At 67.8% G+C, this 112967-nt stretch carries 108 protein-coding genes, 4 tRNA genes and 3 pseudogenes (2 of these 115 only partly in view); 38 read left to right on the forward strand and 77 right to left on the reverse strand.

Annotated features, from left to right (window positions below; genetic code table 11):
* On the forward strand, positions 1 to 715 hold the 3' portion of the coding sequence (locus CFN17_RS00565; RefSeq protein WP_208749483.1) for a GH1 family beta-glucosidase. 710 nt of this gene lie to the left of the window's left edge; only the last 715 of its 1425 coding nucleotides appear in the window; the start codon falls outside the window, past its left edge; its stop codon occupies positions 713 to 715.
* A 4-nt stretch (positions 716 to 719) separates the two neighbouring features.
* On the opposite strand, the gene CFN17_RS19845 is transcribed toward CFN17_RS00565, so the two are convergent.
* The 7 genes from CFN17_RS19845 to rpoB form a co-directional block, all read right to left on the reverse strand.
* Positions 720 to 845 carry a hypothetical protein gene (locus tag CFN17_RS19845; RefSeq protein WP_261792292.1) on the reverse strand — a complete coding sequence of 42 codons (126 nt, stop codon included), beginning with the start codon at positions 843 to 845 and terminating at the stop codon, positions 720 to 722.
* Positions 846 to 976: 131 nt separating this feature from the next.
* Positions 977 to 2167 carry an elongation factor Tu gene (gene tuf / locus CFN17_RS00570; protein ID WP_138768567.1) on the reverse strand — a complete coding sequence of 397 codons (1191 nt, stop codon included), beginning with the start codon at positions 2165 to 2167 and terminating at the stop codon, positions 977 to 979.
* A 264-nt stretch (positions 2168 to 2431) separates the two neighbouring features.
* The gene (fusA, locus tag CFN17_RS00575; RefSeq protein ID WP_208749485.1) at positions 2432 to 4546 is read right to left on the reverse strand and encodes an elongation factor G; all 2115 of its coding nucleotides are present in this window, start codon (positions 4544 to 4546) and stop codon (positions 2432 to 2434) included.
* Positions 4547 to 4615: 69 nt separating this feature from the next.
* The gene (gene rpsG, locus CFN17_RS00580) at positions 4616 to 5086 is read right to left on the reverse strand and encodes a 30S ribosomal protein S7 (RefSeq protein ID WP_026531948.1); all 471 of its coding nucleotides are present in this window, start codon (positions 5084 to 5086) and stop codon (positions 4616 to 4618) included.
* A gap of 1 nt (position 5087) precedes the next feature.
* Positions 5088 to 5462 carry a 30S ribosomal protein S12 gene (gene rpsL / locus CFN17_RS00585; protein ID WP_003803830.1) on the reverse strand — a complete coding sequence of 125 codons (375 nt, stop codon included), beginning with the start codon at positions 5460 to 5462 and terminating at the stop codon, positions 5088 to 5090.
* A gap of 434 nt (positions 5463 to 5896) precedes the next feature.
* The gene (locus tag CFN17_RS00590; protein ID WP_208749486.1) at positions 5897 to 9796 is read right to left on the reverse strand and encodes a DNA-directed RNA polymerase subunit beta'; all 3900 of its coding nucleotides are present in this window, start codon (positions 9794 to 9796) and stop codon (positions 5897 to 5899) included.
* 103 nt (positions 9797 to 9899) lie between these two features.
* A complete protein-coding gene (gene rpoB / locus CFN17_RS00595) occupies positions 9900 to 13415 on the reverse strand; it encodes a DNA-directed RNA polymerase subunit beta (protein WP_208749493.1) in 3516 nt (1171 codons plus the stop codon).
* 441 nt (positions 13416 to 13856) lie between these two features.
* On the opposite strand from rpoB, the gene CFN17_RS00600 reads away from it, so the two are divergent.
* Together CFN17_RS00600 and CFN17_RS00605 are read left to right on the forward strand one after the other, a co-directional pair.
* The gene (locus tag CFN17_RS00600; protein ID WP_208749495.1) at positions 13857 to 15056 is read left to right on the forward strand and encodes an acetyl-CoA C-acetyltransferase; all 1200 of its coding nucleotides are present in this window, start codon (positions 13857 to 13859) and stop codon (positions 15054 to 15056) included.
* Positions 15057 to 15103: 47 nt separating this feature from the next.
* Positions 15104 to 15592 carry an aminoacyl-tRNA deacylase gene (locus CFN17_RS00605; protein WP_208749497.1) on the forward strand — a complete coding sequence of 163 codons (489 nt, stop codon included), beginning with the start codon at positions 15104 to 15106 and terminating at the stop codon, positions 15590 to 15592.
* 115 nt (positions 15593 to 15707) lie between these two features.
* Here CFN17_RS00605 and CFN17_RS00610 read toward each other — a convergent pair whose 3' ends face one another.
* From CFN17_RS00610 to CFN17_RS00640, 8 genes and pseudogenes are all read right to left on the reverse strand, one after another.
* On the reverse strand, positions 15708 to 17561 hold the full coding sequence (locus CFN17_RS00610) for a 5'-nucleotidase C-terminal domain-containing protein (protein ID WP_208749504.1): 1854 nt from the start codon (positions 17559 to 17561) through the stop codon (positions 15708 to 15710).
* A gap of 253 nt (positions 17562 to 17814) precedes the next feature.
* Positions 17815 to 18192 (reverse strand): 50S ribosomal protein L7/L12, encoded by a 378-nt coding sequence (gene rplL / locus CFN17_RS00615; RefSeq protein WP_208749505.1) that lies wholly within the window; start codon positions 18190 to 18192, stop codon positions 17815 to 17817.
* Between the two features lie 80 nt (positions 18193 to 18272).
* Positions 18273 to 18866 (reverse strand): 50S ribosomal protein L10, encoded by a 594-nt coding sequence (gene rplJ / locus CFN17_RS00620; protein WP_208749506.1) that lies wholly within the window; start codon positions 18864 to 18866, stop codon positions 18273 to 18275.
* Between the two features lie 322 nt (positions 18867 to 19188).
* On the reverse strand, positions 19189 to 20298 hold the full coding sequence (locus tag CFN17_RS00625) for a GNAT family N-acetyltransferase (RefSeq protein ID WP_208749507.1): 1110 nt from the start codon (positions 20296 to 20298) through the stop codon (positions 19189 to 19191).
* A gap of 214 nt (positions 20299 to 20512) precedes the next feature.
* Positions 20513 to 20926 (reverse strand): annotated as a pseudogene (locus CFN17_RS00630) (AAA family ATPase); the annotation flags it as partial.
* Between the two features lie 28 nt (positions 20927 to 20954).
* Positions 20955 to 21389 (reverse strand): annotated as a pseudogene (locus tag CFN17_RS20060) (PIN domain-containing protein); the annotation flags it as partial.
* 181 nt (positions 21390 to 21570) lie between these two features.
* Positions 21571 to 21780 carry a tautomerase family protein gene (locus tag CFN17_RS00635; protein ID WP_208749508.1) on the reverse strand — a complete coding sequence of 70 codons (210 nt, stop codon included), beginning with the start codon at positions 21778 to 21780 and terminating at the stop codon, positions 21571 to 21573.
* 330 nt (positions 21781 to 22110) lie between these two features.
* A complete protein-coding gene (locus CFN17_RS00640) occupies positions 22111 to 22488 on the reverse strand; it encodes a MerR family transcriptional regulator (RefSeq protein WP_208751259.1) in 378 nt (125 codons plus the stop codon).
* A 227-nt stretch (positions 22489 to 22715) separates the two neighbouring features.
* On the opposite strand from CFN17_RS00640, the gene CFN17_RS00645 reads away from it, so the two are divergent.
* Together CFN17_RS00645 and CFN17_RS00650 are read left to right on the forward strand one after the other, a co-directional pair.
* Entirely contained in the window at positions 22716 to 23300 is a 585-nt protein-coding gene (locus CFN17_RS00645; protein WP_222612645.1) for a flavin reductase family protein, read from the forward strand.
* Positions 23301 to 23311: 11 nt separating this feature from the next.
* Entirely contained in the window at positions 23312 to 23884 is a 573-nt protein-coding gene (locus CFN17_RS00650) for a flavin reductase family protein (protein ID WP_208749509.1), read from the forward strand.
* Positions 23885 to 24193: 309 nt separating this feature from the next.
* On the opposite strand, the gene CFN17_RS00655 is transcribed toward CFN17_RS00650, so the two are convergent.
* From CFN17_RS00655 to CFN17_RS00680, 6 genes are all read right to left on the reverse strand, one after another.
* Positions 24194 to 25309, reverse strand: a complete 1116-nt coding sequence (locus CFN17_RS00655) for a GNAT family N-acetyltransferase (RefSeq protein ID WP_208749510.1) — start codon at positions 25307 to 25309, stop codon at positions 24194 to 24196.
* Between the two features lie 135 nt (positions 25310 to 25444).
* Positions 25445 to 26152, reverse strand: coding sequence for a 50S ribosomal protein L1 (gene rplA, locus CFN17_RS00660; RefSeq protein WP_208749511.1), 708 nt, complete (start codon positions 26150 to 26152; stop codon positions 25445 to 25447).
* A 152-nt stretch (positions 26153 to 26304) separates the two neighbouring features.
* Positions 26305 to 26736, reverse strand: a complete 432-nt coding sequence (gene rplK, locus CFN17_RS00665; protein WP_190987336.1) for a 50S ribosomal protein L11 — start codon at positions 26734 to 26736, stop codon at positions 26305 to 26307.
* Between the two features lie 129 nt (positions 26737 to 26865).
* A complete protein-coding gene (gene nusG, locus CFN17_RS00670) occupies positions 26866 to 27699 on the reverse strand; it encodes a transcription termination/antitermination protein NusG (RefSeq protein WP_208749512.1) in 834 nt (277 codons plus the stop codon).
* 113 nt (positions 27700 to 27812) lie between these two features.
* Positions 27813 to 28097, reverse strand: coding sequence for a preprotein translocase subunit SecE (gene secE, locus CFN17_RS00675; protein ID WP_208749513.1), 285 nt, complete (start codon positions 28095 to 28097; stop codon positions 27813 to 27815).
* Positions 28098 to 28176: 79 nt separating this feature from the next.
* Positions 28177 to 28249: transfer RNA gene (locus tag CFN17_RS00680), tRNA-Trp, on the reverse strand.
* Positions 28250 to 28524: 275 nt separating this feature from the next.
* Here CFN17_RS00680 and CFN17_RS00685 point away from each other — a divergent pair.
* Positions 28525 to 29742, forward strand: a complete 1218-nt coding sequence (locus CFN17_RS00685) for a pyridoxal phosphate-dependent aminotransferase (RefSeq protein WP_208749514.1) — start codon at positions 28525 to 28527, stop codon at positions 29740 to 29742.
* Between the two features lie 223 nt (positions 29743 to 29965).
* On the opposite strand, the gene CFN17_RS00690 is transcribed toward CFN17_RS00685, so the two are convergent.
* Entirely contained in the window at positions 29966 to 30637 is a 672-nt protein-coding gene (locus CFN17_RS00690; protein ID WP_208749515.1) for a response regulator transcription factor, read from the reverse strand.
* Positions 30634 to 32019: an ATP-binding protein gene (locus CFN17_RS00695; protein WP_208749516.1), complete on the reverse strand. Its 1386-nt coding sequence runs from the start codon at positions 32017 to 32019 to the stop codon at positions 30634 to 30636. The genes CFN17_RS00690 and CFN17_RS00695 overlap by 4 nt, the downstream gene beginning before the upstream one ends.
* Positions 32020 to 32143: 124 nt before the next feature.
* Between CFN17_RS00695 and CFN17_RS00700 the strand changes: the two genes are divergently transcribed.
* The 5 genes from CFN17_RS00700 (at position 32144) to CFN17_RS00720 (ending at position 36291) form a co-directional block, all read left to right on the forward strand.
* Entirely contained in the window at positions 32144 to 33769 is a 1626-nt protein-coding gene (locus CFN17_RS00700; RefSeq protein WP_208749517.1) for a PspC domain-containing protein, read from the forward strand.
* Position 33770: 1 nt separating this feature from the next.
* Positions 33771 to 34034 (forward strand): hypothetical protein, encoded by a 264-nt coding sequence (locus tag CFN17_RS00705; protein WP_208749518.1) that lies wholly within the window; start codon positions 33771 to 33773, stop codon positions 34032 to 34034.
* A gap of 3 nt (positions 34035 to 34037) precedes the next feature.
* A complete protein-coding gene (locus tag CFN17_RS00710) occupies positions 34038 to 34292 on the forward strand; it encodes a PspC domain-containing protein (RefSeq protein ID WP_208749519.1) in 255 nt (84 codons plus the stop codon).
* A 182-nt stretch (positions 34293 to 34474) separates the two neighbouring features.
* On the forward strand, positions 34475 to 35500 hold the full coding sequence (locus CFN17_RS00715) for a 6-phosphofructokinase (RefSeq protein ID WP_208749520.1): 1026 nt from the start codon (positions 34475 to 34477) through the stop codon (positions 35498 to 35500).
* An 80-nt stretch (positions 35501 to 35580) separates the two neighbouring features.
* Positions 35581 to 36291 (forward strand): GNAT family N-acetyltransferase, encoded by a 711-nt coding sequence (locus CFN17_RS00720; RefSeq protein WP_208749521.1) that lies wholly within the window; start codon positions 35581 to 35583, stop codon positions 36289 to 36291.
* Positions 36292 to 36318: 27 nt separating this feature from the next.
* Here CFN17_RS00720 and CFN17_RS00725 read toward each other — a convergent pair whose 3' ends face one another.
* The 7 genes from CFN17_RS00725 to CFN17_RS00755 all read right to left on the reverse strand — a co-directional run bounded on the left by CFN17_RS00725 (position 36319) and on the right by CFN17_RS00755 (position 42527).
* The gene (locus tag CFN17_RS00725; RefSeq protein WP_208749522.1) at positions 36319 to 37854 is read right to left on the reverse strand and encodes a DHA2 family efflux MFS transporter permease subunit; all 1536 of its coding nucleotides are present in this window, start codon (positions 37852 to 37854) and stop codon (positions 36319 to 36321) included.
* An 83-nt stretch (positions 37855 to 37937) separates the two neighbouring features.
* The gene (locus CFN17_RS00730; RefSeq protein WP_208749523.1) at positions 37938 to 38501 is read right to left on the reverse strand and encodes a PadR family transcriptional regulator; all 564 of its coding nucleotides are present in this window, start codon (positions 38499 to 38501) and stop codon (positions 37938 to 37940) included.
* A 161-nt stretch (positions 38502 to 38662) separates the two neighbouring features.
* Positions 38663 to 39070 (reverse strand): ankyrin repeat domain-containing protein, encoded by a 408-nt coding sequence (locus CFN17_RS00735; RefSeq protein WP_208749524.1) that lies wholly within the window; start codon positions 39068 to 39070, stop codon positions 38663 to 38665.
* Complete coding sequence (locus tag CFN17_RS00740) at positions 39067 to 40149, reverse strand: folate-binding protein YgfZ (protein WP_208749525.1); 1083 nt, start codon at positions 40147 to 40149, stop codon at positions 39067 to 39069. Before CFN17_RS00740 ends, CFN17_RS00735 begins: the two co-directional genes overlap by 4 nt.
* 64 nt (positions 40150 to 40213) lie before the next feature.
* Positions 40214 to 40951, reverse strand: coding sequence for a flavodoxin family protein (locus CFN17_RS00745; protein WP_208749526.1), 738 nt, complete (start codon positions 40949 to 40951; stop codon positions 40214 to 40216).
* A 54-nt stretch (positions 40952 to 41005) separates the two neighbouring features.
* The gene (locus CFN17_RS00750; protein ID WP_208749527.1) at positions 41006 to 41620 is read right to left on the reverse strand and encodes an FABP family protein; all 615 of its coding nucleotides are present in this window, start codon (positions 41618 to 41620) and stop codon (positions 41006 to 41008) included.
* A 172-nt stretch (positions 41621 to 41792) separates the two neighbouring features.
* Positions 41793 to 42527, reverse strand: a complete 735-nt coding sequence (locus CFN17_RS00755; RefSeq protein ID WP_208749528.1) for a permease — start codon at positions 42525 to 42527, stop codon at positions 41793 to 41795.
* Positions 42528 to 42770: 243 nt separating this feature from the next.
* Between CFN17_RS00755 and CFN17_RS00760 the strand changes: the two genes are divergently transcribed.
* The 8 genes from CFN17_RS00760 to asd all read left to right on the forward strand — a co-directional run bounded on the left by CFN17_RS00760 (position 42771) and on the right by asd (position 51049).
* The gene (locus CFN17_RS00760) at positions 42771 to 43469 is read left to right on the forward strand and encodes a response regulator transcription factor (protein WP_208749529.1); all 699 of its coding nucleotides are present in this window, start codon (positions 42771 to 42773) and stop codon (positions 43467 to 43469) included.
* A gap of 259 nt (positions 43470 to 43728) precedes the next feature.
* Positions 43729 to 44700 carry a mycothiol synthase gene (mshD, locus tag CFN17_RS00765; protein ID WP_208749530.1) on the forward strand — a complete coding sequence of 324 codons (972 nt, stop codon included), beginning with the start codon at positions 43729 to 43731 and terminating at the stop codon, positions 44698 to 44700.
* Positions 44701 to 44873: 173 nt separating this feature from the next.
* On the forward strand, positions 44874 to 47138 hold the full coding sequence (locus CFN17_RS00770) for an RNA degradosome polyphosphate kinase (protein ID WP_261792293.1): 2265 nt from the start codon (positions 44874 to 44876) through the stop codon (positions 47136 to 47138).
* Between the two features lie 17 nt (positions 47139 to 47155).
* Positions 47156 to 48133 (forward strand): NUDIX hydrolase, encoded by a 978-nt coding sequence (locus tag CFN17_RS00775; protein ID WP_208749531.1) that lies wholly within the window; start codon positions 47156 to 47158, stop codon positions 48131 to 48133.
* A 97-nt stretch (positions 48134 to 48230) separates the two neighbouring features.
* Positions 48231 to 49034, forward strand: a complete 804-nt coding sequence (locus CFN17_RS00780) for a thymidylate synthase (RefSeq protein ID WP_208749532.1) — start codon at positions 48231 to 48233, stop codon at positions 49032 to 49034.
* Positions 49031 to 49624, forward strand: coding sequence for a dihydrofolate reductase (locus CFN17_RS00785; RefSeq protein ID WP_208749533.1), 594 nt, complete (start codon positions 49031 to 49033; stop codon positions 49622 to 49624). Before CFN17_RS00780 ends, CFN17_RS00785 begins: the two co-directional genes overlap by 4 nt.
* Positions 49624 to 49842, forward strand: coding sequence for an NF038396 family protein (locus CFN17_RS00790; protein ID WP_208749534.1), 219 nt, complete (start codon positions 49624 to 49626; stop codon positions 49840 to 49842). Before CFN17_RS00785 ends, CFN17_RS00790 begins: the two co-directional genes overlap by 1 nt.
* Positions 49843 to 49906: 64 nt before the next feature.
* Complete coding sequence (asd, locus tag CFN17_RS00795) at positions 49907 to 51049, forward strand: aspartate-semialdehyde dehydrogenase (protein ID WP_208749535.1); 1143 nt, start codon at positions 49907 to 49909, stop codon at positions 51047 to 51049.
* 7 nt (positions 51050 to 51056) lie between these two features.
* On the opposite strand, the gene CFN17_RS00800 is transcribed toward asd, so the two are convergent.
* Positions 51057 to 52163, reverse strand: coding sequence for a winged helix DNA-binding domain-containing protein (locus tag CFN17_RS00800; RefSeq protein ID WP_208749536.1), 1107 nt, complete (start codon positions 52161 to 52163; stop codon positions 51057 to 51059).
* A gap of 110 nt (positions 52164 to 52273) precedes the next feature.
* Here CFN17_RS00800 and CFN17_RS00805 point away from each other — a divergent pair, with 110 nt between their 5' ends.
* Positions 52274 to 52777 (forward strand): hypothetical protein, encoded by a 504-nt coding sequence (locus CFN17_RS00805; protein WP_261792294.1) that lies wholly within the window; start codon positions 52274 to 52276, stop codon positions 52775 to 52777.
* A gap of 44 nt (positions 52778 to 52821) precedes the next feature.
* Here the strand turns inward: CFN17_RS00805 and CFN17_RS00810 are convergent, their stop codons facing one another.
* The 4 genes from CFN17_RS00810 to CFN17_RS00825 form a co-directional block, all read right to left on the reverse strand.
* Positions 52822 to 53889 (reverse strand): UDP-N-acetylmuramate dehydrogenase, encoded by a 1068-nt coding sequence (locus CFN17_RS00810; RefSeq protein WP_208749537.1) that lies wholly within the window; start codon positions 53887 to 53889, stop codon positions 52822 to 52824.
* A 9-nt stretch (positions 53890 to 53898) separates the two neighbouring features.
* A complete protein-coding gene (locus CFN17_RS00815; protein WP_395926959.1) occupies positions 53899 to 55191 on the reverse strand; it encodes an MFS transporter in 1293 nt (430 codons plus the stop codon).
* 101 nt (positions 55192 to 55292) lie between these two features.
* Entirely contained in the window at positions 55293 to 55745 is a 453-nt protein-coding gene (locus tag CFN17_RS00820) for a MaoC family dehydratase (protein WP_208749538.1), read from the reverse strand.
* A gap of 2 nt (positions 55746 to 55747) precedes the next feature.
* On the reverse strand, positions 55748 to 56218 hold the full coding sequence (locus CFN17_RS00825) for a MaoC family dehydratase N-terminal domain-containing protein (RefSeq protein ID WP_208749539.1): 471 nt from the start codon (positions 56216 to 56218) through the stop codon (positions 55748 to 55750).
* A 175-nt stretch (positions 56219 to 56393) separates the two neighbouring features.
* Between CFN17_RS00825 and CFN17_RS00830 the strand changes: the two genes are divergently transcribed.
* Both CFN17_RS00830 and CFN17_RS00835 read left to right on the forward strand, forming a co-directional pair.
* Positions 56394 to 56816, forward strand: coding sequence for a metalloregulator ArsR/SmtB family transcription factor (locus CFN17_RS00830; RefSeq protein WP_208749540.1), 423 nt, complete (start codon positions 56394 to 56396; stop codon positions 56814 to 56816).
* Positions 56813 to 58510, forward strand: a complete 1698-nt coding sequence (locus CFN17_RS00835) for a SulP family inorganic anion transporter (protein WP_208749541.1) — start codon at positions 56813 to 56815, stop codon at positions 58508 to 58510. The genes CFN17_RS00830 and CFN17_RS00835 overlap by 4 nt, the downstream gene beginning before the upstream one ends.
* On the opposite strand, the gene CFN17_RS00840 is transcribed toward CFN17_RS00835, so the two are convergent.
* From CFN17_RS00840 to CFN17_RS00860, 5 genes are all read right to left on the reverse strand, one after another.
* Positions 58500 to 58724, reverse strand: coding sequence for a DUF3188 domain-containing protein (locus CFN17_RS00840; RefSeq protein WP_208749542.1), 225 nt, complete (start codon positions 58722 to 58724; stop codon positions 58500 to 58502). The two genes, CFN17_RS00835 and CFN17_RS00840, sit on opposite strands and share 11 nt — an antisense overlap.
* A gap of 130 nt (positions 58725 to 58854) precedes the next feature.
* Positions 58855 to 59844, reverse strand: a complete 990-nt coding sequence (locus CFN17_RS00845; RefSeq protein WP_208749543.1) for a DUF2797 domain-containing protein — start codon at positions 59842 to 59844, stop codon at positions 58855 to 58857.
* A 27-nt stretch (positions 59845 to 59871) separates the two neighbouring features.
* On the reverse strand, positions 59872 to 60735 hold the full coding sequence (locus tag CFN17_RS00850; protein WP_208749544.1) for a CoA ester lyase: 864 nt from the start codon (positions 60733 to 60735) through the stop codon (positions 59872 to 59874).
* A gap of 163 nt (positions 60736 to 60898) precedes the next feature.
* Positions 60899 to 61858: an aldo/keto reductase family oxidoreductase gene (locus CFN17_RS00855; RefSeq protein ID WP_261792501.1), complete on the reverse strand. Its 960-nt coding sequence runs from the start codon at positions 61856 to 61858 to the stop codon at positions 60899 to 60901.
* 41 nt (positions 61859 to 61899) lie between these two features.
* A complete protein-coding gene (locus CFN17_RS00860) occupies positions 61900 to 63606 on the reverse strand; it encodes an alpha-amylase family glycosyl hydrolase (protein WP_208749545.1) in 1707 nt (568 codons plus the stop codon).
* A gap of 106 nt (positions 63607 to 63712) precedes the next feature.
* Between CFN17_RS00860 and CFN17_RS00865 the strand changes: the two genes are divergently transcribed.
* Entirely contained in the window at positions 63713 to 64891 is a 1179-nt protein-coding gene (locus CFN17_RS00865; protein ID WP_208749546.1) for an ROK family transcriptional regulator, read from the forward strand.
* Positions 64892 to 64926: 35 nt separating this feature from the next.
* Here the strand turns inward: CFN17_RS00865 and CFN17_RS00870 are convergent, their stop codons facing one another.
* The 6 genes and pseudogenes from CFN17_RS00870 to CFN17_RS00895 all read right to left on the reverse strand — a co-directional run bounded on the left by CFN17_RS00870 (position 64927) and on the right by CFN17_RS00895 (position 70232).
* Positions 64927 to 65586 carry an NAD(P)H-binding protein gene (locus tag CFN17_RS00870; protein ID WP_208749547.1) on the reverse strand — a complete coding sequence of 220 codons (660 nt, stop codon included), beginning with the start codon at positions 65584 to 65586 and terminating at the stop codon, positions 64927 to 64929.
* 20 nt (positions 65587 to 65606) lie between these two features.
* A pseudogene (yidC, locus tag CFN17_RS00875) lies at positions 65607 to 66383 on the reverse strand (membrane protein insertase YidC); the annotation flags it as partial.
* A 257-nt stretch (positions 66384 to 66640) separates the two neighbouring features.
* Positions 66641 to 66717 (reverse strand) — tRNA-Met (locus CFN17_RS00880).
* Between the two features lie 62 nt (positions 66718 to 66779).
* A tRNA-Thr gene (locus CFN17_RS00885) sits at positions 66780 to 66851 on the reverse strand.
* 232 nt (positions 66852 to 67083) lie between these two features.
* Positions 67084 to 69129: a DEAD/DEAH box helicase gene (locus CFN17_RS00890; RefSeq protein ID WP_208749549.1), complete on the reverse strand. Its 2046-nt coding sequence runs from the start codon at positions 69127 to 69129 to the stop codon at positions 67084 to 67086.
* Positions 69130 to 69578: 449 nt separating this feature from the next.
* Entirely contained in the window at positions 69579 to 70232 is a 654-nt protein-coding gene (locus CFN17_RS00895) for an MOSC domain-containing protein (RefSeq protein WP_208749550.1), read from the reverse strand.
* Positions 70233 to 70333: 101 nt separating this feature from the next.
* On the opposite strand from CFN17_RS00895, the gene CFN17_RS00900 reads away from it, so the two are divergent.
* Entirely contained in the window at positions 70334 to 71533 is a 1200-nt protein-coding gene (locus CFN17_RS00900) for an acyl-CoA dehydrogenase family protein (RefSeq protein WP_208749551.1), read from the forward strand.
* Here the strand turns inward: CFN17_RS00900 and CFN17_RS00905 are convergent.
* The 6 genes from CFN17_RS00905 to CFN17_RS00930 form a co-directional block, all read right to left on the reverse strand.
* Positions 71461 to 72312 carry an SDR family oxidoreductase gene (locus CFN17_RS00905; protein ID WP_261792295.1) on the reverse strand — a complete coding sequence of 284 codons (852 nt, stop codon included), beginning with the start codon at positions 72310 to 72312 and terminating at the stop codon, positions 71461 to 71463. The two genes, CFN17_RS00900 and CFN17_RS00905, sit on opposite strands and share 73 nt — an antisense overlap.
* A gap of 45 nt (positions 72313 to 72357) precedes the next feature.
* Positions 72358 to 73707: a glycosyltransferase 87 family protein gene (locus CFN17_RS00910; RefSeq protein WP_208749552.1), complete on the reverse strand. Its 1350-nt coding sequence runs from the start codon at positions 73705 to 73707 to the stop codon at positions 72358 to 72360.
* Positions 73708 to 73808: 101 nt separating this feature from the next.
* On the reverse strand, positions 73809 to 75164 hold the full coding sequence (locus CFN17_RS00915) for an MFS transporter (RefSeq protein ID WP_208749553.1): 1356 nt from the start codon (positions 75162 to 75164) through the stop codon (positions 73809 to 73811).
* Positions 75161 to 75694: a helix-turn-helix domain-containing protein gene (locus CFN17_RS00920; RefSeq protein WP_208749554.1), complete on the reverse strand. Its 534-nt coding sequence runs from the start codon at positions 75692 to 75694 to the stop codon at positions 75161 to 75163. Before CFN17_RS00920 ends, CFN17_RS00915 begins: the two co-directional genes overlap by 4 nt.
* A 70-nt stretch (positions 75695 to 75764) precedes the next feature.
* Positions 75765 to 76964 carry a cystathionine gamma-synthase gene (locus CFN17_RS00925; protein ID WP_208749555.1) on the reverse strand — a complete coding sequence of 400 codons (1200 nt, stop codon included), beginning with the start codon at positions 76962 to 76964 and terminating at the stop codon, positions 75765 to 75767.
* A 17-nt stretch (positions 76965 to 76981) separates the two neighbouring features.
* Positions 76982 to 78367 carry a cystathionine beta-synthase gene (locus tag CFN17_RS00930; RefSeq protein WP_208749556.1) on the reverse strand — a complete coding sequence of 462 codons (1386 nt, stop codon included), beginning with the start codon at positions 78365 to 78367 and terminating at the stop codon, positions 76982 to 76984.
* A 129-nt stretch (positions 78368 to 78496) separates the two neighbouring features.
* On the opposite strand from CFN17_RS00930, the gene CFN17_RS00935 reads away from it, so the two are divergent.
* Positions 78497 to 79630 carry an SLC13 family permease gene (locus tag CFN17_RS00935; protein WP_208751265.1) on the forward strand — a complete coding sequence of 378 codons (1134 nt, stop codon included), beginning with the start codon at positions 78497 to 78499 and terminating at the stop codon, positions 79628 to 79630.
* Positions 79631 to 79660: 30 nt separating this feature from the next.
* Here CFN17_RS00935 and CFN17_RS00940 read toward each other — a convergent pair whose 3' ends face one another.
* Positions 79661 to 80086: a VOC family protein gene (locus CFN17_RS00940; protein WP_208749557.1), complete on the reverse strand. Its 426-nt coding sequence runs from the start codon at positions 80084 to 80086 to the stop codon at positions 79661 to 79663.
* A 163-nt stretch (positions 80087 to 80249) separates the two neighbouring features.
* Between CFN17_RS00940 and CFN17_RS00945 the strand changes: the two genes are divergently transcribed.
* Positions 80250 to 81230, forward strand: coding sequence for a DNA-3-methyladenine glycosylase (locus tag CFN17_RS00945; protein ID WP_208749558.1), 981 nt, complete (start codon positions 80250 to 80252; stop codon positions 81228 to 81230).
* A 149-nt stretch (positions 81231 to 81379) separates the two neighbouring features.
* Here the strand turns inward: CFN17_RS00945 and CFN17_RS00950 are convergent, their stop codons facing one another.
* On the reverse strand, positions 81380 to 83056 hold the full coding sequence (locus tag CFN17_RS00950; RefSeq protein ID WP_208749559.1) for an AMP-binding protein: 1677 nt from the start codon (positions 83054 to 83056) through the stop codon (positions 81380 to 81382).
* Positions 83057 to 83168: 112 nt separating this feature from the next.
* Between CFN17_RS00950 and CFN17_RS00955 the strand changes: the two genes are divergently transcribed.
* Positions 83169 to 83447 carry a putative quinol monooxygenase gene (locus tag CFN17_RS00955; protein ID WP_208749560.1) on the forward strand — a complete coding sequence of 93 codons (279 nt, stop codon included), beginning with the start codon at positions 83169 to 83171 and terminating at the stop codon, positions 83445 to 83447.
* Between the two features lie 138 nt (positions 83448 to 83585).
* On the opposite strand, the gene trxA is transcribed toward CFN17_RS00955, so the two are convergent.
* On the reverse strand, positions 83586 to 83999 hold the full coding sequence (gene trxA, locus CFN17_RS00960; protein ID WP_208749561.1) for a thioredoxin: 414 nt from the start codon (positions 83997 to 83999) through the stop codon (positions 83586 to 83588).
* Between the two features lie 77 nt (positions 84000 to 84076).
* Positions 84077 to 84622 carry a thioesterase family protein gene (locus CFN17_RS00965; RefSeq protein WP_208749562.1) on the reverse strand — a complete coding sequence of 182 codons (546 nt, stop codon included), beginning with the start codon at positions 84620 to 84622 and terminating at the stop codon, positions 84077 to 84079.
* 173 nt (positions 84623 to 84795) lie between these two features.
* Here CFN17_RS00965 and CFN17_RS00970 point away from each other — a divergent pair, with 173 nt between their 5' ends.
* A complete protein-coding gene (locus tag CFN17_RS00970; protein ID WP_208749563.1) occupies positions 84796 to 85224 on the forward strand; it encodes a hypothetical protein in 429 nt (142 codons plus the stop codon).
* A gap of 78 nt (positions 85225 to 85302) precedes the next feature.
* On the opposite strand, the gene CFN17_RS00975 is transcribed toward CFN17_RS00970, so the two are convergent.
* The 5 genes from CFN17_RS00975 to CFN17_RS00995 form a co-directional block, all read right to left on the reverse strand.
* Positions 85303 to 85722, reverse strand: coding sequence for a VOC family protein (locus CFN17_RS00975; protein WP_208749564.1), 420 nt, complete (start codon positions 85720 to 85722; stop codon positions 85303 to 85305).
* A 16-nt stretch (positions 85723 to 85738) separates the two neighbouring features.
* A complete protein-coding gene (locus CFN17_RS00980) occupies positions 85739 to 86242 on the reverse strand; it encodes a GNAT family N-acetyltransferase (RefSeq protein WP_395926963.1) in 504 nt (167 codons plus the stop codon).
* Between the two features lie 83 nt (positions 86243 to 86325).
* The gene (locus CFN17_RS00985) at positions 86326 to 87057 is read right to left on the reverse strand and encodes an MgtC/SapB family protein (protein WP_208749566.1); all 732 of its coding nucleotides are present in this window, start codon (positions 87055 to 87057) and stop codon (positions 86326 to 86328) included.
* Positions 87058 to 87183: 126 nt separating this feature from the next.
* Positions 87184 to 88776: an ABC transporter permease gene (locus CFN17_RS00990; protein ID WP_208749567.1), complete on the reverse strand. Its 1593-nt coding sequence runs from the start codon at positions 88774 to 88776 to the stop codon at positions 87184 to 87186.
* Positions 88776 to 89696, reverse strand: a complete 921-nt coding sequence (locus CFN17_RS00995) for an ABC transporter ATP-binding protein (protein ID WP_208749568.1) — start codon at positions 89694 to 89696, stop codon at positions 88776 to 88778. The genes CFN17_RS00990 and CFN17_RS00995 overlap by 1 nt, the downstream gene beginning before the upstream one ends.
* 107 nt (positions 89697 to 89803) lie before the next feature.
* Between CFN17_RS00995 and CFN17_RS01000 the strand changes: the two genes are divergently transcribed.
* Positions 89804 to 90244, forward strand: a complete 441-nt coding sequence (locus CFN17_RS01000; protein ID WP_208749569.1) for a DUF1810 domain-containing protein — start codon at positions 89804 to 89806, stop codon at positions 90242 to 90244.
* Here the strand turns inward: CFN17_RS01000 and CFN17_RS01005 are convergent.
* The 4 genes from CFN17_RS01005 to CFN17_RS01020 all read right to left on the reverse strand — a co-directional run bounded on the left by CFN17_RS01005 (position 90241) and on the right by CFN17_RS01020 (position 92729).
* Positions 90241 to 91389, reverse strand: a complete 1149-nt coding sequence (locus tag CFN17_RS01005; protein WP_208749570.1) for an EAL domain-containing protein — start codon at positions 91387 to 91389, stop codon at positions 90241 to 90243. The genes CFN17_RS01000 and CFN17_RS01005 overlap by 4 nt on opposite strands.
* Positions 91386 to 91562: a DUF1059 domain-containing protein gene (locus tag CFN17_RS01010; RefSeq protein ID WP_208749571.1), complete on the reverse strand. Its 177-nt coding sequence runs from the start codon at positions 91560 to 91562 to the stop codon at positions 91386 to 91388. The genes CFN17_RS01005 and CFN17_RS01010 overlap by 4 nt, the downstream gene beginning before the upstream one ends.
* A 121-nt stretch (positions 91563 to 91683) precedes the next feature.
* Positions 91684 to 92061, reverse strand: coding sequence for an META domain-containing protein (locus CFN17_RS01015; RefSeq protein ID WP_208749572.1), 378 nt, complete (start codon positions 92059 to 92061; stop codon positions 91684 to 91686).
* 74 nt (positions 92062 to 92135) lie between these two features.
* Positions 92136 to 92729: a DinB family protein gene (locus CFN17_RS01020; protein WP_208749573.1), complete on the reverse strand. Its 594-nt coding sequence runs from the start codon at positions 92727 to 92729 to the stop codon at positions 92136 to 92138.
* Between the two features lie 216 nt (positions 92730 to 92945).
* On the opposite strand from CFN17_RS01020, the gene CFN17_RS01025 reads away from it, so the two are divergent.
* Complete coding sequence (locus CFN17_RS01025) at positions 92946 to 93410, forward strand: LysM domain-containing protein (RefSeq protein WP_208749574.1); 465 nt, start codon at positions 92946 to 92948, stop codon at positions 93408 to 93410.
* 141 nt (positions 93411 to 93551) lie between these two features.
* On the opposite strand, the gene CFN17_RS01030 is transcribed toward CFN17_RS01025, so the two are convergent.
* Both CFN17_RS01030 and CFN17_RS01035 read right to left on the reverse strand, forming a co-directional pair.
* Positions 93552 to 93633: transfer RNA gene (locus tag CFN17_RS01030), tRNA-Tyr, on the reverse strand.
* A 172-nt stretch (positions 93634 to 93805) separates the two neighbouring features.
* On the reverse strand, positions 93806 to 94060 hold the full coding sequence (locus CFN17_RS01035) for a hypothetical protein (RefSeq protein WP_208749575.1): 255 nt from the start codon (positions 94058 to 94060) through the stop codon (positions 93806 to 93808).
* A 197-nt stretch (positions 94061 to 94257) separates the two neighbouring features.
* On the opposite strand from CFN17_RS01035, the gene CFN17_RS01040 reads away from it, so the two are divergent.
* Positions 94258 to 94749 carry a YajQ family cyclic di-GMP-binding protein gene (locus tag CFN17_RS01040; RefSeq protein WP_090951202.1) on the forward strand — a complete coding sequence of 164 codons (492 nt, stop codon included), beginning with the start codon at positions 94258 to 94260 and terminating at the stop codon, positions 94747 to 94749.
* 145 nt (positions 94750 to 94894) lie between these two features.
* On the opposite strand, the gene htpX is transcribed toward CFN17_RS01040, so the two are convergent.
* Both htpX and CFN17_RS01050 read right to left on the reverse strand, forming a co-directional pair.
* On the reverse strand, positions 94895 to 95764 hold the full coding sequence (htpX, locus tag CFN17_RS01045) for a zinc metalloprotease HtpX (protein WP_208749576.1): 870 nt from the start codon (positions 95762 to 95764) through the stop codon (positions 94895 to 94897).
* Positions 95765 to 95814: 50 nt separating this feature from the next.
* The gene (locus CFN17_RS01050) at positions 95815 to 97122 is read right to left on the reverse strand and encodes an MFS transporter (RefSeq protein ID WP_261792296.1); all 1308 of its coding nucleotides are present in this window, start codon (positions 97120 to 97122) and stop codon (positions 95815 to 95817) included.
* A gap of 103 nt (positions 97123 to 97225) precedes the next feature.
* Here CFN17_RS01050 and CFN17_RS01055 point away from each other — a divergent pair, with 103 nt between their 5' ends.
* The 3 genes from CFN17_RS01055 (at position 97226) to CFN17_RS01065 (ending at position 100017) form a co-directional block, all read left to right on the forward strand.
* Complete coding sequence (locus CFN17_RS01055) at positions 97226 to 97693, forward strand: Fur family transcriptional regulator (RefSeq protein ID WP_208749577.1); 468 nt, start codon at positions 97226 to 97228, stop codon at positions 97691 to 97693.
* A gap of 40 nt (positions 97694 to 97733) precedes the next feature.
* Entirely contained in the window at positions 97734 to 99215 is a 1482-nt protein-coding gene (locus CFN17_RS01060; protein WP_208751267.1) for a catalase, read from the forward strand.
* Positions 99216 to 99381: 166 nt separating this feature from the next.
* Positions 99382 to 100017, forward strand: a complete 636-nt coding sequence (locus CFN17_RS01065) for a DUF2461 domain-containing protein (RefSeq protein ID WP_208749578.1) — start codon at positions 99382 to 99384, stop codon at positions 100015 to 100017.
* 24 nt (positions 100018 to 100041) lie between these two features.
* Here the strand turns inward: CFN17_RS01065 and CFN17_RS01070 are convergent, their stop codons facing one another.
* From CFN17_RS01070 to CFN17_RS01105, 8 genes are all read right to left on the reverse strand, one after another.
* Entirely contained in the window at positions 100042 to 100647 is a 606-nt protein-coding gene (locus tag CFN17_RS01070; RefSeq protein WP_208749579.1) for a TetR/AcrR family transcriptional regulator, read from the reverse strand.
* 124 nt (positions 100648 to 100771) lie between these two features.
* Positions 100772 to 102364, reverse strand: a complete 1593-nt coding sequence (locus tag CFN17_RS01075; protein ID WP_208749580.1) for an amino acid permease — start codon at positions 102362 to 102364, stop codon at positions 100772 to 100774.
* Between the two features lie 103 nt (positions 102365 to 102467).
* The gene (locus CFN17_RS01080) at positions 102468 to 102878 is read right to left on the reverse strand and encodes a DUF779 domain-containing protein (protein WP_208749581.1); all 411 of its coding nucleotides are present in this window, start codon (positions 102876 to 102878) and stop codon (positions 102468 to 102470) included.
* An 84-nt stretch (positions 102879 to 102962) separates the two neighbouring features.
* Positions 102963 to 104486, reverse strand: coding sequence for an aldehyde dehydrogenase family protein (locus CFN17_RS01085; RefSeq protein WP_208749582.1), 1524 nt, complete (start codon positions 104484 to 104486; stop codon positions 102963 to 102965).
* Between the two features lie 171 nt (positions 104487 to 104657).
* Entirely contained in the window at positions 104658 to 106040 is a 1383-nt protein-coding gene (locus CFN17_RS01090; protein WP_208749583.1) for a GAF domain-containing protein, read from the reverse strand.
* Between the two features lie 109 nt (positions 106041 to 106149).
* Entirely contained in the window at positions 106150 to 106440 is a 291-nt protein-coding gene (locus CFN17_RS01095; protein WP_208749584.1) for a hypothetical protein, read from the reverse strand.
* Positions 106441 to 106452: 12 nt separating this feature from the next.
* On the reverse strand, positions 106453 to 107889 hold the full coding sequence (locus CFN17_RS01100) for an amidase (RefSeq protein WP_222612646.1): 1437 nt from the start codon (positions 107887 to 107889) through the stop codon (positions 106453 to 106455).
* Between the two features lie 348 nt (positions 107890 to 108237).
* Positions 108238 to 109674 (reverse strand): FAD-dependent oxidoreductase, encoded by a 1437-nt coding sequence (locus CFN17_RS01105; protein WP_208749585.1) that lies wholly within the window; start codon positions 109672 to 109674, stop codon positions 108238 to 108240.
* 128 nt (positions 109675 to 109802) lie between these two features.
* Between CFN17_RS01105 and rarD the strand changes: the two genes are divergently transcribed.
* The 4 genes from rarD to CFN17_RS01125 all read left to right on the forward strand — a co-directional run.
* A complete protein-coding gene (gene rarD, locus CFN17_RS01110; protein WP_208749586.1) occupies positions 109803 to 110822 on the forward strand; it encodes an EamA family transporter RarD in 1020 nt (339 codons plus the stop codon).
* 87 nt (positions 110823 to 110909) lie between these two features.
* Positions 110910 to 111308 carry an STAS/SEC14 domain-containing protein gene (locus CFN17_RS01115; protein ID WP_395925858.1) on the forward strand — a complete coding sequence of 133 codons (399 nt, stop codon included), beginning with the start codon at positions 110910 to 110912 and terminating at the stop codon, positions 111306 to 111308.
* Positions 111295 to 112827 (forward strand): bifunctional diguanylate cyclase/phosphodiesterase, encoded by a 1533-nt coding sequence (locus CFN17_RS01120; RefSeq protein WP_208749587.1) that lies wholly within the window; start codon positions 111295 to 111297, stop codon positions 112825 to 112827. The genes CFN17_RS01115 and CFN17_RS01120 overlap by 14 nt, the downstream gene beginning before the upstream one ends.
* Positions 112824 to 112967, forward strand: the 5' end (the start) of a protein-coding gene (locus tag CFN17_RS01125; protein WP_208749588.1) for an NINE protein. 1428 nt of this gene lie beyond the right edge of the window; the window shows 144 of its 1572 coding nt (coding positions 1–144); its start codon is at positions 112824 to 112826; its stop codon lies beyond the right edge, outside the window. The genes CFN17_RS01120 and CFN17_RS01125 overlap by 4 nt, the downstream gene beginning before the upstream one ends.

Genomic DNA, 112967 nt, shown 5'->3' on the forward strand with positions numbered 1-112967 from the left:
TCCCGCGTCCGGCTCGGCCAGCGACCGGCTGCTCGCCCGGGTGTTCGACGTCATGCTGAACCGGCTCTACGCAGATCCGATCCTACTGGGCCGCTTTCCGAAAACGCCGCTGATCGCCCGGCCGTGGTTCCGGTCGCTCCGGAGTATCCCGGACGCGGACCTGGCCGTCATCCACCAGCCGCTGGACTTCTACGGCCTGAATTACTACTACCCCGTCAGGGTGGCGACGGGCCGCGGCGTCGACAGCCTGTCCGGGACCGCCGAAGCGATGCTGAAGCTGCCGTTCCACATGGCCGGGTTCCCCGAGTACGCGCTCACGGGTTTCGGCTGGCCGGTCGCCCCGGAGCATCTGGGCATCCTGCTGCGGGAGCTGAAGGACCGGTATGGCGCGTCGCTGCCGCCGCTGTACATCACCGAGAGCGGGGCGAGCTTCCCGGAACCGGAGCATGTCACCGGTCCCCTGCCGGACGCCGGCCGGATCAGCTATCTCGCCGCGCATCTGGATCAGGCGGTGACGGCAACCGCGCCCGGCGGCGTGGCCCACGGCGTCGACCTGCTCGGCTATTACGTCTGGACGCTCATGGACAACTTCGAGTGGGCAGCCGGCTACTCGCAGCGCTTCGGCCTGGTGCATGTGGACTTCACCACTCAGCGCCGCACACCGAAGGACTCCTACTACTGGTACCAGGCCCTGGCGCGGGCCCGGGGGGCCTGAGAGCCTATTGGTTGCGGTTTGCCCTGTTGATGCGCTTGGCGCGCTCGATCTCCTGGCGGAAGTGCTTCTTCACCCAGAAATAGGCGACGACGGCCGCGACGGCGAGCAGCAGAAAAATGAACCAGCCCACGATGAGCTCCTTTCCCCTACCTGCAAAGGTATCAGGAACTTAAAAGGAACAGCCCCGCTGCGCGTGCAGCGGGGCTGTTCCTTCGTTTTCCGTGGCCGTCAGCCGGCCAGGAGAACCATGATCAGCAAGTACTACTTGATGATCTTGGTGACGCGTCCCGAACCAACGGTGCGGCCGCCTTCGCGGATAGCGAAGCCGAGGCCCTCTTCCATTGCGATCGGCTGGATGAGCGCAACGGTCATCTCAGTGTTGTCGCCGGGCATAACCATTTCCGTGCCTTCCGGCAGGGTGATAACGCCGGTGACGTCCGTGGTGCGGAAGTAGAACTGCGGGCGGTAGTTGGAGTAGAACGGGTTGTGACGTCCGCCTTCGTCCTTGGAGAGGATGTAGACGTTAGCCTCGAAGTCGGTGTGCGGGGTGATGGAACCCGGCTTGACGACAACCTGGCCACGCTCGACATCGTCGCGCTTCAGACCGCGGAGCAGGAGGCCACAGTTCTCGCCGGCCCATGCTTCGTCGAGTTGCTTGTGGAACATCTCGATACCGGTAACCGTGGTCTTCTGGACCGGGCGGATGCCGACGATCTCGACCTCGGAGTTGATGGCGAGGGTTCCACGCTCGGCGCGGCCGGTGACAACGGTGCCACGGCCGGTGATCGTGAAGACGTCTTCGATCGGCATCAGGAAGGGCTTGTCACGGTCACGTACGGGGTCCGGAACGGACTCGTCGACAGCTTCCATGAGGTCTTCGATGGACTTGACCCACTCGGGGTCGCCTTCGAGGGCCTTCAGGCCGGAGACGCGGATGACCGGGGCGTTGTCGCCATCGAAGCCCTGCGAGCTCAGGAGCTCACGAACTTCCATTTCGACGAGGTCGAGGAGTTCCTCGTCCTCAACCATGTCAGCCTTGTTCAGCGCGACCAGCAGGTAGGGAACACCAACCTGGCGGGCGAGCAGAACGTGCTCGCGGGTCTGAGCCATCGGGCCGTCGGTGGCGGCAACCACGAGGATTGCACCGTCCATCTGGGCAGCGCCGGTGATCATGTTCTTGATGTAGTCAGCGTGACCCGGGGCGTCCACGTGTGCGTAGTGGCGCTTCTCGGTCTGGTACTCAACGTGGGAGATGTTGATGGTAATACCACGCTGGCGCTCTTCCGGAGCAGAGTCGATCGACGCGAAGTCACGCTTCTCGTTGAGGGTGGGGTACTTGTCGTACAGCACCTTGGAAATGGCGGCCGTCAGCGTCGTCTTACCGTGGTCAACGTGACCGATGGTACCGATGTTAACGTGCGGCTTAGTCCGCTCGAACTTTGCCTTTGCCACAGGTTCCTCCTAGAACGTTTTCAAATGACTTACCCTTCGGCCGCGCTTGTCGCGGCAGAAACTCCAGTAAGTCTACTTGGGGGGCTTTGGATTGGTGAAATTGCAGATTCAGGAACTAAAGCTAGTGCCTAGAGCCTGTTCGTGCAGGCGGCCGGCCCGGCCTGGCCGGACTGCAGCTGGCCGGTATCCGGCCGCCTGCACCAGGTGATCCCCCCTTGGGAGACGCACCCGAGTTGTTTCGCTGCAGCGCGAGGTCCCTGGGGACTACTCGCCGCGGCTCTTCTGGATGATCTCGTCGGCAACTGCCTTCGGGACCTCGGCGTAGCTGTTGAACGTCATGGAGTACACAGCGCGGCCCTGGGTCTTCGAGCGCAGGTCACCGATGTAGCCGAACATGCCGGACAGCGGGACGTGAGCGCGGATGACCTTGACGCCCTGGGCATCTTCCATGGACTGCATCTGGCCACGGCGGGAGTTGAGGTCACCGATAACATCACCCATGTATTCCTCAGGGGTGCGGACCTCGACATCCATCAGCGGTTCGAGCAGAACAGGGTTCGCCTTGCGTGCGGCTTCCTTGAAAGCCATACGGCCGGCGATCTTGAACGCCATTTCCGAGGAGTCAACATCGTGGTAAGCGCCATCGATCAGCGTCGCCTTGATGCCGACAACCGGGTAACCGGCCAGGACGCCGTCGTTCAGTGCATCCTGGATACCGGCGTCAACGGAAGGAATGTACTCACGCGGAACGCGGCCACCGGTGACCTTGTTCTCGAACTCGTACAGTTCCCCGCCCGCGGTGTCCAGAGGCTCGATCGCGATCTGGACCTTTGCGAACTGGCCGGAACCACCGGTCTGCTTCTTGTGCGTGTAGTCGTGACGCTCCACGGCACGCTTGATGGTTTCGCGGTAAGCAACCTGCGGCTTGCCCACGTTGGCCTCGACCTTGAATTCGCGGCGCATGCGGTCCACCAGGATGTCCAGGTGGAGCTCGCCCATGCCGGCGATGATGGTCTGGCCGGTGTCTTCGTTGAGGGAGACCTGGAAGGTCGGGTCCTCAGCGGAGAGCTTCTGGATAGCCGTGGAGAGCTTCTCCTGGTCACCCTTGGTGTTCGGCTCGATCGCAACCGAGATCACGGGCTCCGGGAAGCTCATGGACTCGAGGACGATCTGGTTGGCCGAGTCGCACAGGGTGTCACCGGTGGTGGTGTCCTTCAGGCCGATCGCTGCGTAGATGTGGCCGGCGGTAGCGCCCTCGACGGGCATTTCCTTGTTGGCGTGCATCTGGAACAGCTTGCCGATGCGCTCCTTCTTGCCCTTGGTGGAGTTGACCACCTGGGCGCCTGCTTCCACGTGACCGGAGTACACGCGGATGAAGGTGAGCTGGCCGAAGAACGGGTGCGCGGCGATCTTGAAGGCCAGTGCGGAGAACGGCTCATCAGCGGAAGGCTTGCGGGTCAGTTCCTTCTCTTCGTCGCGGGGATCGTGACCGATCATCGGCGGGACGTCGAGGGGGTTCGGCAGGTAGTCGACAACTGCATCGAGCATCGGCTGGACGCCGCGGTTCTTGAATGCGGAACCACAGAAGACCGGGTAGATCTCGGAGTTGATCGTCATCTTGCGGATGCCGGCCTTGAGCTCGTCGATCGAGATCTCTTCGCCCTCGAGGTACTTCTCCATGAGTTCTTCGGAGGACTCGGCAACAGTCTCGACGAGCTGCGCGCGGTACTCTTCAGCCTTGGCCTGGAGGTCAGCCGGGATCTCGCGGATCTCGTACTTGGCACCCATGGTGACGTCACCCTTGGCATCGCCGGGCCAGACCAGCGAACGCATGTAGAGGAGGTCAACGACGCCGATGAAGTCGTTCTCGGCGCCGATCGGCAGCTGCATGACGAGCGGCTTGGCACCGAGACGGCCGATGATGGTGTCGACGGTGAAGTAGAAGTCAGCGCCGAGCTTGTCCATCTTGTTGACGAAGCAGATGCGCGGAACGTTGTACTTGTCAGCCTGGCGCCAAACAGTCTCGGACTGCGGCTCCACGCCTTCCTTGCCGTCGAACACGGCAACTGCACCGTCGAGGACGCGCAGGGAGCGCTCAACCTCGACCGTGAAGTCAACGTGGCCGGGGGTGTCAATGATGTTGATCTGGTTGTTTTCCCAGAAGCAGGTCACGGCGGCAGACGTGATGGTGATGCCGCGTTCCTTTTCCTGTTCCATCCAGTCAGTCGTCGAAGCGCCGTCGTGCGTTTCGCCGATCTTGTGGTTCACACCCGTGTAGAACAGGATGCGCTCGGTAGTGGTGGTCTTGCCGGCATCAATGTGGGCCATGATGCCGATGTTGCGGACCTTGCTAAGGTCGGTAAGCACGTCCTGTGCCACGGTGTCTCCCTTTCGGATGGACTGCACGTTCGCCGCCGGCTCTGGCGAGCCGGCGGCGTCCGGGAAGTATTACCAGCGGTAGTGTGCGAAGGCCTTGTTGGACTCGGCCATCTTGTGGGTGTCTTCGCGACGCTTCACAGCGGCACCCAGACCGTTGGAGGCGTCCAGAATTTCGTTCTGGAGGCGCTCGGTCATGGTCTTTTCGCGGCGGGCCTTGGAGTAGCCGACCAGCCAGCGGAGGGCGAGGGCCGTCGAACGACCCGGCTTGACCTCAACCGGAACCTGGTAGGTGGCGCCACCGACACGGCGGGAGCGGACCTCGAGGGAAGGCTTGACGTTGTCCATGGCCTTCTTGAGGGCTGCAACGGGGTCGCCGCCGGACTTGGCGCGAGCACCTTCGAGGGCACCGTAAACGATGCGCTCGGCGGTGGACTTCTTGCCGTCAACCAGCACCTTGTTGATGAGCTGGGTGACCAGCGGGGAGCCGTAAACGGGATCTAGAACTAGCGGCCGCTTGGGGGCCGGACCCTTGCGAGGCATATTACTTCTTCTCCATCTTTGCGCCGTAGCGGCTGCGGGCCTGCTTACGGTTCTTGACACCCTGGGTATCGAGGGCGCCACGGACGATCTTGTAGCGGACACCCGGAAGGTCCTTCACACGGCCGCCGCGGACGAGCACAATGGAGTGCTCCTGCAGGTTGTGGCCTACACCGGGGATGTAAGCGGTGACTTCAATGCCACCGTTGAGGCGCACACGTGCAACCTTACGCAGAGCCGAGTTCGGCTTCTTCGGGGTCGTCGTGTAAACGCGGGTGCAAACACCGCGGCGCATCGGGCTGCCCTTAAGCGCGGGAGCCTTGGTCTTGGAGACCTTAGGCGTGCGGCCCTTGCGGACCAGCTGGTTAATCGTAGGCACTCTCGTGTTCTCCGTTTTATCCGGAACGGCCGTTGGCGGCCGTTCTCTTGTCGCTGCGCCTCGCCGCCCGAGCTTTGAAGTTCTCTCCAGAGCAGCTGAGGCGAAGCCTTAATAGTCGGACCGCACGCCGGGGTCCGGGGACAATCGTCCCGAACTGCCCCTAGGCATGCGAAAATGTGGCATACGTTGCACAAGAACCCTGCAAACCGGAAACGTCGTCCTGGTCCTGCCTTCAGCTGCAAGCTGTCTGGCTAAACCGGCGCACTCATCCACTGCCACAATAACAATTAGTCTCCAGTCTACCACGGGCGGCCCGCTGCCCTTAATCGGCGCGGAAAAGCCGGGCCCGGGCCCTTAAACAGGACCGGTCCCCCACCGTGAGGTGAGGGACCGGTCCGGTGACCAGAGGTCAGGGCGGAAACCCGCCCTGCCCGTTAGCGGAAGTCGCTGCCGAGATCGTAGTCATCCAGCGGGATGGCGTGGAACTCCGGAGCCCCGTCGCCGCCCAGGGTGTCGTAGGAGAAGTCACTGAATGCGCTGGGGCCGGTGAACAGGTTGGCCTTTGCTTCCTCAGTGGGTTCCACCGTGACCTCGGTGTAGCGCGGAAGACCCGTGCCGGCCGGGATGAGCTTACCGATGATGACGTTTTCCTTGAGGCCGAGCAGCGGATCGCTCTTGCCTTCCATGGCCGCCTGCGTCAGGACGCGGGTGGTCTCCTGGAAGGAAGCAGCGGACAGCCAGGACTCGGTCGCCAGGGACGCCTTGGTGATGCCCATGAGCTCGGGACGGCCGGAAGCCGGCGTCTTGCCCTCGGACACAACACGGCGGTTGGCCTCTTCGAAGCGGCTGCGCTCGGCGAGCTCGCCGGGCAGCAGATCCGATTCACCGGACTCGATGACCGTGACGCGGCGCAGCATCTGGCGGACGATAACCTCGACGTGCTTGTCGTGGATACCGATGCCCTGGCTGCGGTACACGCCCTGGACCTCGTCCACCAGGAACTTCTGCGCGGCACGGGGACCCATGATGCGCAGCACCTGCTTGGGGTCGACCGGACCGTTGATGAGCTTCTGGCCGACGCTGACGTGGTCGCCGTCTTCGATCAGGAGACGTGAACGGCGCAGCACCGGGTAGGCGATCTCTTCGGATCCGTCATCCGGGGTGATGACCAGGCGCATCTGGCGCTCGGACTCTTCGATGGCGACGCGGCCGGCTGCTTCAGCAATCGGTGCGACACCCTTCGGAGTACGGGCTTCGAAGAGCTCCTGGATACGGGGCAGACCCTGGGTGATGTCGTCGCCGCCGCCGGCGGAAACAGCACCACCGGTGTGGAACGTACGCATGGTCAGCTGGGTACCCGGCTCACCGATGGACTGTGCGGCGATGATGCCCACGGCCTCACCGATGTCGACGGTCTTGCCCGTGGCCAGCGAACGGCCGTAGCAGAGCGCGCAGGTGCCGACGCTGGACTCACAGGTGAGCACGGAGCGGACCTTGACCTCGGTGATGCCGGCTGCGAACAGTTCGGCAATGACGACGTCGCCGCAGTCGGTGCCGGCCGCGGCCAGGACCTTGCCCGAGGCGTCGACGACGTCCACGGCCAGGGTGCGGGCGTAGGCGCTGTTCTCGACGTTCTCGTCCAGGACCAGCTCACCGTTGGAGTCTGCCACCGCGATCGCGGTCATCAGGCCGCGCTCGGTGCCGCAGTCCTCTTCGCGGACAATGACGTCCTGCGAGACGTCCACCAGACGACGGGTCAGGTAACCCGAGTTGGCGGTACGCAGGGCGGTGTCGGCCAGACCCTTACGGGCACCGTGCGTGGCGATGAAGTATTCCAGCACCGACAGGCCCTCACGGTAGGAGGACTTGATCGGACGCGGGATGATTTCACCCTTCGGGTTGGCCACCAGGCCACGGATACCCGCGATCTGGCGGACCTGCATCCAGTTACCACGTGCACCGGAGGACACCATGCGGTTGATGGTGTTCATCGGGGACAGGCTGTCACGCATCGCCTGGGCGATCTCGTTGGTTGCCTTGTTCCAGATCTCGATCAGTTCCTGGCGACGCTCGTCATCGTCGATCAGGCCCTTGTCGTACTGGCCCTGGATCTTGGCGGCCATGGTCTCGTAACCGGCGAGGAGCTCCGGCTTGGACGCCGGAACCTCGATGTCGGAGATGGCGACCGTGACGCCCGAACGGGTGGCCCAGTAGAAACCGGCGTCCTTCAGGTTGTCCAGCGTTGCCGCGGTGACGACCTTCGGGTAACGCTCGGCGAGGTCGTTGACGATCCGGGACAGCTCGCCCTTGTCGGCAACAGCCTCAACCCACGGGTAGTCCGCGGGCAGCGCCTGGTTGAAGATGACCTGTCCGAGGGAGGTCTCGACCAAAGCGGTCTGACCGGGCTCCCAGCCCTCCGGGGCTTCCCAGCCGGCGTACGGCACGAAGCCGTCGAGGCGGATCTTGACCTTGGAGTTCAGGTGCAGCTCGTGCAGGTCGAACGCCATGATGGCTTCCGCCACGGAGGAGAAGATCCGGCCCTCGCCAGCTGAACCGACACGCTTGGTGGTCAGGTGGTAGAGGCCGATGATCATATCCTGCGAGGGCAGCGTCACCGGGCGGCCGTCGGAGGGCTTCAGGATGTTGTTCGAGGACAGCATCAGGATGCGGGCTTCGGCCTGGGCTTCGGGGCTCAGCGGCAGGTGGACTGCCATCTGGTCGCCGTCGAAGTCGGCGTTGAAGGCGCCACAGACCAGCGGGTGAAGCTGGATTGCCTTGCCTTCAACCAGCTGCGGCTCGAACGCCTGGATGCCGAGGCGGTGCAGGGTAGGTGCACGGTTCAGCAGCACGGGGTGCTCGGTGATGATCTCTTCGAGGACGTCCCAGACCTGCGGGCGGTAGCGCTCCACCATCCGCTTGGCCGACTTGATGTTCTGGGCGTGGTTGAGGTCAACCAGGCGCTTCATCACGAACGGCTTGAAGAGCTCCAGGGCCATCTGCTTGGGCAGGCCGCACTGGTGCAGCTTCAGCTGCGGGCCGACGACGATGACCGAACGGCCGGAGTAGTCGACGCGCTTGCCGAGGAGGTTCTGGCGGAAACGGCCCTGCTTGCCCTTGAGCATGTCGCTCAGGGACTTCAACGGACGGTTGCCCGGTCCGGTGACCGGACGGCCGCGGCGGCCGTTGTCGAAGAGGCTGTCAACAGCTTCCTGAAGCATGCGCTTCTCGTTGTTGACGATGATCTCCGGGGCACCGAGGTCAAGCAGGCGCTTGAGGCGGTTGTTGCGGTTGATCACGCGGCGGTAGAGGTCGTTGAGGTCGGAGGTCGCGAAGCGGCCACCGTCCAGCTGGACCATCGGGCGCAGTTCCGGCGGGATCACCGGGACGGCGTCCAGCACCATGCCGAGCGGGCTGTTGTTGGTGGTCAGGAACGCGTTGACCACCTTGAGCCGCTTCAGGGCGCGGGTCTTGCGCTGGCCTTTGCCGTTGGCGATGACGTCGCGCAGCATGTCGGACTCGGCCTGCATGTCGAAGCTCTCAAGACGCTTCTTGATGGCTTCGGCACCCATGGAGCCCTCGAAGTACATGCCGTAGCGGTCCCGCAGCTCGCGGTACAGGCCCTCGTCACCTTCGAGGTCGGCGACCTTGAGGTTCTTGAAACGGTCCCAGACCTGCTCGAGGCGCTCGATGTCGGCGTCGGCACGCTTGCGCACGTTTGCCATCTGGCGGTCGGCGGAGTCGCGGGCCTTCTTCTTGTCGGCGGCCTTGGCGCCTTCACCTTCGAGGCGGGCGAGCTCGTTTTCGAGGTCGCGGGCGATCGCGGCGATGTCCGAGTCGCGGTTGTCGATCAGCTGCTTCTTCTCGATGTCGTGCTCAACCTGGAGGTTGGGCAGTTCTTCGTGGCGGCTGTCGGCGTCGACGCTCGTGATCATGTAGGCGGCGAAGTAGATGACCTTCTCAAGGTCCTTCGGTGCCAGGTCAAGGAGGTAGCCCAGGCGGGAGGGAACACCCTTGAAGTACCAGATGTGCGTGACCGGGGCGGCCAGTTCGATATGGCCCATGCGCTCACGGCGCACCTTGGCGCGGGTGACCTCAACGCCACACCGCTCGCAGATGATGCCCTTGAAGCGCACGCGCTTGTACTTGCCGCAGTAGCATTCCCAGTCGCGGGACGGGCCGAAGATCTTCTCGCAGAAGAGGCCGTCCTTCTCGGGCTTGAGCGTGCGGTAGTTGATGGTTTCCGGCTTCTTAACCTCGCCGTACGACCAGCCGCGGATGTCTTCCGCGGTGGCGAGGCCGATCTGCATGAGGCCGAAGGAGGATTCGCTGGACATATGGTCCCTGTTCTCTCTTGTTCTCTAAATTCTGAAGTCTTGGGTTACGGGAAGAGGGAGGGGGCCGACGGCGGATGGGAACCATCCGCCGTCGGACGCCCTGCTAAACCTCTTCTACGGAACTGGGCTCTGCACGAGACAGATCGATGCCCAGTTCTTCCGCAGCCGTGAAGACTGCGTCATCAGAGTCACGCATTTCAATTGTGGTTCCGTCCGTGGAAAGCACTTCCACGTTCAGGCACAGCGACTGCATTTCCTTGATCAAGACCTTGAAGGACTCAGGAACGCCCGGCTCCGGGATGTTCTCGCCCTTGACGATGGCTTCGTAGACCTTCACGCGACCGTGGATATCATCCGACTTGATCGTGAGGAGTTCCTGGAGGGTGTACGCGGCGCCGTAAGCTTCGAGCGCCCACACTTCCATTTCACCGAAGCGCTGGCCGCCGAACTGTGCCTTACCACCCAGCGGCTGCTGCGTGATCATGGAGTACGGGCCGGTGGAGCGCGCGTGGATCTTGTCGTCCACCAGGTGGTGGAGCTTCAGGATGTACATGTAGCCGACCGAGATCGGATCCGGGAACGGTTCGCCGGAGCGGCCGTCGAACAGGCGGGTCTTGCCGGAAGAGTTGATCAGGCGGTCGCCGTCGCGGGTGACGTTGGTGGAGTCGAGCAGGCCCGTGATCTCCTCTTCACGCGCACCGTCGAAGACCGGCGTTGCGACAGTGGTCTGGCCACTCTCGCGCGGCAGGTTCGGCAGCTGCTTGACCCATTCGGGCTCGCCTTCGATCTTCCAGCCGGTCTTGGCAACCCAGCCGAGGTGCGTTTCGAGCACCTGGCCGACGTTCATACGGCCCGGAACACCCAGCGGGTTCAGGACGATATCAACGGGGGTGCCGTCGGCGAGGAAGGGCATGTCCTCCACGGGCAGGATCTTGGAGATAACACCCTTGTTGCCGTGGCGGCCGGCGAGCTTGTCGCCGTCGGTGATCTTGCGCTTGGCGGCCACGTAGACGCGCACCAGCTGGTTCACGCCCGGGGGCAGCTCGTCGTCGTTGTCGCGGTCGAAGACGCGGACACCGATCACGGTGCCGGACTCGCCGTGCGGCACCTTCAGGGAGGTGTCGCGCACTTCGCGGGACTTCTCACCGAAGATGGCGCGCAGCAGGCGCTCTTCCGGAGTCAGTTCGGTCTCACCCTTCGGGGTGACCTTGCCGACCAGGATGTCGCCGGCTTCGACCTCGGCACCGATGTGGATGATGCCGCGCTCGTCCAGGCCCGCCAGGACTTCCTCGGACACGTTCGGGATGTCACGGGTGATTTCCTCGGCACCGAGCTTGGTGTCGCGGGCATCGATCTCGTGCTCCTCGATGTGGATCGAGGACAGGACGTCCTCGGCCACGATCCGCTGGGACAGGATGATGGCGTCCTCGAAGTTGTGGCCTTCCCAGGACATGAATGCCACGAGCAGGTTCTTGCCGAGGGCGAGCTCGCCCTGGTCCGTTGCCGGGCCGTCGGCGATGATGCCGCCGACTTCCAGGCGCTGGCCTTCGTTCACCAGGACCCGGTGGTTGTAGCAGTTGCCCTGGTTGGAGCGGGCGAACTTGTTGATGCGGTAGTTGGTTTCCGTGCCGTCGTCGTTGAGCATGATGACCAGCTCAGCGGAGACCTCGGTGACCACACCGGCCTTCTTCGCGATGACAACGTCACCGGCGTCGACGGCGGCGGCGCGCTCCATGCCGGTACCGACGAACGGTGCCTCGGAACGGACCAGCGGCACGGCCTGGCGCTGCATGTTGGCACCCATGAGTGCACGGTTGGCATCGTCATGCTCGAGGAACGGGATCAGGGCGGTTGCCACGGACACCATCTGGCGCGGGGAAACGTCCATGAACTCGACGTCGGCGGCGGGAACCAGCACGGGCTCGCCTCCACCACCGCGGGCACGGACCAGGACGGTCTCCTCGGCGAAACGCTTGTTCTCGTCGAGCGGGGCGTTGGCCTGGGCGATCAGGACCTCGGCCTCGTCGTCGGCGGTGAGGTACTTGACCTCATCGGAGACGACGCCGTCGGACACCGTGCGGTACGGGGTCTCGATGAAACCGAACGGGTTGATGCGGCCGTAGGAAGCCAGCGAACCGATCAGACCAATGTTCGGGCCTTCAGGAGTTTCGATGGGGCACATACGTCCGTAGTGGGACGGGTGCACGTCACGGACTTCCATGCCGGCACGGTCACGGGACAGACCGCCGGGGCCAAGCGCGGACAGGCGGCGCTTGTGGGTCAGGCCCGAGAGCGGGTTGTTCTGGTCCATGAACTGGGACAGCTGGGAGGTTCCGAAGAACTCCTTGATCGCTGCCACGACGGGACGGATGTTGATCAGGGTCTGCGGCGTGATGGCCTCGACGTCCTGGGTCGTCATGCGTTCGCGGACGACGCGCTCCATGCGGGACAGGCCGGTGCGGACCTGGTTCTCGATGAGCTCGCCGACGGCGCGGATGCGGCGGTTGCCGAAGTGGTCGATGTCATCGATCTCGACGCGGAGCTCGTGCTCCTGGCCGTCGCGCTTGCCCATGAGGGTCTTCTCGCCGGCGTGCAGGGCGACGAGGAACTTGATCATGGCCACGATGTCTTCAACGTGCAGGACCGAGGCTTCCTTGTCGCCAAGGGAGCGGTCGATGCCAAGCTTGCGGTTGATCTTGTAACGGCCGACCTTGGCCAGATCGTAGCGCTTGGAGTTGAAGTACAGGTTGTCCAGCAGGGACTGGGCAGCCTCGACGGTGGGCGGCTCGCCCGGGCGCAGCTTCCGGTAGATGTCCAGCAACGCGTCTTCGCGGGTCTCGGTGGCGTCCTTCTCCAGCGTCGCGCGCATGGAGTCGTACTGGCCGAATTCCTCGAGGATCTGGCCTTCGGTCCAGCCGAGGGCCTTCAGCAGCACGGTGACGGACTGCTTGCGCTTGCGGTCAAGGCGGACGCCCACCTGGTCGCGCTTGTCGATTTCGAGTTCGAACCAGGCGCCGCGGGAGGGGATGATCTTCGCGGTGAAGATGTCCTTGTCGCTGGTCTTGTCGGCGGTGCGCTCGAAGTAGGCGCCCGGCGAGCGGACCAGCTGGGAAACAACGACACGCTCGGTGCCGTTGACGACGAAGGTGCCCTTCTCGGTCATCAGCGGGAAGTCACCCATGAACACGGTCTGCTGCTTGATTTCGCCCGTGTTGTTGTTCATGAATTCGGCCTTGACATACAGCGGAGCCGAGTACGTTGCGTCCCGGTCCTTGCATTCGGCCATGGTGTACTTGGGGTCAGCGAACTCCGGCTCGGAGAAGCTCAGGGACATGGTGCCCTGGAAGTCCTCGATCGGGGAGATCTCTTCGAAGATGTCGGACAGACCCGAGGTGGTGGCGACGCTCAGGTCGCCTTCTTCGACGGCCTTCGCCACGCGCGCCTGCCAGCGTTCGTTTCCGACCAGCCAGTCAAAGCTGTCCGTTTGCAGGGCGAGCAGATTCGGAACATCAAGGGGTTCGTGAATCTTGGCGAATGAGAGCCGGCGGGTTGCACCGTCGGTGCTGTCGGCATTGATAGCGGTAGCGTTGTTTACATTAGAGGTGCTCGAGGCGACCAAGAGGGATCCTTCCACAGACCTTCAGGCGTTGTCAGATCTCCCCCGTTATGCACCCTGCGGAATGACTCCGCAGTGCTACCAGTCCGGTTCCGCTATATGACCCGGGACCTGCACTGTCCGTGCTGGTGCGCGTTATTGACGGCACAGTGACGGAACAGCTGCCAGGCTAAGCCCACCGCTATATGAAGGCTGAAGGTAAACAGGGAAGACGCAAATATCTACGATACGGCAAAGCAACCTACTTGTCTACCCCACTTCCGGCGGGATTGCAAGCACGAAATTCTGCCGGCACTTCCCCGGCACCCCGCCGCCGCCCCGCCGGCGCCCGGCCCGGGCGCCGGCTCCGGCCCCGATTCCGGCCCCGGTTCCCGGCCTGAATGGCTAGGTGACGGGGCTCACGATAACGTAGACATAAGTCAAAGCAGATCGGAAGAGAAGACCATGAGCAACCCTGCAGGCAACAACGACGTTGTCATCCTCGCCGCCGCCCGTACGCCCCAGGGACGCCTGAACGGGCAGCTGGCCAGCTTCACCGCCGTCGAGCTTGGCACCCATGCCATCCGCGCGGCCCTTGCCGCGAGCGGCGTCCGGTCCGACCAGGTGGACAGCGTGATCATGGGCCAGGTGCTGCAGGCCGGGGCCGGTCAGAACCCGGCGCGCCAGAGTGCCATCGGCGCCGGCATCGGCTGGAATGTTCCCACCGTGACCATCAACAAGGTCTGCCTCTCGGGCCTTACCGCAGTGATTGACGCCGCCCGGATGATCCGCAGCGGGGACGCCACCGTGGTGGTGGCCGGCGGGCAGGAGTCCATGACCCGCGCCCCGCACGTGCTGCCCGGTTCCCGGCAGGGCTGGACGTACGGCACTGTCCAGGCCCTCGACGCCGCCGCGCACGACGGCCTGACCGACGCGTTCGACGGGCAGTCCATGGGCCTGTCGACAGAGAGCAAAAACCTCACCCTCGGCATCGACCGGACCTCCCAGGACGAAGTCGCCGCCCAGTCGCACCAGCGCGCCGCCCGGGCCGCCAAGGACGGCGTGTTCGACGGCGAGATCGCCGCCATGAGCGTCAAGCAGCGCAAGGGCGACCCCATCGCGGTCACCGCCGACGAGGGCGTCCGGCCGGACACCACGGTCGAATCGCTGTCGGGCCTGCGCGCGGCGTTCGTCACGGACGGGACCATCACGGCCGGCAACTCCTCTCCCCTGTCCGACGGTGCGGCCGCCCTGGTGCTGAGCAGCCGGCAGTTCGCCGAGGACAACGGCCTGGACTACCTCGCGGTGGTCGGCAAGCCCGGCCAGGTCGCCGGGCCGGACAACTCGCTGCACTCCCAGCCCTCCAACGCGATCAAGAGCGCCCTGGACAAGGCCGGCTGGTCCGTCGCCGATCTCGATTTCATCGAAATCAACGAGGCCTTCGGCTCGGTCGCGGTGCAGTCCCTGAAGGATCTCGACTACCCGCTGGAGCAGTGCAACATCCACGGCGGGGCCATCGCCCTGGGCCACCCGATCGGGGCTTCCGGCGCCCGGCTGGCCCTGCACGCGGCGCACGAGCTCAAGCGCCGGGGCACCGGCAAGGCGGCGGTGTCCCTGTGCGGCGGCGGCGGCCAGGGCGAGGCGCTGCTGCTGTACCGCGACTGATCCGGCAGCCGGCCGGTCCGGACGTTCCACGGAGGGATATGGCAGCAATGGCAGAGCAGACAACAACCGGCGGGGGCCGCGAGCGTTTCCTGGCCGACGCCGCGGCCCGGGGCCTCGACGTCGAGATCGTGGAGCGGCTCGCCGCCCGCAGCCTCGAGGAGGCCGCCGCGATCCTTGGGATCCGGCCCGCGGACATCGTGAAATCGCTCGTGGTCAAGCACAAGGACGGCAGCTTCCTGTTCGCCCTGATCCCGGGCGACCGGCAGATCTCCTGGCCCAAGCTCCGGGCGCTGCTGGGGGTCAACAAGCTCTCGCTCCCCGCGGCGGAGACCGCCTTCGAAGCTACCGGGTACGAGCGCGGGACCATCACCCCGCTGGGCAGTACCCGCCCGTGGCCGGTCTACGCCGATCTGACCATCAGCGGCCGCCGGATCTCCATGGGCGCCGGCGAACACGGCTACAGCGCGTTCGTGGATGCCGACGCCCTGACGTCGGCCCTGGGCGCCATCGTCGCGGACATCACCGACCCGGCCTAGCCCGGGGGCGAGGTAGCCCGGCCGGGTTAAAAACCAACGCGGGGTCAGATCCGGCCCATTCCGGTGCTCCGGATGGGCCGGATCTGACCCCGCGTTGCTGTTTAGAGGGCGGGGCTCAGGCCGTGACGGTCAGCGGCGCCCCGTTGACGGTGAGGCGCCAGTTGGCCTGGCTGAAGACGGCGACGTCCAAGGTGCCGCGGTCCACGACGTAGTCGATGATGCGCTGCCGGATCTCCTGCTGGCTGTTGGAGAGGACGGGTGCGTCCTTCACGGCCGGGAAGTTGCCGCCGCCGCTCTGCCGGTAGTTGTTGATGGCCAGGGCGAATTCCTGCCCCGGCTGCAGCGGCTGGCCGGCGTAGCTGAGGTTGGTGATCCGGTCCCCCGCCGGCCGGGCGAGGTCGATCTCGTAGTTCAGCGGGGCGTCCAGACCGTAGACGACGTCGTAGTTGTAGTCCGGCGTGCCGTTCGGCGCCACGGCGGTCACGGCGTTGGTGACGTCCTGGGCCCTGGCCGTGGCGGTTGTCACCGTCTTGAAGTACTGCGCGGACCACTCCAGGTAGGCCCTGACCTGGGCGCCGGTGACCTTGACCGAGAGCAGGGTGTTGTCGAAGATGTACAGGCCCGCGACGTCGCGGATGGTCAGCGGGCCGGCCTTGACGTCCACGGCGCGGGAGAACGCCGCCGCGATGGACAGCACGGGCAGCCCGGCGGCGGGGCCGTTGGCGAGCTCGGCCTTGATGGTGCTGGCCTGGACGTAGTTGATCGCGTCGATCGCGGCGGAGTCTTCCCAGCAGGCCGCGGCGGTGCTGAGCGGGGCCGTGGAGGTTCCGATGACCTTGTTGACGTACTGGACGGTGGCCTCGTGCCCGGCCTGCACGGCACGGACGACGGCGGGATCGGCGTCGACGGTCTTGGCGTCCAAAAGGAGCGAACGCGCCGAGGTGACGGTCCAGTGCCCGTTTTCCTTGGCCAGCCCCAGGTCCATGACGGAGACCCGCATGCCCCATTTGAGCGGCTCGGTCAGGAGGACCTGTTTGCCGGTGGCCTTGTTGGTCACGAAGCGCTCGGGGATCTCCAGGTGGGCGTGCCCGACCAGGATGGCGTCGATGCCGGGGACTTCCTCGGCCAGCTGGGTGGAGGCGTTCTCCGGGAACGGCAGGGCGTCGCCGTAGGAGGAGCCCGGCGTTGCCCCGGAGTGGCTCGTGACGATCACGACGTCCGCACCGGCCGCCTTCACCTGCGGGATGACGGTTTTGGCCTCTTCGACGATCCCGTTGAAGGTGAGCTTGCCCTGGACGTTGTCGCGGTCCCAGAGGGCGCAGCCCGGCGTCACGAACCCGACAAGACCCACGGTGAGCCATCCGTTGTCCGTCTTGACCTTCTTGAGCACGTACGGGGTGAAGGCCCGGGCGCCGGAGACGGCGTCGTGGACGTTGGCGCCCAGAAGCGGGAAGTCCAACTGCCTTTCCCAGGTGCGCAGGAGCGGGATGCCGTAGTTGAACTCATGGTTGCCGAGCCCCACGGCGTCGTAGCCGATCGTGTTCATGGCCAGCGCCATGGGGTGTTTCACCGCGGCCGAGATCGGGTTGATCTTCGCGAAGTAGTAGGCCAGGGGTGTGCCTTGGATGGTGTCGCCAGCGTCGATGGTCAGGGTGTTCGCCGCTCCGCGTTCGGCCCGCACGGCGTTAATGAGGGTGGCGGCCTGGGCAATCCCGATCTTGTTTCCGGCGGTGTCGGCGTAGGCAACGTTTTTGAAATAGTCCCAGTTGAAGACGTTGTTGTGCAGATCGGTGGTGCCGAGCACGGTCAGCGTGAACTGTTTCCTGGCGCCGGACGGTCCCTGTCCTGATGGCTCGCCGCCGGCCTGCGCGGCCGGGGCTCCGGCCAGCGCGGCGGCGGCGGCGCCACCGCCCACGAGGGCTGCCGTGAGCATGGCACGGCGGGAGAGGGAATTGCGTGGATCCGTCATTATGGGTGAGCTCCTGATCGCTTGGGGGCCGGTGGGCACAAAGCCACAGTCTAGGGACGGCCCCGCAAGTGCGATAGGGGTATCAGTAAATCTTGGGTGAATCCTTGGGGATGGTCCACCGCGGGGTGCCGGACCCCCACCGCGGGCTCCCGGACCCGCACCGCAGCCCCGGGAATGCAGGAAACCCCGCCCACCGGAGTGGACGGGGTTTCCCGTAAGCAGCACAGACCGCGGACGGTCCGGACGGCGGAAGTTACTTGAGGGTAACGGTGGCGCCAGCTTCTTCGAGCTGAGCCTTGGCCTTCTCGGCAGCTTCCTTGTTGGCGCCTTCGAGGACGGCCTTCGGAGCGCTGTCAACCAGGTCCTTGGCTTCCTTGAGGCCCAGGGAGGTGATGGCGCGAACTTCCTTGATCACTGCGATCTTCTTGTCGCCAGCAGATTCGAGGATGACGTCGAAGTCGGTCTTCTCTTCGGCTTCCTCAGCAGCAGCGCCACCGGCGGGGCCGGCAACGGCAACAGCAGCTGCGGTAACTTCGAAGGTCTCTTCGAAGAGCTTGACGAACTCGGAGAGCTCGATGATGGTCAGTTCCTTGAAAGCTTCAATGAGCTCTTCGTTGCTGAGCTTCGCCATGGTGTGGCGTCCTTCCTAATAGGTGGTGCCCGGCAGGCCCGGGGGCCGCCGTCGCACCGGAGTCTTTATGGAGAAGAGGATTAGTTCTCTTCGGGGGCTGCGGCTTCGGCCGGTGCTTCGGCCTCGGCTGCTGCATCTGCTGCGGGAGCTTCTTCAGCGGCGGGCGCTTCGGCTGCTGCCGGTGCACCGTTCTCTTCTTCAAGCTTGAGGCGCAGTGCGTCGATGATGCGTGCAGCAGCGGCAGCAGGAGCCTTGAGGACACCGGCAACCTTGGCGAGCTGCAGCTCACGGGACTCGAGTGCTGCCAGGGCAGCAACTTCGCTGGCGTTCAGTGCCTTGCCCTCGAAGTAACCGGTCTTGATGACCAGCTGCTTGTTGGCCTTGGCAAAATCCGTCAGGCTCTTGGCAGCGGCAACTGCGTCACCCTTGATGAACGCGATTGCAGTGGGGCCGGCGAGCTGACCGTCGAATGCTTCGACACCAGCTTCCTTGGCTGCAATGGCGGTCAGGGTGTTCTTGACGACCGAGAACTTGGTTTCCTGGCCGAGAGAAACACGCAGCTGCTTGAGCTGTGCAACGGTGAGCCCGCGGTATTCGGTCAGGACAGCGGCGGTCGATTCCTTGAAATCGTTAGTGATCTCAGCTACTGCTGAAACCTTGCTAGGCGTTGCCATAACCCTCCTTCCGGGGATAGTGCCGGTATGTCCGGGTCCCCGCTCACGAGAGCTAAAACTAAAACGCCCCGCGCAGATGCACGGGGCTTGTCTCAACGCAGTCCATGACCGCGGAGCTTTGCTTCGTTCACCTGCGCCGGCCGCCCTATGTTCAGGGTCCTTCGTCCGGAAAGCCACTGTGTTCTCCCGGCGCGACTGCAGAAGTGAGCCTTGCTTGGGAGAGTGGATTTCCAACAACCGACGGTCTTTGGTCCTCCCAGCTTACGGGACACGGTGCGCAGGCTCCAAATCGGACCCGGGGTGGCGGCAGGGCCAGGCCCGGTCAGCCGTCGCTGACGCTCGGACCGAGGTTGGGCAGTTCCTTTTGCCAGAGCCCCGTCACGCCCGCTGTCGTGAAGCCCAGCTGCTGGTTGACCTTCAGCAGGTAGCGGTTCTCGGGGGCGTTCCAGGTGTAGAGGACCCGGGCGTCCGGGAACTGTTCGCTCAGCCGCTCCATGTTGGCCACTTTGATCAGGAGGCCGAGTTTGTTGCCGCGGTGTTCCTGCAGCACCACGGTGTCGTCCTGGAAGACGACGTCGGGGCGCAGCGCCAGGACGCTGATGGTGGTCAGGCCCACCAGCGTTCCGCTGGCGATGTGCTCGACGGCGGTGACCACCGTCCGGCGGCCCTGCGCAATGGTCACGTCTTCGGCTTCCCGGAGGATGCCGCCGTCGAACACCATGTCTTCGGCGTCCGGCACGTCGTCCTCGCCGGCCCGGTTTTCCAGGGCGGCGACGGCCTCGAGCCACTGGTCCGGGCAGCGGTCCGTCCAGTGGTGCAGGCGGTACCGGCCGCCGTTGGCTTCCTCCGCCTCGGCCTCGAGTTCGGCGACCAGCATACTGTCCAGCGGCAGGGAGCAGGAACTGAACTGTTCGATGTGCTGGAGCGTGTAGCCGGTGTGGCGGGCGAACTCCACGTCCCGGCTGCCGAGCGGAACGAAGCCGACGCCGCTGCCGGGCACCAGTTGCTCGGCCTCCGGATCCGTCAGCGTCGAGCCCGGATGGTTCGTGTCGATCAGGATGGTGTGGCGGCCCTCGTCCCGGGCGAAGTGCTCGGCGGCTTCGAGCAGCTGCCGGCCCACCCCCTGGCCCCGGAATTCCGGCAGGATGTCAAGGGTGAATTCGGCGAGGTCGAGGTTGTCCACGAGCGGCAGGGCGATGTCCGCCGTCCCGACAATGACGCCGTCGACCTTGGCCACGAGGATCACCTGGCGTTCGTAGGGGTCCGCCATCTCGAGCAGCTTCTCCTGCGGGGCGTAGGCGAGGTCATCGGTGCCCCAGGTCTGCATCCGGACGCGCCGGCCCACTTCGATGGCGGCGAGAAAGTCAGCGGCATCGGGCGCGTCGAGGGAATCGGGGATCCACAGCTGTTCAATCCGTACTTCGTTTGCCATAGAGGGCACCATCCCAGCCGTTCTGCCACCCGCCGTCGGTACAACCCGGCTCAAACCGGGCTATCACCCGCCAGCATATGCTGGTTTGCGCCGCTGTTCCATTGGTGACGCTGTGCCATTTGTGCTGCTGTGCCATTTGTGCTGCGGGGTGCGCGCCGGCTCAGGCTGTGGAGCTTGGCACTTTTTGGCGGTGTATTGTTGGCGCTCTTTGTCGCTAGTTGCCGATGACCAGGGTGCTGGCGGCTGCTTCGATGACATCGTCGGTGATGGTTTCGAGTTGATTGACCTTCAGCACCCGGGTGATCTGGGGGAAGAGCCGCTCGAGCAGCCGGAAGTTACCGCGGGTGATCCGCTCGATCGCGGCGATTGCCTGGGCGTCCGTGAAGTCGTCGGGGTCGAGCGACCGGCCGATTCTTTTCCAGTGCCGATCGAGGACGAACAGGAGTTCGTCGCGGCCGAGGGGGCGGTAACGATGGGAGAATCCGAGGCGGCTGTAGAGCTGCGGGTAGTGGCGGAATCGTTGGTCGATGCCGGGCATGCCGATGAGGATGATCCCCAGCTGGGTCCGGTCGTGGTTGTCTCGGAGGAGTTCCAGGGCTGTTGGGGTGAGGCGTTCGGCTTCGTCGATCCGTTTCGTGGGCGGAGGTTCGGTAGAGCTCGAATATCACGGCGTCGGCGACGCTGTTCTTCCCACTGTGGAACGGCGCGGCCTTTCTCAACCCACGCTCCACAACACGGTTCGTCTCGACCTCCGATTGCTCGATGATCTGGCCGGCCGCGAGGAGCTCACGGATTTCCCGGAAGTTCCGGGTGGTCATCGCTCCGACGAGCGGGAGATGCCGGCCGAGGTTTTCGAGGACCTCCACGGCGTGACCATCATCGTCACTGCCATAGGTCATGAGATCCTGGCGGATCTGCCTAAACCGGGCCGAAATACTGGACGTCATCGCCGCCTGAACGCGGGCGTCGTTGCGATCGAATTCCTCAATGACTACGGGTGGGACCAGCAGCTTTGCTTTTCGTGGTGGATGAGTATTCGCAGAGCGACGATCCAGCGCTGCCCGTCGCGACGTTGCGCAAGGTCGAGGCATGTAGAGGTGTCTATGAGGAGGTGCAGCACGAGGTCAGCCTACGGGAGCGTTCTCGTACGTCCCTGCGGGCCGCTCCTCAGCCCACAAGCGTGACCAATTCGTAAGCGCGCGTTGAGGATCTCCGAACGGGTCATCGGATGTTCCGGCATTGATCCGATCCGTGAGGTTGGTATTGCGTCGATCAGGGTGAGACAGATTCGTTTTGCCCTGAATCCGCCAGGGTGATGCCGGCGACAGACCAGTTCTCGCGGGGCAGCTCGTGCAAGATCACCCGGATGGTGTCGGGGCGGATTTCCATGACCTCGGCGTAGGTGGCCGTGAGCGCGGCCAGCAACTGACGTTTCTTCTCGGTGGAGGACGGGGATGCATTGTGAACCTGGATGAGCGGCATCCACACATAATGGCATCCTCCGCGGAACCTCGGCTGGAATCCTTTCGATCACTATTGCGTGATGTTCCGTTAGCGGATCCTCTATCGACCGTCCCGCCGTCGGTGCCGCCATGGGAGAAACAGACCACATCCGACGATGATGACTGTGCTTGTGACGATCCCAGGCCAAAATCCCCACATCTTTTGAATGAAGAAGAAGACCGAGGGACCGTCGTTATTGCGGCCGCGGCCGTCGGCAGACTGCGCAGCCCCTCTTTCATGCCCCTAAGGCCAGCGCATGGTCAGGGATGTCGCTCAGCGACCCCGCGAATCAATGGATCGTCCCGGAAGTCACGCTGTCGCGAGCAGGTCTGAGTGGTTTGTCCGCTGCAGGAAGTCGATGACGGCATCACGGCTTTTCTCCAAGCAAACAATCCTGTTCTCCACGACGCGTAGTTCCCGGGCAAGCTCTTCCGCGAGAGTGCGGTTGCATTCGTCGGGTTGCTCCTGCGCCGCCGGGGCCTCGATGTCGAGGACGATCTTGATCATCCGCGTTGACAGGCCGGCTTCTACAAGGGCGCGAACATGCCGGGCATGCTCAATCTGCTCGTCGGAGTAGTCGCGGTAACCGTTCGTCGAACGCGACGCCTGAATGAGTCCCTGCTGCTCGTAGTGACGGAGCATCCGTGTCGGTGCACCCACTTTCTTGGCAACCTCCCCGATCTTCATCGCCAATCTCCCTTCTCTTCCGTCTCCGATTTGACCTTGACACTGATGTCAAAGTTTACGCTGACAAGCGTGCCCGTCGACGAGGCGGTTCCGCAACAGCCTCAGTTCCCAACCAACCGGGCGGGTGCTCTTGCAAGAAGCCTGGAAGTTCTGAACCACGTTCGCATGACCGATTCGCAACGGCCACGGAAAGCAACTACCACGTCGAGAGAGAAAAATTTCCTGAAATGAGCACCATGAAAGACCTGACCGCCCGGGAGTTCGGCTACGGACACCCCACACCACTCTTCATGATCGGCACCTACGACGAAGTCGGCAGGGTGAACTTCATGAATTCCCACTGGGGCGCACTGAACCACGGCGGCTATATCAACCTCAATATCAATACGAACAAGAAGACCCATCGCAACATTGAGGCAATGAGGGCCTTCACAGTGACGCTTGCCACGGAAGAACTGATGCCATATGCCGACTTTTTCGGCACCTACTCGGGTTACCAGGTGCCCGACAAGTTCGCCAAGACAGGCTTGACAGTCCAGAAGGCCAAGCATGTCAACGCGCCAATCATTGACGGCAGTACGTTGGTCATCGAGTGCGAGTTGGTGGAGGTTCTGTACGAAGAGCACATTCACACGGTGATTGGGCGTGTTGCCAACGTTTCCGTTGATGAATCGATGCTCGATGCGACTGGTCGAGTCGATGCAGGCAGGTTGGGCATGATCTTCTTCGATTCGTTCAGTCGAGGATATTTCACGCTAGGCAACAGGGTAGGCGACGCGTGGAGCGAAGGCCGCGTCCTCTCGCCGCGATAAGGAAGTTTGAAATGACGATTCGACCTGTTGAATTGAGTAAGGCCTACCGCCTTGTCCAGCTCGGCGCGACGACCATGCTTTCCGCCAAGCATCACGATGATGCAGACGTCATGGCGGCGGCATGGGTTGGCCTGGGCGGGCCAAACAAGGTGATTGCCTATCTCGGCACGCAATCCTACACCCGAAGGCTGGTGGAGAAGAGCGGATACTTCGTGGTGCACATTCCTGCCGCCCAGCAGATGGAAACCGTGCTGTACGTAGGCGGGCACAGCAAATCCACCATGCCCGACAAGCTGGACAATCTGCCACTCTTCTACCAAGACGGCTGCGATATCCCGATGGTGGCCGGTAGTGCCGGCTACCTGCTGTGCAAGGTGATCCCCAATCCACAGCAGGAACAGGAATTTGATTCCTTCATGGGAGAAATCGTGTCGGCCTGGGCAGACAGTCGAGTCTTCGACGGCAGGCACTGGCTCCTCGATGAGGCGCCAGAGGAACTTCGCACCGTGCACTATGTCGCCGGCGGCCAGTTCTACGCGATGGGCCAGGGCACGAAATTCAACCACGGCCCTGGACAGGACTGACAGATTTCGTGGCCCGTACGGGCGCTGCCCTCGTTTGACGGCGCATTGACCATCCACCCTTGCCGCGGCCCGGGCAGCCCCGACGACCCCGCAATTCGTGTATCCCGCAGCACAACGCGACACCGTCTCTCAAACACAGTCGAGGTCCTTCGGCGGGACGAGTCGAGGAAGAAATCCTCCGATCCCGCCAAGGGCCCTCGACCCCACCTCAACCACCAGCCCTGTCCCACAACTCATCCCTCACCGGGCCGAACGATGCGCCAAACAGCGCCGAAAAAACACCGCCATTTATCGCCGCGAGTCACAGGCTCAGGCCTCGCTGACGTCGGGGTCCCCGACGGCGGTGCGCTGCCACTCGCCGTCGTAGCCGGCCGGCTGGAATCCCAGCGCGACGTTGATGGCCAGCATGTGCCCGTTTTCCGCGGCGTTGTAGGTGTTGACGCGCTGCACGGCCGGGTACAGCTCGAGAAGGCGGCGGAGATTGGCGATCTTGACCAGCATGCCCAGCCGGTGGCCCCGATGGGCGGCGGCCACCAGGGTGTCGTCCTGGTCGGCCAGCCACGGTTTGCTGCGGGCCAGTTCCAGCACGGTGTAGGCCGCAAGTTGACCGCTCTCCCGGTGCCGGGCGGCCACCACCAGGGCGTCGTTGCCGGCCCGCCGCCAGGTGTCTTCGACATGCCGGACGCGTGCGGCGTCCCAGACCTCTTCCTCGATGCTGAGGCCGCCGGCGGGCGCGTCCGTGCTCATCCGGGACATGAGACGGGCGAGCTGTCCGACGTGTTCGTCCGGGCACCGGTCTTCCCAGAACAGCAGCTCGTACCCGCCGGCCTTGGCCAGGGCCTCCTGCTCAAGCCCGTCCAGCACCTCGGCGGCGGCGCGGACGTCCAGGCTGCTGAACCGTTCGACCTGTTCCAGCCGGTAGCCGGCGCGCCGCGCGAACTGCACGCCGCGCTCGTTCTCCGGGACCGCGCCGGTGCCGGTGAGCGGCCTGAGCATGCCGGGGCCGTCGGCGTCGTAATCCGCGGGGTGTTCGGTGAAGGTCTGCAGGATGGTGCGGCCGTCCTCGAGGGCCAGGGCTTCGGTGTGCCGCAGGAGGCTCCGGCCGATTCCGCGGCCGGCGAAGGCCGGCAGCACCTGGACATGGCCGAGGGCGCTGCGGAGGTTTTCCTGCAGGTCGTACCGGATCCAGGCCCGCGCCACCATGCGGCCGTCGACGCGCACATAGAACAGCCGGGTCCGCTGGTATGCAGTGTCCCGCCAGTACCTGAGCCGGGCCTCCGCCGGGGTCGCCCGGTCCAGGTTGCCCCACGTCTGCAGCACCAGGGCATCGCAGAGTTCGCCGAATTCCAGGAAAGTTCCGGCGTCGGCGGCATCGAGCGTTTCGGGGAGGTGCAGGGGTTCTATGCGGTACGTCGGCGTAGTCACCGGGACAGCCTAACCGGCGGCCCCTGCGCAGCCAAGGATGCCGCCGGGGGCAGGGACCGCTCCCTAAGATGAGGAAAGACCGCCCCGCAATTGCGGGACGGTCTTTCAGTGTTTGTTTCGCGAGCCGGGCGAGGCTTAGGCCTCGGTCAGGACCTTGGTGACGTTGGGGTCAACCGAGATGCCCGGGCCGAAGGTGGTGGCCACGGTGGCCTTCTGGATGTAGCGGCCCTTGGCAGCGGACGGCTTGAGGCGCAGGACCTCTTCCAGTGCTGCCGCGTAGTTCTCGGCCAGCTTGACAGCGTCGAAGGACACCTTGCCGATGATGAAGTGCAGGTTCGAGTGCTTGTCGACGCGGAAGTCGATCTTTCCGCCCTTGATGTCGTTGACAGCCTTGGCGGTGTCAGCGGTCACGGTGCCGGTCTTCGGGTTCGGCATCAGGTTGCGGGGACCCAGGACCTTACCGAGGCGGCCAACCTTGCCCATGAGGTCAGGGGTGGCGACGGCGGCGTCGAAGTCGGTCCAGCCGCCAGCAATCTTTTCGATCAGGTCATCGGAACCAACGAAGTCGGCGCCGGCTGCGATGGCAGCTTCGGCCTTGTCGCCCGTTGCGAAAACGAGGACGCGGGCGACCTTACCGGTGCCGTGGGGCAGGTTGACCGTGCCGCGGACCATCTGGTCGGCCTTGCGGGGGTCAACGCCCAGGCGGAATGCAACCTCAACGGTGGCGTCGAACTTGGACGGGTTGGTGTCCTTGGCCAGCGTCACTGCCTCGAACGGCGCGTAGAACTTCTCCGCGTCGATCTTGGCGGCGGCTGCCTCATATGCTTTGCTGCGCTTTGCCATGCTGCTTATTTCTCCTTGTGCAGTTGTGGTCTGCGGACCGCGCTGGGCCCTGCCACAGTCGGCGCTCCGGCCGGTTGGACCGTTCCGGAATTCCGATTTTTCTATGTATTAGGTGGTGCCGGTTTCCCGGCGGGAAGGCTGGTCGCCTTCGATTAGCCTTCGACCGTGATGCCCATGGAGCGGGCGGTGCCGGCGATGATCTTCGCTGCGCCTTCGAGGCTGGTGGCGTTGAGGTCTTCCATCTTGGTGGAGGCGATCTCGTTGACCTGTGCCTGAGTCAGCTTGGCAACCTTGACGGTGTGCGGGGTCGGGGAACCCTTGGCAACGCCTGCAGCCTTCTTGATCAGCTCCGCAGCCGGCGGGGTCTTGGTGATGAACGTGAACGAACGGTCCTCGTAGACCGTGATTTCGACCGGAATAACGTTGCCGCGCTGGGCTTCCGTCGCAGCGTTGTACGCCTTGCAGAATTCCATGATGTTGACACCGTGCTGGCCAAGCGCAGGACCGATCGGCGGGGCCGGGTTAGCGGCACCTGCCTGGATCTGCAGCTTGATGAGGCCGGTGACCTTCTTCTTGGGAGCCAATGTAGGTCCTTCTCTCAAATACGTCCTGGGGCACAGGAGCGTGCCTCAGGTTGGTGGCCGCCATGGCAAGGCGGCCGGCCGCCCCGTGGCTGCTAAGCAGGCAGTCCGGAGCGAATTCTGTGGGATCAGCTAGATCTTGCTGACCTGGTTGAACGCCAGGGTGACCGGCGTTTCGCGCTCGAAGATGGACACCAGCACCACGAGGGTCTGGGAATCGATCTTGATCTCGGAGATCGTGGCGGGAAGGGTCTCGAACGGGCCTTCCTTGACGATGACGGACTCGCCGACCTCGAAGTCGACGTCCACCTGGGCGGCCGCGTGCTTGACGGGCTTGCCCTTCTCGGCCTGCTCTTCCTCGAAGACCGGGGCCAGCATGGAGAAGACCTCATCGAGGCGCAGCGGGACCGGGTTGTGGGCGTTGCCCACGAAGCCGGTGACACCGGGGGTGTGGCGGACGGCGCCCCAGGAAGCGTCGGTGAGGTCCATGCGGACCAGGACGTAGCCGGGGATGCGGACGCGGTTGATCACCTTGCGCTGAGCGTTCTTGATCTCAACGACTTCCTCCATCGGAACCTGGATTTCGAAGATGTAGTCTTCCATGTCCAGGGTCTGGATGCGGGTCTCAAGGTTGGCCTTGACGCGGTTCTCGTATCCTGCGTACGAGTGGATGACGTACCAGTCACCCTCCTGGCGGCGCAGCTTGGCCTTGAACTCCTCGGCAGGGTCGACGTCGGCCTTGGCGGCTGCCGCGGCCAGCGCGTCGGTTTCAGCTTCGGCGCTTTCTTCAGCGTCGACGTCGTCGGCAACTGCTGCCTCGTCGTCGCCCTCAGCGGCTACGGCCTCGTCAGTGACGTCGGATTCGGGTGCAGCAGACAAAGCCTCGGACTCTTCCGTGGTTTCCACCGCGGCGTCCTGGCTCTTATCCAGCCCAGTCTCAGTTACCTCGAGCTCCTGCTCAGACACTTGGTCTCCTGCTTCCTCATTGCCTAACATGCCTATTTAAATGACTCAATTCCGCACACCCCGCGGAACCTCCGGTTTCCCGGGGCCTCCACGCAGTCTGCGGACCGGTCGCCTTAGCGGTCCGTGGGGCCGCTGCCGCCGAAGACCCAGCTGACCGCGGTCCCAAAGGCCAGGTCCAGCAGCGTGACGATGATCATCATGATGGTCACGAACACCAGCACCACGAGCGTGTAGTTGATCAGTTCTTTACGGGTCGGTGCGACGACCTTCTTCAGTTCGCCAATAACCTGGCGGATGAAGATCGCGATGCGAGCAAAGAAGCCGGGCTTAGCGGCGTTCTTAGCGGGGCGGCCTTTGGAGCTGCTGGCAGCTGTTTCGGTCACCTGGTCCTCACTCATCCTCGCAATGATCGGATACCCGGCTCTGAACTGAACCATGGTTGCTGCGCTTGCTCCGGATGATCCGGAACAGCATGCGCAGGGCAGACAGGACTCGAACCTGCAACCTGCGGTTTTGGAGACCGCTGCGCTACCAATTGCGCCACTACCCTTCGGGGCGAAAACCGCTCCGGCCGATGCTTTCCACAGGCTTCCCTGAGGCGCAGACCATCATCGTGTTTTCAACACCGGAGAACCAGTCTACGCAAGATCTGCGTCTACGTCGAACCGGCCCTCTTCCGGCCCCTGCAGGCCCGGAAAAGCCAACTGAAAGCAGTCAGTCACATTTCCGTTCCGGCGCCGCGGGGGATCCGGTGAACAGCATAGAGTAGATTTCGTCGAATCCCACATCCAGCCTTCCAGCTGCAAGCGAAGAACGGACCCGCCCATGTCTGCCGCCCGCATTTCCCAGCGCATTTCCGCCATAGCCGAATCCGCCACACTGGCCGTCGATGCCAAGGCGAAGGCGCTGAAGGCGGCCGGCCGGCCGGTGATCGGCTTCGGCGCCGGAGAACCCGACTTCCCGACCCCCGGCTACATCGTGCAGGCCGCCATCGAGGCCGCCAGCCAGCCGAAGTACCACCGCTACTCCCCCGCCGGCGGGCTGCCGGAGCTCAAGCAGGCCATCGCGGAGAAGACGTTCCGGGATTCCGGCTACAAGGCCGAAGCGTCGCAGGTACTGGTCACCAACGGCGGCAAGCAGGCCGTGTACAACACCTTCGCCACGCTGCTGGATCCGGGCGACGAGGTGATCGTCCCCACCCCGTTCTGGACCACGTACCCGGAGGCCATCCGGCTCGCCGGCGGCGTGCCGGTGGAAGTCTTCGCGGGCCCGGAGCAGGAGTACCTGGTCACCGTGGACCAGCTGGAGGCTGCCCTCACCGACCGCACCAAGATCCTGCTCTTCGTGTCCCCCTCGAACCCCACCGGCGCCGTGTACTTGCCGGAGCAGGTCAAGGCGATCGGCCAGTGGGCGGCGTCCAAGGGCCTGTGGGTGGTCACCGACGAAATCTACGAGCACCTGACCTACGACGGCGTGCCGTTCACGTCGATCGCCACCGCGGTTCCGGAACTCGGCGACAAGGTGGTCATCCTCAACGGTGTCGCCAAGACGTACGCCATGACCGGCTGGCGCGTGGGCTGGATGATCGGCCCCGCGGACGTCATCAAGGCGGCCACCAACCTGCAGTCCCACGCCACGTCGAACGTCTCCAACATCCCCCAGATCGCCGCCTTGGCCGCCGTATCCGGGCCACTGACTGCCGTCGATGAGATGAAGGTGGCTTTTGACCGCCGCCGCAAGGCGATTGTCGCCGGCCTGAACGCCATTGACGGCGTCGAATGCCCGACGCCGAAGGGCGCGTTCTACGTGTACGCGGACGTCCGTGCGCTGCTGGGCCGGGAATTCCCGTCCGCGAACGGTCCGGTACGGCCCGCGACGTCGGCCGAGCTCGCCGCGCTGATTCTCGATGAGGTTGAGGTCGCCGTGGTTCCGGGCGAGGCCTTCGGGCCGTCCGGCTATCTGCGCCTGTCCTACGCCCTGGGCGACGAGGACCTGGCGACCGGCGTCGGCCGCCTGCAGGACTTCCTCGGCAAGGCCCAATAGCACCCTCCCTCACTTTTCGCTCAAAAAAGCACGATGCTCCCTCACTTATGGGGGATTCAAACCGGACCCTCCCGCACCACGGTGCGGGAGGGCCGGGCGTTAAAGCGCAGGACCTGCGGGAGGGCCGGGCGTTAAAGCGCAGGATCTGAGGGAGGGTCGGGTCCTGAAGCGCAGGACCTGCGGGAGGGTCGGGTCCTGCAGCGCAGGACCTGCGGGAGGGTTGTTAGAGGAGGCGGCGCTCGGCGGCCCAGCGGGTCAGTTCGTGGCGGCTGGACAGCTGAAGTTTCCGCAGGACGGCCGAGACGTGGGTTTCGACCGTCTTGATCGAGATGAACAGCTCCTTGGCCACTTCCTTGTAGCTGTACCCGCGCGCGATCAGGCGCATCACTTCGAGCTCCCGGGCCGAGAGCTTGTCGAGCTCGTCGTCGGCGATGTCCGCGGGGGCAGTCCCGAACGCGTCCAGGACGAAACCCGCCAGCCTGGGCGAGAAGACGGCGTCGCCGCCCGCTACCCGGCGGACGGCCCCGCTGATCTCGGCCCCGGAAATCGTCTTGGTGACGTAGCCGCGTGCGCCGGCCCGAATGACGGACACCACGTCCTCGGCCGCATCCGAGACACTCAGCGCCAGGAACCGCGTGGTGGCCAGCAGCGGCGCCGACCCGGCCAGCACCTCCCGGCCACCGCCGCCCCGCCCGCCGGGCAGGTGGACGTCCAAGAGGACGACGTCGGGGCGCTGGGCTGCGATGACGGCGACCGCCTCCTCCACGGTCCCGGCCTCGCCCGCGACGGCGATGTCCGGGTCCAGGTCGGCCTTCAGTCCGGAGCGGAAAATGGCGTGGTCGTCCACGATCACGACCCGGATCGGGGCACGGTTTTCCGGTGCTGAACTGCTCACAGTTTGGCCTCTCCGTTGCTGTTGTTGGCGGCAGACGCCGCAGTTCCGGCAGAAGTAGTTCCGGCTGATGCGCCGTCGGTGACCGGCAGCCGAAGCCGCACCTCGGTGCCGTCCGGGCTGCTGATGATGGCGGCGGTGCCTCCGTGCCGGTGCATCCGCCCGATGATCGACTCCCGCACACCGAGCCGGTCCGGCGGAACGGAGTCCGGGTCGAAGCCCGGGCCGCGGTCCTTGACGAAGACTTCCGCGGCGCCGTCCGTGACTTCGAGGTAGACGGACACGGCACCGCCGCCGTGGCGGGCGGCGTTCAGCATGGCCTCGCGGGCGGCCTGGACCAGGGCCTCATGGCGTTGGGTCATGACACAGTCGCCCACGCTGACCACTTCAACCGCCTCCCCCAAAGCATCTTCGACCTCGGCGGCGGCGGCTTTGACGCCTTCGGACAGGCTGCCGGGTTCCTTGTCCGCGTCACGGTACAGCCAGCCGCGCAGCTCCCGTTCCTGCGCGCGGGCGAGCCGGATGACGTCGTGTTCGTTACCGGCGCGGCGCTGGATCAGGGCGAGAGTCTGCAGCACGGAGTCGTGGAGGTGGGCGGCGATCTCGGCGCGCTCGGTGGCCCGGACCCGGCCGGCGCGCTCGGTTTCCAGGTCCCGCCAGAATTTCAGCCCCCAGGGCAGCAGCACCAGGGCCACGCCGCCGAGCACCGCGACGGAGGCAAGGAGCGCCAGCCAGGTCTGCTCCCAGGACCCCGAGCCGGAGACCATCACCAGCACTCCGGCCACCACGAGGGCCAGGCCGGCCGCGAGGCGGGCCCAGCCGCCTGCCTGGTCCGCCTTGGTTTTGTCCACGAGTCCGGCGCGGCGGGTCTCGTCCAGCTGCATCCAGGCGATCGCGGCACCGCCCAGGATCGCCGCCACCGGGATGAGCGTGCCCAGCGGCACGTCGACCCCCAGGAGCCGGGCGATCAGGATCCCGGCGGCCAGCAGCAAGCCCGCGCCCAGCAGGATCTCCTTGCCGAAGGCCATGCCGGGCATCCTGGCCCGCCAGGACCCCTGCGGTGCCGTCCGGGCAGTCTCCGCGGTCCCATCCGGCACCGGGGACCCGGAGGTGCCCGGGACGCCGGCGGCGCGGGGGTCGCTGACGGCCGGAGCAATGGGCGACGCCGGGCGGCGGGTATTGCGCCGATCGCTCTCATCCGCGGTGGGGACCATGATCCAGAGCCACGCGTAGAAGGCAACCCCGGCGCCGCCCGCGAGCGCGGCGACCACCATGCCGATCCGGACCATGCGCACCGGCCAGCCCAGGTGGTTGGCGAGGCCTGCGCAGACGCCGGCGATCACGCGGTCGCTGCTGCGGACCAGCGGAGGGCGCGGGGTTGTCATGAATCAATCCAAGCACGGATCGGGGTTTCCCGGGCTGGTTTGGCGGCCGAACCGGGGGCCGCTCAGGGACAGTTCAGGGTGTTCCCCAGTAGAGCCCGGCAGCGTGAACGGGAAGGATCGAAGTATGAACCCGCACACTCCGCACCCCGATGAAGGCCGGTCCTCCGCTGACCGGCACGCGACGGATCAATCAGCCCCGGATTCCGCCGAAAGCGGTCTTCCCGACGCAGGCCCAACCGACGCAGGCCAGGCCGACGCCGGTTCGCCCTACCCGGGCCCGTCCGCCGCCGGGCCGGGCGGCGGACGGCAGCAGGAGCCGCCCCGGCTCTACGCCACCGGCGACCCGGAGGGCCCCTATGCCCCGCCGCCGTACTACGGCGGAACTCCGACCCCGGACGGACCGCCGCAGGGCGGACCCATGCCGGGACCGCAGGGGCAGAACTTCTTCGACTGGATCCGCAGCCAGGGCATCTCCCGCGGACGCGACCGGTGGATCGGCGGCGTCGCCAGCGGCATCGCGCACCGGCTCGGCATCGACCCCCTGATCATTCGGGGTGTCCTGATCGTCCTGACGGTGTTCGCCGGCCTGGGTGTGCTCGCCTACGGCCTGGCCTGGGCACTGCTGCCCGAACCCGACGGCCGCATCCACGTCCAGGAGGCTGCCGCCGGCCGGTGGACTGCCGGCATGACCGGCGCCCTCATCACCACCGTCATCGGCTTCCCCAGCCTCGGCGCCGGCGTCTGGGGCTGGGACCGGTACGGCTTCGGTGCCTTCGTCTGGACCGTGTTCTGGGTGGGCGGTGCCATCTACGTCGTCTACTACCTGACCCAGCGCAACAAGTCCCGGAACGGAGCCGCTCCCATGTCATCGCGCTACGAGTCCAGCAGCCCTGCCGGCGCCGCAGCGTTTGCCGGCACTGCCGGCGCCGGGCAGCCGGCCGCCGCCACGGACTTCCCGCACGACGGCGGCCCCGCCTACCCCGGACCCGTCAACGATTCCGTCGCCTCCCCCGCCGGGCCTGACTGGGGGCTGAGCGCACCGGCTGCCACCCCGCCGGGTTCCATGCCCCCCGGCGGCTACTTCCCGGAGCCGGGGCCCGTTCCGCCGCGGCCGGCCCCGCGCAACCTGGGCCCGGGCGCGCCGGCCGTCGCCATTACGGTCGGCGCCGCGCTCCTGGTAGGTGGCGGCATCAAGGCCCTCGACGCCGCCCACGTGATCAATCTCGGCGACGCCGGCAACGCGCTGGTCTGGGCCGTCGCCGCCGGCATCCTGGGCCTCGGGATCCTGATAGCGGGCTTGCGCGGACGGACCTCGGGGATCCTGAGCTTCTTCGCCGTCGTGGCCCTGCTGATCGGCGGAATCTTCAGCGTGATACCGCACGGCGACCGGTTCCGGTTCCAGAACGCCGACTGGGCGCCTGCCAGCATCGAACAGGCCCGCGGCGGCTTTGAGATCACGGGCGGGACCGGAACGGCTGACCTCAGCAAGGTGGCCCTGGACCCGCCGCTGCGCACCGACGTCGTCATTCCGATCGACGCGACGGCCAGCAACCTGACCGTCGTCATTCCCGCCACCGTCCCCGTGCAGATCCAGGCGGACATGACCATGGGGAACCTGCACGAAGGCACCCGGGACCACGGCGGGGTGACCAACCTGAACAGCGACTACAACACGTCCCAGCCGGGCGCCCGGATGGTGGTCCGGATTTCCGGCACCGTCAGCAACGTGACCATCAAGGAAGGCAACTGACATGAGCAGCTATGACGACACCCGTCCGGGCGACGGGCAGGACCCGGAACCGGCCGGCTCCCCGGCCCGGGTGGGCACCGTGGTCTGGGGGCTGATCGTGCTGGCCCTGGCCGCACTGATCATCATTTCCCGGCTCGGCATCGTGGCCCTGAACGGCACCTATGTCCTGATCGGGCTCATGATCGGCGCGGGCGCCGCCCTCATCATCGGCGGCCTCCTCTCGGCCCGCAGGCGTGACAATAAATCAACTTCAGGGAAGTCTTGAACCATGGATAAATTCTTCAACTCCGTCCGGGGCCTCGGCCTGAAACGCGGTCCGCAGCGCTGGGTCGGCGGCGTGTGCGGCGGGATTGCCGCCAAACTGAATGTCGACGTGGCGTGGGTCCGCATCGCCTACCTGCTCCTGAGCCTGCTCCCCGGCCCGGCCTTCGTGTTCTACATTGCCGCGTGGCTGCTCCTGCCGGACCAGCGCAACGCCATCATCCTGGAATCGTTCCTCGCGAAGCGTTCCCCGCGGCCCTGACCCGGCCGCCGGCGCGTCACGCAACACCGCGCACGCCAGCACGTACGGTGCCCCTGCCATCACGGCGGGGGCACCGGTGCGTGTAACCGTTTGTGTCCTACCCCACACGCGCCACTAGACTCTAGGTGAGCTCAGCGTGGCGCTCTGCCTGTACCCCTTCAAACCAGGATTTGAGCCAAGACATGAAAATTGGAATCCTCACCAGCGGCGGAGACTGCCCCGGACTGAACGCCGTCATCCGTGGCGCCGTCCTCAAGGGCATCGCCGTCCACGGCCAGCAGTTCGTAGGATTCCGGGATGGCTGGCGCGGCGTGGTGGAGGGCGACATCGTCGAGATTCCCCGCACCATGGTCCGGGGCATCGCGAAGCAGGGCGGCACCATCCTTGGCACCTCCCGCACCAACCCGTTCGAAAACGGCGGCGGCCCCGAGGTCATCAAGGACCACATGGACCGCCTGGGCATCGACGCGATCATCGCCATCGGCGGCGAGGGCACCCTGGCCGCCGCCAAGCGCCTCACCGACGCCGGCCTCAAGATCGTGGGCGTGCCCAAGACGGTCGACAACGACCTCGACGCCACGGACTACACCTTCGGTTTCGACACCGCCGTGGAAATCGCCACCGAGGCGATCGACCGGCTGCGCACCACCGGCGAATCGCACCACCGCTGCATGATCGCCGAGGTCATGGGCCGGCACGTGGGCTGGATTGCCCTGCACGCCGGAATGGCCTCCGGCGCGCACGCCATCCTGATCCCGGAGCAGAAGGCGTCGATGGAACAGATCGCCGAGTGGGTTGTCTCCGCCCGCGACCGCGGCCGCGCCCCGCTGGTGGTCGTCGCCGAAGGATTCGTCCCCGAGGGCCAGGAGTCTCCGCACTCCGAGCGCGGACTGGACACGTTCGGCCGCCCGCGCCTGGGCGGCATCGCCGAGATGCTCGCGCCCGAGCTCGAGGCACGCACCGGCATCGAGACCCGCGCCACCGTTCTGGGCCACATCCAGCGCGGCGGCGTCCCGACCGCCTTCGACCGGGTCCTGGCCACCCGGCTGGGCATGGCCGCCATCGACTCGGTGGTCGAGAAGCGCTGGGGGACGATGGTGTCGCTGCACGGCACGGACATTGTGCACGTCGGTTTCGACGCCGCGCTCGGAAACCTCAAGTCCGTCCCGCAGGACCGCTACGACGAGGCTGCCGTCCTCTTCGGCTGACCGGCGCCGTCGGCGCCGAACCCGCGCCTCAGCGGGCACGGCTGCGGCCGGAGCCCCGGCCGCGTGGGTAGGGTTGAGGCATGACTCTTGAGCCCGGTTCCGCTGAAATCGTCCAGCTTGCGTGGGCGCGCCGTTTAGGGTTCGACGACGGCGCCTTCGCGGCCGCCGCCGGTGAGCGCCTGACGCGGGCGGACGAGTCCGCCCGGGCCGTGCAGTTCGTCCGGCTGTTCGGAAATTCGGCGCTGGTGGGGCCGCAGTGGGCGCTGGATGCCGCCGTCGGGTACACCGACGAGGAGCTCGCCCAGCACGTGACGCTGCTGACCATCACCCGCGGCCACGGCGGGCACGGGCTGGGCGCCGCCGCACTGTTCTTCGCCGACGACCTCCCGCTGCAGCAGCCGTCCGAGGAGCTGACCGTCTCGCACGGGAACCCCGAGGCGATCGAGCTGGAGAGCTTCTGCCCGCCTGACGATGTCAACGAGGTGGGCCTGGCGGACCTGGAACACCGCTTCACTGTCATGCACCTCGAGGACGGCCGCCGCACCCCCGTGGCCTGCGGCGCGTACACCGAGTGGGAGGGGCTCCTGGCCCATCTGGGTGTCCTGGTCGCACCGGAATGGCGGCGCCGCGGGCTGGGCAGACTGGCCGCCTCGATCGCCGCGCACGAGGCCCTCGCCGCCGGGCTGACCCTGCAGTGGCGTTCCGAGGTCAGCAACAAGGGCTCGCTGGCCCTGGCCCGGAGCCTTGGATTCTCCGCCGGCGGCATCCAGACCAGCGTGCTGCTGGGCTGAACCGGACGCCGCCGGCGTTAGCGCAGCTTAGCGGCGCTCGACCGCCTGGTCGCTGTCCTGGTCTGCTGCTTCCGCCCCTGCGGCCGCGGGCGCCGGCTCGCCCCAGCCCTGGACGGGCTTGGGCTTGGCGAAGAAGAGCACGACGGCTGCGCCAAGCAGGATGACGCCCGCCGGCAGGAGGATGGACTGGCCCATCGCCGTCGAAAATCCTTCATGCAGCGGTTCCGGCAGGGCCCCGCCGAAGCCCATCGGGCTGACGGCGCCGCCTGCCCCGGCCCGGGCTGGGAGCTCGGCCGCCAGCCGTGCCTGGATGAGGACGGCGATGGCGGCGCTGCCGAGGACCGCGCCGATCTGGCGGGTGGTGTTGTACACGCCGGAGCCGGCCCCGGCCTGCCGCGGCGGCAGGTTCCGGGTGGCGGTGGAGCTCAAAGGCGCCCAGATTCCGGCGTTGGCGAAGCCCAGGACGGCGCTCGGGAGCAGGAACAGCCAGATGGGCGTGTCCGGGTGCATGAGCAGCGCGTTCCAGAATAGGGCCACCGACATCAGGACCAGGCCCGAGGCGGTGATGAATTTCGGGTTGACCCGGTCGATGATCCGGCCGACAACCGGCGCGAGGCCGCCCGAGATCAGGGCCATCGGCACCATCATGAGGGCCGACTCGGTGGGGGTCAGGCCGCGGACGATCTGGTAGTAGAAGATCAGCGGCAGGCCGAACGCCGTGACGGTGAAGCCCACGGTGGTGATGGCGATGTTGGCCAGCGAGAAGTTCCGGTCCTTGAACAGGGACAGCGGCAGCAGCGGCTCGCCGGTGTTGAACCGCTGCCAGAGGACGAAGGCCGCGAGCACGGCAATGCCGCTGATGATCAGGCCCCAGACGGTGATGGGGCCAACGATGGTGCCCCAGTCGTAGGTCTCGCCTTCCTGGATGCCGAAGACCAGGAGGAACAGGCCCAGGGCGCTGAGCAGCACGCCGGGGATGTCGAACTTGTGCGGGTGGGTGCTGAGCGTGGGGACGAAGCGCATGGCGAGGATGAAGCCGGCGATGCCGACCGGGACGTTGATGAAGAAGATCCATTCCCAGCCCAGCCCGTCCACCAGGACGCCGCCGAGGATCGGGCCGACCAGGGTGGCGACGCCGGCCGTGGCGCCCCAGATGCCCATGGCCGCCCCGCGGCGGTCCGGGGCGAAGATCCGGGTGATGACGGCCATGGTCTGCGGCGTCATCATGGCCGCGCCGAGGCCCTGCACCACGCGGGCGGCGATCAGCATCTCGACATTCCCGGAAAGGCCGCACCACAGCGAGGCCAGGGTGAAGACCACGAGCCCTGACAGGTAGAGCTTCTTCGGTCCGAAGCGGTCCCCCAGACGGCCGGTGATGAGCAGCGGCACGGCGTAGGCGAGCAGGTAGGCGCTGGTGACCCAGATGACGGAGTTGATGTCAGTGTTGAGTCCCGCCATGATGCTCGGGTTGGCCACCGAGACGATGGTGGTGTCGATCAGGATCATGAAGAAGCCGATCACCAGGGACCAGAGTGCCGGCCATGGCCGGGCTACGTTTTCCATGGGGTTCCTTTAGGTCTGGTGCGAATAAGGAGAAGACGGCGGCCGCTGCGGGGAGGGTGCGGCCGGGCCGCCGGGCACGGCGGTCACCAGGGCAGCGCGCCGGAGCGCAGCTGGTCCTGGAGGCCGCGGATCCAGGCGATCTCCGCCTGCAGCATGCCCTGCTGGTACTCAAGGTCAATCCAGTACTTGCGTTCCACGCCTTTCTTGCGGAGCAGTTCCTCGCCGGAGGCCAGGGAGTCGAGCTGCCCTTGGAGCGCCTGGAGCCGCCGGTCAAGAAGATCGAGGACGACGCCGGCCGGCAGGTTGTAAGCCTCCGAGACGGCCAGCGGAAAGGACGGGTATTCGTTGACCGGGGCGGCGAGCATGTCCTGCAGCCGGTTCGTGAAGGCTTCGCGGCCGGCGGCCGAGATCGTGTACGTGGTGCGCTCCGGGCGGTTTCCTTCCCGGTCCGTTCCCGTGGCGGCGACCAGGCCCTGCTCCTCGAGCCGTGCGACAGCGTGATAGAGCGTCCCCGGCCGGACTTTGACCAGCCGGTCCTCGTGCCGGGCGATCAGCAGCTGGTACATCTCGTAGGGATGCATCGGCTCTTCCACGAGCAGCGAGAGTGCGGCAAGGCCCAGCGGTGTCAGTGCGGTGGTCCGGGCCATGGCGCGCTCTCCCCTTCCGTCCCCGGTGTGTTGTCCGGTGTGTTTTCCGGTGCGGCTCCGGTTATTCCGTAACGATTATTCCACGCGGAGTATTTGAAGGCAATTTTGCCCGTTCCGCCGGGGCCCGGTCCAGGAACCGGGCCCGGGCGGACCCGGCCCCATCAGTCGAGCAGGTCGAGGATGTCCGTCCGGGCAAACATCTGCGCGGCGGCCCGCGCCGAGGGGGTGCCGGCGTCGGGGTCGGCCCCGGCGGCCAGCAGTTCCCGGGCCACATCCGTGTAGCCCTTGAAGACGGCCCCGGCGAGCGGCGTCTGCCCGCGGTCGTTGGGCACGTTGGCATCGCCGCCGTGGTCCAGGATCAGCCGGACTGTGCCGGCGTGGCCGTGGTAGGCCGCCAGCATGAGCAGCGAGTCGCCGGCGGCATTGGTCAGGGTTGCCGGGACTCCGGCTGCCAGGTAGCTGCCCAGCACCGCGGAGTTGCCCTCGCGGGCGGCGTCGAAGAGCGCGTGCGCCAGCGCCAGAGTCTCGTCGTCGGGCGCGGAATTATTCGCGGGCGACTCGCTGTTCATCGGGTACCCCGCAGGAAGCCGGTCTGGCGTCCCACCACCTGGCCGGCGTCGGGGGCAACAATGAGTTCCTGCGCCGCGGCGTAGGACTCGTCCCCGTCCACGACGCTCAGGGTGTCGTCCGGGGCGACGGAGCGCTTGATGACGGCCAGGGCCACCGGGCCCATCTCATAGTGCTGCGCCACCGAGGTCACGGTGCCCACCTTGCGGTCACCGGCACGGACCTCGCTGCCGGCGGCGGGCAGGGTGTGCTGGGAGCCGTCGAGCTGGAGGAACACGAGCCGCCGCGGCGGGTGGCCCAGATTGTGGACGCGGGCGATCGTTTCCTGGCCCTTGTAGCAGCCCTTGGCCAGGTGCACGGCGGTGCGCAGGAGGTCGAGTTCGTGCGGGATGGTCCTGTCGTCGGTTTCCGCGCCCCACCGCGGGCGCCAGGCGGCGATCCGCAGCGCCTCGGCGGCCATGGTGCCGGCCAGCGCCCTGTCCCCTACGGTGTCGGCCAGCGCGGCGGCGGGAACGAGGTATTCGAACCACGGCCGTTCCAGGCCGGGGTGGGCGTCCTCGCCCACCACCGCGTAGGAGTACCCGCCCGCGGCGACGTGCGGCCACGGGTCTTCCCAGGCCAGGAGGCCGGACCACTCCGCGATGCGGCGCGTGGACCCGACCACGGCCCAGTCCGCCGAGACGTCGGCGACCTCGACCCGGAGCATGAACTTCATCTTCGTGAGCCACTCGGCCAACGGGGCAGCTTCGGCCGCCTCGACGATCAGCCAGGTGGTCCCGCCGTCGTCCACCACGCGGGCGTCGAATTCGATCCTGCCCTGCACGCTGAGCAGCAGCAGTTCGGTGGACTGTCCCGGGGCCAGGCCGGTGAGCTGCTGGGAAGAGAGGGTGTTGAGCCAGCTGAGGCGGTCCGGACCGCTGACCGTGACCACACCGCGGTTGGAGAGATCGACGACGGCGGTCCCGGCGGCCAGTGCCCGCTGCTCCCGCAGCGGCTCGCCGTAGTGGGCGGCGACGCCGGCGTCGGCACCGCCGGCCTCGACCGCGGCCGGGCGCGACAACAGGGGGCTCTTCATAGTCATATTGAAAGGAACGTCCTTAGCTCTGTGCGTATTCCGGTCATGCGGCATTCAGCGGGCGGCCCGCTCAGCGGTATTCCGGATTTTCGAAGTCGAAGCGGGTGCCTGCTTTCCAGGCATCGGGGAGGTTGCCGTAGGCGGGAATGCCGCCGGCGTCTTTGAGCATCCGGGCCAGGTGCAGCATGTTCCAGGTCATGAAGGTGGTGTTGCGGTTGGTGAAGTCGCTCTCCGGGCCCCCTGAACCTGCGTCAAGGTAGCTCGGCCCCGGCCCGACGGGTCCGATCCAGCCGGCGTCGGCCTGCGGCGGGATCGTGAAGCCGATGTGCTGCAGGCTATACAGGACGTTCATGGCGCAGTGCTTGATGCCGTCCTCGTTCCCGGTGATCAGGCAGCCGCCCACCTTCGGGTAGTACGCCCACTGGCCTTTGGCGTTCAGCTGCCCCGAGTGGGCGTAGAGGCGCTCGATCAGTTTCTTGGTCTGCGAGGAGTTGTCCCCTAGCCAGATGGGTCCGGCGACGACCACGATGTCCGCCGCCAGGACGGCCGGGTAGAGTTCCGGCCATTCGTCGGTGGCCCAGCCGTGCTCGCGCATGTCCGGGTAGACACCGCTGGCGATGTCGTGGTCCACCGTGCGGATGACGCGGGTGGTCACGCCCTGTTTCTCCATGATCCGGCGGCTGACCTCGATCAGGCCCTGGGTGTTGGACACGTCCGGGGACTTCTTAAGGGTGCCGTTGAAGTACACGGCCTTGAGGTCGGCGTAGCTGGTCTTCCCGGCGCCGGTGCCGGTGACTGCGTCATTCACGGTGTTTTCTCCCTGGTCAGTGCGGACGACGGAAAAATCAGTGAGACCGTGTATTCAGCTTACTTTGGCGAGGATGGCCGATGCGTGTGCTTCCAGGCCGCCGCCGGACTCGGAACTCTTGCCCGTGGCCACGTCCCAGCGCCACAGCAGGTTCCCGTCCACCAGGCCGAAGATCCGGGTGGCGGCCGTGTACTCCTTGGAGTGGCTGCCGCGCATCACCATGTCGGTGCTGAGCTGGATCTGGGGGCCCTTGATCTGGCCATAGTAGAGCTCGGAGATGCCGCCGGGGTGGGCGATGGACACCGAGATGTCGAAGCCGCCGTCGCTGTTGCGCAGGGCCTCGACCTCATCGGCGCTCTTGAGCACGGGCACGATGTCCGCCGGGGTCAGGCCGGGGCCGCCGTCTTCCTCGCGCTGCTTGCGCTCCAGCGCCCAGAAGCCGGTCTCGACAGTGAGGGGACGCAGCTTGGTGCCCTCGTCATCGGTCAGCCAGCTCTCGGCACGGTACTGCAGGTACGGCAGGCCGTTGTGCGTGAAGGAGACGTGCTGCAGGAAGTGCTCTGAGTCCTCGTCGCCGGCGCCCAGCCGGCCGCGGCCCTCCCACTCACCAATGAGCCAGGACAGCGGAACGATTTCGGGGGTCAGATCTGTGGGAATTTCAATCGGCACAGCAACTACCTCGGGAAATTACGGGGTCTGAAAAAGACCGGGTTACTTCTGGCCCTTGAAGAGGCGGTAGACGACAAAGCCGGCAAACCAGGCCATGGACAGGCCGGCCACGGCGAGCAGGACAAGGAAGAAGATTTCATATGCAAGTACGGACATGATGCCATCCTAACGCTTAGTAGATGAGTAGTTTGTCTATGAAGTAGGCCAGCGAACCGACCGCCGAGACCGGCCCCAGCCCCATGCCGACGGCGGCCAGCAGACCCAGGCCTTCACCGCCGAGGACGACGAGGCGCCGGAAACTCACCAGCACCGCCCCCACCACGATGCCGGCGAGGGCGGCGGGCAGCACGGCGATATCGGAGAACACCAGTCCTGCGAGCGGTCCCGCGAGCCCGGCACCGACGATGCCCAGGGGAGCCACGATCCGGTCAGGCCAGCGGATCAATCCGGCCATCAGGGCGATGGCTGCGCTGATGGCCGCCACGAGGAGCATCTCGCGGACCCCGTTGAACCGCGAACTCGCGATCCAGCCCGCGCCCAGGCAGGAGAGCAGGACACCGGCGCACGAGCCCAGCGTGGATTCAAGGCGCTGCGCCTGCCCGGTGCCGCGGATCAGCTGCATGACAAAGATGGCCATGACACCGACCGCCATGAACGACGGCGTCCAGTCCAGGAAGCCCGGCGCCGGAAGATAGCTTGCGGCCACAGCCGACCCCACGCCGGGCAGTCCGATCAGGACCGCCAGGGTCTTCCTGGCGGGGATGCCGAGAAAATGGGGCCAGCCGATGCCGACGCCGGCGGCGGTGAGGACCGCGACGGCCAGGAGGATCTGCGGCGAGGAGTAGGCACCGGCAACCGTGGCCGCGAGGCACACCAGGCCGATGACCCCGACGCTCCACGACTTCACTGTGCACTCGCCATCGGCAGACCTGTCGTGGTCTTACCTTCGCTCACTGCGGACCCCAATTCGACTCGGCTCAATTTCAACGGGCCGCAGCCCTGACGGTTCAATCCTGCCCTATGTGAACGGTATGTGTCGCAAAAGGACCGGCCGGAAGTGACGGGACCATGGCCGGAAAGGGGCCTTTAGGTATACTCGAGATCAGCACCACAGACGCCCAACGATGCGCGGACACCCCTTGGAGGAACAATGTCGCACATCCTGCTATTGACGAACAGCACCGGAACATCCGTGGACGTCCTGCCTGCGCTGGAACTGCTAAACCACCGGGTACACATCCTCCCGGCCGAGCCCACCGCCTTGCTTGAGACGGATCCCTGCGACATCGTCCTGCTGGATGCCCGCAAGGACCTGGTCGGCGCACGTTCCCTCACCCAATTGCTCAAGGCCACCGGCCTCAGCGCTCCCCTGATGCTCATCCTCACCGAAGGCGGCATGGCCGCTGTGTCCTCGGCATGGGCCGTGGACGACATCCTCCTCGAATCCGCGGGACCGGCCGAAGTCGAGGCCCGGATCCGGCTCGGCGTCGCCCGCGCCGTCCCCGAGCAGGAGGATGCCCCGAGCGAAATCCGGGCGGCCGGCGTCGTGATCGACGAGGCCAGCTACACCGCCCGGGTCAACGGCGCCGCCCTCAACCTGACCTTCAAGGAATTTGAACTGCTGAAGTACCTGGCCCAGCACCCCGGCCGGGTCTTCACCCGCCAGCAGCTGCTGACCGAAGTCTGGGGCTACGACTACTACGGCGGCACCCGGACCGTGGACGTCCACGTCCGGCGGCTCCGCGCCAAGCTCGGCGCCGACCACGAGAACCTGATCAGCACCGTCCGCAATGTCGGCTACCGCCTGACCCTGGTCCGGCAGCCCGAGGACGAACTCACCGAAGCCTGAGCGGACCGCCACCGGCACCCGGCAGCCCTGCCCCAATCAGCACTGAAGGCCCCGTCCCGAGGATCGAATCCGGATCAATTCCGGAACATCTTCTCGAGGGCGGGGCCTTCGGCGTTAGCAGTGGAGGACATACGGGTCGAACGTATCGAGGCCACCCCAGTGGTGGATCCCCCTCGTACCCGGCTCAACACCGGATGAGATAACGACTATACGGTGCCGCCCGGTCCTGGACAAAATCGGCCGCTGATAGCCTTGCTCCATGAGCCCTGCGCACCCCGAAAACTGGCCTGTCCTGACCGTCAAAGGAACCGTGGACGGCGGGCTGCTGCGGGACGTCGCGGCCCTGATCGCCGCGGTCGAAGAGTCCGACGGCAATCCGCCGCTGTCCGAGCAGACCCTCGTCACGCTGCGCGCCGCCGACGCGGGCGAGCATTCGGTCCTGGCCCTGGCCCTGTACGCGCCCGACGAGGAATCTGATCCCGCGACGGGGCAGGACCTGGCCGGCGTCGCCGTCGTCGTCGAAGAACGCGACGGAACCGGGGTCCTGGAAGTGGCCGTCCACCCCAGTTACCGCAACCAGGGCGTGGGCGACCGCCTGGTGGGCGAACTGCAGCGTGTCCGCGGGTTCGCGGGCCTGAACGCGTGGTCGCACGGCAACCACGAGGCCGCCGCGGACCTGGCGGCCCGCTACGGCTACGGCCCGGTCCGCGAACTGTGGAAAATGCGGCTCATGACGGCGGCGGCCGCGCTGCCGGAGGCCGGGCTCCCGGAGGGCGTGCATCTCCGGGCCTTCGTGCCCGGCCGGGATGAGGACGCGTGGCTGGCCGCCAACAAAGCCGCCTTTGCCCACCACCCTGAACAGGGCAACATGACCCGCGCGGACCTGGACGCCCGGATGGCGGAACCGTGGTTTGATCCCGCAGGATTCCTGCTGGCTGTGGACTCCGAGGACCGGCTGCTCGGGTTCCATTGGACCAAGGTGCACCCCCGGCACGGCGAGCACCCGGCCATCGGCGAGGTCTATGTGGTGGGGGTGACGCCGGAGGCCCAGGGTTCCGGACTCGGCAAGGCCCTCACGGTCGCCGGCATCAGGCATCTGCAGGGCCTTGGGCTCCGCGCCGTCATGCTCTACGTCGACGCCGACAACGCCCCCGCCGTCGCGCTCTACCGGCGGCTGGGCTTCACCCGCTGGGATGTCGACGTCATGTACGCACCGCTGCCGCAGCAGTAATGCGGCCGTAATCCGGGTCCTTTCCCGGGCTGCGAACCACCCCCAATCCCGCCCGCGGAACAGGTGTTAGTCAAGTCGGCGGACAACCGGTCTGTCCGGGCCGAAATCTGGGCCACGGGGCCGCGATTGCTTGTAAGGTTGAAGCTACATTGCGCCAGGATTGAGGAGACACCATGCCACGGGACACTGCCCGGACATCCACGTCTGAACCCGCTACGCCGGAGAAGGGGGCGCGTCCGGTACGTGCCCGCTTTGGCTCCTCCGAAGTGCCGGCCTCACGGGCCACGCAGGACCGGATCGACATTCCGGAGTTCGCCCCGAACCTGGAGCCCGAAGGCGAAATCAGCCCCGACCGGTTCCTGGACCGCGAGCTGAGCTGGCTGGCGTTCAACGCCCGGGTCCTGGAACTGGCCGAGGACCCGAACCTGTACCTGCTGGAGCGGGTCAGCTTCCTGTCCATCTTCGCCTCCAACCTGGACGAATTCTTCATGGTCCGGGTGGCCGGGCTGAAGCGCCGGATCGCCACGGGACTCGCCGTCCCCTCCCCCGCCGGGCTGAGCCCGATGCAGGTCCTGGAGCAGATCGGCGAGGCCGCGCACCGGCTGCAGCAGCGGCACGCCCAGGTCTACGCCGACCAGATCCGCCCGGCACTGGCCTACGAGCACATCCACCTCATGCACTGGGACGAGCTCGATTCCCAGGCCAAGGACCAGCTCAGCGCCATGTTCGCGGAGAAGGTCTTCCCGATCCTGACCCCGCTGGCCGTGGATCCGGCCCACCCGTTCCCCTACATTTCCGGGCTGTCCCTGAACCTGGCCGTGGTGGTCCGCAACCCGGTCAGCGACAAGGAGCTCTTCGCCCGGGTCAAGGTCCCGGACCAGCTGCCCCGCCTGATCTCGATCGACGGCGCCCGCGCCGGCTCCGTCCCCGGCCGTGTGGCACGCTTCATCGCCCTCGAAGAAGTCATCGCCGTCCACCTGGACCAGCTGTTCGCCGGCATGGAGGTCCTGGAGCACCACATCTTCCGCGTGACCCGCAACGAGGACGTCGAGGTTGAAGAGGACGACGCCGAAAACCTCCTCCAGGCACTGGAGAAGGAGCTGCTGCGGCGCCGGTTCGGCCCGCCCGTCCGGCTCGAGGTCACCAACGACATCAACCCGAACATCCGGGCCCTGCTCATCCGCGAGCTCGGCGTCGAGGAATCCGAGGTGTACTCCGTCCCGGCCCCGCTGGACCTGCGGGGGCTCTCGGTGATTGCCGGGATCGACCGGGCGGACCTGCACTACCCCAAGCACGTCCCGCACACGTCGCGGCACCTCAACGAGTCGGAGACCTCCAAGGCGGCCAATGTCTTTGCCGCGATGCGGCGCCGGGACATCCTCCTGCACCACCCGTACGACTCCTTCTCCACGTCCGTCCAGGCGTTCCTGGAACAGGCGGCCGCGGACCCGAAGGTCCAGGCCATCAAGCAGACCCTGTACCGCACGTCCGGGGACTCCCCGATCGTCGACGCCCTGATCGACGCCGCCGAGGCCGGCAAGCAGGTCCTGGCCCTCGTGGAGATCAAGGCCCGCTTCGACGAGCAGGCCAACATCTCGTGGGCGAGGAAACTGGAGCAGGCCGGCGTGCATGTGGTGTACGGCATCGTGGGCCTGAAGACGCACTGCAAGCTATCCCTGGTGGTCCGCCAGGAAGTGGACGGCCTGCGCCGCTACTGCCACATCGGCACGGGCAACTACCACCCGCGCACCGCCCGCTACTACGAGGACCTGGGCCTGCTGACGGCCAACGACCAGGTGGGCGAGGACCTGTCGAAGCTGTTCAACCAGCTCTCCGGCTACGCGCCGAAGTCCACGTTCAAACGCCTCCTGGTCGCGCCGCGCTCGGTCCGGTCCGGCCTGATTGACCGGATCGAAACCGAGATCCGGAACGCCAAGGCTGGCATCGCCGCCCGCGTCCAGATCAAGGTCAATTCGATGGTGGACGAGGCCATCATCGACTCGCTCTACCGGGCCTCGCAGGCCGGGGTGCAGGTGGACGTGATTGTCCGCGGCATCTGCTCCCTGCGGCCCGGCGTCCCCGGCCTGAGTGAAAACATCACCGTCCGCTCCGTGCTGGGCCGCTTCCTGGAGCACTCGCGCGTCTTCGCCTTCGCCAATGCCGGCGACCCGGTGGTGTACATCGGATCGGCCGACATGATGCACCGCAACCTGGACCGCCGGGTGGAGGCCCTCGTGCAGCTCGCCGGCGGCGAGGACATCAGCTACGTCCTTGACCTGCTCAGGCGCTACATGGATCCGGAGACCGCCAGCTGGCATTTGGACAGGCAGGGCGACTGGACCCGCCACCACCTCGCCGAAGACGGCCGGAACCTCGAAGACGTCCAGTCCTGGCTGCTCGCTTCCCGCTCGCGCCAGCGTTCCACCAGCCTGCGGTAGAGGCCAAGGCTTTGAGTGTGAGCAGCGATGAACTGATCGCGGACCAGACCGACCACCCGGGCGAAGCCGTTGCCGTCACGGCGGCCGGTGCCATCCCGTGGCGGCTCAATTCGACCAACCGGGACCAGTTGGAAGTCCTGCTGATTCACCGCCCGCGCTACGACGACTGGTCCTGGCCGAAGGGAAAAATCGATCCCGGCGAAACCATCCCGGAGTGCGCGGTCCGGGAGGTCGAGGAGGAGATTGGGCTGATCGCGCCGCTCGGGATCCCGCTTCCGCCCATCCATTACCACGTGCCCGCCGGGCTCAAGGTGGTGCACTACTGGGCCGTCGAGGTCAACGGCGCCGCCCTGCTGCCGGACGGCAAGGAAGTGGACAGCATCATGTGGTGCCCGCCCGAGAAGGCGGCCCGCCTGCTGAGCAACCCGGGCGACGTCGAACCGCTCGAACACCTCGTCAGCGCGCACGCCCGCGGCGGACTGAAGACCTGGCCGCTGGTGATCGTGCGCCATGCCAAGGCCAAGCCGCGCTCCTCCTGGACCAAGGCCGAAGGCGACCGCCCGCTGGCCGCGACCGGCGTCCGCCAGGCGCAGGCGGTGGGGCGGCTCCTGACGGCGTGGAAGCCCGCCCGGATCGTCACCAGCCCGTGGCTGCGGTGCGTGGCCACCATCGCCCCGTACGCCAAGGCGGCCGACGTCAAAGTCAAGCTCAACGAGGCCCTCACCGAGCACCGGCACGGCCGCAGCCCGCACAAGACGGCCGCCGCCGTCGAAGCATTGTTCGACAAACAGCGACCCGCGGCCCTCTGCACGCACCGCCCGGCGCTGCCGACCGTCCTGAAGCAGCTCGAAAAGCACATGAACTCCCGGCTCCGCGACGAACTGCCGTCCACGGACCCCTACCTGGCACCGGGCGAGCTGATCGTGTGTCACGTGGCGCACAGCAGCAAAAGCAAGGTGGTCGCCGTCGAGCGGTTCCGGCCGTTCGACGACTGAGGCCCTCCGCCGCCGGGCCGGTCCGTGAGGCGACGTCCGCTGCAAGAAGGGGGCGGCGCTTTCAATGCCCGGTGGCAGTTCTCAGTAGACTGGAACAGTGAGCATTCCAACGCCCTATGAAGACCTGCTGCGTGACGTCCTCGAGCACGGCACGCACAAATCGGACCGCACCGGAACCGGAACCCTCAGTGTCTTTGGCCGCCAGTTGCGCTTTGACCTGGGCACGAGCTTTCCGCTGATCACCACCAAACGGGTGCACTTCAAGTCCGTGGCCGTGGAGCTGCTCTGGTTTCTGCGCGGCGACAGCAACGTCAAGTGGATGCAGGACCAGGGTGTGACCATCTGGGACGAATGGGCCGACGCCGACGGCGAACTCGGTCCCGTTTACGGGGTCCAGTGGCGCTCCTGGCCCACGCCCGACGGCGGCCATATTGACCAGATCGCCGAACTCGTCCGGAACCTGAAGTCCAACCCGGATTCCCGCCGGCACATCGTCTCGGCCTGGAACGTCGCCGAGCTCAAGGACATGGCCCTGCCCCCGTGCCACGCGTTCTTCCAGTTCTACGTGGCCGACGGCAAGCTCTCCTGCCAGCTGTACCAGCGGTCGGCGGACACGTTCCTCGGCGTGCCGTTCAACATCGCCTCCTACGCCCTGCTGACCTGCATGCTGGCCCAGCAGACCGGCCTGGAACCGGGCGAATTCGTCTGGACCGGCGGGGATGTCCACATCTATGACAACCACATGGACCAGGTCCTCAAGCAGCTCGCCCGCGACCCCTACGACTACCCCCAACTTAAGATCACCCGCAAGCCGGCTTCCATCTTCGACTACGCCCTCGAGGACTTCGAAGTGGTCGGCTACCAGCACCACCCGACGATTAAGGCCCCGATAGCCGTATGAGCAACGACGCCACCCCGGGCACGCAGCCCGGCGATTTCACCGAACAAGCCCGCGCCTCCACGACGGGCCTGGGCCTGGTCTGGGCACAGACCAGCACCGGAGTGATCGGCCAGGCCGGCACCATGCCGTGGCACCTGCCCGAGGACCTCAAGCACTTCAGCACCCTCACCTCCGGCCACCCGGTCATCATGGGCCGTAAGACGTGGGAGTCCTTCCCGGACCAGTACCGGCCGCTGCCGGGCCGGACAAACATCGTCATCACCCGCCAGGAAGGCTGGGCCGACACCCCGGGCGCCGAGGGTGCCCTCGCCGTCAAGTCCCTCGACGACGCCCTGCTGGAATCCCAGTTCGCCCCCGGCCACGAGACCGTCTGGATCATTGGCGGCGGCGAGATCTTTGCGCAGGCCATGGACATTGCCGACGTCGCGGTCGTGACCACCATCGACACGACGGCGGAAGGGGACACCTTCGCCCCGGAACTCGGCTACGAGTGGACCGCCGCCGCGGCCCTTCCCGCCAGCGGCTGGCTGACCTCCGCCAACGGCACCCGCTACCGCATGACGCAGTGGCGCCGGACGGAGGCCAAGTAATGCTGAAGAAGCCCGAGACTCTCTTTGTCCTGGGGTACATGCTCCTGCCGCTCCTGGCGCTGCTCTCGGCCGTCGTGGGACTGACCATGATCCTGGGCGGCAACAAGATCGTCGGCGCGATTGTGCTGGTGGTCGTGACCCAGGTCTTCACGTTCGGCGCGGTCTTTGCGCTGCGCCGGCGCAAAGCGGCGCTCCTGGAAGAGCCGCGCACCGACTGACGCCGGCCGCTGCCCGTGACGTAACCGACTGCGCCCTGGCGCCTGTGAAGTCTAAACTGGGCCAATGACTACAGCAGCTACCCCGTCCGTCGGCCTGGTCGGCTGGCGCGGCATGGTCGGTTCCGTCCTGATGCAGCGCATGCAGGACGAGGGCGACTTCGCCAACATCAACCCGGTCTTCTTCTCCACCTCGAACGCCGGCGGCGCTGCCCCGGCCATTGCCGGTGCGGCCGCGGGCGCGGCCGGCAAGCTTGAGGACGCGTTCGACGTCGAAACGCTGGCGAAGCTGCCGATCATTGTCACCGCCCAGGGCGGCGACTACACCAAGCAGGTCCACGGCGAGCTCCGCAGCCGGGGCTGGGACGGCCTCTGGATCGACGCTGCGTCCACCCTGCGCATGAATGACGACTCCATCATCGTGCTTGACCCCATCAACCGCGACGTCATCGACGCCGGCCTGTCCGGCGGGGTGAAGGACTACATCGGCGGCAACTGCACCGTGTCCTGCATGCTCATGGGCCTCGGCGGACTGTTCAAGAACGGTCTCGTCGAGTGGGGCACCTCCATGACCTACCAGGCCGCGTCCGGCGGCGGGGCGCGCCACATGCGCGAACTGCTGAACCAGTTCGGCACCCTCAACGCCGAGGTCAGCACCGAACTGAACGACCCGGCGTCGGCCATCCTGGACATTGACCGGAAGGTCCTGGCGCACCAGCGCACCGGCGTTGACGCCACCCAGTTCGGCGTCCCGCTGGCCGGCTCGCTGATCCCGTGGATCGACGCCGACCTCGGCAACGGCCAGTCCAAGGAAGAGTGGAAGGCCGGGGTGGAGACCAACAAGATCCTTGGCACCTCCGCCGGGAACCGCGTCATCATGGACGGCCTGTGCGTCCGGATCGGCGCCATGCGCTCGCACTCCCAGGCCCTGACCCTGAAGCTGCGCGAGGACCTCTCCGTCGCCGAGATCGAGAAGCTCCTGGACGCAGACAACGAGTGGGCCCACGTGGTGCCGAACACCAAGGAAGCCTCGATGGCCGACCTCACCCCGGTGGCCGCGTCCGGCACCCTGAACATCCCGGTGGGCCGGATCCGCAAGCTCGAAATGGGCCCGGAGTACATCAGCGCGTTCACGGTCGGCGACCAGTTGCTGTGGGGCGCCGCCGAGCCGCTGCGCCGCATGCTGCGCATCGCCACCGGAACGCTCTAAGGGATCCTCAGGAACCCAGGTATCTGCGGTACTTCGCGGCCTGCAGCCCAAAGGACTTTTGGGCTGCAGGCCGCAGCCCGTTAACGGCATCGAAGGGTTCGGGCACGACGCCGGCACGCCGGCCGCCCGCGGGCGCCGCCCAGGTGCCGATCACCGCACCGCCGGCCACGATGGTCTTCCGGAACACGCCGTTGCCGCCCGGTACGATCTTTTCCGCGTGCTCCGGGGGCAGCACCAGGGACCGGTCCGCGTAGCCGAGCAGGAACTCATCGAACCCCGGCAGCGCCAGCACGGTGCGTTGCCCGGGGACGCCGTGGTCCAGCAGCGCCGCCGTCTCGGGCGCGAGCCAGTAACTGGTCCCGCCGAACTTCAGTTCCGTGAGCCGGTCCGACACCCGGGCCAGGGCCGCCCTGGTTTCGGTCAGCGGGATGCCGGACCACCACGAGAAATCACGTTCCGTGGCCGGTCCGTGGCTGCGGAAATAGCGCAGCAGCCATTCGGCGGTGCCTTCCTCCCGGTCCAGGCTCCGCGACCCGGTAATCCAGTCGTCAAACGCCGCGAACAGCTGCTGTTGGCCCGCCACCGGGCCCGGGACCAGCCACCGGCCCTGGCACAGCCTCCACAGCAGGTGGATACCGCGCTGGGACCGGGTGCCCTGGCCTGCGGCTTCGAACGCGGCGAAGAGAGCCTCCCGGCTGGCTGCCCCGCCCCCGGCGACGAGCCCGAGGGCGATCTCCGCGCACAGTTCCACGTCGGCCGCCATGATGCCGAGCTGCCGGTGGCGGCCGGCCGCCGACTGCACCATCCGTCCGGACGTGATGCCCAGCACCCAGCCGAGGTCTTCGGGTGCCAGCACATGCAAGGTCCCGCGCATCGGCCAGGAGCGGACAATTTCCCCGCGGTCCAGGGCCCCGCGGATATCCTGTGCGCCGGACCCCGGCACCCGCTGGCCGAGGGCCCAGAGAACGGACGGCAGGTCCTGGGCCTGCATGGCCGTCATCCCACGGACAGCGTCCGGGACGCTGGAGAACCCCGGACCCAGCAGGCCCTGCGCGGCCAGCCGCAGCCTGCCGATGATCCCGGGGCTGAGCCGGCTGCGCGTCGCTGCTGTCATGGACCCATAGTAGGGCGGCCCTTGGCGGGAGGGCTGCGGCAGGGCACCTGCCCGGCTTGTTGGCCGGTTGCTCCCAGCCGCCGTACAGCAGGCCTCTCTAACCTTGATGCATGACTATCAGTGACGTGTGGCCGCAGCTGCGGCCCCTGTGCCGGAAGCTGGCCCTGCTGGGCTGGGCCTCCAGCGCCGCCGGCATGGCTGCCGGGCTCGCCGTCGCGATTGCCAGCGGCACCCGGCTCTCACCCGTGATGAGTGCCCTGCAGCTGGTGGCCGGGCTGTCCATGGCCGTTTCGGTGGCCACCTTTGTCACGGCAGCGGCGGTGCAGCCGCGGGCCCGGGTCCGGGAGGGCGCGAAAGCCGGACGCGTCGGCCCCCGGGGCCGGGAACTCCAACTCGACTATGCCGGCGATTTTCCGGCAACCGTCCATGCCTTCCTGCTCGGCTCGCTGGCGCTGCTCGCCGGCGCCGTGGCGTTTGCGTGCGCCGGCCTGGTGCTGCAGAGCGGGCCCAGCGTCCAGTCCGTGGCGTTCTGCCAGGTCTTCCTGCTCGGGGCCGCGGCCTCCGGGTTCACCTTCATGCTCTTCAGCAAGGTGGCACCGCGCCGGGAATCCTAGGGGCCGGGCCTTCCGTTAGGCACGGACTTCCAAAGGCAGCGACCCTAGAGCGCGACGCCGATCAGCAGCGGCTCCGGGTGCAGGTCAATCCCGAACCGCTCGGCCACCCCGCGGCGGACCTCGCGCGCCACAGCCAGCAGGTCCGCCGCGCTCGCCCCGCCGCGGTTGGTGATGGCGAGCGTGTGCTTGGTGGACAGCGAGGCCCGGCCGCCGGAGACGCTGGCCGGGTCCAGTCCGAAGCCCTTGGCGAAGCCGGCCTGGTCGATCAGCCACGCCGCCGAGAGCTTGGTCAGGCCGTCGGCGCCGCCGGGGTACCGGGGGGCCTGCTCCGGCAGCTGCGCCGCGACGCCGTCGGGCACGATCGGGTTCGTGAAAAAGGATCCGGTGGAGTAGGTGTCACGGTCGTTGGCGTCCCAGACCATGCCCTTGGATGCCCGGAGCCGCAGGACTTCGCGGCGGACGTCGTTGGAGTACGCCCGCTGGCCCTGCTCGACGCCGAGTGCCCGGGCGAGTTCGGCGTAGCGGACGGGCGCGCTCATCCGGCCCAGCGGCAGCTGGAATTCAACAGTGAGCACCACGTAGCGGGGCGAGCCGTTGACGGTGGTCTGTTTCAGGATGGAGTCGCGGTAGCCGAAGCCGAGTTCGGAGTTCGTGAAGGTCTTCACCGCGTTGCGTTCCCGGTCCCACGTCCGCACCGCGGCGATCGTCTGGGCGACATCGGCGCCGTAGGCACCCACGTTCTGCACAGGGGTGGCGCCCGTGGCGCCCGGAATCCCAGAGAGCGCCTCGACGCCGGACCAGGCGTGTTTGACCGCGTGGTCAACGAATGCGTCCCAGTTGTGCCCGGCCTGCACCACCACCGACACGCCGCCGCACGAGTCCTCGGCGTTGACGGTGAACCCCGTCGAGGCGATCTTCAGCACCGTGCCGGGGAACCCGGCGTCGGACACCAGCAGGTTGGATCCGCCGCCGATGATCAGCAGCGGCTGGCCGGCGGCGTCCGCGGCCCGCACGGCGTCGATTATTTCGGCCTCGCTGCGGGCCTCGACGAAGCTGCCTGCGGGGCCGCCGACAGCGGAGGTGGTCAGGTCGGAGAGCAGAATCTGGGTCACCTGACCAGCCTAGCCGGGATCCCCCGCCGGCCTAAGCCGGGGCTGGGCGGCCGGCACGGGCAGCTTCCGCGCCACCGGGGACAGCAGGAAGCTGACGGCCAGCATCACCATGACGGCCAGCAGCGAGTGCAGGATGCCGACGTGCTCGGCCAGCAGGCCCAGCAGCGGCGGCCCGCAGAGGAACGCGCCGTAGCCGATCGTGGAGACAACCGAGACCCGGGCGGCGGCCTTGCGGGGGTCGTCGGCGGCCGCGGACATGCCCACCGGGAAGCCCAGCGAGGCACCTAGGCCCCAGAACGCCAGGGCCACGTAGGCCAGCCACGGCACGGGTGCAAAGACGAACAGGCCAAGGCCGCCGACCGCCAGCGCGGCGCACCAGCGCATCACCGGGACGCGGCCGAACCGGTCCAGGACGATTGTCCCGGCGAAGCGGCCCACCGTCATGAAGGTCACGAACAGGCCGTACCCGGCGGCTCCGGCGGCGTCAGACTGGCCGTGGCCGTCCGCGAGCGCCAGCGCCACCCAGTCCCCCGCGGCGCCCTCGGCCAGGGCGAGGCCCAGGACCAGGACGCCCAGCAGGAGCGTCCGCCGGTCCCGCCAGGCCTGGGCGATCTGACGTTTACTGTCCAGCGGCTGCTCCGGGACCGCGTCCGTCTGCCGGACGATCGGGATGGGCCCGGTGGAGGGATCCTCGAACGTGTCCGTCCCGGAGGCCGAGAAGGGGCGGTCCGCCTGCACCGGGGTGATGTCGGCGCGGAACCACGCCGCGGCGGTGGTCACCGATCCGGCCACCAGCACCCCGGCCGCGGCGAGGTGCCAGAACACGGGGACGCCGGCGCCGGCGGCCCAGGCACCCAGCCCGGCGCCGGCCACTGTGCCCAGGCTGAAGGAGCCGTGCAGCCGCGGCATGATGTGCCGCCGGACGGCGCGCTCCACCGCGGCGCCTTCGACGTTGGAAGCGGTGTTCCAACTGGCGGTGCCCAGCCCGATGATCGCCAGGCCCGCCGCGACCGCCACCGGGTTGGCGAGCACGGTGGTGCCGAAGCCGGCCAGCATGAGCCCGAACCCGACCATCGTGCTGCCGATCCGGATGGTCCGCCGGGAGCCGAGCCGCAGCACCACCAGACCCGAGGCCGACACGGACAGGAAGGACCCGGCCGTCAGGCACAGCAGGAGCAGCCCGATGGTGCCGGGGGTCAGGTCCAGGCCGTCGCGGATGGCCGGCAGCCGGGACACCCAGGTGGAAAACGCGATGCCGCTGGCCGCGTAGGCCACCACGACGGCGTTGCGCCAGTGGGTGATCTCGGCAGCGGGGACGAACACGTCCTTGGAGTCTTTGGCCTTTTTGGTCGCCTTGGTCTCTTTAGTCTCTTTAGTCTCTTTGGTCACGGCAGGGCCACGGGCTACGCCGCCCGGACGACGGCCTGGGCCTTGACCAGGACCTTCTGGCCAGCCGAGACGACCGTGAGGTCGACACGGGCGGTGCCGGCCTCGGCGTCGAGCGCTCCGATGGCGCCGCTGACCTCGATCACGGCACCGGCCTCCGGGGTCCCGGTGGTGTCGGCCACGGGCACCGGCTTGGTGAAGCGGGTCTGGAAGTCGACGACGGCGGCGGGGTCGCCGGCCCAGTCGGTCACGAGCTGGACGGCGGCACCCATGGTGAACATGCCGTGGGCAATCACGCCCGGCAGGCCCACCCCGGTGGCGAAGGACTCGTTCCAGTGGATCGGGTTGAAGTCGCCGGACGCGCCGGCGTACTTGACGAGGTCGGTCCGGGTGACGGCGATGGTGCGGCTGCCGATGTCCTGGCCGACCGTGAGATCCGCGAACTTGGGAGCAAAAGATGCTGTGCTCATGGCTACTGTTCCTCTCCGCGGACCAGGATGGACGAGATGGTGGTGGCGACCGGCTGGCGGTCCCCGGCGGATTCGCCGGCGGCGACCGCAAAGATCTCCGAGCGGGTGGTGATCATGGCCCCGCCGCCCATGGCCCGGACGCCGTCAACGTGCAGTTCGGCGACCAGCCGGTCCCCGGCCACGATCGGGCGGTGATGGGTAAAGCGCTGGTCCGCGTGGACCACGCGGGAGAAGTCAATGCCGGAATCCGGGTCCTCGATCAGCTGCGCGTCGGCCCGCTGGGCCACGATGATCGCGAAGGTCGGCGGGGCCACCAGGTCTTGGTGCCCCAGGGCCGCGGCGGCGTCGACGTCGAAGTGGGCGGGGTGGGTGGCCTTGACCGCCCGCGCGAACTCGCGGATTTTCTCGCGGCCGACGTCATACACCTCTGCGGCAGGGTAGCTGCGGCCCTGCAGATCCGGATTGATAGTCATGGTTCCAAGCCTATCGCCACGCCTACAGCCGAACGGCTTCGTGACAGGGCCGTCCGGCCCGGGCCGCAGTGATCCGGCTCTCTTGACCGCCACGGTATGATGAAAACATCAATCCATCAATCCGCGTGAGGAAGCGTCAACCTGCCATGACCCTGTTCCGGATTCCGGGCCGCCCGTGATCTCCGCGGCGCAGACCCCCCTGTACGAAATCAAGGCCAACCTGTTCAAGGCCCTCGCCCACCCGGCCCGCATCCGGGTCCTTGAGCTCCTGGCCGCGGCACCGGACACGGCGGCCCCGGTCAGTTACCTGCTCGCCGAGACGGGGCTGGAGGCCTCGCACCTGTCCCAGCATCTGGCGACGCTGCGCCGGCACGGGGTGGTGACGTCGGTCCGGACGGCGAATGCCGTGACGTACCGGCTGGCGCATCCCAAGATCGCGGAGCTGCTGGCGATCGCCCGGGTCTTCCTGCTGGACAGCCTGGCCGGTTCCAGCGAGCAGTTCCGGATCGCGCAGGAGCTGCCCGCCGGGCATCTCGGCGTCGCCGGCGGCGACAGCGCGGGCGGCGTTGCCGGCCGCACGGACGGTGCGGCGCGATGAGCGCGGCCCCGGCAACAAGCCAGGCCCGGGCGTCGGAGACCGCGCGGACACGGTTCGCCCGGTTCATCCCGTCCCGCCGTGACTACGCGCTCCTGCGGTCCGCCTGGAAGACCGACCTGCTCGCCGGCATCACGGTCGGCATTGTGGCGCTTCCCCTGGCCCTCGCGTTCGGGGTAAGTTCCGGGGTCGGGGCGGAAGCCGGACTCATCACCGCTGTGGTGGCCGGACTGGTCGCCGCCGTCATGGGCGGATCCCCGGTCCAGGTCTCCGGCCCCACCGGCGCCATGGTGGTGGTGCTGGCCCCGGTGGTCGCCGCCCACGGCGTGGGCAGCATCGCCTTGGTCTCGGTGCTGGCCGGGCTGCTGGTCATCGTCCTGGGCGTCAGCGGGCTGGGACGGGCCGTGGCCTTCATCCCCTGGCCGGTGGTGGAAGGATTCACCCTGGGCATCGCCGCCATCATCTTCCTTCAGCAGGTTCCCCTGGCCACGGGCACCGCGGGGACGCCTGGCCACAACAGCCTGGTGGCCGCCGTCGAGAGCGTGTCACAGGCCAGCGTGCCGGAGGTGTGGCAGACGCTCGGGGTGGTCGCAGGTGTCGCGGCGGTGATGTACCTGCTGCCCCGGCTCAGCAAGTCCCTGCCCGCCAGCCTGATTGCGGTGCTGCTGGCTACGGTGGCCTCGGAGGTCCTGGCGCTGGACATCCCCCGGATCGGCGCGCTCCCGCACTCCCTGCCCGCGCCGTCCATGCCGTCCTTTGATCCGGCTGCCCTCGGCGGGCTGCTGATGCCGGCGGTCTCGATCGCGACGCTGGCCGCCATCGAATCCCTGCTTTCGGCCCGGGTGGCCGCCGGCATGGCGGGCCCGGACGGCCGACCGTCCGGCGCGTACAGCCCGGACCGGGAGCTCACGGGCCAGGGGCTGGCCTCGATCGCGGCCGGCTTGTTCGGCGGCATGCCCGCCACGGGCGCGATCGCCCGGACCGCCGTGAACGTCCGTTCCGGTGCGAAGACCCGGTTGTCCGCGGTGGTGCACGCCCTGGTGCTGCTGGCCATCATCTACCTGGCAGCCGGGCTGGTCGGCCGGATCCCCCTCGCGGCGCTGGCCGGCATCCTCATGGTCACGGCCACCCGCATGGTCTCGCGGCGCACGGTGACGGCGGTCCTCCGGTCCACCCGGGCCGACGCCGCGGTGTTCGTGATCACGGCCCTTATCACGGTCGCGTTCGACCTCATTGTGGCCATCCAGATCGGGCTTGCCGCGGCGGCCGTGTTCACGCTGCGGACGTTCGCGTCCCTGAGCGGGGTCCGGCGCGAGCAGGTTCCGGGTCCGGCGGTTCCCGGCGACGGGCACATCGCGATTTTCCGGCTGGACGGGGCCATGTTCTTCGGCGCCGCCGAGCGGATCCTGCAGGAGATCAGCCAGGTCAAGGACGTCCAGGTGGCCATCATCCGCCTGTCCCAGCTGCGGATGCTGGACGCCACCGGCGCCCACGCGCTGGTGGAGGTGATCTCGGCGCTGGAGCTGCGCGGCGTCACGGTCCTGCTGAAGGGGGTGCAGCCGCAGCATCTGGAGCTGGTGACCAATGTGGGCGTCATCCGCTCGCTGCGCCACCACAAGCACCTCTTCACGTCGCTCCCGGACGCCGTGGAGCACGCCCGCAGCCACGTGCTGCGGAACGCGGCCGCTACCGCTTGAGGTTCTTCCGGATCGTCTGGCCCCGGACCACGAGCCCGGCGATGTGCAGGATCAGGCCCAGCCCGATCACCGGCAGTGCGGCGATGACCAGGGCCTGGTTGCCGGTGCTGTTGCCCGCAATGGTGAGGATGATCCCCAGGGCGATCAGGCCCATGGCACTGAAGACCAGCACCTTGTAGGCAGTTGGCGCGGTGGCCCAGAATTCATTCAGCACCGTGCCAGTCTACCGGGGCGCCGGCACCCTACCCGGCGACGCGACAAATACCCGGCGACGCGCAAAATACCCGGCGACGCCGGAATACGGGAGCGTCCGGTATTTTGCGCGTCGCGGGGCAAGGTCAGCATCAGAACAGGGACTCCTGCACGGCCGGGACGGCGGAGCCGAACTCTCCCGGCACGATCGTCCTCGCCTTTAGCAGGCCCAGGTTGACGACGAATTCCAGGTCGGTTCCGGCCAGCCCGGCGACGGCGACGCTGCCGCTCAGGGAGGCGATCACAAAGCCGTGCTCCCCCGCACCAAGCTCGTGCGGGTACGGGTGCCGGGCCCTCCGCGCGCTGCCGCCGCCGGCCAGGCAGGCGCCCGCCGAGAGGCCGGGCCGCAGCCAGGGCTCGTCCACGATCGTGAAGCCCGCGGCCGGGATCCGGGAGAGCAGGTCGCGGGCGTCCCCGGCCAGCCGCCGGTTGTGGGCGTCGAGCCCGTCGGCGGGCAGCGGCGCGGCCAGCGCTGCGGCCTTGGCAGCGGAGCGGACCTGCTGCGGCAGGCCGGCGTCGCGGGTGATCATGTCCTCCAGGATCCGCACCACGCGTCCGTCGTCGGCGCGGGCCACGTAGCGGGCGACGACGGCGCCCTGTTCGGCGAGCCGGTTCCACCTGCGCAGCTGGGACGCGGTTCCGACTTTGGTGGCACCCCCGGCGAAGGTGGCGATGTAGAGCCAGTGCGGCTGCATGAGGTAGGCGCGCAGGCCGGGCGGGACCCGGCCGCCGCGGTGGAAATCGTGGATGAGCCGGGAGTCGTCCAGCACGAAGCACCGTTCGCACTGGTTCCCGCGCCCCGTGCGGGCCCGGGCCGGGCACGGCACGTGGTCCCGGTCCGCCGGGCCGTGGACTTTGTGGTGGCCCAGGCAGGACTTGCCCCCGGCGGCGACCCGGAAACCCAGCCGCGTGCCGGCGTCGAGCGTCAGGTCGGTGAAGGCGGCCGTCCCGTCCGTGGCGCCCGGACGGGCCGGATCCAGGTGCTGCACGCGCAGGACGGCGCGCCCGCCGTCGGACTCCCCGGGAGCGGGCGCCGGGCCATCCCAAAAGACCCCGTGGACCAGGTAGCGGGTACTGGTCACGGGGTCTCCTGTCAGTGGCGGGGACGGCTACAGGGCCGGCTGCACCCCAAAGGCTACCGCGAGCTTCATGATCTTCTCGGCGCGGCCCAGGCGTGGCAGGTCGGAACCGTCCCGGATCACGCGGCCGTTGGCTTCGAAGTCGGCCATGAAGTCGGTGGCCCAGGCGACGTCCGACGGCGTGGGGCTAATGACCTCGTTGATGACGGGGGTCTGGTCGATCGCGAGGCAGAGCTTGCCGGTCATGCCCATCATGACGGTGATGCCGGTTTGTTCGCGCAGGATCGGGTGGTTGGTGCCGACCGTGGGGCCGTCGATGGGGCCCGGCAGGTTCCCGACGCGGCTGGCGACGACGAGCTTGGCCCGCGGGTAGGCCATGGCTTCCGGGGTCGCGGCCATGCCGGTGTCGCGGCGGAAGTCGCCGGAGCCGAACGCCAGCCGGAACGCGCCCTGGGCCTTGGCGATGTTGTTGGCTTCCTCAATGCCGACGGCGGATTCGACCAGCGGGATGACCGGGGTCTTGCCGTCCATGCGGTGGAAGCTTTCGGTGACCTGGTCGGCCGATTCGGTCTTGGCGAGCATGACGCCGAGCAGGCCGGGGGTGCCGCGGAGTCCGGCGAGGTCGGCGGCCCAGAAGGGGCTGGTGGCGTCGTTGATCCGGACCCAGGCCTCGCCGCCGGCGGTCAGCCAGTTCACGACGTTCTCGCGGGCGGCGTCCTTCTGCGAGGGGTCCACCGCGTCTTCGATATCGAGGATGATCGCATCGGCCCGGGAGATGGCGGACTGGTCAAAAAGTTCGGGCTTCATCGCGTTGACCAGCAGCCAGGAGCGGGCGATTTCGGCCGGGATGTTGCGCTGGGGCCGAAGTGATTCGGCGGTGGTGGTAGAGGTCATGCATCTACGCTAGCCGCACAGGGGTGCCCGGGGCCAAGTATTCCGCCGGTCCGGGCCGACCAATAAGACCAAAATCACGTCCCCGCCCAACCGGGTCGCAGCAGGGGCCGTTCTGAGGGCGCAGAACGGCCCCTGCTGCGAGCTACTTCCCGAAGAGTGCCGCTTAGGGGATGTTGCTGCCCCGCGCCGCCACCCACAGCCCGTACCACTCGGCCCGGGTCATGGCGGCGGCGACCTCGGCCGCGGCCGCGCAGGCGCGGATCCGGTCCGGGTTGGCGGTACCGATCACGGGCGCAATCCCGGCCGGGTGCTTCATGAGCCAGCCCAGCACCACCGCCTCCCCCGTGGTCCCCTTGGCCGCGGCGAGGTCGGCCACGAGGGCGGCCGTGGCCTGCTCGGCCGGTGTCGGCGCGGCGGCCGGGGCCCCGGTGTACAGGCCGCGGGCCAGCGAGCCGTAGGCCTGCAGCCGGATGCCATGCCGGACGCAGTGCTCCACTGTGCCGTGCGGGAAGCTGTAATCCGTGCCCTCCGCGTGGTTGACCAGGACCGTGCTCTCCAGCCAGGCGCGCTTGAGCAGGCTCATTTCCAGCTGGTTGGCCACGACGGGCACCTCCAGCCGGTCCTGCAGCATCTCAATCTGCGGGCCCGACATGTTGGACACGCCGACCGCGCGGACCTTGCCTTCGGCCATGAGCTGCCCGACGGCGGACGCCACGTCCGCCGGATCCATCAAGGGATCCGGGCGGTGCAGCATGAGGACATCCACGTAGCCGGTCTTCAGCCGTTCCAGGCTGCCGTTGACCCGTTCCAGGATCCCGTCCCGGCTCAGGTCGTAAAACGCATCCAGGCCCTGCTCGCCCAGCCGGATGCCGCATTTGGTCTGCAGCCGGATCTTCTCCCGCAGCCCGGGCGTGCCGGCCAGGAACTCGCCGAACACGGCTTCGGCCTTGCCTCTGGTGTAGATGTCCGCGTGGTCAAAGAGCGTGATGCCCGCCTCCAGCGCCGCTCCGACGGCGGCGGCCGCCTCGTCCACGTGCGCGGACGAGTACGGCTCGGCAGACCAGCTGCCGCCCAGCCCCATGCAGCCATAAACGAGCTCCTGGCCAAGGCTTGGCGCGTTCACTTCGCGGGACGGGGCGACGGCCGGAGCCTTCGTCGCGGTGTTCACCGCAGCCAGGCGGTGGTGTTGGCCGGGAGCAGGCCGCCGTCCAGCGGGGCGCTGCTGACCAGCACGTCGCCGAGGGGCAGCTCAACGGGGGCGTCACCGAAGTTGGTCACGGACTGCCAGCCGCCGGGGCGGCTGAAGTGCAGGACGTCGGCGCTGGCGGTCTCATGCCACTGGAGTTCCTCCGAGGTCTGCAGCTCGCGGCGGAGCTTCAGGGCCTTCCGGTACAACTCCAGGGTGGAGCCCTCCACGCCGTCTTCGGCGGCCACTGCGTAGCGGGAGAACCAGGACGGCTGCGGCAGGTGCGCGCCGCCGTCGCCGAAGCCGAACGACGTACCCTCCGGGGCCCACGGCAGCGGCACACGGCAGCCGTCACGGCCGATCTCCACGCCCTTGTTCCGGAAGAACGTGGGGTCCTGGCGCTCGGCGTCGGGGATCTCCGTGACTTCCTGCAGGCCCAGTTCCTCGCCCTGGTACAGATAGGCCGAGCCCGGCAGGGCCAGCATCAGGAGGGTGGCGGCACGGGCCCGGCGCAGGCCGAGTTCGACGTCGAGCTCTTCGGCGGGGGCGCCGGCCAGCAGCCAGTCCTTGCCGTCCTGGCCCTTCGCGTGCTTGCCGCCGCCCTTGGGCAGGCCGTAGCGGGTGGCGTGCCGGACGACGTCGTGGTTGGAGAAGACCCAGGTGGAGGAGGCGCCGGACTCGGTCGCCTCGGCGAGGTTGCGGGTGATGATTTCGCGGAACTCCGCGGCGTCGAAGTCGGCCTGCAGGAGGTCGAAGTTGAAGGCCTGGCCCAGGCCCTGCGGGCTGGCGTAGCGGGCGCGGCGCGTGGCGTGCACCCAGGCCTCGGCGACCGCGGTGCGCGGCGGGTTGTACTCGTTGAAGACTTCACGCCACTCGGCGTAGACCTCGTGGACTTCGTCCCGGTCCCAGAACGGGTGCGAGCCGTCCGTGAACCCGTCCGTGCCCGTGTTGGCGGCGCTCAGCTCCACCTTGGAGATGAGCGGTTCGGTGAGGTCCTTGGTCAGGGCGTGGGCGACGTCGACGCGGAAGCCGTCCACCCCGCGGTCGGACCAGAAGCGGAGCGTCTTGAGGAAGTCGTCGCGGATTTCCCGGTTGGCCCAGTTCAGGTCCGGCTGTTCCTTGGCGAAGATGTGCATGTACCACTGGCCGGGAGTGCCGTCGGGCTCGGTGATGCGCTCCCACGCCGGGCCGCCGAACACGGACTCCCAGTCCGACGGCGGGATCTCGCCGTTCTCGCCCTGCCCGTCCCGGAAGATGTAGCGATCGCGGGCGGCGGAGCCGCGCGGGGAGGCGAGGGCCTCCTGGAACCAGACGTGCCGGTTGGAGGAGTGGTTGGGGACGATGTCCGCGATGAGCTTGATGCCGGCGGCATGCAGGGCGGCGGACATTTCGTCGAAGTCGGCCAGGGTGCCCAGCTTGGGGTCGACGTCGCGGTAGTCGTCGACGTCGTAGCCGCCGTCAGCCAGCGCCGAGGGGTAGAACGGGGAGAGCCAGACGGCGTCGATCCCGAGCTTTTTCAGGTACGGGACCTTGGCGGTGATGCCCTTGATGTCGCCCAGGCCGTCCCCGTTGGAGTCGGAGAAGCTGCGCGGATAGATCTGGTACACCGAGGCCTGGCGCCACCAGTTGGGGTCGGCGGCGAGGTCGGAACCGGACAGGGTTGCCAGCGTGGCGGTGTTGGACAAGGGATGATCCTTCGGGGCTGGGAGACGGCTTCTGGTATTTTAGATACAAGCTAAATATATTGCCTGAACAATTATGGGTCCGCAGGACAGAAGAGGTCAAGAAGTGATGCCGCACGCAGCCGCCGCCACACCGCAACTGCTGCGCCGCGTCAATGCCCAGGCCGTGCTGCGCCACATCCGGAACGCCGGCACGGCGACCGGGACCGACCTGATGGCCCTCACCGGGCTGACCCGGGCCTCGGTGATCGCCGTCTGCGAAGACCTGATCACCAGGGGCTGGATCGTCGAGCTCGATCAGCCCGCGGACCCGGCGAATCCGCGCAAGGGCCGGCCCGCCCGGCGGTTTTCCTTCAACCGCGAGGCCGGCTTCGTCCTGGGCCTCGACATCGGCGCAGCCACCACCACCGCAGCCGTGGCGGACCTCCATGGAAACGTCGTCGGCCGGTCCAGCGAGAGCTTCCGCGCCGAGGACATCCCCGCGCAGGAACGGATCGGCATCGTCGATCTCGCCTGCCGACAGGCGTTGGCGGCCGCGGGGACCGCTCCGGACAGGGTCCTGGCCGTCGGCGCCGGGATCGCCGCACCGGTGGACCGGGACGGGAACGTCCTGGTGACGCAGCGGTTCTGGAGCCTGTTCGACGTCGGGCTCCGCTCCGCGCTGAAGGACCTCCACGGCTGGACGGTGCTGCTGGAGAACGACGCCAACCTCGCCGCCCTCGGTGAACGCTGGCGCGGATCGGGCGCGGGCGTGGATGACCTCGTGGTGCTCCTCGCGGGCGAGCGACTGGGTGCCGGGGTCATGGAGTCGGGCCGGTTGCTCCACGGCCGCGGCGGCGCGGCCGGCGAGATGGGCTACCTGGACATGGTGGAGGGCGTCGGGTCGAGTCACGGCATCGCGGCCCTGGCGCGGCAGTGGTCCGCGGAGGCCGGCGGGCCGTCCGCCGGCGGCGCGGCAAGCGCACGGCGGGTGTTTGAGGACGCGGCGGCGTCGGATCCGGCGGCGCTGGCCATCCTGGCCAGGATTGCGGAGCGCATGGCGCGTGTCATCGCCTCGATCGCAAGCCTGATCAACCCCGAGCAGGTGGTGATCGGCGGCGCCGTCGCGGAGTCCGCCGGGGCCCTGCTGCCGGCGATCACGGACCTGCTCCCCCGTTTCACCGCCACGCCGCCCCGCGTGACCGTCTCGCCGCTGGGCGACGCGATCGTCACGGTCGGCGCGGTCCGGCACGCGCTGGACTACGTCGAGGCGAATGCGCTGGAACTGGTGCTGCCCGCGCCCGCCTGACGGGCTGCCCGCGGGCCAGGCGAGCCGGGAGCGGGTCAGCCCAGCGGGTCCAGGGCGGCGGCGAGGGGCAGGGTGCCGTCCCGGAACTCGATGGTGCGCCGGATCGTACCCGGCAGGCCGAGGACCGCGGCCGCCACCAGGGCGACGTTGGCCCGGGCGGTCCCGGTGCCGTCCGATGTGTCGGCGGGGTCGACGTCGATCATCCCGTTGCCGGGCCCGTCCGTCAGCGTGCCGGGGCCCAGGACCGTCCAGTCCAGGCGAGTCCCCCGGAGGTAGGCATCCGCGGCCGCCTTGGCCTCGGCGTAGGCGAAGAAGCCGTTGTCCGCCGGGACGCCGTGGTCCGGGCCTGCACCGAAATAGGAGACCATGACGTATCGGCCGACGCCGACCTCCGCTGCGGCGTCCATGGAGCGAATAGCGGCGTCCCGGTCAACGGCGTAGGTCCGTTCCGGGTTGCCGCCGCCGGCCCCGGCGGACCACACGACGGCGTCGTGGTTTCGCAGCGCTGCGGCGATCTCCGCCGTCGTCGCGTGCTCCACATCCAGGAGCGCCGGCGTGGCGCCGGTCGCGGCGACGTCGGCCATTTGGTCCGGGTTGCGGATGAAGGACGTGACCTCCTGCCCGTCCGCTGCGAGGATTCTGGACAGTTCCAAAGCCACTTTGCCGTGGCCGCCGATGATTGCAATTCGCGTCATGGTGCCATTCTGTCCCACCGGACGAAGAACTGCTGCCCCATGGTCCACAGGTTGGTGGTGGTCCAGTAGATCAGGACCCCGATCGGGAAAAGGATGCCGCCCACGCCGAAGACCACCGGGAGGCTGTACAGAAGCACCTTCTGCTGGGAGACGATCGGGCTCGCCACGGCATTTTCGGCCGCGTTCCTGGCCATGATCCGCCGCTGCGTGATGAGCTGCGCAGCCGTCATGGCGAGGATCATCGCGATGGAAAGTACCCATAGGGCGACCTGGCTGGTGCCGCCGCCGTGGAGCAGCGACGCGGACAGCGGGACCCCGAAGATTGCGGCCTCGTCGAACTGCCTGACCTGCCCGGCACTCATGGCACCGACTCCTTCGCCCTGGCCGGCGGCAGTGCCGATGCCGGCGAGGACCTGGAACAGCGCAAGGAAGAACGGCAGCTGGATCAGCATGGGCAGGCAGGCCGAGAACGGGTTGGTGCCGTGCTTCCTGTACAGGGCCATCTGCTCCCGCGCCATCGCTTGGCGGGACAGCTGGTCGGTCTTGCCCTGGTACTTCTCCTGCAGCTCCTTCAGCTCCGGCTGCAGGAGCCGCATTTGGCGTTGGGCCTTCACCTGCTTGAGGAACACCGGGATGAGGGCCGTCCGGATGACCAGCACCAGTCCAATAATGGCCAGGGTCCAGGTCCAGCCGCTGGCCGCCGGCAGGCCGATGGCGCTGAGCCCGTCATGGAAGCCCACCATGATGGCGGAGACCAGCCATTTGAACGGGGCCATGATTGTCGCCAAGACGTCCACCGACCCCCCCCTTTCGCCGCGTGCTGCAAAGCTACGGTGATTCGGGGAACTTGTCACGAGTCCGGACGACGCCGTCCGCCGTCCGGGGCGACTTTGGCCATGATTTCGGCGCCTAAGCCCGAAATCCGCGGCGTGTCCGTGTCAAAGTGCCCCCGGATCGCGTCGACTGAGCCGGAGTCCTTTCGGCCAGGGCGATCCTGTTCCTCCAAGGGCAACAGAAAGACCCCCGGAATCTCAAGGATTCCGGGGGTCGTATCTGGTAGCGGTGGGGAGGCTCGATCTCCCGACCTCACGATTATGAGTCGTGCGCTCTAACCAACTGAGCTACACCGCCATAAATGAGGAAAACCTGCGCTAAGCCGGTCAAAAACCGCCTTGACACAGGCCCTCATTCAGAGCCCCCCACCGGAATCGATCCGGTGACCTCGTTCTTACCAAGAACGCGCTCTACCACTGAGCTAGGGGGGCAACGAGTAAATACTCTACCGGAAGATTCGCCCACCAACAAATCGGCGCCCGGACGACGGCGGCGCTGACGAAAAGTACGGAAATCCGGGCTCCCGCGGGGGTTCCAGGAGCAAAAACCGCCGCTCCGGATACCCCCTGCGGGGCGGGTGTGACGAAGCGAACACGGGAGCGGAACGCTTAAAGAGGAACGGGCCGGCTCGGGAGCCGGCCCGTTCTCAGACGGTGCTAATGGTTACCACTTGTTGCGGGGCTTGAAGCCGCCCTCGTGGCGCGGCTTGCGGGAGTCGCCGCCGAAGCCGCGCTCGGAACGCTCGCTGTACGAGCGGCCGCCGCGGTCCGCGGAGGACCGCTCGCCGTCGTTCTTGCGGAACTCGCGCTTGAAGCCTCCGTTGCCCTTGAAGTTGCCGCTGCCGCCGGAGTAACCGCCGCGGTCTCCGCGGTCCCCGCCACGGTTGCCCTGGTAGGTGCCGCGGTCACCGGAGGGCCGGCGGCCGTTGTCCAGCTCGAGGTGGATCAGCTCGCCGCCGATCCGGGTGCGGGACAGGGCGCGCAGCTGCTCGGGGCTCAGGTCCGCGGGGAGCTCTACGAGGGAGTGGTCCGAGCGGATGTCGATGCCGCCGATCTGCGACGAGGAGATGCCGCCCTCGTTGGCAATGGCGCCCACGATCGAGCCGGGCATGACGCGCTGGCGGCGTCCGACGGCGATCCGGTAGGTGGCGTTGCCTTCGGTGAGCTGGCGGGTCGGGCCGCGGGAGCCGAAGCCGTCCTTGGAGCGCTCGCGCTTCTGGAAGTCCGGAGCGGCCGGCAGGTCCTTGACCAGCAGTGGCTGCCCGCCCTGGGCCATGACGGCCAGCGCCGCGGCGATCTCGGCGGCCGGCACCTTGTGCTCTTCCTCGTAGGAGGCGATGAGGTCGCGGAACATGGCGACGTCCTCGGACTCGAGGGTCTCCGTGATGCGTTCAGCGAACTTGCCCAGGCGCAGCGAGTTGACGGTTTCGGCGGTCGGCAGGTGCATCTGTTCGACCGACTGGCGGGTGGCCTTCTCGATGGCGCGCAGCAGGTACTTCTCCCGCGGCGTCATGAACAGGATGGCGTCGCCGGTCCGGCCTGCACGTCCGGTGCGGCCGATGCGGTGCACGTAGGACTCGGTGTCGTGCGGGATGTCGTAGTTGACCACGTGGCTGATGCGCTCGACGTCGAGGCCGCGGGCGGCGACGTCGGTGGCCACCAGGATGTCAATGCGGCCTTCCTTCAGCGCGTCAACGGTCCGTTCACGCTGCTGCTGCGGGATATCGCCGTTGATGGCGGCCGCCTGGAAGCCGCGGGACTTCAGCTTGTCGGCGAGGTCCTCGGTGGCCATCTTGGTGCGCACGAAGGCGATGACGCCGTCGAACTCTTCGACCTCGAGGATGCGGGTCATGGCGTCGAGCTTGTGCGGGCCCATGACCTGCAAGTAGCGCTGCCGGATATTGGTGCCCGTGGAGGTCTTGGACTTCACGGAGATCTCGGCGGGGTCGTTCAGGTACTGCTTGGACATGCGGCGGATTTGGCCGGGCATCGTGGCCGAGAAGAGCGCCACCTGGCGGCTCTCCGGGGTCTGCTGGAAGATCTGCTCGACGTCATCGGCGAAGCCCATGCGCAGCATCTCGTCGGCCTCGTCCAGCACCAGGTACTGGAGTTCGGACAGGTCCAGGGAGCCCTTGGCGATGTGGTCAATCACGCGGCCGGGGGTACCGACGACCACCTGGGCGCCGCGGCGCAGGCCGGCCAGCTGCGGGCCGTAGGCGGAACCGCCGTAGACGGGCAGCACGGTGAAGTCATCGATGTGCTTGGCGTAGGAGGTGAACGCCTCGGCCACCTGGAGCGCGAGCTCACGGGTCGGCGCCAGGACCAGGGCCTGGGTCTTGCGGGACGGGCCGTTGAGGTCGTGGAGCTCGGCCAGGCGGGACAGCGCGGGCACTGCGAATGCTGCGGTCTTGCCCGTACCGGTCTGGGCCAGGCCGACGACGTCGCGGCCTTCGAGCAGCAGCGGGATGGTGGCCGCCTGGATCGGAGACGGTTTCTCGTAACCGACGTCCTGCAGGGCGGCGAGGACGCGGCCGTCGATGCCAAGGTCAACGAACTTGACGCCCTCGTCCTCGGCGTCGTCGTTCTTCGCCGGTGCGGCGGCAGGAGCCTCGGTGAATTCCGGGGCGGCGGGGGCAGAAGTCTCGACGTCGGCCTGGCTGGTCTCGGCGGCAGCCGCGGTGTCGACGGAGTTGTTCTGGTTTTCGGGCATAGGGGATTTCTTCCTCATCCATAGGGGCCAAGCGGCACAACCCGAGGTGAGCGGAGCCGCAGTACGCGTGACACGAGATGCCGGGCGTACGTTGACCGGCGGGTCACATGGAAGTCCGGCGCTTTCGCAATCCCGTGGCAGGACCTCCCGCTGCATCTCTTGGCTGCTATCCCAGCAGTCTGTACAGCGTTTTCTTTTGCCGGCTCTCCCTATGAAAATGCCCGCATCACAATTTGCGGGCCCCAACACTTACCAGTCCTGCCTCAAGAATTGGGCAGGAATAAGGGATTTCCGGAGTGGGGGATAGTTCAATTGTAGGGCATGGACCGGCGCCGCGGTAACCGGAGGCCCGACGGCGGCCGGTGAGCTTGCGCACACCGGCACCGGCAAGTACGCCCGGACCGTGCCCCCTGCAGGGCCGTGACCTACACGCTAAGACGGCGCCTGCCCTACACGCCAAGCCGGCGCTGCAGCTTCTCGAATTCCTGGTGGTACTCGGGCTGCAGGCGGATCTCGCCGTCGGCGTCGGCGTCGCGCAGGGCTTCCATGTCCTCTGCGGTGGGATCGGTGAACCACTTGGCAATGGTGACGCCGTGGACGGGGACGAAAAGGCGGTGGATGTGGTTCCCGGCTTCGATGTTGCCGGTCCGGACCACGCGGAGGTAGGCGCCCACCCTGCCGGCCTCGGTGAACCGCTTGACCCAGTGCGGCTCGGCCATGCGGCGCTGGAACGTGGCACAGGGAACGCGCGGCGAGGTGACTTCCACCTCGACGTCCAGTCCGATCTTCCAGCGTTCGCCGATCACGGCGCCGGAGGCGTCGAGGCCCGCGATCCGCAGGTTTTCACCAAAGATGCCCGGCGGCAGCTCCCGCCCGAGCTCCCCGGCCCAGTAGTCGGCGTCGTTCTGTGAATACGCGTAGAGCGCCTGGTCCTCGCCGCCGTGGTGGATCCTGCTGGCCTGGATGTCACCGTGCAGGCCAAGCTTGTGGACCCGCACCGGACCGTCCACGGGGCGCTTATCGATCGCGGTGACGCCCACGCTGCCCGGGTCTTCTAGCAGCTGGTGAACCCGGCAGACGGCAAGCACAGATGCGGTTTCCATGGCACCAGTGTAGGCCCGCCCGGGCACCGGATTCAGCGCGCGCACCGGCGCAGTTGCGGCCGCCGCGACCACCACGGCCGGGGCCGCCGTAGGATGCTGGCATGAGCAACGAGGCTGGCCTTTCCGATCTTTCCGATGTTTCCGACGTCCTGGCGATTGATTCGCTCCTGAGCGCCGCGGAGCTGGCCGTGCGGGAGCGCGTCCGCGACTTCACGAACCAGCGGATCCGTCCGGAGATCGCCGCCTGGTACGACGACGCCGTGTTCCCCCTGGACCTTGCCCCGGAACTGGGCGAACTCGGCGTGCTCGGCATGCACCTGGAGGGCTACGGCTGCCCCGGCCGGTCCGCCGTCGAATACGGCCTGGCCGCTATGGAACTCGAGGCCGGCGATTCCGGTATCCGCACGTTTGTCTCCGTGCAGGGCTCCCTCGCCATGACGGCCATCCACAAATGGGGCTCCGAGGACCAGAAGCAGGAGTGGCTCCCCCGGATGGCCGCCGGGGAGCTGATCGGCGCGTTTGCCCTGACGGAGCCCACGGCCGGTTCCGACCCGGCGTCGATGAAGACCGTTGCCCGCCGCGACGGCACGGGCGAGGACGCCGGCTGGGTCCTGGACGGCGCCAAGCGCTGGATCGGGCTCGCGTCCGTGGCCGACGTGCTGGTGGTGTGGGCCATGACGGACGACGGCGTGCGCGGCTTCCTGGTCCCCCGCGGCACGCCGGGGGTTACCGCGACGCCGATCGGGCAGAAGCTCTCCATGCGCGCGTCGATCCAGTGCGACATCGCGTTCGACGCCGTCCGGCTGGGCCCGGAGGCGCTGCTGCCGGCGGCGCGGGGGCTGCGCGGGCCGTTCTCCTGCCTCAACGAGGCCCGGTACGGCATCGCGTGGGGCGCGATGGGCGCCGCCCGGGATTCCTACGAGGCGGCCCTGGCCTATGCCGGGGAGCGGCTGCAGTTCGGCAAGCCGCTGGCCGGCTACCAGCTGACGCAGGAGAAACTCGTGAACATGCTCGTGGAAATCCAGAAAGGCACCCTGCTGGCCCTGCACCTGGGCCGGCTCAAGGACGCCGGGCGGCTGCGGCCGGAGCAGATCTCGCTCGCCAAGCTCAACAATGTGCGCGAGGCCCTCACCGTGGCCCGGGAGGCCCGCACGATCCTGGGCGGCAACGGCATCACGCTGGACTACTCCCCGCTGCGGCACGCCGCCAACCTTGAATCCGTCCGCACCTACGAGGGCACCGACGAGGTCCACACCCTGGTCCTGGGCCAGCACATCACGGGCTTGCCCGCGTTCCGGTAGCCGCGAGGGCCCGGACGTCGGGCGGAGAAGCCGCCGTCGGCCTTGACCAGCTGCCCGGACATCCAGCGGCCCTCGGGCGAGAGCAGGAACGCCACCGTGCCGGCCACGTCCGCAGGGGTGCCCAGCCGGCCGCCGGGCTGCCGGGCGGCCAGTTCGCCGCGGAGCGCGTCATCCATCCAGCCGGTGTCCACCGGCCCCGGGTTGAGGACGTTGGCGCTGATCCCCAGCGGTCCGAGCTCCCGGGCCGCCGCAATCACGATCCGGTCCAGCGCGCCCTTGGACGCCCCGTAGGGCAGGTTGAAGGCGGTGTGGTCGCTGGTCAGCGCCACGACCGCCCCGCCGTCGGGACCGGCCTGCCGGGCGAAGGCCGCAATCAGCTGCCAGCTGGCCCGGGTGTTGACTGCGAAGTGCCGGTCAAAGCTCGCCAGGGAGGTGTCCAGGATGCCGGAGTCCACGGATTCGGCGTGGCTGAGCACCAGTCCGTGCAGGGTGCCGGCTTCCTCCGCCGCCGCGGCCATCAGCCGCTCCGCGGCCTCGGGGTCTTCAAAGTCCGCCGGCAGGACCACGACGGCGGCGCCGGTCGCCTGCAGTTCGGCGGTGAGGCGTTCGACGTCGTCCGGCTGGACGCCCCACGGCATCCGGGCGTCGTAGTCCTGCCAGCAGCTCAGGACGAGGTCCCAGCCGTCCGCGGCGAGCCGGCGGGCGATGCCGGCGCCGATTCCGGCGAGCCGGCCGACGCCGGTCACGAGGGCGGTCTTGCGGGGTGTCGGGGAACTCATGCCGAACAGCCTAGCCGCGTCGCCGGGAGCAACCGCTCATGAGCGTCAGGCGGGGGTCCGGACGCCCCGTTCGGCCGCAGGGACGGCGGCGAGGTCGAGATCCGGTGCCAGCGCGTCCCGGCGCAGCGCCACGAACCAGCACGCCAGGAGGGCGACGGCGCAGAACACCCCGGCGCTGGATGCCATGATCCACAGGCCCGGCGTCTGGATGTCGAGGTTGGCCGCGCCGAGGGCCTTGCCGATGGTCTTGGGTGAGAACAGGAACACCAGGATCGAGAGGCCCAGCACCCCGCCCATGGTCCAGCGCATCGCGGCGTAGCGGCGCGGGGTTTCCCGCAGGGTCCAGGCGAAGGCCGGGAAGACCGCCGCGACCCACACCCAGTGGTGGGACCACGAAACCGGGCTGATCAGCAGCATGGTCAGTGCCGTCGCCGAGACGGCGACGACCCGCGCGCCCTGGTCGCTGGCAGCCTTGATCACGCCCGCGCCCAGCGCCACCACGGCCAGGCTCAGGACCAGCCACGGCACGGTCACGGTCGCCTCCGGGACGCCGAAGTGCAGCAGCGCGCCCTTGAGGGACAGATTGTCCACGTAGCCCGCCCCGCCCACCCGGGAGGTGTCCTGCAGCATCTGGAACCAGAACTGCAGGGATTCGGCGGGGCGCAGCACCCAGCCCAGCAGCACGGTCGCGGTGAAGCCGGCGGCCATGTTAAGCAGACCCCGCCAGTCCTTGCGGACCAGGTAGTACAGCCCGAACACCAGCGGCGTCAGCTTGATGCCGGCGGCGACGCCGACCAGCAGGCCGCTGCCGGGAACGCCGCGGGTCCAGCGCGGATTGCGGGAGAGCAGGTCGGCGGCCATCAGCCCCATGAGGAGGACGTTGATCTGGCCGAACACCAGGGTTTCGCGCCACGGGCCGAGGTTGAGTACCGCCAGGACCAGCACCGCGGCGGCCCAGCAGTTGCCCGGCGACCGGAACGTGGCCCGCCAGTTGCTCTTGGCGTTCCAGTAACGGACGGTGCGGACGGCGGCCAGGATCGCCACGGCGGCGCCGGCGGCGTTGAACAGGGTCAGCGCGGCCGCCTGGGGCAGCCGGGCCAGGAAGCTGAAGACCACGGCGGCGAACGGCGGATAGGTGAACTTCAGCGCCGGCCCGCCGGCCCAGTCCACGTTGCCGGCGTACAGGTCCGACGGCGCCGCGCCGGCGTCGTTGAGGATCTTCCCGCCGTACCAGTAGACGCTGAAATCCAAGCCCTCTTTGGCCCAGGCGCCGAGCGAGACCCAGATGAACCAGCCGGCCGCGGCGATCGCCAGGGCGGCGGAAAACCAGAGCAGCTTCGCGGGCAGGTTGCCGGTGGACGGCACGGGGCTCACCTTGGAATCGGGCACTGACATGATTTCCCCCATCGGGCTGCTGGTATAGACGCTGGCCGAATGGTCGGTTCCGTCCGGGCGGCCGAAACGCGCCCTCGCTGTCGGCCCAGTCTACAGAACAGCTACGCCGGCACCGGGGCCGCCTCAGCCGCCCGGGCGTCCTTGCAGATGGTGGCGCTGATGACGGCGGCGATTGTGCACATCGCGGCGGCGGCGAACCAGGCGTACGTGTACTGGCCGGTGGCGTCGCGGATTGCGCCGGCGGCCAGGGCCGCCGCGGCCGCGCCGAGCTGGTGGGCCGCGAACACCCAGCCGAACACGACACTGCCGTCGGCGCCGAACACCTGGCGGCAGATCGCGGCGGTCGGCGGCACGGTGGCCACCCAGTCCAGACCGTAGATCACCACGAACACGATCATGCTGGGGTGGACCGTGGAGCTGAGCAGCAGCGGCAGCACCAGCAGCCCGATCCCGCGGAACTGGTAGTACACGGCCAGCAGGATCCGGGGGTTGTACCGGTCCGTCAGCCACCCGGAGGCGATGGTTCCGACGATGTCGAAAAGGCCGACGACGGCGAGCAGACCCGCCGCGGTGGTCTCGGGCATGCCGTGGTCATGGGCGGAGGGGATGAAGTGGGTGCCGATCAGCCCGTTGGTGGTGGCACCGCAGATCGCGAACCCGGCCACGAGGGCCCAGAAGGTCCGGACCCTGCTGGCGCGCCTGAGGACCTGCAAAGCGCGGACCGCGGCGTTGCGGCGCGGTTCCGCAGCGGCCGGAGCCGGCGCCGTATCCGGAGCCGGCGGCGCCGCGCCGTCCTCGGTCTCCCCGGCCGCGGGTGCCTCGGCCCCGTACGGCAGCACCCCGACGTCGGCCGGTGAGTTCTTCAGGAATTTCAGCACGAGCGGCACCACGGCGAGCGCACCGGCGGCGATCAGCAGCGAGGCCTGCCGCCAGCCCGGGTCCTGGGCCAGGAGCGCGATGAAGGGCAGGAAAAGCAGCTGCCCGGCGGCGCTGCCGGCGGTGAGGATCCCGATCACCAGGCCGCGTCTCTTGACGAACCAGGTGTTGGCGATCGTGGCGGCGAAGACCAGGGCCATGGACCCGGTGCCGAGCCCGATCAGCAGCCCCCACGTCAGCAGGATCTGCCAGGACTGGTTCACAAGGACCGTCAGCGCGCTGCCGGCACCGATCAGCACGAGGGCCACGGCCGTGACGGCGCGGATGCCGAAACGCTCCATCAGGGCCGCCGCGAACGGCGCCGTGAGCCCGAACAGAACCAGGTTGATGCTGACCGCGGCGGACAGCACGGTGGTGGACCAGCCGAACTCGTTCTGCAGCGGCACCATGAGCACACCCGGCGCCGCGCGGAACCCCGCGGCGCCGACGAGGGCCAGGAAGGCGACGGCGGCGACGGTCCACGCCGGGTGGATCCGGCGGCGGACCGGAGAGGGGGCCAGAGTGGTTTCGGGGGCGCTCATGCGGCGGTTCCGTTCTCGGGATGGGCCGGGTCGGGGCTGTGCCGGCCGGCCGAGGCCAGCGGGACGGGGTCCGGGGTGCGGGTGAGGCTGTGCCAGCTGGTGTTTCCGGCGCTCAGCCGTTCCCCGCAGGCCGTGCAGGTGTCCGCGGACGAGGTCCGCTGCCCGCAGCCGCTGTGGATCACGAACATGTGCGCCTGGGCGGACGGGGCCGGGAGGTGCTTCTCGGACCAGATCACCACCGCGTTGAGCACGGGCAGGGCGTCCTCGCCCTTGGCCGTGAGGACGTACTCCTGGCGGGTGCGGCCGCCGTCGTCGTAGGGCCGGCGGGTGAGGAGCCCGGCGTCGACGAGCCCGGCGAGCCGCTTGGTGAGGACCGAGTCCGCCGCCCCCAGCCGCTGTTTCATGGCCTCGAAACGGCCGTTGCCGAAGAAGACTTCCCGCAGGACGAGCATGCTCCACGGGTCGCCAAGGATGTCCAGGCCGCGGGCCATGCTGCAGGTCCGCGCGGACCAGTCGGATCGAAGTGCCATGCAGGCCACCCTAGCTGACTCTCTTAAAGAAAGCCAGCCATTTTGCCGGAACGCCGAGGTGGGCGACGCCTCAGGTCAGGGAGGACAGCGCCGCGTCGAGGTCGGCGATGAGGTCCTCGACGTCCTCGATGCCGCAGGAGAGCCGGATCAGGTTGACCGGGACGGCCAGCTCGGTGCCCTTGACCGAGGCGTGCGTCATCTCGGACGGGTAGTTCATGAGCGATTCGATCCCGCCGAGGGACTCGGCGAGGGTGAACACGGTGGTGGATTCTGCCACCTTCCGGGCCGCGGCCTCGCCGCCCTTGAACTGCACGGAGATCATCCCGCCGAACTTCTTCATCTGCTTCTTCGCCAGCTCGTGGCCCGGGTGGGAGGGCAGGCCCGGGTAAAGCACGGCCTCCACCTCGGGGCGCTGCAGCAGCCATTCGGCCACAGCCTGGGCGTTGTCGCTGTGCCGGTCCATCCGCACGCCGAGGGTTTTCAGGCCGCGGGTGGTGAGGAAGGCGTCCATCGGTCCGGACACGGCGCCGACGGCGAACTGGACGAAGCCGATCTTCTCGGCCAGTTCCGGGTCGTTGACGATGATCGCGCCGCCGACGACGTCGGAGTGGCCGCCGATGTACTTGGTGGTGGAGTGCACCACCACGTCGGCGCCGAGGGCGAGCGGGTTCTGCAGGTACGGGGAGGCGAAGGTGTTGTCCACGACCAGGAGGGCGCCGGCGTCGTGCGCCACCGTGGCCAGGGCCGCGATGTCCGTAATCTTCATCATCGGGTTCGACGGCGTCTCCACCCACACCAGGCGGGTCTTGCCGCCGCCGCCGGCCGATCCCCCGGCCGCCACGGCCTTGGCCACGGCGTCGAGGTCGGACATGTCCACCGGGGTGTTGCCGATGCCCCACTCCCCCAGGACCCTGCTGATGAGCCGGTACGTGCCGCCGTAGGCGTCGTTGCCGAGCACGATGTGGTCGCCGGGCCGGGTCAGGGCGCGGATCATGGAGTCCTCGGCGGCCAGGCCCGAACCGAAGGAGAACGCGGCCGTGCCGCCTTCCAGTGCGGCGAGCTGTTCCTGCAGCGCGTCGCGGGTGGGGTTGGTGCCGCGGCCGTACTCGTAGCCGGCCCGCAGGCCGCCGATGCCGTCCTGGGCGTAGGTGGAGGAGAAGTGCACCGGGGGCACCACGGCCCCGGTGCGCGGTTCGAAGGCCTGGCCGGCGTGGACGGCGCGGGTGTTGAAGCCGGTGGTCTTCTCGGAAGAGCTTTCTGGCAGGGACATGGGACTCCTTGGACTGGTCAGTTGCTGAGGTAGGCGAGGAGGTCGTGGCGGGTCAGGATCCCCACCGGAGCGCCGACGAACGTCACCATGAGGGTGTCGGCGTCGGAGAGGAGTTCGCGGGCAGTGGAGATCGATTCGAGCGAACCGATCACGGGCAGGCGGGCCTCCATGTGTTCGGAGATCTTGTCCGAGAGCTTGGCCTCGCCGCGGAAGAGCTTGGCCGTGAGCGTGCGCTCGTCCACCGCGCCGAGGACCTCGCCCATCACCACGGGCGGTTCCTGGGACAGGACCGGGATGTGCGAGACGCCGAACTCGTTCATGATGTTGATGACGTCGCGGACGCTCTCGTTCGGGTGGATGTGGACCAGGTCCGGGAGTTCGCCGGTCTTGGCCTTGAGGACCTCGCCCACGGAGGCTTCGTCCCCGCTGGCCAGGAAGCCGTAGGAGCGCATCCACTGGTCGTTGAAGATCTTCGCCAGGTAGCCGCGGCCCGAGTCCGGCAGGATGACCACCACTACGGCCTCGGCCGGGAGGTCCTTGGCGACCTCCAGCGCGGCCACGACGGCCATGCCCGAGGAACCGCCCACCAGCAGGCCTTCCTCGCGGGCGAGCCGGCGCGTCATCGCGAAGGAGTCAGCGTCGCTGACGGCAATGACGTCGTCCGGGACGGACTTGTCGTAGTTCGCCGGCCACATGTCCTCCCCGACGCCCTCGACGAAATACGGGCGGCCGGTGCCGCCGGAGTACACCGAGCCGGCGGGATCCGCGCCGATGATCTTGACGACGCCGCCGTCGGCCGCGGACCGTCCGGCGGAGGCTTCCTTGAGGTACCGGCCGGTGCCGGTGATCGTGCCGCCGGTGCCGGCGCCGATCACGCAGTGCGTGACCCGGCCGTCGGTGTCGTTCCAGATCTCGGGCCCGGTGGATTCGTAGTGGCTGGCCGGGGCGGCCGGGTTGGAGAACTGGTCGGGTTTGTAGGCGCCGGGGATTTCGGTGACAAGCCGGTCGGAGACGCCGTAGTAGCTTTGCGGGCTGTCGGGCGGGACGGCGGTGGGGGTGACCACCACTTCGGCGCCGTATGCCTGGAGCACGGCCCGCTTGTCCTCGCCGACCTTGTCCGGGACCACGAAGATGCAGCGGTAGCCCTTCTGCTGTGCCACGAGCGCCAGCCCGACGCCGGTGTTGCCCGAGGTGGGTTCCACAATGGTTCCGCCGGGCTGGAGCTTGCCGGTCCGCTCGGCCTCGTCGATCATCTTGGCCGCGATCCGGTCCTTGATCGAACCGCCGGGGTTCAGGTACTCCAGTTTCACCAGGACAGTGGCTGCGATGCCGTCGGTGACGTGGTTGAGCTTGACGAGCGGCGTGTGGCCGATGAGGTCCAGAACGGACTGGGCGTACTTCATAGGTACCAAGGTACCGCCTCCGGCGCACGGGCACGTCGGAGCGGCGGCGGCGCCCTGAAGTGCGAGGATTGGGCGGTGACGAGGATTGCCGGGCTGAAGAGGTTCAAGAGCTATGCGCTGCCCGCGGGCATGCTGCTGGCCGGGTGCGCGGCGCTGGCGACCGGGCTGCTGCCGGTCCCGGCCTTCGAGGAGCTGGCGGCACGGACCGTGCCGGTGCTGGCGTTCGTGGTGGCGATGTCCCTGGTGACGGAGCTGGTGGACGACGCCGGGCTCTTCCGGGTGGTGACGGAGCGGCTGGCGACGCTGGGCCGCGGCCGGGTCCTGCTGCTGTGGTTCCTCGTCATCGCCCTGGCCACCGTGTCCACGGTGTTCCTGTCGCTGGATACGACGGCGGTCCTGGTGACTCCCGTCGTCGTGCTGCTGGCTGTGCACGCCCGCATCCCGCCGCTGCCGTTCGCGCTGACCACGATCTGGCTGGCGAACACGGCCTCCCTGCTGCTGCCGGTGTCCAACCTGACCAACCTGCTGGCGCAGGACCGGCTCCGGCTCAGTCCGGCCGCGTTCGCCGCCCTGGTGTGGGCCCCGGCGCTCGTGGGCATCGTGGTTCCGCTGGTGCTGCTGTGGCTGGCGTTCCGCAAGGATCTTCGCGGCCGCTACGGCCCGCAGCCGGTCCACAAGGTCCGGGACCGGGTGCTGCTGTACGCGGCGTCCGGTGTCCTGGCCGTCCTGCTGCCGGCGCTCGTGTCCGGCATTCCGGTGCAGTATTCGGCGATCGCCGCCGCCGCGGTCCTGCTGCTGCTCTTCCTCTGGCGCCGCCGCTCCGCCCTGCGCTGGTCCATGATCCCCTGGCGTCCGCTCATGCTCACGTCCGGCCTGTTCATGGTGGTGGAGACCCTGCACGCCAACGGCCTCACCCGGTTCCTGACCGGGATCCCCGGCAGCGGCGACAGCCTGCCGGTGCTCCTGCAAATCGCCGCGCTGGGCACCGGGACGGCCAACGCAGTCAACAACCTCCCGGCCTATCTGGCCCTCGAGCCGGTGGGCAGCTCCCCGGCGCGGCTGGCGGCCCTGCTGATCGGGGTGAACCTGGGCCCGCTGGTGACGCCGTGGGCTTCCCTGGCCACATTGCTGTGGCACGAGCGGCTCCTGTCGCTGAACGTCGATGTCCGCTGGGGCGGCTTCGCGGTGGCCGGCGCCGCCGCCGTCGTCGTGACCGTCCCGCTGGCAGTTGTGGCGCTGTGGCTCACCACCCGGATGCACTGAGCCGAGGAACCAAGATTCCGGGCCGTACCCTCAGGCGCCGATGTCGTTTCCGGAGTCCGCCGCCGCGGCGCCGCCCTCCGGAGCCGCGTTCTGCCAGAGGCCGACGACGTTGCCTTCGCTGTCCTTGAAGTAGGCGTTCCAGCCCATGCCCGGGACCTCCATTTTCGCGCGGAACACGGAACCGCCCCGCGCGGCGATTTCCGCCAGGGCGGCGTCGATGTCATCGACGTCGATGGTGACCACCGGAGCCGTCAGCTCCCCGCGCCGGAACAGGCCGCCGTTGATGGATCCGGCGACGGCGGGCCGGCCTGTCTCGTCCATCGGCGTCGTCATGGCCAGGCTGTATTCCATCTCCGGCATGACTTGGAAGCCCCAGCCGAAGACCGAACTGTAGAACTGCCGTGCCCGGTCCTCGTCGTCCGCGGGAATCTCGAAATGCACCACTCCACCGGCCATGATGTGCTCCTCGCGGCCCCGGCGCCCGGACCAACGGCAGGCACGCCGGACCGGCGCCCCAGCCGGAGTCTAGCCCCGGGACCCGCGGACCTTTAGGGCCGTTCGGCTCACTTGCCGGGTCCTCCGGTGCGTTCCCGGCGGCCCGGCGTGGGAACATGTTCGGATGACCCTTGCAGACGTTCCCGCCGGCCTGGCCGCCGCGGCGGACGCCTCCCTGCGGTGGCATCCCGGCCGGCCCTTCGACCTGCTGCAGACGATCAGCCCGCTGCAGCGGGGGCACGGGGACCCGTCCATCCGCCAGGTCCCGGGCGCTGTGTGGCTGGCATTCACGACGCCGGCCGGCCCCGCGTCGCTGCGGCTCACGTCAAGCGGACCCCGGACGGATCCCGCCGTGGACGTCCAGGGCTGGGGCCCCGGGGCGGCGGACGCCGTTGGCTCCGTGCCGCGCCTGCTGGGCCGCGACGACGACTGGACGGCGTTTGATGAGCCGGCATTCCACGCCACACTCCCCCGAATGGTCATCGAGGCCCGGCGCCGGAACCCCGCCGTGCGGATGCCGGCAACCGGCCGCATGATCGACTCGCTCGTCCCGACTATCCTGGAACAAAAGGTGACCGTCATTGAGGCCCGCCGCGGCTATCGCTACCTGACGTACCGGTTCGGGGCGACCGCGCCGGGCGCCGGGACGGTGGCCCCGGCGAACCTTATGCTCCAGCCCACGCCCGAAGCGTGGCTGCGCATTCCGTCCTGGGAGTGGCACAAGGCCGGGGTGGGCCCGCAGCGCTCCGCGACGGTGATGCGGGCGCTCCGCTCCGCCGCCGCGCTGGAACGACTCGCTGCCGTGCCGGCGGCCGAGGCTAGCGCCAAGCTGCAGACCATTCCCGGGGTCGGCGTCTGGACGGCGGCCGAGGTGGTGCAGCGCACGCACGGCTGCCCGGACTCGATCGCGGTGGGCGACTACCACCTCGCGGCCTACGTGGGCGCGGCCTTGACCGGCCGCCGGACCGACGACGCCGGCATGCTCCGGCTGCTGGCCCCCTGGGCCGGGCACCGGCAGCGGGTGGTCCGGATGATCGGCCTGAGCGGCTTCCGCAAACCCGTCTTCGGCCCCCGGATGACCATCCAGGACCACCGCGGCCACTGACCCCCTTCCCGCCCGGATCCGGCGGCGGTCCGGGGGCACTTTGAGGCGCGACACGCCGACAACAAGGGCACCGGCCTCGAACACAGTGGCCAAAGTGCCCCCGGACGGAGCACCGCGCCCTATGCGCGGCAGCCAGCCCGCCCGGGGTGCTACAGGCCCAGCCGGGCCGCGGCCTCCTGGCGCATGTCCACCTTGCGGATCTTGCCGGAAACGGTCATCGGGAAGCTCTCCCGGACATCGACGTAGCGCGGGATCTTGTAGTGTGCCAGCTTGCCGCGGCAGAACTCGGCCAGGCCGGCGGCATCCAGCGGCGCGGCGCCGGGTTTCATGATGACGCACGCCATCAGTTCCTCGCCGTACTTGGCGTCCGGCACGCCGATCACCTGCACGTCCTGGATGTCCGGGTGGGTGTAGAGAAACTCCTCGATTTCGCGCGGATACACGTTCTCCCCGCCGCGGATCACCATGTCCTTGATCCGGCCCTCGATCACGATATAGCCGTCGGCGTCCATCCGGGCGAGGTCTCCGGTGTGCATCCATCCCTCGGCGTCGATCGCCTCGGCGGTCTTGTCCGGCTGGTTCCAGTACCCCTGCATCACGGCGTACCCGCGGGTGCACAGTTCGCCGATCCCGCCGCGCTCGAGCACCTCCCCCGTGACCGGGTCCACGATCCGGCTCTCCAGGTTGGGCATCGTCCGGCCCACGGTCTCGGTGCGCTGGGCCATGGTGTCCACGCTCCGGGTCATCGTGGATACCGGCGAGGTCTCCGTCATGCCGTAGCAGATGGCGACGTCGCGCATGTTCATTTCGCCGATGACCCGGTTCATCACCTCGATCGGGCAGAGGGATCCGGCCATGACGCCCGTGCGCAGTGTGGAGAGGTCGTAAGAGGCGAAGTCCGGCAGTGCGAGCTCGGCGATGAACATGGTGGGCACCCCGTAGAGGGAGGTTCCGCCGAAATCCTGCACGGCTTCCAGCGCCGCCGCCGGGGAGAACGACCGGCCGGGAATGATCGTCGCGGCCCCGTGGCTGAGTGCCGCCAGGTTCCCGATCACCATGCCGAAACAGTGATAGAACGGCACCGGAATCACCACGCGGTCGTGTTCGGTGTAACCCAGCTGCTCGCCGATCGAGTACCCGTTGTTGAGGATGTTGTGGTGGGTCAGCGTGGCACCTTTCGGGAATCCCGTGGTGCCGGAGGTGTACTGCAGGTTGATGGGATCGTGCGCGTCCAGGTCCGCCATGCGCGCCTGCAGCGCGGAATGTCCGACGTCGTCGGCCCGCCGCAGCAGCTCGGCGTAGGTCCGCTCCGCTTCCCTTTCCGGTTCGCCGGCGCTGAGCCCGTCGACACCGCCCGCCGGAAGGAAGATGAGCTCGCGCAGGTCCGGGCACGCCGCAAGCGCCTGGCGCGCCATCGCGGTGTAGTCGCTGTTCCGGTCCGAGGGCGCCGTGACCAGCATGCGCATGCCATTCTGCCGGACGACGAACTCGAGTTCGTGGCTGCGGTAGGCCGGGTTAACGTTGACCAGGATTGCCCCGGTCTTCGCGGTGGCGTACTGCAGGATGGTCCATTCGGCGCAGTTCGGGCTCCAGATGCCGATCCGCTCACCTTTGGCAACGCCCAGGGCGAGCAGCGCACGCGCCAGGCGGTCGACGTCGTCGTTCAACTTGGCATAGCTCCAGCGCCGGGCTTCCTCGCCGGGCACCGCAGCCGCCTCGATCAGCGCGTCGTGGTACGGGAACTGCGCCGCGATCCGTTCGAAGTTCGCGCCGATGGTTTCCTCGAGCAGCGGGACGTCAGTGTCCCCGCCTGTATAAGCAAGCATGGTGTGACGCTACCAACTGCGCGGGGGCAAAAGAAGAGCAAAGCTTGGAAGTCCTATGAAATCTTGAGGTCATCTGCCGGCGCCGGCGCGGACGCCCGGTAGGGTATTTGGCATGAGCGAACCCATCGACCTGCTGGCCACTTTCATCCCCAACGACGGCGAATTCTTCCGCGTGAAGCTCGCCCTGGAAATCGCCATTGACGAGGTGGTCAACGAGCCCGGCTGCATCCGCTACGAGCTCACCGAAGCCAACGAGGACAAGCTCGTGCTGACCGAACGGTGGGCCAGCCAGGACGACCTCGACAAGCATGCCAAGGGCACCGCCCTCCAGGATCTGAACGAATCCCTCAGCGCGCTGCTGGCCGAGCCGGTCAAGGTCGAGAAAGTCTGACCAACCCCTCCACGGCCCCCGGCCCTGGGGACACCCAACAGCCTGAGGCCCCCAACAGCAACGCGGGGTCACTCCGCGCCCGTCCAGGAAGGATTTATGGGCGCGGAGTGACCCCGCGTTGCTTGTGCCTGTAGGGGTTTAGGCTTCGGGGATCTGGGTGCCGTCCTGCTTGGCCGCCGCGGCAGCGGCTTCGGCCTGGGAGCGGGCCACATGGGCGTGGACTTCCTCCATGTCCAGGGCCTTGACGGCGTCCACCACCTGTTCCAGTTGCTGGGCGTTCAGGGCGCCCGGCTGCGAGAACACCAGGACCTTTTCGCGGAATGCCATCAGTGTGGGGATCGAGGTGATGCCGGCCTCGGCGGCGAGCTGCTGCTCGGCCTCGGTGTCCACCTTGGAGAAAACGACGTCCGGGTGCTTCTCGGAGACTGCTGAGTACGTGGGGCCAAACTGCTTGCACGGACCGCACCATTCGGCCCAGAAATCGACAAGGACGATGTCGTTGTCCTCGACGGTCGATGCGAACTGTTCACCTGTGATGTCTACGGTAGCCATGAGTCAACGGTACGGGAGCCTGCGGTGATTGTCCCCGGCATTTCGCTGTTGGCACACCCCGCAGGCGCGGGCGCTGCTCAGGCCCAGGCATGCGGGGCCGGACGCCGGGCACCGGGCAGCCCGTTGGTTTCGCGCCAGTCATGGATCCACTCCGGCAGTTCCAGACCCGCCGGCGGGGCGCCGAATTCGCGGAGAATCTCGTCCTGGCTGACCGGTTTGCCCTTTCGTACCAGCCGGGTGGCGATGTAGGCGCGGGCATAGATCTCGCCGTCCACCACCATCCGCTGTTCGAAGTAGATGGCCTTCGCGTCCAGGCCGATGATCCGGGTTTCGACCGTGTACCGCTGCCAGAGCTGCAGCGACCGGCGGAAGGCGATGGTTTCACCGGCCGCCACCGGGGTCCAGCCCTTCCGGCGCATCTTCTTCCAGGTTCCGCTGCGGGCCATGAGGTCGAAGCGGCCGAGGTCCATCAGCGAGAAATACATGCCGTTGTTGACGTGCATGGCGATGTCAATGTCGGTCGGCAGGACCCGCAACGGCAGGGACGAGCTGTCCCAGATACTCAGGGGCGGGCGGCGCGAGGACGTGAACAGCAGCAGGAGGGTACGAAGCAAGAGGTGCATGGGGCAATGTTACCGGTGGGTAACAATGCTGCCAAGGGCGGGAATAAGGGACCTTTGGACCGATTGACCGTGCCGCCGTGCGGGAACATAATCGGAATCAGTACTACCTTCATCCACGACTGCGCCGACCATGAGGCCGACGGCAGAGCGTTCAACGGAAAGCGGTCGGAATCATGAGTACTGCCCATCACCCTGTCACTGTAACCGGCTGGACCGGTTGGGCCCGTTTTGCGGGGGTCATTCTGATTATCAACGGCGTCTTCAGCGGTCTCCAGGGACTCGTCGCGCTGACCGGGCCCGACACGTACTATCTGGCGACGCCGGGCACGTTGTTCCTCTTCGATGCGAAGGGCTGGGGCTGGTGGAATATTGCCATCGGTGCAGGCCTGATTCTCACCGCCGTCGCGCTGTTCGCCGGTGCCACTTGGGCCCGGATCACGGCGGTCATCCTGGCCGGCCTCAGCGCGGTGGTTCAATTGATGCTGATTCCGTCGCAGCCATGGTGGTCCGTCATCGTCATCGCCGTCGACGTCCTCATCATCTATGCGATCATCGCCCACGGCGAGGAACTCAAGGCCGAAAACGCACCGCCGGCGTCCTAGGGCACCGAATCTCCGGGCACTGAATCCCCAGGCCACGACGGCCGCGGCCGGCGGCTTTGATCCGCCACGCCGCGGCCGTCAGTGCGTGGCAATCAGTTCAACCTCGTAGCCGTCCGAATTCTCAAGGTAGGCCGCGAAGTGGCCGGGTCCGCCCGCGTGCGGGTATTTCTCCGGAAACAATGCACGCCAGCCATGGTTGAGGCTTTCGGCCGCCAGGGCATCGACCTGCTCCGGCGTTCCTGCACTGAATGCTAGATGGTTCAGCCCCGGCGCGGTGCGTTCGTGCACCGCACCGGTCAAGTCGCGCGATTGCTCGACCACAATGTAGGTCGGGCCGCGACGCCAGCTGCATCCGTGGGCCCAGTCCTGGTAGGGCTCGTAGCCGAGCCGGCCCAGCAGCCAGCCCCACTGGCGCTTGGCCCGCGGCAGGTCCGGCACCCAGAGTTCTACGTGGTGCAGGCCGCCGAAGGTCACGGGGGCACCCCATTCAGCTGGCATCAGGGTTCAGCTGCCATCAGAACAGGATCCGCTGAAGGAGGATGTGGTCCTGCCAGGTGCCGGCGATCCGGAGGTAGGCGGGCGCGCGGCCGATTTCCTCGAAGCCGGCGCGTTTCAGGATTCGCTGTGATGCCGCGTTGTGCGGGAGGGTAGCGGCCTGCAGCCGGTGCAGCCCCAGCTCCGTCCGGGCGGCCTCGACGGCGAATCCCAGCGCGGCCGAGCCGATCCCCTGCCCGGTCAGGTCCTTGTCCACCCAGTACCCGACGTGGGCACTGAGGAACGGCCCCCGGACGATGCCGCTGAGGTTCATGACCCCGACCACCCGGGGACCGTCCAGAAGGACCCACGGCACGTCCGATCCGGCAACGAACAGCCGGAGCTTGGCTTCGATGCTGGCGGACTGTCCCTCCGCCGTGAAGAATTCCTCCGCCCGCACAGGCTCCCACGGCGCCAGGTGTTCGCGGTTGCGGAGGTAGGCCGCGGCGAGCGGGCCGGCGTCGGACCTGTGCAACACCCGCACGCGCACTCTCGCTGTCAAGGCGGTACTGGTCCCGGTCACCCGGAGACTCTAACGGTCATTCCGCGCACGTTCAATCAGGGCCCTCAAGCCGTGGCTTCGTCGTCGTCCTCATTCGGGTCGGCACCGTGAACGGTGACGCTCGTCACGCCCGGCACGTCCAGCAGGTAGGGGACGAGTTCCCGTAACGGAAGATGCCCGTGGAAGCGGATGTCCATCAGGACTATCGGTTTTTGTTCGGTGCCCGATTTCTTGGTGCTCAGGATCGATGAGCTGAAGCCCATGTTGGTGGCGATCTCCAGAACCTTTCTGAGCACGCCCTGGTTGTCGGCGTAGCCCAGATGCAGGACGCGGTTGGTGTCCTGGGTGGGGATTCTGCGGACCGCGGGAGAAACCACGTACAAGGTGATGAGGTGGAATGCGGTCAGCGAAAGGGCCAGTGAAAGCATCCCGGCGCCGCACGCCATGCCGACCGCGGCCGACACCCAGATGCTCGCCGCCGTCGTCAGGCCCCGGACAGCATTCCTGCCCTTGAAGATCACGCCGGCGCCGAGGAAGCCGATGCCGCTGACAATCTGGGCCGCAATGCGGGACGGGTCCATGGTGGCCCCGGGCGGCAGCGCGGCGGAAAACCCGTAGGCGGAGATCAGCGTGAACGTGCACGATCCGAGTCCGACCAGGACATGGGTGCGGTACCCGGCAACTTTCTGCCGGACCTGGCGCTCGGTACCTATCAGGGAGCAAAGGACAAAGGTCGACAGCAGGAGCCAGATTTCCACCAGTGTTGTCTTGGTGAACAGCCCATATGCGTCGTCCATGGTGCCTCCGACTCGGCCCGAGAGCGGCTCCCCGGCCAATCCCGGAGAGCGACAACGGCTCTCGAGGTTGATACTACCGCCGCCCCCGGACCGGGAACAGGGCGGGAGGGCCCGCGCCGGCCGGGCTCAGGCGGCGAGATCCCGGCGGCGCCACCCGGCGTAACCGAGGGCAGCGAGCGCAGCTGCAGCCACCGTCAGGCCCAGCAGAGGCCCGACGGCGCCGGAATCCAGCGGGAGCAGCGGCGAATGCCGGAACGGCGAGAGGTCCATGAGCCATTCCGGGGCGTTCCACAGCACGCCGAACTCTCCCAGCGCGACGAAAAGCAGCAGCAAACCCCAGACCGTCCCGGTGAGCCGGGGCGCCCAACCGAAGACGGCCAGTACGACTGCGGTCATAACCCACGCCGCGGGGATCTGGGCGGCGGCGGCCGCCGTCACCCGCCACAGCTGGTTTCCGTCGTTCAGGACCCCGGCGGCGCCGGCGCCGATCGACAGCCCGGCCAGCAGCATGAGAAGGACGACGCCGGCCAGTGCGAGGGCGAAATGGCTCGTCGCCCACTGCGGCCGGGTGGTGGCGGTGCCCAGCAGTGCCTCCACGTGGCCGGCCGTCTCCTCGTCACGAAGGCGGCTGGCCGCGGACAATCCGTAGGCAGCAGCCAGCAGTCCCATGACGCTGACCTCCGCGGCAATGAACGCATCCGTCATGGCCTGGGTTCCGCCGAGCATCCTGATCAGATCCTGCGCGTTGGGGGAACTCAACAGGTCCGTGACGTTTCCTACGAGCGAGCCGATCACCACGCCGAACACCACGAAGGCCACCGACCATGCCGCCAGCAGGCGCAGCTGCAGGCGCACGGCAAGGCCGCCGACGCCGCGAAGTGCCCCCCGCGGGGGCCCGGGACGGTCCTCCCGCAGCCCGGCGCCGAGGTCCCGCCCGGCCCGGAGGGCCAGAGCCACGGGCACGAGGGCGGCGCAGAGTGCCATCGGCAGGACGAGCACCCACCAGTGGTCCCCGGCGAAGGCGCGGATCTGCTGGTTCCAGCCGATGGGCGAAAGCCATGACCACGCGGACGGGCCGGGTTCGGCGAGGTCACCCACGGCCCGCAGCGCGTAGGTCACGGCGACGATGCCGACACCCAGCCCCGTGGCGGCCCGCGCGCTGGCGGTCAGTTGGGCGGTCACCCCGGCGACGGCGCTGAACGCCATGCCGGTGGCTGCCCAGCCCAGTCCGAAGGCGAGGGATCCGGCGGCCGGAAGGCCGCCGGCGGCCAGCGCCACGGCAGTGACCAGCCCCAGGATGAGGCTCGCCCCGAAACTGATGCTGAGGGCGGCCGCGAGCGGGGCGTCGCGCCCCAGCCGGCCGCCGCCGAGGAGTTCCAGCCGCCCGGACTCTTCGTCGCTGCGGGTATGCCGGATGGTGATGACCACCATGAGCACCGCGAGGATGGCCGCCATGAATGCCGTGTACTTGATCAGGGACAGCGCCCCGAGCGACGTGGGGTCGTAGACCCTGCCGAACATCGCCACCAGCGAGGCCGTGGCATTCAAGGCCGTTGCGGCGCTGACCCGGCTCGCGACGTCGGGGTAGAGCTCTGCGCCGGCTACAGCCGTTGAATAGGCCGTCACGGCGAATCCTGCGATCCAGGCCGGCAGCAGCCACCTGTCCCGGCGCAGCCCGAGCCGGATCAGGATCCCCGTTCCCGCCAGCGTGTCACGCATCACCGGGCCGCCCGCTGCCCGTCCCCGGCGGCCGGCACCGTTGCGCCGTAGTGGCGCAGGAACAGGTCCTCGAGGGTCGGCGGCTGGCTGGTCAGTGCGAGCAGACCGGCGTCAGTCAGCGCCCGCATCAGCGGGGCCAGCCCGGAGGGTTCCACCTGGGCGCTGACGCGGTGGTTCGTGATGACGACGTCGTGGACGCCGGGCAGGGCGTCCAGCCCTGCCGGCATCGCCGCGACGTCGGCAGTGACGGACGTCCGGGTGAGGTGCCTGAGCTCGTCCAGCCGCCCGGTGTCCACCACCTGGCCCTCGCGGATGATGCTGACCCGGTCCGAGAGGGCCTCGGCCTCGCTGAGGATGTGGCTGCTGAGCAGCACCGTGCGGCCCTGGTCCCGGAGGTCCCGGACACAGCCGCGGAAGGCTTCCTCCATGAGCGGATCCAGGCCGCTGGTGGGCTCATCGAGCAGGAACAGCTCGGCATCGGTGGCCAACGCGGCGATCAGGGCGACTTTCTGGCGGTTGCCTTTGGAATAGGTGCGGGACTTCTTGGTCGGGTCGAGGTCGAATATCTGTAGCAGCCGGTCCCGGCGGCCCGCGTCCTGGCCGCCCTGAAGCCGTCCGAGGAGGTCGATCACTTCACCGCCGGTCAGGTTGGGCCACAGCGCGACATCGCCGGGGACGTAGGCCAGGCGCCGGTGGAGGCTGGCGACGTCGTGCCACGGGTCAAGGCCCAGGACCCGGATGGACCCCGCGTTGGCCCGGAGCATCCCCAGGAGCAGGCGGATGGTGGTCGATTTCCCGGAGCCGTTCGGGCCCAGGAAGCCGTGGACCTCTCCTGCGTCGACGGAAAAGTCCAGCCCGTTCAGGGCAGTGACCGTCCCGAATCGCTTCACCACCCCGGCCATCTCCACGACGCTCGCCATAGGGGACACGATACGCCGGGGACCGCCAATTTAGCCCCGGCCTAAGGACCTCTCCGGCCGGATCCCCGGACTGTCGCGGCGGGCACCGGCGTCGTAGCCTAGCGGTCATGGAAGACCCTTACGATCTTGAACGGTTCGTGGCCGCCCAGGACGCCGGCCAAACGTACAGCCGGGCTCTTGCCGAGCTGGGCGCGGGCCTGAAGAGGAGCCACTGGATGTGGTTCGTGTTCCCCCAGCTTGCGGGGCTCGGTCACAGCGAGACTGCCCGCAGGTACGCAATCATGTCGCTTGATGAGGCGCGGGCTTACGTGCGGCATGCAGTCCTCGGTTCCCGCCTCCGCGAGGCTGCCGCCGCCGTCGCCGGGGCGGAAGGGCTGTCGGCGGTGCAGATCCTGGGCGGCATCGATGCCCGGAAGCTGCAGTCGTCCATGACACTGTTCCTGCGGGCCGCCCCGGACGATCCCGTGTTCCGCGCCGTCCTGGACCGGTTCTTCGACGGGATGCCGGATCCCGCGACCGACCGCCTGCTCGGCGGCCGGCACGGTTAGTTGCGGGCCGTGGCCAGCGCCGTGATCATCCGTTCCATCCGGGCGACGCCGGCATAGCGGCCGGCATTGTCCGTCACCAGGAGCGGGTCAAAGCGGCTTCCCTCAGCCCGCGTCATGGACCGTGCCAGCGCCTCGCTGAGCGGGGTGTCCAGGTTGACCCGCATCCCCGGGCTGACCAGCCCCAGCGCGGCGGTGGAGGGATCGAGCACGGCCACCGGGCGCTGGTGCTCCCCCATCAGCACAACGTTCTGCAGCGCCGGATTGCCGGCAAACGCCGCCGCCGCCGCAGCGGCGCTGGTGGCCGCCGCCGCCGGTTCCAGGATGTCCCGGACAATGTTCTTGCCGGTCACGGGCGCCCTCGATGCCAGGCGGTGGGCAACGTCCGGGTCGAGCTGTTCCCACGGTGGTCCCGGCCGGGCCAGGCAATACCCCTGGACCAGCGGAACGCCAAGGGTTACGAGCGCGTCCAGCTCCTCCACCCGCTCCACGCCTTCGGCCAGGATCCAGGCGTCGACCCGGCTGGCGAAGGTGCCGAGCATGGAGATCAGGGCGCGCTTGGCCTCGTCACGGTCAACGTCCTGGACCAGCTCGCGATCAATCTTGATGAGCGAGGGGCGCAGCGCAAGCAGGTGGCGGAGCCCCGCGTAGCCGGCTCCGGCGTCGTCGACGGCGATCAGGGCACCCGCCGCGCGCAACTGGTTCAGGTCCGGTTCCAGCTCCAGGTAGGAGTCGATGGGCGTTTGCTCTGTCAGTTCGATGACGAGGCCGCCAAGGTTTCCCTGGCTGCGCCAGATCTCCCGGATGCCCTCCGTCGGCAGCAGACCGGGCGAGACGTTGAGGGTCAGGAAGCAGTTGGCCGGCAAGGAAGGGCGGACGGCGAGCGCCGCCCGCAAGGCCGCCGCCTCGAGCCCGGCCGCCTGCCCGCGGGCGCGCGCGGCGGCAAACCACACTTCGGGGTTCCTTTCGGCGAAGCCGGGAAACCGGGCCAGGGCCTCGTAGCCCACCACCGTGCCGCGGGCTGTGTCAACAATGGGCTGGTAGGCCGCGGACAGGCCTTCGCCGCGGCAGGCGGCCGCCAGGTGCTCGTCCCAGGCCGGCCCCGGGTCCGCGCCGGTGCCGGGACGGCCGCCTGCCGCGTGGCTCAACGGGCAGGAATGATGGCGCTGCGGACGGACCGCACGACGTCGGCCGGCAACTCCGTCAGCCCGTGTGCGGACGCTGCATGGGCCGCCACATTGACCAGAATCTCATCATCCGTGCTGCACACCCAGCGGGCGTCACAGCCGGGAACCACATCACCACAGGCAAACGACTTCACGTTGGCTCCTTCGTTCTTCGACAGCAAACCCGACCACCCTACGACGCCCCGCGCCGATAGCTGAGATTTAGCTCGCAGAAAGCAGGAGTGTTGCCGGGGTCGTCGGGGACCGAAGTCCGGGTCACTGTTTGGCGAGGGTTCCAATTTTGTCGCCGCTGTTGCCGTAGACAACGAGCACGGTTCCGTCCACTTTGGCGGTGTGCGCCTGCGACAGCCACGTGTCGACGTCGCTGCAGGCCATCATGGTGGAGGCGATCGGGCCGAAGTTGAAGGAATCGCCCGAAACCGATCCCTTGCCCGTCAGACGATTGCAGCCGTCCGTTCCCTGGAAGGAGCCGTCGTCCGTGATCGTGAGGTTGGGCTGGCCTTGGGCGCTCTGCCCCCAGCTTCCCGTGAACGATTTCAGGGCCGGGCCCGAGCACCCGGTGAGTGCCAGCAGGGCAATGCCGGCAACCAACGTGGCAACAATCAGCAGACCGCTTCGACCCAATCGACGCATGCCGCCATGCTAGCCCGCGGCGCCACCGGCCGGAAGGGCATCATGGGCCCCGATACGCCGCCGCCGGCAGGCCCTTAGCGGCCGGCGGACAGCGCTTCGGCGGCGACCGCGGCCGCTTCGATGCGGGCCCGGTGGACGGCCCACCCCTCGGGGCTGCGGTCCGAGAGATTCGCGTCGCCCGGGCGCTGCCCGGCGCTCCCGTCAATCAGTTCGCGCAGGATGTCCGCATGGCCGAGGTGGTGCGCCGTCTCCACGCACATGTGCACGAGGATCTGGTGCAGGGTCACGTGCCTGCGCTCCTCCGGCCACCAGGACACCACCCCGGGCTCGTCGAGGGCGAGCTCTTCGATCGTGGCATCGCTGTGCGCGGCAGCGCTCCGGTGCAGTTCCACGATCTGTTCCCGGGTTTCGCCGGGGGCAGCCCACAGGTCGGCGTCCGGTTCCGCGTCCTCGGCAAACCATGGCAGGTCCAAGCCCGCGGGCCGGCCGAAGACCTCGCCGAAGTAGCCGGCTTCGACGCTGGCCACATGCTTGACCAGGCCGAGCAGATTGGTACCTGTCGGCGTGAGCGGCCGGCGTGCGTCGTACTCGCTGAGGCCGTCAAGCTTCGCAAGCAGGTCCGCACGCCGTGTGCGCAGGTAACGGTGCAATGTCGCCTTATCGTCCATGACGGGCACTATACCCAACACCGGGAGATGCAGCCCGGACGAACGGCATTTCATCCAACGTATGGAATAATCAGGTGCGGCGGGCCTCGGGGGGAGGCCCCGAGCGACAGGACATCCAACGTGAGTCACGGTTCCGGCGCAGAGCGCCCGCGTCCGCCAGCAGCGGTTCTGGTCATGTGTTGGGCCTCGGCCTTGGTCTGCGTGCTCGCAGGGTGCGTGTCCGGCCCGGACGAATCCGGCGCTGCACCGGCCACGGAAACGGCAACCGCGGCGGCACCCGCGGGCCTGCGGGGGGCGACCGAGTTGAACGGGTACCACCTGCCGATGCGCTACACGGCCGCCGACGGCGACACCTGGGAGAGCATCGCATCCTACTTCCGGATGACTCCCGAGATCCTGAAAAGCTTCAACGAACCGGCGTCCGTTGCCGCCGGTCAGGAAATCGATCTAAGGGGCGTGTCTGTGCCGCAGCTCGGGGCTGCAGGCCAGGTGACCGGATTCGACGGGCGAGGACGGCTTCTGTACAGGACACGTTCCGGGGACACGCCTGCGGGCATCGCGAGCCGGTACGGCGTGCCGCTCTCCGCACTGCGGATGGCCAACCTGGACCTGCTGAACGGCGGCGAATGGATCCCGCCCGCCGGGACCGTAATCACCATTCCGGATGCCCCGGCCGGGTGAGTCCCGCCCGGCCCACGGGGCGAAGCGGAGGTCTGCCTGGAAGGCTCGGCCAAGGAAGAAGCCCACGCACCCGCGCCCGCAGAATGCGGAGGAAAAAGAAAAAGCCTCCGGAACCTGACGGTTCCGGAGGCTTTCCAAGGGTGGCAGATGAGGGATTCGAACCCCCGTAGGCGTTGCCAGCTGATTTACAGTCAGCCCCCTTTGGCCGCTCGGGTAATCTGCCGAACTTCAAAAGAAGATCACTCGCGGTTCCCGGTCCCCGAACGCCTGTTTCCAGTCCGTTCCGCTTCCAGTACCCGCGGGCAAGACAACTTTACAGAACTTCTGCCGAAGAATCGAATCGGCGCTTAGGAAGGTCGAAAAAGGGCCGGAAAAGGGCCAACAAGCCCGGAAATTCAGGCCTCCCCCAGAATGCGTCCGGCCAGCCGCGCTTCAAAGCGTGCCGCCTGCTCCGCTGTGACCTGGTTCAGCTGGACGGCACGGGCCAGATCCGCGTGGACACCGTCCATCCGTGTCGACGCCTCCGCGGCCGGGCTCAGGACAATCGAGGCCGCCAGTGCGGCGGCGGCAACCGCGCTGGCGGTTGTGGCCAGGCTGCTGGCAGCGGCGGCGGTGGTGCGGGTGACGTAGCGGACGGCTTTGTGGTGCATGTTCTGGCCTTTCAGCAGCGGTTCCAACACTTGCAACTCTGCCCAGCCCTGCTTCGTTCCCGCAATGATTGAGCTATGAGCAAACTGTGAATCGTGGAGCTGCCCGCCCGGCCCCGGATCGCGGGCATCCGTACTAGGCTGGAATGCAGACATCCCGGCCTCAAACGAGGCACCCGGCAACCATCAGGAGGACAGTCATGGCAGGCGAATCCACGTTCGACGTCGTCAGCAAGGTCGACAAGCAGGAAGTGGCCAACGCGCTGAACCAGGCGCAGAAGGAAATTGCCCAGCGCTACGATTTCAAGGGCGTCGGCGCCGAGGTTGATTTCAGCGGTGAGAAGATCCTGATGAAGGCCAACTCCGAGGAACGGGTCCTGGCAGTCCTGGACGTGCTGCAGTCCAAGCTCATCCGCCGCGGCATCTCGCTGAAGTCCTTGGACACGGGTGAGCCTTTCGCCTCGGGCAAGGAATTCCGGCTCGAGGCCTCGATCAAGGAAGGCATTGCCCAGGACCTGGCCAAGAAGATCAACAAGCTGATCCGGGACGAAGCCCCCAAGTCGGTCAAGTCCCAGATCCAGGGCGACGAGCTCCGGGTGACGTCGAAGTCCCGCGACGATCTGCAGGAGACCATGGCCCTGCTGAAGAACTTCGAGGAAGCCGACCTGCAGTTTGTGAACTTCCGCAGCTAACGGCACTTCCCGCGGCGCGATTTCCGCCGCGACGCGCAAACGGGCCCGCGACACCTGTATTCAGGTGTCGCGGGCCCATTTGCGTGTCGGCAATCAGTTCGCGTGTCGTCAGGCGACTGCGCGACGCCGGACCACAGCCGGCAGGCTAGCTGAGCGGGCGGCCCGCCATCCGTTCGAGCCGGCCGATCCGCTCGGCCATGGGCGGGTGGGTGGAGAACATCTTGGCCACGCCTCCGCCCTTGAACGGGTTGGCGATCATCATGTGGGAGGCGTTGACCAGCCGCTGGTCCTGCGGCAGCGGCGCCAGCTGAACGCCCTGTTCGATCTTGCGCAGGGCGGAGGCGAGCGCCAGCGGATCGCCGGTGAGCGCGGATCCGTCCTCGTCGGCGTCGTACTCCCGCGTACGGGAGATGGCCATCTGGATCAGCGACGCCGCAAACGGGGCCAGCAGCGCCATGGCGATCGCGGCGAACGGATTGGCGTTGCGCCGGTCCCCGCCGCCGAAGAGCAGCATCATCTGCGCTACCGAGGTGATGACGCCGGCGACGGCGGCGGCCACCGAGGCCGTCAGGATGTCGCGGTTGTAGACGTGCATCAGTTCGTGGCCCAGGACGCCGCGCAGTTCGCGGGCGTCCAGCAGCCTCATGATGCCCTCGGTGCAGCACACTGCCGCGTTCTGCGGGTTCCGCCCGGTGGCGAAGGCGTTTGGCGCCATGGCGGGCGAGACGTAGATGCGCGGCATCGGCTGCTTGGCCCGGCCGGACAGCTCGCGGACGATCTGGTACAGCTGGGGCGCGTCGGCCTCCGTTACGGGGTACGCCTGCATGGCGCGGATGGCCAGCTTGTCGCTGTTCCAGTACCCGTAGGCCGTGGTGCCGACGCCGATCAGCGCCATGATCCAGATCGGCGCGGTGCTGCGGGTTCCGGCCGCGATGAACGCCCCGAGTCCGAGCAGCACCGCCCACAGGACCCCGAAAAGCGCCGCGGTCTTCAGACCGTTGTGATGCCGATGCACTGTTCCTCCTGATGCCCTTGCGTCAATGACCTACCCGGAAAAACGAACCGCTACGGCACCGGGTTCCGCGCGTCGTAGTGCAGGAATCCGCTGCGCACCCGCCCTGCCGTCAGCGGGCCGGTTCCGGACTGCAGCCGGGCCACCGTCCAAGCCACCGCGATGCACAGCACGCCGCCGAGGAGCAGGACCCATCCCTCGCTCAAAAGTTTAGTCGCGCCGCCGGCCATCATGTCCCCGATCCTGGGTCCGCCGGCCACCACCACCACGAACACGCCCTGCAGGCGCCCGCGCAGATGGTCCGGGGTGGATGCCTGCAGGATGGTGGTCCGGAAGACGGCGCTGACGGAGTCCGCGATTCCGGCGAGCGCGCAGCACACGGCGGCCGGCAGCAGCCAGGCGGTCACGCCGCCGGTCCCGGACGTTCCGGCGAGGACAACGACCAGGCCGAAGGCCGCGATCGAGGCGCCCCAGCCCATCACCGACCACACAACGGCGGCCCCCTGCCGGCAGACCGTGCCCAGCGGCCCCGAAAACAGCCCGGCCAGGAACGCTCCGACGGCCGTGGAGGCCAGCAGGATGCCCACCGTGGCCTCGCCGCCGCCGATCATGATCGCACCGATGGCGGGCAGCAGCGCGCGGGGCTGGGCGAAAATCATGGCCACGAGGTCGATGATGAACGTCATGCGGAGGTTGGGCCGGGTGCCGAGGAAGCGGAAGCCCTCGACGACGGACCGCAGCCCGGCCGGGCGGGCATGCTCCCCCGGCGGCATGGCGGGCAGTTTCAGGAGCGCCCAGAACGCGAAGACGAAGCTGATGACGTCGATCGTGTAGGTCCATCCGAAGCCGATCGTTGCCACGAGCACCCCGGCCAGCAGCGGGCCCGCGGTCATGGTCAGGCCGAACACCATCATGCTCAGGGCGTTGGCCGCCGGCAGCAGTTCCTTGCGGACCAGGACCGGGATGATGGCGCTGCGGGCGGGCTGGTTGATGGCCTGGGCGCCGCTCTGCACCGCCACAAGCGCGTAGAGCAGCCACACGTTGCCCAGTTCGAGCCACGCCTGGACGGCGAGCGCCGCGGTGGTCAGCCACAAGACGGCGGACGCCAGGAGGGCGACGGTGCGGCGGTCGTGGGCGTCTGCGATCGAGCCGCCCAGCAGGCCGCCGAAGACGAGCGGGACCAGGGCGAAGATGCTGAGCAGGCCCACGTAGAGGCTGTCCTGGGTCAGCCGGTATACCTCCAGGCTCACCGCCACCAGCGTCAGCTGGCTGCCCAGCGCGGAAACGGCGGACCCCAGCCACAGGCGGCGGAACGCCGGACTTTCGCGCAACGGCGTCATGTCCGCCAAGAATTTCCCCACCCGGCAACTCTAGCGGCGTTCCGGAAGTGGCATGTGACGCGGGCGGGACACGGTTAGCCTTGCCTTATTGTGAGCCAGTCATAATAAGTGCTTGAATGAGTGCATGACGGATTCCCGGGGCACCCACGAGACATGGGCAGCCGCCCTGCGTGCCCACGGCCGCCGGGTGACCAAACAGCGGCTGGCCGTGCTGGCCGCCGTCGAACATCACCCGCACTCCCCGGCGGAGGCCATTCTGGCCGCGGCCCGGCAGGAACTGCCGGACCTGACTGCCCAGTCCGTCTACGTGGTCCTGGGCGACCTGACGGATCTGCACATGCTGCGCCGGTTCGAGCCCCCGCACTCCCCCGCCCTGTACGAGACCCGGGTGGGCGACAACCATCACCACGCCGTCTGCATCAGTTGCGGCCGGGTGGAGGACGTCGAATGCGCCGTCGGCCACGCGCCCTGCCTGACCCCGCACTGGGATGCAGACGCCAAGCCGATGACCATCCAGATCGCCGACGTGCTGTACCAGGGCATTTGCCAGGACTGCCAGCGCACCCAACAGCTTCCCTCCGAACGAAACTAACAACCCCAACCCAAGGAGAATGATGACTGAGAACATCACTGTGCCCGCCGTGTCCACGACACAGTCCGGCGCTCCCGTCACTTCCGACGCCCACTCGAAGTCCGTCGGCGCCGACGGCGCGATCATCCTGACCGACCACTACCTGGTCGAGAAGCTCGCGCAGTTCAACCGCGAGCGCGTGCCCGAGCGCGTGGTCCACGCCAAGGGCGGCGGCGCGTTCGGTACCTTCAAGACCTCCGAGGACGTCTCGAAGTACACCAAGGCCGCCTTCCTGCAGCCGGGCGTCGAGACGGACATGCTCATCCGCTTCTCCTCCGTCGCCGGCGAAAACGGCTCCCCCGACACCTGGCGCGACCCCCGCGGCTTCGCCGTGAAGTTCTACACCACCGAGGGCAACTACGACCTCGTCGGCAACAACACGCCGGTGTTCTTCATCCGCGACGGCATCAAGTTCCCGGACTTCATCCACTCCCAGAAGCGCCTCCCGGGCACCCACCTGCGCGACGCCGACATGCAGTGGGACTTCTGGACCCTCTCGCCCGAGTCCGCCCACCAGGTCACCTGGCTCATGGGCGACCGCGGCCTGCCGGCCTCCTGGCGTGAAATGCAGGGCTACGGCTCGCACACCTACCAGTGGATCAACGCCGAGGGCGAGCGCTTCTGGGTCAAGTACCACTTCAAGTCCAACCAGGGCGTCAAGTCCCTCACCGGCGACGAGGCCGAGGCCCTGGCCGGATCGGATGCCGACTTCTACATCCGCGACCTGTCCGAGAACATCGCCGCCGGCAACTTCCCGTCCTGGGACCTGCACGTCCAGGTGATGCCGTACGAGGACGCCAAGACGTACCGCTTCAACCCCTTCGACCTCACCAAGGTCTGGCCGCACGCGGACTACCCGCTGATCAAGGTCGGCACCATGGAGCTGAACAAGAACCCGGAGAACTACTTCGCGCAGATCGAGCAGGCCACCTTCGCGCCGTCGAACTTCGTGCCGGGCATCGCCGCCTCGCCGGACAAGATGCTGCAGGCCCGCATCTTCTCCTACGCGGACGCACACCGCTACCGTGTGGGCACCAACCACGCCCAGATCCCGGTCAACCAGCCGAAGAACCAGGTGAACAACTACAGCCAGGACGGCGCCGGACGTTACCTCTTCAACGCCCCGTCCGTTCCGGTGTATGCACCCAACTCCGTCGGCGGCCCCGCCGCCGTGGAGCCGGCCGTTGCCGGCGGAGGCTGGGAAAACGACGGCGAGCTGACCCTCGCCGCTCACACCCTGCACGCTGAGGACAGCGACTTCGGCCAGGCCGGCACGCTGTACCGCGAGGTGTTCAACGACGGCGAGAAGGCCCGCCTGCTGGACACCGTCACGGGTGCCGTGAGCGGCGTCAAGAACGCCGACATCAAGGAACGCGCCATCGCGTACTGGACCAACGTCGACGCCGAGTTCGGCGCCAAGCTGCGCGCCAACCTGGGTGCCGGCCAGGCTGAGTCGGACGCCGAAGCCGCCAACAAGGTCTGATCCCACAGCCGGAGCCGGCACGGCCGCTTCTGCCAGTCTTTTCCGGCAGGGCCGGATCCGATGAAACGCCCCGCCGCGGAGTTCCGCGGCGGGGCGTTTTGCCGTTGTCCACATACGGGCGTGCTCCGCTCGCCACCACAGGATGCACATCCCTAGGATCAGGGGTATGACCGCATTCGCAGGCATTCCGGATGACGCCTTCCGGTTCTACGCCGATCTCGAAGAGAACAACAACCGGGACTGGTGGCTGAAGCACAAACCTGTCTACGACACCGCCGTGAAGGAGCCGCTGACCGCGCTGCTGGACGAACTGGAACCCCGTTTCGGCCCCGCGAAACTCTTTCGCCCCAACAGGGATGTCCGTTTCTCGCCGGACAAGTCGCCCTACAAGACAGCGCAGGGGGCCTTCGCGGCCCTGGCGGAGGGCGTCGGGTTCTACGTCCAGCTCAGCGCCGACGGCCTCCTCATCGGCGGCGGGTGCCACACCAGCACTCCGGCGCAGCTGGCGCGCTTCCGCGCCGCCGTGGACGATCCCGCCAGCGGCGAGGCCCTGCGGGACATCGTGCGCAACGTCAAGGAGGCCGGGTTCGCGGTGGAGGGCGAGAGCCTGAAGACCGTGCCGCGCGGCTACGCCAAGGAGCACCCGCGGGCGGAACTGCTCAAACACAAGTCCCTCACGGCGGGCGTCAACGTGGGCCGGCCGGATTGGCTGGCCGGGCCCGGGGCGGTGGAGGAAGTGGCAAGGCGGTGGGAGGACCTGCGTCCCCTCGTCGAGTGGGTCGGCAAATACGCCGCCCCCTGATCTCCGGGGTTCCTGCAGCCCGGCTCAGATGTGCTGGCCGTCCGTGGCGAGGCGCCTGTCCAGGTTGTTGAAGAACACCAGCATCATCAGCTCGAAGGCCTGGGTGGCTTCCTCGGGCTGGTTGTTAACGACGAAGTCGAACTGCAGGCCGTAGAACGCCGCGGTGAAAAGACGGGCGTCGGTGTCGGCAAATTCCGGCAGGATGCCTTGGATGACAAGCCAGTCCCGGGCCTTCTCGTGCAGCATGCGGAAGTGTTCCTGGGCGGTGCCCCGCGGAACCGCCGCCACCACGTCCTGCGCCGTCGCCTCAAACTCCAGCCGGGCCAGGTGGCGGTTGCGCTGCGCCATGGTCCAGCGCCAGGACTCCAGCAGGAAAGCCCCCCACGCCTCCCGGTCGATATCGCGGACGTCGGTGGCGCGGATGCTGTCCAGCCGGGACTCGATGCCGCCGATGATCTCATTGACCAACTGGTCGCGGTGGCCGAAGTGGTACACCAGGACGTAGCTGCTGACCCCCAGCCCCTCGGCAAGGCTCCGGAAGGTGAGTTCCGCCAGCGTCTTGTCCATGAGGTAGTCGAGAATCGCCGACAACAGCTCTGATTTGCGTTCCGGTCTTGCGGGGCGGGCCATGCCTCCATCTTAGGGATCCCGCAACCCCGGCTGCGCCCGCCGGCCCGCAAGCCGAACACAACGCGGGGCCACCTACGATCCGGCGCCGGGGGCGCTTCGGACCGGAGGCGACCCCGCGTGGCCGTCAGTTGCGCCGGGAAGCATCCTCGTCGGGCACCGACGCGGGTTCGGCCGCCGGTTCGACAGCCCGGGTGGCGTTGCCGGCGACGTCCGCGCGGGGGCCGTTGACAGCGGCCTTGGCTTCCGCGAACTTCTCATTCAGCCGGGAGTGGCGCTGGCCGTAGGCGAAGTAGATCGCGATGCCGATCACGAGCCAGATTGCGAAGAAGATCCAGGTTTCCACGGCAAGGTTGGTCATGAGGTAAAGGCACAGCACCGCGGAGACTACCGGGAGCACCTTTCCGAACGGGACGCGGAAGCTCGGCTTCAGGTCGGGGCGCTTCTTGCGCAGCACCAGGATGCCCAGGCTCACCATCACGAACGCTGACAGGGTGCCGATGTTGATCATTTCCTCCAGCAGGTCCACGTTGGTGAGTCCGGCGACGAGGGCCACGGCAGCGCCGCAGATGATCTGGAGGCGGGCCGGCGTCGCACGGATGGTGCTGGTACGGGACAGGGCGCGCGGCAGGAGGCCGTCGCGGCTCATCGCCAGGACCACGCGGGAGAGGCCCATGAGGAGCACCATGATGACGGTGGTGAGGCCCACGAGCGAGCCGAACGCGATGATCTTGGCGGCGTCGTTGTTGCCGACGGCCTCGAAAGCGGTGGTGAGCGTCGGGTTCTTGGCCTCGGCCAGCGTGGTGTATGACACCATGCCGGTCAGGGCCAGGGACACCAGAATGTACAGCACCGTGACGATGGCGAGGCCCCCGAAGATGCCGCGCGGCAGAGTCTTTTGCGGGTTCTTGACTTCTTCGGCCGAGGTGGCGACGACGTCGAAACCGATGAAGGCGAAGAACACCAGGGCGGCGCCGGCGAAGATGCCGAGCGTCCCGTACTGGGCCGGGGCCGCACCGGTGAGGAAGCCGAAGAAGGACTGTTTGAGGACGTCCGCAGTGCCGGTGCCGCCGGTGGGCTCGGACGTCGGGACGAACGGCGTGTAGTTCTCGAACTTGACGTACGTGAAGCCGACCACGATCACGAAGAGGACGACGGCGATCTTGATGAGCGTGAAGATGTTGCCGACACGGGCGGAGAGCTTGGTGCCAAGGACCAGCAGAACAGTGAAGATGGCCACGATGAGGAAGGCGCCCCAGTACAGGTCCACCCCGGCTATGGAGATCGACGGCGGCAGGTCCACACCCATGAGCGCGAAGACCTTGCTGAGGTAGATGCCCCAGTACTTCGCGATCACGGCGCCGGCCGTGAAGAGTTCGAGGATCAGGTTCCAGCCGATGATCCACGCCAGGATCTCACCCATGGTCGCGTACGTGAACACGTAGGCAGAGCCCGCGACCGGGATGGCGGTGGCGAACTCGGCGTAGCACATGATGGCCAGCGCGCAGGTGACGGCGGCAATCGCGAAGGAGATGGTCACGGCGGGGCCGGCGAAGTTCGCAGCGGCCTTGGCACCGACCGAGAAGATGCCGGCGCCGACGGCAACGGCGACGCCCATGATCATCAGGTCCCAGGTGCTGAGGGAGCGCTTCAGCTTGCGTCCGGGTTCATCGGCGTCGGCCATGGACTGCTCGATGGTTTTGGTCCGGAAAAGGTTCATAGAAAGGTCCGCAATCTCGATAGCTTGATGGAAACAGACCTATCTAGTGTAGTGTCCATCCACTGGACGGCCCGATTTATCCCACATCGTGAGACGGTCCGGGTTAGACGGGCCAGTTTTCCATCAGCGTCGAACGGATCAGAAAGCGCTTCCCCTCGGGGGCTTCCACCGAGAATCCGCTCCCCCGGCCGGGGACGACGTCGACGGTCAGGTGCGTGTGGCTCCAGTAGTTGAACTGCTCCCGGGACATCCAGAATTCCAGCGGCTGGGGCTGAAGCCCCTCGGAGATGTCGAACAGGCCCAGCAGGACGTCCGAGCCTCCCGTCAGGAACTCCCCTGCCGGGTAGCACATGGGCGAGGACCCGTCACAGCAGCCGCCGGACTGGTGGAACATCAGCGGCCCGTGCTGGGTCCACAGCTTGCGCAGAAGCTCTGCGGCCGCGGGGGTGAGCGCCACCCGGGAAAAGTCCTCGCCGTCGCGGGTGACGGCGGCCTCGAGCCTGCTCTGGGACATGGAAATCGCTCCTTGGGGACGGTGGCGGAAATGGTGCGGACGGGGCGGATCGCTGCCGATCCGCCCCGTCCGGGTCAATGCGGCTTAGAAGAAGCCGAGCTTGTTCTCGTTGTAGCTGACCAGGAGGTTCTTGGTCTGCTGGTAGTGGTCCAGCATCATCGCGTGGTTCTCGCGCCCGATGCCGGACGACTTGTACCCGCCGAACGCGGCACCGGCCGGGTAGGCGTGGTAGTTGTTGACCCACACGCGGCCGGCCTGGATCTCGCGGCCGGCACGGTAGGCGACGTTGCCGTTGCGGGACCAGACGCCGGCGCCGAGGCCGTAGAGGGTGTCGTTGGCGATTCCCATGGCGTCGTTGTAATCGCTGAAGCGCGTCACGGACACCACCGGGCCGAAGATCTCCTCCTGGAAGATCCGCATCTTGTTGTGGCCTTCGAAGATGGTGGGCTGGACGTAGTAGCCGCCGGCGAGGTCCCCGGCGAGCTCGGCGCGGGCACCGCCGGTGAGGGCCTTGGCGCCTTCCTGCTTTCCGATGTCGATGTAGGACAGGATCTTCTCGAGCTGGTCGTTGGAGGCCTGCGCGCCCAGCTGCGTCGCGGTGTCCAGCGGGTTGCCCTGGATGATCTTCTGGGTGCGGGCCAGCGCGTCGGCCATAAAGGAGTCGTAGATGCCCTCCTGGACCAGGGCGCGGGACGGGCAGGTGCAGACTTCGCCTTGGTTGAAGGCGAAGAGCGTGAACCCCTCGAGGGCCTTGTCGTAGAAGGCGTCGTTGGTGTCGGCGACGTCGTTGAAGAAGATGTTGGGGCTCTTGCCGCCGAGTTCCAGGGTGACCGGGATGAGGTTCTGGCTGGCGTACTGGCTGATCAGGCGGCCCGTGGTGGTTTCGCCGGTGAACGCGATCTTGCGGATCCGCGGGCTGGAGGCCAGCGGCTTGCCGGCCTCCACGCCGAAGCCGTTGACCACGTTGACGACGCCGGCCGGCAGGAGGTCGCTGATCAGTTCCATCAGCACCATGATCGAGGACGGGGTCTGCTCGGCCGGCTTGAGGACGACGGCGTTGCCGGCGGCGAGGGCGGGGGCGAGCTTCCAGACGGCCATGAGGATCGGGAAATTCCAGGGAATGATCTGTCCGACGACGCCGAGGGGTTCGTGGTAGTGGTAGGCGGTGGTGTCGTCATCGAGCTGGGACAGCCGGCCCTCCTGGGCGCGGACGGCAGAGGCAAAGTAGCGGAAGTGGTCCGCGGCGAGCGGAATGTCGGCGTTGAGTGTTTCACGGATCGGCTTGCCGTTGTCCCAGGATTCGGCGACGGCGAGCATCTCGGTGTTCGCGTCGATGCGGTCGGCGATCTTGTTCAGGATCGCGGCGCGCTCGGTCACGGAGGTTTTGCCCCAGGACGGCGCCGCCTTGTGCGCGGCGTCCAGGGCCAGCTCGATGTCCTCGGCAGTGCCGCGGGCCACCTCGCAGAAGGCCTTGCCGGTCACCGGGGTGATGTTCTCGAAGTACTGGCCCTTGACCGGGGCCACCCACTCGCCGCCGATCCAGTTCTCGTAGCGGTCCTTGAAAGTGACCTTCGAGCCCTCGGTGCCGGGCTGGGCGTAAACAGTCATTGCTAGCTCCTTTGCTGTGCAAGATGGGGGCAGCAAGGCGCTTCCGGCCCCCGTTGCACCCAGCGTAGGAGCATAAAGGTTGCAGTCAGGTTGCAACACTGTGAGCCAGGTCACCACCCGGGCAGGGGGCGGCCGCCGGGGCGCCCGGGGCAGGCGCGGCGCAGGCGCGGGTCAGGCGCCCAGTTCCCGGTCCAGCCGTTCGAGGTCGGCGACGACGGCGGCACGCTTGGGCGAGCGGGGCGCCAGCAGCTTCAGCGCGGCGGTGCGGACCTCGACGTCGTCTTTGGCTTCAGGAAGCTCGGCGTACTTGAGCAGCGACTCGGCGCTGCCGTCCGTCAGGAGGGCCTCACGCATCAGCGCGGAGACCCTGCCGCGCAGTTCCACGATGCCGGGAGCCTCCGAGCGCGGCAGCACGGCGCCGCGGTAAATTTCCAGCGCTATCCGGTGGGCGCCGCGCTGCAGGCAGTTCAGCACCTGCCCGGAGTCCGGAACCAGGTCCAGCGGCAGCCGGTAGGGGCGCGATTCCGGGACGGCGTCGGGGTTGAGCTGCTGCAGGACCTTGCGCAGGCGCACCATTTCGGCGCGCAGCGTCATGGTGGAGGCCTCACCGGGGTAGAGCAGGGTGCACAGTTCCTCGGCGTTGAGCCCTGCGGGGTGGGTGCTGAGCAGGGCCAGGATCTCGCTGTGCCGGGCGGACAGGGCGACGGTGCGCCCGTCAATGCTCAGCAGTGCCTGATCACGGCCGAGCAGCTGCAGGCTGTTACGGTACAGGCTTCCGGCCGGCGGCGGCCCGGCCGGCGTCGGCGCGGCCGGTCCCCGCCGGCGGGACGGCGCGGACTGGCGGGCGGCGGCCAGCTGCAGCCGTTCCACCCGCAGATGCGCCTGGGCCGCGGCCACCGTGGCCTCAACGAGGGACAGCGTGTGCGGGGCCACGGCCGATTCCGTGCCGGTGATGTCCACGACCCCCAGCAGGGCCCCGGAGTCGGGGTCGTGGAACGGCACGGCCGTGCAGCTCCACGGGTGGACCGAGCGCTTGTAGTGTTCGGCACCGGAAATCTGGATGCCCCGGCCCAGGGCCAGCGCGGTGCCCGGGGCAGAGGTGCCCACCGTCGCCTCGGACCAGTCGGCGCCCGGGACGAACATCATGCCTTCGGCCCGCCGCTGCAGGGCGGTGTCGCCTTCGACCCAGAGCAGCCGGCCGACCTCGTCGCCCACGGCCACCAGCATCCCGCTGTCATGGCTGGGCAGGACCAGGAGCTTGTGGATCACGGGCATGATCGCTGCCAGAGGATGCCGGCGGCGGTAGTCTTCAAGTTCCTCGCGGTCCATGGCCAGCGGCGCTTCGGGGATGTCCGGGTTGGCGTGCAGTTCCGCGGACCGCCGCCACGATTCCCGGATCAGGGTGCTCAGTCCGGGCAGGTGCAGGTCCTCGGGGAAGACCGGTCCGTGGGAGTCCAGTTCCTCGTGCCCCGCGCGGGCATGCTTTTGCCGCAGCGCTGCGGTGACTCCGCCTGCTGGCGGGAGCAGTGCTGCCGGATGGACCAGATTCCTCATTGAACTCCCACCGGACGGGCTCGACGGCGTGCCGGAGGCCGCCTCGTCCGGCCAAGTCTAGTTCCGTGCGGGGAGTTTGGAAACGCACCCGGCAGCGGCCCCGACCGGCTCAGCCGGTGTCGGCCCCCGGCGGCAGGACATAGCTCCTGACGTCCCCCAGGTGCCGGATCTCGGGGCCGGGCAGGCCGGCGGCGGCCACCAGCTCCCGGAATTGGCTGCTGCTGCTGAACCGGTCAAAGACTTCCCGGCTCGGGCACGTGTCCAGCACGGCGATGCCCTCGTCCGTCTGCACGCACACGTGCAGTTCCAGCTGCCCCTCGGGCAGGAGGGCGAGCATGCGGTCATGCCCGGCGAGAAGCTCCGCCGGGTCGCCGCGGAAGCTGTACATTCCCAAATACATGGCGGGTCTCCTTCACGTCGAGGGGTGGAGTGCGGGCCGCCGCCCGGCCCAGGGGCTGGCGTCCTCCAGCTGGGCGGCCAGCCGGAAGAGGATTGCTTCGGCGCCGAAGTCCGCGAGGAAGGACATTCCGACCGGCAGCCCGGCCGAATCGGTGCCCAGCGGCACGGACATGGCCGGGTTGCCCGTGATATTGGCGTACTCGCCGTCGAACATCAGGAAACGGCCAGCCTCGCGTTCCCCGCGAACGGGGTCCTCCGCCGTCCCGGTCAGCGTGCCCAGCGGCAGCGGCGGCCAGCCGACGGTCGGTGTCAGCCACAGGTCGTAGGACTGGAAGAAGCCGGCCACGCGGCGGCTGAACCGCTGCAGCTCCTCGACGCCCTGCAGGTAGGCGCCGGCGCTGACGGTCCGGCCGCGCCCGAACAGCACCTCGGTATACGGTTCCAGCTCGCCTGCTTCCGGCCCGCGGCCCGTCCGACGTGTCCAATAGCCCTCAATCCAGGCCGCCGCGGCGGCGTACACGGCCCGGATGGCCCGGTGCCCGGCCCGGTCCAGCGGTTCGGGGTGCGCTTCCACGACGTCGTGGCCCAGGCTGCCCAGCAGCTGGACGGTGGTTTCGAAGGCCCGCAGGTAGTCAGGATGGACCGTCTGGCCGCGGTTGGGGGTGGCCGTCGCGGCGATCCTGAGCCGCCCGGGCGGCGTCCGGGTCTCGGCTGTGTAGGGGCGCAGCTGCGGCGGTGCACGGTAGGGGTCCCCCGGGGCCGGGCCGGCGACGGCGTCCAGCAGCGCCGCGGCGTCGCGGACCGTGCGGGTCAGGGCGAATTCGGCGGCGAGGCCCCCGACGACGTCGCCGTATTCGGGGCCCAGCGGGACCCGGCCCCGGGTGGGTTTGAGGCCGATGAGTCCGCACCACGCCGCCGGATAGCGCAGCGAGCCGCCGAGGTCGTTGCCGTGGGCCATCGGGACGATTCCGGCGGCGACGGCCGCGGCGGAGCCGCCGCTTGATCCGCTCGTGGACCGGGACAGGTCCCAGGGGTTGTGCGTGGCCCCGTAAAGCGCCGGTTCGCAGTGCGGGCTCAGGCCGAACTCACAGGTGTTGGTTTTGCCGATGACGGTCAGCCCGGCCCGGCGGAAGCGCAGTGCGAGGTCCTGGTCGTGGCGGGAGACGTTTCCGGCGAGCCAGCGTGAGCCCTCGGAGAACGGCGTGCCGGCGATTTCCAGTGCGAGGTCTTTGACGAGGAACGGCACCCCGGGAAACGGGCTGTCATCGGCCAGGGCAGCATCCTGGGCATTCGGGTCGGGGTCGAACTCGCTGATCACGGCATTGACGGCCGGGTTCAGTGCCCTGATCCGGTCCCGCGCCTCGCTGACGAGTTCGGCGGCCGCAACCTGGCCGGAGCGGACCAGTTCGGCCTGCTCCGTGGCATCCATCCAGCGGAGTTGTTCGTCCACGGCACCCTCCCGGAGGGAAATGAAACGCGGGAACTGAAACGAGGGAATTTAAACGGGGGAAATGAAACGCGGGAACTGGAGAGCGGCAAGCATTGAAGGGAAACGCAGCACCGGAACTGACGCGCGGAAGCCAGCCGTTATGGGCCCGTTGCGGCGGTCCTTGTGCGTGGAAATTCTACGTCCGGGCGCCGCGTCAGGACAGGGCAGCGACGCGCCAGCGCCTCCCCGACGCGCAAATATTCCTCCGCGGCTGGAATACCCCGCGCGCCAGGTCCGCTGCGCAGCCCGAAAGAATCCGCGCAGCGCAAAAGAATCCGCACCACACTGAAAGATCAGCGCCGCGTGAGCTTAGCTGCGCGAAATCTCGATCATGTCCTCGCGCGGCACCACCTTGATGCGTTCCCGTTCGATCCCGTTGGCGGACTCCGCCGCGGACCACTCCGCGCCGAGGGCGAGCTCATGGGCATCGAGTTTGATCCAGCCTTCCCAAGTTGTGTACTGGATCCCCCGCTCGTGCAGCAGGTCGATGATGGCTTGCGGGTCCGGGTTTTGGGCCGGCGGCAACGTGAGCCGGTCCTCCAGCAGGAACCCGATGGTCTCCAGGGCGTCGCCCTTGGTGTGGCCGATCAGTCCGACCGGTCCGCGTTTGATCCAGCCCGTGGCGTAGATCCCCGGGACAGGATTTCCCTCGGCGTCCAGGACGCGGCCGCCCACGTTGGGCACGATGCCGCGGCGTGCGTCGTATTCCAGCTCGTCCAGCGGCGAACCGTGGTAGCCGATGGCACGGTAGACGGCCTGGACCGGGTAGTCCAGGAACTCGCCGGTGCCCTTGACGTTGCCGGTGCCGTCCAGCTGCATGCGTTCAAACTTGATGCCGGTGACTTTGCCGGGGTGCGCGGCGTCGTCATGGACTTCGACGGGGCTGTGCAGGAAGTGCAGGTGCAGCCTGCGCGAGGACGGTTCCTCGGCCTCGGTGTGCTCCTCGACGAGCCAGTTGGTCAGGGTGTTGACCATGGTGCGGATCTGGTTGTTGCTGCGGATGGCCTCATCGGAGGCTTCGTCGAACTCGAAGTCCTCGGGGTACAGGACGATGTCCACGTCCTTGGCGTGGCTGAGTTCGCGCAGCTCAAGCGGGGTGAATTTCACCTGGGCCGGGCCGCGGCGGCCAAAGACATGGACGTCGGTGACCGGCGAATCCTTCAGTGCCCGGTAGACGTTGTCCGGGATTTCGGTGACCAGGAGTTCGTCGGCGTGTTTGACCAGCATGCGGGCCACGTCGAGGGCCACGTTGCCGTTGCCGATCACCGCGATCTCCTTGGCCTCCAGCGGCCAGTCCCGCGGCACGTCGGGGTGGCCGTCGTACCAGGAAACAAAATCGGCGCCGCCGAAGGAGCCCTCGAGCCCGATCCCGGGGATGTCCAGGTCGGCGTCCTTGATGGCCCCGGTGGAGAAGATGACGGCGTCGTAGAAGGCCCGGAAGTCGTGCAGCGTCAGGTCCCGGCCGTAGGTGACGTTGCCGAGGAAGCGGATGTCGCCGCGATCCAGGACTTTGTGCAGGGCATTGACGATTCCCTTGATCCGCGGGTGGTCCGGCGCCACCCCGTAGCGGATCAGGCCGTACGGCGCCGGATACGCCTCGAAGAGGTCGATGCTGACCTCGACGTCGCCGCCTTTGACCTCATTGGACTTCGTCAGGATGTCCGCGGCGTAGACGCCGGCCGGACCGGCGCCGACAATCGCGACACGCAGTGGACGAGTGGATGTGGATTCGGCCGAGTTGGACACCGGGAGCCCTTCTGAGTCTGAGGACAGCGCCAGTAGAACAGCGCACAGGCCCTTATTCTAAATGTCGCAGCGCCGCTCGCGCTCCGGCGGGTAGGAATAGGCGAGGCCCGGGTGGTGTTATTGGTCTTGTGCCCAAACCCGAAGGATCCTTCTCCCCCGCCCCGCCGGCCACACCTCCAGCACCGGCGACCCGCCCGGCCTCCGTGCCGCCGGCCGGCCTAAAGCCGGTCGACAAGGACACGACGGCGGGAATCCTGTTCGGGATCGGCGCCTACGGGCTGTGGGGCCTTCTTCCCCTCTACTTCTTCGTGCTCCACCCGGCCGGCGCGGTCGAGATCGTGGCCAACCGGGTGGTCTGGTCCCTGGTGTTCTGCATCCTGCTGGTCACGGTCACGCGGTCCTGGCGGGTGCTGACCGACGCGTTCCGGAACCGTGCGGTGATCGGCCCGCTGTCCATCGCTGCGGCCCTGATCGCGGTGAACTGGCTGACTTACACGTATGGCGTGACCACGGGCCAGGCCGTCGAGGCGGCCCTGGGTTACTTCATCAACCCGCTGGTCTCGGTACTGCTGGGCGTCTTCGTCCTAAAGGAGAAGCTGCGGCCGCTGCAGTGGGCCGCCGTCGGGATCGGCTTCATTGCGGTGGGCGTGCTGACGGTCTCCTACGGAAAGCTCCCGTGGATTGCCCTCACGCTGGCGTTCAGCTTCGGGCTGTACGGCTTCGTCAAGAAGCGGGTGGGCCCGCGGGCGGACGCGGTCACCAGCCTGTCGGTGGAAACGATCGTGCTGGCGCCGCTGGCGGCGGCCACCATGATTGTCCTCGCGGTCAGCGGGGCAGCGACGCTGACCACTAACGGTGCCGGACACTTCTGGCTGTTGGCGGCGTCGGGCGTCATCACCGCCGTTCCGCTGCTGTTCTTCGGGGCTTCCGCACGCCGGCTGCCGATGACCACAATCGGCCTGTTGCAGTATTTCGCGCCCGTCCTGCAGTTCATTGTGGCCCTGGTCGTGTTCCAGGAAACCATGACCCTGGACCGCTGGATCGGGTTCGGCGTCGTCTGGCTGGCACTGCTCGTGTTGACCCTGGATATGCTGCTGGCCGCCGGCAAGTCCTCCGCGACCCGGAAGCGGGCCCGCGCCACCGCCTGACGTGCCCGCCCGCCGACTGCGCCGGGGGGCTTCCGTGCGTTAGTGTCATCTTGAATGGACACGTTGCGGCGGAATTGAGGATTGCTGGTGCCAGAAAAGGACCTTGGGGCCCCGGATTCGCAGGATATCTCGTCCCTGGGCTTCGACAGCAGCGGCATCCTGCGCCTGGAATGGGCCAGGGGTGTCGTGATCGATGCCCCCAACGCCCAAATGGCCATGGACCGGGTCAATGCCTTGTGCGGCGGCCGGCCCACGCCGCTGCTGATCGACATGGCCACCACAGAGTCCGTCAGCCGGGCCGCCCGGGCGGTGTTCGCCAAGCGCTGCGACGCCTCCGCCATCGCGCTGCTCGGTGCCTCCGCCGTTGACCGTGTCCTCGCCAACTTCTTCCTCGGCGTCAATTCGGCGCCGGTTCCAACACGCTTTTTCACCGACAGCGACGAGGCGGTCAGATGGCTGACCGCCCAGGGCCATGACGGGGCCTGACGACAGCCGCCGCCTCGAGCAACTCGTGGACGGCATCGTCATCCTGTCCTCGGGCGATCTCTCCAACCGTCTGCAGGTCTCTCCGGCGCGCGACGGCATCGACGCCGTCACCACCGGCATCAACCTGCTCGCCGAGGAACTCCAAAGCATGTACGAAGACCTGGAAGTCCGGGTCGCCGAGCGGACCGCGCTTCTGGAGGACGCCAAGGCGGAACTCCGCCGCGTCATCAACACCGACGAACTGACCGGCCTGGCCAGCCGCTCACTCCTGCAGGAAAAAGCCGCCGAAGCCGTCGCCCGGGCCGGCGGGGACCGCCAGCCGGCCCTCATCCTGCTGGACCTCGATTCCTTCCAGCTCATCAATGACAGCCTCGGCCATGCCGCGGGGGACGCCGTCCTGCGGGAGGCGGCCCTCCGGCTGGGCGCCGCGGCCGGGCCCGGCCACCTGCTCGCCCGTCTCAGCGCCGATGAGTTCGCCGTTCTGGTACTGGACCAGGACACCGACACCGTGCTGCAGATTGCGTCCCGGCTCGGCGAGTCCCTGAAAGAGAAGATCGTAGCCGGCGGCGTCACGGTGGCCCTCACGGCCGGAACCGGCGTCCGGATCGGCGAACCGGGCCTCCGCAGCGAGGAGCTGATCCGCGATGCCAACATCGCCATGCACGAGGCGAAGAAACGCGGCCGGGACGCGCTCCTGGTGTTTTCCGCGGCCATGCACGAGGCCGCCAAGCAACGCGTCCACCTGGTCGCCGAGCTGCGGACGGCGCTGGCTACGGACGAGCTCGAGCTCGAATACCAGCCCATCATGGATCTGCGCACCGGCACGATTGCCGGCGCGGAGGCCCTGATCCGCTGGCGCCACCCGGACCTGGGCCTGCTGGCGCCGGGCAGCTTCCTCGACGCCGCCGACGAAGCCGGACTCACGGTGGAAATCGGCCACTGGGTGCTCCGGAACGCCATCGCGCAGACCGGCCGCTGGCAAGCCGATCCTGGGCTCCCGGCAGGCTTCAGCACCCACATCAACCTCTCCCCGGCGGACCTGCACCACATCGAGCTGGCGCCCTTTGTCGAAAGCCTGCTGGCCCGCTACGGTGTCGACCCTTGCCACGTCTCGATTGAAATCACCGAGACCGCGGTCATGCGCAGCGGCCCGGAAGTGGCCGCCACCATGCAGTCGCTCAATGACCTCGGCGTCCGGATCGAGATCGACGACTTCGGGACCGGCTATTCGTCCATCAGCTACCTGCGCTCCCTGCCCGCCGCGCGCGCGAAAATCGACAAGTCGCTGCTGCAGGGCCTGACCACGGACCGCCAGCAGGAGAAGTTCGTCGCAGCCATCCTGCAGCTGATCCACTCTGCCGGGCTGGGCGCCGTCGCCGAGGGCATCGAGGACCGGGAGCAGGCGGACAGGCTGCGGCAGCTGGACTGCGAATTCGGCCAGGGGTACTTCTTCAGCCGGCCGCTGTCCGTCGCGGACATGACGGAACTGCTGGCTCACAGCAACGGCGCCGCCGCATGAGCGCCGCCGGCCTGCGCGGGGCCGCCGACACAGTCCGGCTGGTGGCCCGGGTCGTGACGCTGTCGTTTCACCGCCCGCGGCACCCGGACCGGCGCTGGAATGACTTCTGGCGCGGCGTGTCGCGAGGGTCCCTGACCGAA

This window comes from Arthrobacter sp. PM3, from assembly GCF_003352915.1.
GTDB lineage: Bacteria > Actinomycetota > Actinomycetes > Actinomycetales > Micrococcaceae > Arthrobacter.

Coding starts and splice junctions, on each gene's coding strand:
- rpsG (WP_026531948.1), bottom strand. CDS start 5,086: ATGCCTCGCAAGGGTCCGGCCCCCAAGCGGCCGCTAGTTCTAGATCCC.
- CFN17_RS00590 (WP_208749486.1), bottom strand. CDS start 9,796: ATGTCCAGCGAATCCTCCTTCGGCCTCATGCAGATCGGCCTCGCCACC.
- CFN17_RS00600 (WP_208749495.1), top strand. CDS start 13,857: ATGAGCAACCCTGCAGGCAACAACGACGTTGTCATCCTCGCCGCCGCC.
- CFN17_RS00605 (WP_208749497.1), top strand. CDS start 15,104: ATGGCAGAGCAGACAACAACCGGCGGGGGCCGCGAGCGTTTCCTGGCC.
- CFN17_RS00610 (WP_208749504.1), bottom strand. CDS start 17,561: ATGACGGATCCACGCAATTCCCTCTCCCGCCGTGCCATGCTCACGGCA.
- rplL (WP_208749505.1), bottom strand. CDS start 18,192: ATGGCGAAGCTCAGCAACGAAGAGCTCATTGAAGCTTTCAAGGAACTG.
- rplJ (WP_208749506.1), bottom strand. CDS start 18,866: ATGGCAACGCCTAGCAAGGTTTCAGCAGTAGCTGAGATCACTAACGAT.
- CFN17_RS00625 (WP_208749507.1), bottom strand. CDS start 20,298: ATGGCAAACGAAGTACGGATTGAACAGCTGTGGATCCCCGATTCCCTC.
- CFN17_RS00635 (WP_208749508.1), bottom strand. CDS start 21,780: ATGCCGCTCATCCAGGTTCACAATGCATCCCCGTCCTCCACCGAGAAG.
- CFN17_RS00640 (WP_208751259.1), bottom strand. CDS start 22,488: ATGAAGATCGGGGAGGTTGCCAAGAAAGTGGGTGCACCGACACGGATG.
- CFN17_RS00645 (WP_222612645.1), top strand. CDS start 22,716: ATGAGCACCATGAAAGACCTGACCGCCCGGGAGTTCGGCTACGGACAC.
- CFN17_RS00650 (WP_208749509.1), top strand. CDS start 23,312: ATGACGATTCGACCTGTTGAATTGAGTAAGGCCTACCGCCTTGTCCAG.
- rplA (WP_208749511.1), bottom strand. CDS start 26,152: ATGGCAAAGCGCAGCAAAGCATATGAGGCAGCCGCCGCCAAGATCGAC.
- secE (WP_208749513.1), bottom strand. CDS start 28,097: ATGAGTGAGGACCAGGTGACCGAAACAGCTGCCAGCAGCTCCAAAGGC.
- CFN17_RS00685 (WP_208749514.1), top strand. CDS start 28,525: ATGTCTGCCGCCCGCATTTCCCAGCGCATTTCCGCCATAGCCGAATCC.
- CFN17_RS00695 (WP_208749516.1), bottom strand. CDS start 32,019: ATGACAACCCCGCGCCCTCCGCTGGTCCGCAGCAGCGACCGCGTGATC.
- CFN17_RS00700 (WP_208749517.1), top strand. CDS start 32,144: ATGAACCCGCACACTCCGCACCCCGATGAAGGCCGGTCCTCCGCTGAC.
- CFN17_RS00705 (WP_208749518.1), top strand. CDS start 33,771: ATGAGCAGCTATGACGACACCCGTCCGGGCGACGGGCAGGACCCGGAA.
- CFN17_RS00710 (WP_208749519.1), top strand. CDS start 34,038: ATGGATAAATTCTTCAACTCCGTCCGGGGCCTCGGCCTGAAACGCGGT.
- CFN17_RS00715 (WP_208749520.1), top strand. CDS start 34,475: ATGAAAATTGGAATCCTCACCAGCGGCGGAGACTGCCCCGGACTGAAC.
- CFN17_RS00720 (WP_208749521.1), top strand. CDS start 35,581: ATGACTCTTGAGCCCGGTTCCGCTGAAATCGTCCAGCTTGCGTGGGCG.
- CFN17_RS00725 (WP_208749522.1), bottom strand. CDS start 37,854: ATGGAAAACGTAGCCCGGCCATGGCCGGCACTCTGGTCCCTGGTGATC.
- CFN17_RS00730 (WP_208749523.1), bottom strand. CDS start 38,501: ATGGCCCGGACCACCGCACTGACACCGCTGGGCCTTGCCGCACTCTCG.
- CFN17_RS00735 (WP_208749524.1), bottom strand. CDS start 39,070: ATGAACAGCGAGTCGCCCGCGAATAATTCCGCGCCCGACGACGAGACT.
- CFN17_RS00740 (WP_208749525.1), bottom strand. CDS start 40,149: ATGACTATGAAGAGCCCCCTGTTGTCGCGCCCGGCCGCGGTCGAGGCC.
- CFN17_RS00760 (WP_208749529.1), top strand. CDS start 42,771: ATGTCGCACATCCTGCTATTGACGAACAGCACCGGAACATCCGTGGAC.
- mshD (WP_208749530.1), top strand. CDS start 43,729: ATGAGCCCTGCGCACCCCGAAAACTGGCCTGTCCTGACCGTCAAAGGA.
- CFN17_RS00770 (WP_261792293.1), top strand. CDS start 44,874: ATGCCACGGGACACTGCCCGGACATCCACGTCTGAACCCGCTACGCCG.
- CFN17_RS00785 (WP_208749533.1), top strand. CDS start 49,031: ATGAGCAACGACGCCACCCCGGGCACGCAGCCCGGCGATTTCACCGAA.
- CFN17_RS00790 (WP_208749534.1), top strand. CDS start 49,624: ATGCTGAAGAAGCCCGAGACTCTCTTTGTCCTGGGGTACATGCTCCTG.
- asd (WP_208749535.1), top strand. CDS start 49,907: ATGACTACAGCAGCTACCCCGTCCGTCGGCCTGGTCGGCTGGCGCGGC.
- CFN17_RS00800 (WP_208749536.1), bottom strand. CDS start 52,163: ATGACAGCAGCGACGCGCAGCCGGCTCAGCCCCGGGATCATCGGCAGG.
- CFN17_RS00805 (WP_261792294.1), top strand. CDS start 52,274: ATGACTATCAGTGACGTGTGGCCGCAGCTGCGGCCCCTGTGCCGGAAG.
- CFN17_RS00820 (WP_208749538.1), bottom strand. CDS start 55,745: ATGAGCACAGCATCTTTTGCTCCCAAGTTCGCGGATCTCACGGTCGGC.
- CFN17_RS00825 (WP_208749539.1), bottom strand. CDS start 56,218: ATGACTATCAATCCGGATCTGCAGGGCCGCAGCTACCCTGCCGCAGAG.
- CFN17_RS00835 (WP_208749541.1), top strand. CDS start 56,813: ATGAGCGCGGCCCCGGCAACAAGCCAGGCCCGGGCGTCGGAGACCGCG.
- CFN17_RS00850 (WP_208749544.1), bottom strand. CDS start 60,735: ATGACCTCTACCACCACCGCCGAATCACTTCGGCCCCAGCGCAACATC.
- CFN17_RS00865 (WP_208749546.1), top strand. CDS start 63,713: ATGCCGCACGCAGCCGCCGCCACACCGCAACTGCTGCGCCGCGTCAAT.
- CFN17_RS00870 (WP_208749547.1), bottom strand. CDS start 65,586: ATGACGCGAATTGCAATCATCGGCGGCCACGGCAAAGTGGCTTTGGAA.
- CFN17_RS00890 (WP_208749549.1), bottom strand. CDS start 69,129: ATGCCCGAAAACCAGAACAACTCCGTCGACACCGCGGCTGCCGCCGAG.
- CFN17_RS00895 (WP_208749550.1), bottom strand. CDS start 70,232: ATGGAAACCGCATCTGTGCTTGCCGTCTGCCGGGTTCACCAGCTGCTA.
- CFN17_RS00900 (WP_208749551.1), top strand. CDS start 70,334: ATGAGCAACGAGGCTGGCCTTTCCGATCTTTCCGATGTTTCCGACGTC.
- CFN17_RS00905 (WP_261792295.1), bottom strand. CDS start 72,312: ATGAGTTCCCCGACACCCCGCAAGACCGCCCTCGTGACCGGCGTCGGC.
- CFN17_RS00910 (WP_208749552.1), bottom strand. CDS start 73,707: ATGTCAGTGCCCGATTCCAAGGTGAGCCCCGTGCCGTCCACCGGCAAC.
- CFN17_RS00915 (WP_208749553.1), bottom strand. CDS start 75,164: ATGAGCGCCCCCGAAACCACTCTGGCCCCCTCTCCGGTCCGCCGCCGG.
- CFN17_RS00920 (WP_208749554.1), bottom strand. CDS start 75,694: ATGGCACTTCGATCCGACTGGTCCGCGCGGACCTGCAGCATGGCCCGC.
- CFN17_RS00925 (WP_208749555.1), bottom strand. CDS start 76,964: ATGTCCCTGCCAGAAAGCTCTTCCGAGAAGACCACCGGCTTCAACACC.
- CFN17_RS00930 (WP_208749556.1), bottom strand. CDS start 78,367: ATGAAGTACGCCCAGTCCGTTCTGGACCTCATCGGCCACACGCCGCTC.
- CFN17_RS00935 (WP_208751265.1), top strand. CDS start 78,497: ATGCTGCTGGCCGGGTGCGCGGCGCTGGCGACCGGGCTGCTGCCGGTC.
- CFN17_RS00940 (WP_208749557.1), bottom strand. CDS start 80,086: ATGGCCGGTGGAGTGGTGCATTTCGAGATTCCCGCGGACGACGAGGAC.
- CFN17_RS00945 (WP_208749558.1), top strand. CDS start 80,250: ATGACCCTTGCAGACGTTCCCGCCGGCCTGGCCGCCGCGGCGGACGCC.
- CFN17_RS00950 (WP_208749559.1), bottom strand. CDS start 83,056: ATGCTTGCTTATACAGGCGGGGACACTGACGTCCCGCTGCTCGAGGAA.
- CFN17_RS00955 (WP_208749560.1), top strand. CDS start 83,169: ATGAGCGAACCCATCGACCTGCTGGCCACTTTCATCCCCAACGACGGC.
- trxA (WP_208749561.1), bottom strand. CDS start 83,999: ATGGCTACCGTAGACATCACAGGTGAACAGTTCGCATCGACCGTCGAG.
- CFN17_RS00965 (WP_208749562.1), bottom strand. CDS start 84,622: ATGCACCTCTTGCTTCGTACCCTCCTGCTGCTGTTCACGTCCTCGCGC.
- CFN17_RS00970 (WP_208749563.1), top strand. CDS start 84,796: ATGAGTACTGCCCATCACCCTGTCACTGTAACCGGCTGGACCGGTTGG.
- CFN17_RS00975 (WP_208749564.1), bottom strand. CDS start 85,722: ATGCCAGCTGAATGGGGTGCCCCCGTGACCTTCGGCGGCCTGCACCAC.
- CFN17_RS00985 (WP_208749566.1), bottom strand. CDS start 87,057: ATGGACGACGCATATGGGCTGTTCACCAAGACAACACTGGTGGAAATC.
- CFN17_RS00990 (WP_208749567.1), bottom strand. CDS start 88,776: ATGCGTGACACGCTGGCGGGAACGGGGATCCTGATCCGGCTCGGGCTG.
- CFN17_RS00995 (WP_208749568.1), bottom strand. CDS start 89,696: ATGGCGAGCGTCGTGGAGATGGCCGGGGTGGTGAAGCGATTCGGGACG.
- CFN17_RS01000 (WP_208749569.1), top strand. CDS start 89,804: ATGGAAGACCCTTACGATCTTGAACGGTTCGTGGCCGCCCAGGACGCC.
- CFN17_RS01015 (WP_208749572.1), bottom strand. CDS start 92,061: ATGCGTCGATTGGGTCGAAGCGGTCTGCTGATTGTTGCCACGTTGGTT.
- CFN17_RS01020 (WP_208749573.1), bottom strand. CDS start 92,729: ATGGACGATAAGGCGACATTGCACCGTTACCTGCGCACACGGCGTGCG.
- CFN17_RS01035 (WP_208749575.1), bottom strand. CDS start 94,060: ATGCACCACAAAGCCGTCCGCTACGTCACCCGCACCACCGCCGCCGCT.
- CFN17_RS01040 (WP_090951202.1), top strand. CDS start 94,258: ATGGCAGGCGAATCCACGTTCGACGTCGTCAGCAAGGTCGACAAGCAG.
- CFN17_RS01055 (WP_208749577.1), top strand. CDS start 97,226: ATGACGGATTCCCGGGGCACCCACGAGACATGGGCAGCCGCCCTGCGT.
- CFN17_RS01065 (WP_208749578.1), top strand. CDS start 99,382: ATGACCGCATTCGCAGGCATTCCGGATGACGCCTTCCGGTTCTACGCC.
- CFN17_RS01070 (WP_208749579.1), bottom strand. CDS start 100,647: ATGGCCCGCCCCGCAAGACCGGAACGCAAATCAGAGCTGTTGTCGGCG.
- CFN17_RS01075 (WP_208749580.1), bottom strand. CDS start 102,364: ATGAACCTTTTCCGGACCAAAACCATCGAGCAGTCCATGGCCGACGCC.
- CFN17_RS01080 (WP_208749581.1), bottom strand. CDS start 102,878: ATGTCCCAGAGCAGGCTCGAGGCCGCCGTCACCCGCGACGGCGAGGAC.
- CFN17_RS01085 (WP_208749582.1), bottom strand. CDS start 104,486: ATGACTGTTTACGCCCAGCCCGGCACCGAGGGCTCGAAGGTCACTTTC.
- CFN17_RS01090 (WP_208749583.1), bottom strand. CDS start 106,040: ATGAGGAATCTGGTCCATCCGGCAGCACTGCTCCCGCCAGCAGGCGGA.
- CFN17_RS01095 (WP_208749584.1), bottom strand. CDS start 106,440: ATGTATTTGGGAATGTACAGCTTCCGCGGCGACCCGGCGGAGCTTCTC.
- CFN17_RS01120 (WP_208749587.1), top strand. CDS start 111,295: ATGACGGGGCCTGACGACAGCCGCCGCCTCGAGCAACTCGTGGACGGC.